Raw genomic sequence first — 113,896 nt, 5'->3', positions numbered from 1 at the left:
ACGCCCATAACGATCGCTGGCCCAAGCCGACAATGGCGTCGCAGCCGCCATGAACAGTACGGCAAAGCACAGCAATCCCAAGAATGTCTCGCGGCTATAACCCAGCGTGGAAACTCCATAGCTGAGGGAAAACACCGTCGAGATATAGAACAGCGCATAGCAGACCACCATCGCCGCCGCGCCCAACAAGGTCGGTGCCCAGTACTGGCTGAACAGTTCAACCAGCGGCACTTTCACTCGTTCCTGACGTGCGATGGCGTTGGCGAAGACCGGGGTTTCGTGGAGTTTCAGGCGCACATACAGGCCCACCATCACCAACACTGCACTGAGCAGGAACGGAATGCGCCAGCCCCAGCTGCGGAATTGCTCGTCATCGAGGGTCATGGCCAGGGTCAAAAACAAACCGTTGGCCGCGAGAAAACCAATCGACGGGCCGAGTTGCGGAAACATACCGAACCACGCGCGTTTACCTTTCGGCGCGTTTTCCGTGGCGAGCAACGCAGCACCGCCCCATTCACCGCCCAATCCCAGGCCCTGACCAAAGCGCAGCACACACAACAGAATCGGCGCCCACGCGCCAATCGTGGCGTAACCCGGCAGCACGCCGATCAGCGTCGTACACACGCCCATCAATAGCAGAGATGCGACCAGCGTCGATTTACGCCCGATACGGTCACCGAAATGGCCGAACAGCGCCGAGCCCAACGGTCGGGCCAGAAAAGCGATGCCAAAAGTAAGAAACGCCGAAAGCATCTGCGCCGTGCCGGACGTCTGCGGAAAGAACACCGGCCCAATCACCAGCGCAGCCGCCGTGGCGTAAACATAGAAGTCGTAGAACTCGATCGCGGTGCCGATAAAACTCGCCGTCGCCACGCGGGTGGCGGAGTTGGTCGGTTGGGCAGGCGCGGTGTCGCTGAAAGCGGTACTGGTCGTCATGCGGTGATCCCTGACAGTCATGAGCTCCGTTGGAGCGAATTATTATGGTCGAACACCCAGGGATGTGGGATGAGGCGCGGTCGCTGTTTCAGGTAGGAACAGTCGCCGGAGTACAGCGGAAATGGCCGAAACCGGTCTGGTGCGGGGTAAGCACGCGGTTTGGCAACGCTTGGGTAAGCGGATTTGATTATAGGAAGGGGGCTAACAATTGAACAAGAGCAAAAGATCGCAGCCTTCGGCAGCTCCTACATTTGGAACATTTGGAACATTTGGAACATTTGGAACATTTGGGGCATTTGGAACATTTGGAACATTTGGAACGCATTCCAATGTAGGAGCTGCCGAAGGCTGCGATCTTTTGATCTTCTGATCTTCTATCGGACAGGCACCAAAGCAGGCACAGACGAGGTATGCCAGATCAACACCTTGCTCACCCGATTCTCCTCAGTCTCAAGAATCTCCAGTCGATAGCGCCCGATCTTCAAGCAAACCGAACTCTCGGGAATCGTCTCCAGCGCCTCAGTCACCAACCCGTTCAGCGTTTTCGGCCCATCACTCGGCAAATGCCAGCCCAGGCACTTGTTCAATTCGCGAATCGAAGCGGTGCCATCAATCACCATCCGCCCGTCAGTCTGCGGATGAATGTGCGGGTTCTCCAGGCTGTGCTCGCTCTCGAACTCGCCGACGATCTCTTCAAGAATATCTTCCAGCGTCACAATGCCGAGCACTTCGCCGTACTCGTCGACGACCATGCCCAGGCGCCGCTGCTGCTTGTGGAAGTTCAGCAGCTGCAGTTGCAGCGGCGTACTTTCCGGGACGAAGTACGGCTCGTAACTCGCCGCCAGCAACGCTTCGAGCGTCAGATCGCCGTTGCTCAGCAGATGCCTGATCTGGCGGGTATTGAGCACCGCTTCAACCTGATTGATGTCGCTGTGGAACATCGGCAGGCGCGTGCGCTTGTTCTGGCGCAGTTGCTCGATGATCGCTTCAATCGAATCGTCGAGGTTGATGCCGTCGACGTCACTGCGCGGCACCAGAATGTCGTTGACGGTGATGTTGTCCAGCGCATGAATTCCCGAAACAGGGTGTGCGTGAACAGGATGCTCGGGGTCATCACGTCGATCGCCGGGCGCGTCGTCGTCGCTCTGCTGCACCACTTGCGGCTTGCGCGTGAACGGGCGGATCAGCAAAACGCTGACACGGCTGAACAGCCACGCCAGTGGGTAAACAATCTTCAGCGGAACCGCCAACAACGAATTGCCGAAGGCCAGCACGGCATCCGGATAACGCTGGGCGAGGGTGCGTGGGAAATAATCAGCGAACACCAGCAACACCGCACCGGCACTCAGGCACGCTGCCCACGGGCCGTTTTCTTCGCAGAGGAAAATCGCCAGCAACGTCGCGATGACCACCGCGAGCGCACGGCACAAGGTGTTGCAGAGGATCAGGCTGTCGAGCGGGAAGCTCAGCTTCGCCAGCGGTTTATCGCTGGCGCGCGAGGCGGTGCGTTGCGCGAGCAGATGCTGCTGCGCGATTTCGACGGCGGTAAACAGCCCTGACCATAAAATCAGCAGGACAAATACCGCGAGCATCGGCCCTATGGGCAAACCGTCCATTTATGCCGCCCGTCAGATGTGCAGGATGTATTCACGAACCAGTTTGCTGCCGAAATACGCCAACATCAGCAGGCAGAAACCGGCGAGAGTCCAGCGAATCGCCTTGTGACCGCGCCAGCCGAGACGGTTGCGGCCCCACAGCAGCACGCTGAACACGATCCAGGCCAGACACGCCAGCAAGGTTTTGTGTACCAGATGCTGGGCAAACAGGTTCTCGACGAACAGCCAGCCGGAGATCAGCGACAGCGACAACAGCGTCCAGCCGGCCCAGAGGAAACCGAACAACAGGCTTTCCATGGTTTGCAGTGGCGGGAAGTTCTTGATCAGTCCGGACGGGTGTTTGTGCTTGAGCTGGTGGTCTTGCACCAGCACCAGCAAGGCCTGGAACACCGCGATGGTGAACATGCCGTAGGCCAGCAGCGACAATAGAATGTGCGCGAGGATGCCCGGCTCTTCGTCGATGATCTGCACGGTGCCGGTCGGTGCGAACTGCGCCAGCAACACCGTGACCGCGCCGAGCGGGAACAGCAGCACCAGCAGGTTCTCCACCGGAATCCGTGAGCAGGCGATCAAGGTCAGGGCGATCACCGCCGCCGAGATCAGGCTGGAGGCGCTGAAAAAGTCCAGGCCCAGGCCAATCGGCGTCAGCAAATGCGTGAACAGGCTGGCGAACTGGGCCACCACGGCGAACACGCCGAGCGTAACCAGCAGGCGCTTGTTCGCCTTGGCACCGGCGGCCAGACGCGTGCCTTGATAGAGAGTCGCAGCGGCGTATAGAAGGGCGGCGGCGAGGGTGGTCAGCAAACTGGGTGACAAGGGGAGCATAAATCCTGTTAGGCAAGCCCGAAAGGGGCTGAGTTTGGCATAGAACCGCCATGGCACGAAAGACTCAGGAAGCTGACGGCGAGGTGTCCGCCAGCCGCAGTCTTCGCTATAATCCGCGACCTGCCCACGCCGCAGGCTCGCCGAGCACATGTTGATTCCGGTCTGGGCCGCCATTATCCCGGTCTACACAGGGCCTGAAAGGATCGCGCAATGTTTGAAAACTTAACCGACCGTCTCTCGCAGACGCTGCGCCATGTCACCGGCAAGGCCAAGCTGACCGAAGACAATATCAAAGACACCCTGCGTGAAGTGCGCATGGCGTTGCTCGAAGCCGACGTCGCCCTGCCGGTGGTCAAGGACTTCGTCAATTCGGTCAAGGAGCGCGCTGTCGGCACCGAGGTGTCGCGTAGCCTGACGCCGGGCCAGGCGTTCGTGAAGATCGTCCAGGCCGAACTCGAAAGCCTGATGGGCGCGGCCAACGAAGACTTGAACCTGAGCGCCGTGCCGCCCGCCGTCATTCTGATGGCCGGTTTGCAGGGTGCCGGTAAAACCACCACCGCCGGCAAACTGGCGCGCTTCCTGAAAGAGCGCAAGAAGAAGTCGGTCATGGTCGTGTCGGCGGACGTTTATCGTCCTGCGGCGATCAAGCAGCTGGAAATGCTCGCCGGTGAAGTGGGCGTGACCTTCTTCCCGTCCGACCTGAGCCAGAAGCCGGTCGACATCGCGCAAGCTGCTATTAAAGAAGCAAAACTGAAATTCATCGACGTGGTGATCGTCGATACCGCCGGTCGTCTGCACATCGACGAAGAGATGATGGGCGAGATCAAGGCGCTGCACGCCGCGATCAACCCGGTCGAAACCCTGTTCGTGGTTGATGCCATGACCGGTCAGGATGCGGCCAACACGGCCAAGGCCTTCGGTGATGCGCTGCCGCTGACCGGTGTGATCCTGACCAAGGTCGACGGCGATGCCCGTGGCGGTGCTGCGCTGTCGGTTCGCGCCATCACCGGCAAGCCGATCAAGTTCATCGGTATGGGCGAGAAGAGCGAAGCGCTCGATCCGTTCCACCCTGAGCGTATCGCCTCGCGCATTCTCGGCATGGGCGACGTGCTCAGCCTGATCGAACAGGCCGAAGCGACCCTCGACAAAGACAAGGCCGACAAACTGGCCAAGAAGCTGAAGAAGGGCAAGGGCTTCGACCTCGAAGACTTCCGCGATCAGCTGCAACAGATGAAAAACATGGGCGGCCTCGGCGGCCTCATGGACAAACTGCCGAGCATCGGCGGCGTCAACCTGTCGCAAATGGGCAATGCCCAGAACGCCGCAGAGAAACAATTCAAACAGATGGAAGCCATCATCAACTCCATGACCCCGGCCGAGCGCCGCGACCCTGAGCTGATCAGCGGTTCGCGCAAACGCCGTATCGCCATGGGATCCGGCACTCAAGTGCAGGACATCGGTCGCTTGATCAAGCAACACAAGCAGATGCAAAAGATGATGAAGAAATTCACCGCGAAAGGCGGAATGGCGAAAATGATGCGCGGCATGGGCGGAATGTTGCCCGGCGGCGGCATGCCCAAAATGTAAAGAATCCGCGCCGGTCGTCGCACCGGCGCAGACCCTGCAAGGACGCAGGATCAACAGCAAACCCGCACACGGCGGGAGCTGACCGGCCGTTTTTATCGACGGCTCTATATGCAGATCTGCACGGCATGCCATAGGCGCCGGAAAAAGTCATTTGCAAAAGTCCGGATATTCCTTAGAATATGCGGCCTTTCGGGCACCCATGCCCGCTGTGCATTTAGATTTGCAGCACCGACTACAGGAACGATGTTCACATGCTAACAATCCGTCTTGCCCTTGGCGGCTCCAAAAAGCGCCCGTTTTACCACCTGACCGTAACCGACTCGCGTAACCCGCGTGACGGCTCCCACAAAGAACAGGTTGGTTTCTTCAACCCTGTTGCCCGTGGTCAGGAAGTTCGTCTGTCCGTGAACCAAGAGCGCGTTGCCTACTGGCTGAGCGTTGGTGCACAGCCTTCTGAGCGTGTTGCTCAGTTGCTGAAGGACTCTGCAAAGGCTGCGGCCTGAGCAATATGAACGCGACGCCAGCTGTTGCTGATGATTTGATCGTTATCGGCAAAATTTATTCTGTTCATGGCGTTCGCGGCGAAGTGAAGGTTTATTCCTTTACTGATCCGACTGAAAACCTGTTGCAGTACAAAACCTGGACGCTCAAGCGCGAAGGCAATGTCAAACAGGTCGAGCTGGTCAGTGGACGCGGGAGCGATAAGTTCCTGGTCGCAAAGCTCAAGGGTCTTGATGATCGTGAAGAAGCTCGTCTTCTGGCCGGTTATGAGATCTGCGTGCCGCGCAACCTGTTCCCTGAATTGACCGACGGCGAGTACTACTGGTACCAGCTGGAAGGTCTGAAGGTCATCGATCAACTGGGGCAAATGCTCGGTAAAGTCGATCATCTTCTGGAAACCGGCGCCAATGATGTAATGGTAGTCAAGCCTTGCGCTGGCAGCCTGGATGATCGTGAACGCTTGCTGCCCTATACGGCGCAGTGTGTGTTGGCAGTTGATCTGGCAGCGGGCGAGATGAAGGTGGATTGGGATGCGGACTTCTAAGCGTGGCTAAATTGCGCGTAGAAGTGATCAGTTTGTTTCCCGAGATGTTTTCCGCCATCGGCGACTACGGCATCACCAGTCGAGCGGTCAAACAGGGGCTCTTGCAGCTGACCTGTTGGAACCCGCGGGATTACACGACGGATCGGCATCACACTGTGGACGATCGCCCGTTTGGCGGTGGTCCGGGCATGGTGATGAAGATCAAGCCCCTGGAAGATGCTCTGGTTCAGGCCAAGGCAGCAGCCGGGGAGGCGGCGAAGGTTATTTACCTGTCCCCCCAAGGCCGTCAACTGACTCAGTCGGCGGTACGCGAGTTGGCACAATCGGATGCATTGATCCTGATTGCCGGCCGCTATGAAGGCATTGACGAGCGTTTTATTGATGCTCATGTCGATGAAGAGTGGTCGATTGGTGACTATGTATTGTCTGGCGGCGAGCTGCCGGCAATGGTCATGATCGATGCGGTTACACGACTGCTGCCTGGAGCTTTAGGGCATGCGGACTCCGCCGAGGAAGATTCCTTTACGGATGGTCTGCTGGATTGCCCGCACTACACCCGACCTGAGGTGTATGCGGATCAGCGTGTTCCCGACGTGTTGCTAAGTGGCAATCACGCGCATATCCGGCGTTGGCGTTTACAGCAGTCCCTTGGTAGGACCTATGAACGACGCGTCGATCTTCTGGAAAGCCGCTCGCTTTCTGGAGAAGAGAAGAAGCTGCTCGAGGAATACATCCGCGAGCGGGACGATAGTTAACAACGTATCGATGGTAGATCGAACGATTTACCTTAGGAGCACAGCATGACCAACAAAATCATCCTTGCACTCGAAGCAGAGCAGATGACCAAAGAAATCCCTACCTTCGCCCCAGGCGACACTATTGTCGTTCAGGTGAAAGTGAAGGAAGGCGATCGTTCCCGTCTGCAAGCGTTCGAAGGCGTTGTAATCGCCAAGCGTAACCGCGGCGTGAACAGTGCGTTCACCGTTCGTAAAATCTCCAACGGTGTTGGCGTAGAACGTACTTTCCAGACCTACTCCCCGCAGATCGACAGCATGGCTGTTAAACGTCGCGGTGACGTACGTAAAGCCAAGCTGTACTACCTGCGCGACCTGTCGGGTAAAGCAGCTCGCATCAAGGAAAAACTGGCTTAAGTCCAGCTTCCGATGCAGAAAAAAGCAGCCTACGGGCTGCTTTTTTGTTGCCCGAATTTCACCGATCCTCTGTAGGAGCTGCCGAAGGCTGCGATCTTTTGATCTTGCTTTCGATCCGCAATCCACTGTTTACGAGCTGCCCGACATGACCACCCGCGACCAGGAAATCGAACGCCGCACCGAACTCTCGGTGACCCGCGTCACCAAAGCCGTCTTCCCGCCGACCACCAATCACCACAACACCCTGTTCGGCGGCACGGCGCTGGCGTGGATGGACGAAGTCTCGTTCATCACCGCCACACGCTTCTGCCGCTTGCCGCTGGTGACCGTGTCCACCGACCGCATCGACTTCAACCACGCGATCCCGGCGGGCTCGATCGTTGAGTTAGTGGGCAAGGTGATCAAGGTCGGCAACACCAGCCTCAAGGTTGAGGTGGAAGTGTTTGTTGAAAGCATGAGCTGTGATGGTCGAGAGAAGGCGATTCATGGGCAGTTCAGCTTTGTCGCGATTGATGACGATAAGCGCCCGGTGCCGGTGCTGCCGGGTTTTGCGGTCTGATCCGGAATCGAGTCGCGCCCTTCGCGAGCAAGCCCGCTCCCACAGGTTCTGTGCCGGACACAATTGTTGTGTTCACTCCGATCACTGTGGGAGCGGGCTTGCTCGCGAAGGCGTCAGATCAGGCGCCGCTGCTCTCAGGCTGAATCAACGCCAACAACGTCCACCCCGACCCCGGCTTCACGACAGTCTCCGGCGTCACCACATGCACCCAGCCGCTGTCATCGCGCATAAACAGCAACGTCGCGCGATTACCATGCAGCGCCCGGTAATCATCCCAACTGAAGCCATCCGTCAACGTCGTGCTGTACAACTCCGCCCCTTGGCCAATCTGACTGGCCAGCTTCGCGTAGGTAAACGCTTCGCTGCCCAACTGATTGCCACGATGCTCAAGACTCGCCCGGTGCTTGTCACTGCGACGGCTTTCCTGACCACTCGCCAAGCCAAACAAGCGCTGATGCCCGAAGTCATGACGGAAACGCATCGCCGCCAAGGTATTCAGCTCACCCGACGGCGACAGCGCCAGCAAATGCCCCAGCCCGACCAGATCCAGATGCGCATCAGCATGCTGCGAGGCCGGATTGCCGAAGTACGTCGGCAAACCTTCCATGCGCGCCGCACGAATGTTTTCCCAGCTTGAATCGGTCAGCAATACCCGGCTGCCCAATTGCTGCAGCGACTTGGCCAGCTCGCGTGCCGGGCCATTGGCACCGACGATCAGGAAGCCGCTCGGCGCCGGTTCGGCCACCTTAAGCAAACGTGCCAACGGGCGCGCCGTCGCGCTTTGCAGCACCACCGTGCCGATGATCACCGCGAACGTCAGCGGCACCAGCAGCAGCGCCCCTTCATGCCCGGCCTCGTGCAGACGAATCGCAAAAATCGCCGACACTGCCGCCGCGACAATCCCGCGCGGCGCGATCCAGCACAGCAGCGCACGCTCGCGCCAGCTCAGGCTCGAACCGGCGGTACTGAGCAGCACGTTCAGCGGTCGGGCGATGAACTGAATCACCACCAACAGAATCAGCACCAACGGCCCGAGGCCCATCAACGCGTACAAATCCAGACGCGCCGCGAGCAAAATGAACAACCCGGAAATCAGCAGCACGCTGAGGTTTTCCTTGAAGTGCAGAATGTGCCGCACATCCACGCCTTTCATGTTCGCCAGCCACATGCCCATCAGCGTCACCGCCAGCAGACCGGACTCGTGCATCACCTCGTTGGAGGCAATGAAAATCCCCAGCACCGCCGCCAGCGACGCAAGGTTATGCAAATACTCCGGCAGCCATTGCCGGCGAATCACTGTACCCAGCAGCCAGCCACCGACAACGCCGAACACCGCGCCACACAGAATTACCCCGCCAAACGTAAACAGACTCTGTTTGAGCCCATGCCCTTCAGCGCTGGCAATAATGAAGCTGTAAACCACAACGGCGAGGAGGGCGCCGATCGGGTCGATGACGATGCCTTCCCAGCGCAGAATGTTGGCGATGGAAGATTTCGGCCGCACCACGCGCAGCATCGGCACAATCACCGTCGGGCCGGTGACCAGCGTCAGGCTGCCGAAGAGGATGGCCAGCATCCAGTCGAAACCAAGCAGATAGTGCGTGGCGACGGCGATGACGACCCAGGTCGACAGCGCACCGATGGTCACCAGACGATGCACGACGCTGCCGATTTCCTTCCATTCCGACAGGTGCAGCGTCAGGCTGCCCTCGAACAGAATCAGCGCCACCGCCAGCGATACCAGCGGCATCAGTAAAGGGCCGAACATTTCCTGTGGATCGAGCAGGCCCAACACCGGCCCGACCAAAATCCCCGTCACCAGCAGAAACAGAATCGCCGGCAGCTTCAGGCGCCATGCCAGCCATTGGCAACCCAATGCGGCGACACCGATGCCACCGAATGCCAATAGGATTTGCTGCTCGTTCATTGAAGCTCCCTGTTCCTTGAAATGGCGCGCTGTGAAAGACTAGCGCGCATTATTACTGTTCATTTTCTATTTGCGTACAGCGCTTTTGCCTGTGCGTGCAGAGTGCCCATGGCTGCCATTGACCACCCGCTGATTGATCAATTCCTCGACGCTTTATGGCTGGAGAAAGGCCTGTCCGACAACACCCGTGACGCCTATCGCAGTGACCTGGCGTTGTTAAACGGCTGGGTGCAGGAGAAAAATCTCGAGCTGATCAATGCCGGGCGCGAATTGATCCTCGATCATCTGGCCTGGCGCCTTGAGCAAAACTACAAACCGCGCTCGACGGCGAGATTTCTCTCCGGGGTGCGTGGCTTTTATCGCTACTTGCTGCGCGAGAAGATGATTTCCGTCGACCCGACGTTACGTGTCGAAATGCCGCAGCTGGGTCGGCCGTTGCCCAAGTCGTTGTCGGAAGCTGACGTGGAAGCGCTGCTGAAGGCGCCGGATCTCAGCGACGCCATCGGTCAGCGTGATCGCGCCATGCTTGAGGTGTTGTATGCCTGCGGCCTGCGGGTGACCGAATTGATCAGCCTCACGCTGGAACAGGTCAATCTGCGTCAGGGCGTGTTGCGGGTGATGGGCAAGGGCAGTAAGGAGCGGCTGGTGCCGATGGGCGAGGAAGCGATTGTCTGGGTCGAGCGCTACATGCGCGATGGGCGCGGTGAACTGCTCGGCGGGCGGCCCAGCGATGTGCTGTTCCCCAGTCAGCGCGGCGAGCAGATGACCCGGCAGACGTTCTGGCACCGCATCAAGCATCAGGCCAAGGTCGCGGGGATTGGCAAGTCGTTGTCGCCGCATACGTTGCGCCATGCGTTCGCCACGCACCTGCTCAACCATGGCGCGGATTTGCGCGTGGTGCAGATGCTGCTCGGCCACAGCGACCTCTCCACCACACAAATCTACACCCACGTCGCCCGCGCCCGTCTGCAAGAGCTGCACGCCAAACACCACCCGCGCGGTTAACTCCATACCTCCCCGTGTAGGAGCTGCCGAAGGCTGCGATCTTTTGATCTTAAAAACAAAATCAAAAGATCGCAGCCTTCGGCAGCTCCTACATAAAGCAGGTGTGAGGAGTGGCGACAGGCGCATTCGGCCACCGTGGCCTTATGTGTTAGGCTTTGCCGGTTTGCACGATGGACGGTTATGACCCGGTGTTCCGGCACGGGCGTTCTGATCGTTCCATTTGTCCGCCTTCAGGAGTTCTCATGCGTCTGACCCAGATTTTCGCCGCCGCAGCCATTGCGTTGGTCAGCACCTTTGCCGTCGCCGATGACGCGGCCGACAAAGCGATTCGTCAAAGCCTGGAAAAACTCGAACTCGAGGTTCCGGTAGAAAGCATCAATGCCAGCCCGTTGCCAGGCATGTACGAAGTCAAACTCAAAGGCAGCCGCGTGCTCTACGCCAGCGCCGATGGCCAGTACATCGTTCAGGGTTACCTGTTCCAGCTCAAGGACGGCAAACCGGTCAACCTGACCGAGAAAACCGAACGCCTGGGCGTCTCCAAACTGGTCAACGCCATTCCGGTTGCCGAAACCGTGGTCTACCCGGCCATCGGCGAAACCAAATCGCATATCACCGTGTTCACCGACACCACCTGCCCGTACTGCCACAAGCTGCACGCCGAAGTGCCTGAGCTGAACAAGCGCGGCATCGAAGTGCGCTATGTTGCGTTCCCGCGTCAGGGCCTCGGTTCGCCGGGTGACGAGCAACTGCAAGCCGTGTGGTGCTCGAAAGACAAGAAAGCCGCCATGGACAAAATGGTCGATGGCAAGGAAATCAAGGCCGCCAAGTGCGAGAACCCGGTTTCCAAACAGTTCGCTCTGGGCCAGTCGATCGGCGTGAACGGTACACCGGCCATCGTTTTGGCCGACGGACAAGTCATTCCGGGCTACCAGCCTGCGCCACAAGTCGCCAAACTGGCGCTGGGCGCGAAGTAATTCGCATCGTCACGGTCAGCCGCTGACGATCATGGTCCGGCAGCAACATTGCCGGGCCATCAATAGAGAGCCGCGAGCACGCGGTTGTTTTCCGGCCGACCCAGCGTCGGCCGTTTTATGGGGAGTTCACAGTGAATCCGGTCAAAGTAGGCATCTGTGGGTTAGGCACCGTCGGTGGCGGTACCTTCAACGTACTTCAGCGCAACGCCGAGGAAATTGCTCGTCGTGCCGGGCGTGGAATCGAAGTGGCACAAATTGCCATGCGCACGCCAAAGCCTCAGTTCCAGACGACCGGTATTGCGATTACCAACGATGTCTTCGAAGTGGCCACAAACCCTGAGATCGACATCGTTATAGAGCTGATGGGCGGCTATACCGTTGCCCGCGAGCTGGTACTCAAGGCCATCGAGAATGGCAAGCATGTGGTCACCGCGAACAAGGCTCTGATTGCCGTTCACGGTAATGAAATTTTCGCCAAGGCTCGCGAGAAAGGCGTGATCGTGGCGTTCGAAGCGGCCGTGGCCGGTGGCATTCCGGTGATCAAGGCGATCCGTGAAGGCCTGTCCGCCAACCGCATCAACTGGGTCGCCGGGATCATCAACGGCACTGGTAACTTCATCCTCACCGAAATGCGCGAGAAGGGTCGTACCTTCGAAGACGTGTTGGCCGAAGCGCAGGCACTGGGTTACGCCGAAGCCGATCCGACCTTCGACGTTGAAGGCATCGACGCCGCGCACAAGCTGACGATTCTGGCTTCCATCGCGTTCGGCATCCCGCTGCAATTCGACAAGGCTTACACCGAAGGCATCACCAAGCTGACCACCGCTGACGTCAACTACGCCGAAGCGCTGGGCTACCGCATCAAGCACCTCGGTGTGGCGCGCAGCACTGCTGCCGGTATCGAGTTGCGCGTACACCCGACGCTGATCCCGGCCGATCGTCTGATCGCCAATGTCAACGGCGTGATGAACGCGGTGATGGTCAACGGTGACGCCGCCGGTTCGACGCTGTTCTACGGCGCCGGCGCGGGCATGGAGCCAACCGCTTCGTCGGTGATCGCCGATCTGGTCGACGTGGTTCGCGCCATGACCTCCGATCCGGAAAACCGTGTGCCGCACCTGGCCTTCCAGCCGGACTCTCTGTCGGCCCACCCGATTCTGCCGATCGAAGCCTGCGAAAGCGCTTACTACCTGCGCATTCAGGCCAAGGATCATCCGGGCGTGTTGGCTCAGGTGGCGAGCATCCTCTCGGAGCGCGGCATCAACATCGAGTCGATCATGCAGAAGGAAGTCGAGGAACACGACGGTCTGGTGCCGATGATCCTGCTGACCCACCGTGTGGTCGAGCAGCGCATCAACGATGCCATCGCCGCCCTCGAAGCGCTGGCCGGCGTAAATGGTCCGGTCGTACGGATCCGCGTCGAGCACTTGAACTAAATAGAAGCAGCTGCAAGCTTCGAGCTGCAAGCGGCAAGAGAAAAGCGGTCTGGCTTTTACTTGCAGCTTGTAGCTCGTAGCTTGAAGCCCAAACCGAAGGTTTGCCCTTATGCGTTACATCAGTACCCGCGGCCAGGCACCGGCCCTGAATTTCGAAGACGTCCTGCTGGCTGGTCTGGCGACCGACGGCGGTCTGTACGTTCCGGAAAACCTGCCACGTTTCACCCAGGAAGAAATCGCTTCCTGGGCCGGCCTGCCGTATCACGAGCTGGCCTTTCGGGTGATGCGCCCGTTCGTCACCGGCAGCATTCCGGATGCCGATTTCAAAAAGATTCTTGAAGAAACCTACGGCGTGTTCGCCCACAGCGCCGTGGCGCCGCTGCGTCAGCTGAACGGCAACGAATGGGTGCTGGAGCTGTTCCACGGCCCGACCCTGGCGTTCAAGGACTTCGCCCTGCAACTGCTCGGTCGTTTGCTCGACTACGTTCTGGAAAAACGCGGCGAGCGCGTAGTGATCGTTGGCGCTACTTCCGGTGACACCGGTTCGGCCGCCATCGAAGGCTGCAAGCACTGCGAAAACGTCGACATCTTCATCCTGCACCCGCACAAGCGCGTGTCGGAAGTGCAGCGTCGCCAGATGACCACGATCTTCGGCGAGAACATCCACAACATCGCCATTGAAGGCAACTTCGATGACTGCCAGGAAATGGTCAAGAACAGCTTCGCTGACCAGAGCTTCCTTAAAGGCACGCGTCTGGTCGCGGTGAACTCGATCAACTGGGCGCGGATCATGGCCCAGATCGTTTACTACTTCCACGCCGCACTGCAGTTGGGCGGCCCGGCGCGTTCGGTGTCGTTCTCGGTGCCAACCGGCAACTTCGGCGACATCTTTGCCGGTTACCTGGCGCGCAACATGGGCCTGCCGATCAACCAGTTGATCGTCGCCACCAACCGCAACGACATCCTGCACCGCTTCATGAGCGGCAATCAGTACGTCAAGGACACCCTGCACGCCACGCTGTCGCCGTCGATGGACATCATGGTCTCGTCGAACTTCGAACGCCTGCTGTTCGACCTGCACGGTCGCAACGGCGCAGCAATCGCCGGTCTGATGGATTCGTTCAAGCAGGGCGGCGGTTTCAGCGTCGAGCAAGAACGCTGGACCGAAGCGCGCAAGCTGTTCGATTCGCTGGCTGTAGATGACGCACAGACTTGCGAAACCATCGCTGAAGTCTACGAGCAGACTGGCGAAGTGCTGGATCCGCACACCGCCATCGGTGTTAAAGCTGCGCGTGAATGCCGTCGCAGCCTGGATATCCCGATGGTCATCCTGGGCACCGCTCACCCGGTGAAATTCCCTGAAGCCGTAGAGAAAGCCGGTGTAGGAAAAGCGCTCGAACTACCTGCACATCTTTCTGATTTGTTTGAGCGAAATGAGCGCTGCACCGTTCTGCCAAACGAGCTGAAAGCCGTGCAAGCCTTTGTCAGCCAGCATGGCAACCGCGGCAAACCGCTGTAAGCCGTAAAAGCTGTCACATTTTGAAGCCCGTCTCCTGACGGGCTTTTTTGTTTCTGCTGCCACACTGCTCGGGTTTTCACCCACGAAGGACGGGTGAGTTGATCACGAAGGAAGTGGCAATGTGGTTTTCCAGAGATTTGAAGCCGGCCCTGTGCTGGCTGTTTTTATTGGCAATGCTGGGGTTTATGCGCTGGAGTGTGGCAGCGCAACTGATGCAGCATGACGCTGGCGTCAGCAAGGTTCAGCCCATCGAGCTCAACGCAGAAGAGCAGCAATGGATCCGCGACAATCCGCGGGTCATCGTCGCGTCCGTGCAGTATCCGCTGTACCTGTTCCAGGATGAACATGCGCACTGGAACGGCCTGAACATTGATGTGCTCAAGCGTATCAGCGCGATGACCGGTTTGCAGTTTGTGCATCAAGAGTCTTTCTCCACCGACCACCTGCTCGAACGGCTGGAGCGCGGTGAAGCGGACATCAGCACCACGCTGGCGATGAGCGATGAGCGCAAGGCGTTCCTCGATTTCAGTCATGCCTTTGGCGGTGCCGGCTGGGTGTTTGTCGGGCGTGTTGGTGAGCCACAGGTGCAATCGCTGGAGCAGTTGGCCAAACGTGTGCTGGTGCTTCCGGCCCGGCACGCGCTGGAAGGCATCATCCGCCGCGACTATCCGGCCATTGAGATCCGCTCGGTGAAAACCTATGCCGAAGCACGCGCGTTGGTCGAAAGCGGTGAGGCTTATGCCACGATTGAAAACGAGATTGGCGCGCAGTTGTTTCCTTCCGGATTGCTCAGGGTCGGCGATTTGCTCGAAGGAAAATGGGAGGCAGATCACTTGGCGGTGCGCAAGGGCCAGCCGCAGTTGTTGAGCATCCTCAACAAGGCGCTTGAGGCTTTTCCGCCGGAGGAGTTGCGCGCGATTCGGCTCAAATGGCTCGACGGTGTTTCCCCGCTGCGGGCGCCCTCGGTGTGGCAGCGCATCGCCAGTTGGGGCTGTTGGGCGATGGCCGTGATTGGCACGTTCGGTTTGTTGTCGCTGGTCTGGAATCGCCGATTACGCGCGGCAATCAGGCAACGCACTGAAGCTGAAAAAGATCTCGGCGACCAGTTGGCGTTTCAGCATGCGTTGATCAATTCAATGCCCGATCCGGTGTTCGTCCGCGACCTGCTGGGCCGCTTGATCATGTGCAATCGCAGTTATGAGGAGGCGCTCGACATTCGTTTCGATCAAGTTCAGGGACGCTCGCTGATGGAGGTTGATGCCCTGCCACAGATCACGTCACGCATGCTTCACGACGAATTCATGGCGCAGTTGCAGACGCGCAAGACGCGATTCTGCCGGCGCCAACTGCAATTCAAGAACGGCTCGCGGGAGATCTACCAATGGACGGTGCCGTTTTACAGCGCCGACGGAAAACTGCGCGGACTGCTCGGTGGCTGGACAGACATGAGCCGACGTCTGCACTGAGTTTGGGAAAAGTCCTATAACCCCTGAGGCCTTTTCCGATGGGAGGCTGAGGACGGCTGCCCTAGAGTGAACGGTGTCTGCGGTGAGAGTCCGCACCCGCCGTTTCAGAGGTCGCCTATGCGCTCGCTCAAAGTCCTGATCCTTGAACACAATCCGTTCCAGTTGATGGCGTTGCACCAGATGCTCAACGCCATCGGCATCTACAACGTACTGACCGCGCCGTCGCTGGGTTCGGCCTTGGGTTCGCTGGAGCAAAGCGGCGTCATCGATATCGCTATTTGCGATCCGCAACTCAAGGGCGGCGATGGCCTGGCGTTGATCCATCATCTGACCCGGCAGGAGCAGTCACGCGCATTGATTCTGCTGGGCAACGTGGCGCCGAGCCTGCTGACCGACCTTGAAACGCTGCTGCACGCGCATGAGCTGCAACTGCTCGGACGCCTGCAAACGCCGGTTTCGGCGGTGTTGATGCGCGGTTTGCTTGATCAATACCTCAGCGCGTTGCATCAGCCTGTCGGGGCTTGAAACGCCGGGTATTTTTACTGTCATCTTCGCCGTGCATGCTCCATAGACCGGTAAGGCTCCAGGGATGGAGCAATCGCAGGCAGAACTTTCTTCTCGGGCCGGTGGTCATTTATTGTGAACACGCCCCAGGCACTGTGTTTTCGGACTATTGAGTGGAGATCGAGATGGAAAGTATCAGTCTATTGCTCGGTGAGGCTCTGAGCCCGTATCAAGTGACGTTGACCCCTCGCGGCAGCCATGGCGAATGCCTGGTGACCCTGAAGAACAGCAACGGCGCCATTGTGGTGGAACGCGAATTCAATCAGGCGCAGTTGAGCGACAAACGCTTGCTGACCGATGTCGTCGACGGCCTGCACCGTGACGTGCTGATTGCCGAAGGTCGGCTGGAACCCTGTGTGATCGCGGCATTGCGCAACGCAGCGCTGGATAAACGTCCGACGCTGTAAAGATGAAATATTTTTTGTGGGAACCTTCCTGCATCCCTGTCAGTCAGACCCAGTAACAGCAGGATCAAGCATTGTGCTCCGGTGCTTGTCGCTTGCTGCTACTGGTCTTTATGTAGGCCACGTTTAACCCCGAGTCGTTTCCCCACTTCTCGGGGTTTCTTTTGTCTGGCGTTTGCCTATTGCGCGGCTTGCTGCTCGAAAAACGTCCGCGCCTGCTGCAGATAATCCGCTTGTCGTTCGGGATCCAGCCACGCCGCGTAGAGTTGATTCAAATGCTCGTGGGGCAGGGTGCGCAGCAGTTGGTTGATTTCGCTGATGGCCTGACGGCCCTGCGTGGTGTCGGAACAAGCGACATAGCCTGAGAGATATTTCTCGGTGCCGCGAATCGAATAGAACTCCAGCTCATCTTCCGGAATTTGTGCCTGTTTCGCCTGATAGCGGATCTCTGGCCAATAGCCGAGCACCACCTGTAATCGGTTCAGCCGCTGCATCGACAGCAAATTGCTCAATGCATCGTTGCCGTAGTGCGGGGTCAATGCGCCGCTGGGGGCGTGGCGCAACAGTCCGTCGATGTATTCGCCGTAACTGCGTTCGGCAACTACGCCGACTTTTCGCTCACCACTGGCCAGCAGCGCAGAAAAATCCACCGCACCGTCCACCAGATACGGTTCGAGTACCGCGCGATCTTTCTGACGCACCACCAGGCCATTGGCTACAGCGCGAATCGCCGGAATCGAATACGCCACCCACTGCGCGCGCTCCTTGTTCCACAGCAGCGCGGGGTCACAGGCGAAAGGGTTTTCGTGAAGCATCTGCAAACCACGCGCACGGTTGACGCGCATGATCTTGTGTTCGTATTGCGGCATGCCGGCAATCAGTTGCGGCATCAAATGATCGATCACGCCCTGACCCTTTTTCGGGCCTTCGAAAATCGTCATCGGTGGCAAGTCGCGCAGCAACCAGATCAACGTTGGCTTGGCCTGCGCCCACGTTGGCGAGGCCAGCAAAAACAACAGGCCGAACAGACGCCACGTCCACCATTGGTGAGTGCGGTTGGCGTCTGAGGGATGCAGGTTTTTCAGCTTAAATGGCTCCGTCTTCGCGCAATCTAGCGATCTGCTGTGCGTCGTAACCGAGGTCGGCGAGCACCTGCGCATTGTGTTCACCCAGCGTCGGCCCGACCCATTCGGAACTGCCTGGCGTCTCGGAAAGTTTCGGCACGATACCCGGCATCTTGAAGTCCTTGCCGTCCGGCAACTTGGCGGACAGGAACATCTCCCGGGCGAGGTATTGCGGGTCGCTGAACATGTCTTCGGCGCTGAAAATGCGGCTGACCGGTACTTCGGCCTGATTGAGCAGATCGAGCACCGTTTGCAGCGGCTGCGAATTGACCCAGCGATCGATCACGCCATACAACTCGTCGCGGCGACTGTCGCGCCCGTCGTTGCTGGCCAGCATCGGGTCATTAGCCAGATCTTCGCGGCCGATAATCAACATGAAACGCTTGAAGATCGCATCGCCATTGGCGCCGATCTGCACGTGCTTGCCGTCGGCGCTGGTGTGGATCGAGGAAGGTGTGATGCCGGGCATGATGTTGCCGGTGCGCTCGCGGATAAAACCGAACACGTCGAACTCCGGCACCATGCTTTCCATCATCGCGAAAATAGCTTCGTACAAGGCCACATCGACCACTTGGCCGAGCCCGCCGTTGACCTCACGATGACGCAGCGCCATCAGTGCGCCGATCACGCCCCACAGCGCGGCAATCGAATCGCCGATGGAAATCCCGGTGCGCACGGGCGGGCGGTCTTCAAAACCGGTGATGTAGCGCAAACCGCCCATGGATTCACCAACCGCGCCGAAACCTGGCTGATCTTTCATCGGCCCGGTCTGGCCGAAACCGGACAGACGCACCATCACCAGTTTCGGGTTCAGAGCGTGCAGGGTTTCCCAACTCAGGCCGAGTTTTTCCAGCACACCGGGGCGAAAGTTCTCGATGAGGATGTCGGCTTCACTGAGCAGTTTTTTCAGAATCGCCAAACCGTCGGGGTGTTTCAGATTCAGCGTCAGCGACTTCTTGTTGCGCGCCTGGACGAACCACCACAGGGACGTGCCTTCATACATTTTTCGCCATTTGCGCAGCGGATCACCGCCGTCCGGCGATTCGATCTTGATCACTTCAGCGCCGAACTCGCCGCAAATACGCGAGGCAAACGGCCCGGCAATCAACGTACCCAATTCAATGACTTTCACACCGCTGAGCGGCTTGTTGGAAAACGGCATGCTGAATCCTGTAGGACAAGGCTGTGCGGATACAGCGTTTTAACATAGCCGGCTGTCAGACGCCGCAGGTTGATCGCCATCAATTCGATGATTGCCTACCGCATCGGTTAGACTTGCCGCCTTTCCTCGTATCAAGAAGCCCGTTCATGGCCCAGCCGTCCACTACCTACAAATTTGAACTGAATCTCACCGACCTCGACCGCAGTGTCTACGAGAGCGTCAAGCAGACCATCGCCCGTCACCCTTCGGAAACCGAAGAGCGCATGACCGTGCGGCTGCTGGCCTACGCCCTCTGGTACAACGAGCAGTTGTCGTTTGGTCGCGGTCTGTCAGACGTGGATGAACCTGCGCTGTGGGAAAAGAGCCTGGACGATCGCGTTCTGCACTGGATCGAAGTCGGCCAGCCAGACGCCGATCGCCTGACCTGGTGCTCGCGTCGCACCGAGCGCACCAGCCTGCTGGCCTACGGCAGCCTGCGCGTTTGGGAAACCAAAGTGATCCCGGCGATCAAGAACCTGAAAAACGTCAATATCGCCGCCGTCCCGCAGGAAGTTCTGGAAACCCTGGCCAAAGATATGCCCCGCGTTATCAAGTGGGACGTGATGATCAGCGAAGGGACGATCTTCGTCACCGACGACCGTGGTCAGCACGAAGTCCAGTTGCAATGGCTGCAAGGTGAGCGCGGCTGATCCCGCGCCTGTAGCTGATTAATCCCACGTATTAAAGAGAAGTCTCCGTCACCCCATGCGTATCGAACCTCGCCAACTGCCTGCCACTCTGCCGTTTCTCGGTGATATTCCGCCGCTGCTGACCCGCCTGTATGCGGCGCGGGGCGTGCAGTCCGAGGCAGAACTGGACAAGAGCCTGGCGCGGTTGATCCCGTTCCAGCAGCTCAAGGGCATTGATGCGGCGGTGGACTTGCTGGTGACGGCGCTGGAGCAACGCCAGCGCATCCTCATCGTCGGCGACTTCGATGCGGACGGCGCGACGGCCAGCACGGTCGGCATGCTTGGCTTGCGTTTGCTCGGTGCGGCGCACGTCGATTATCTGGTGCCGAACCGCTTTGAATATGGCTACGGCCTGACCCCGGAAATCGTCGAAGTCGCTTTGACTCGCGAGCCGCATTTGCTGGTCACTGTCGACAACGGTATTTCCAGCGTCGAAGGTGTTGCGGCGGCGAAAAAGGCTGGCCTCAAGGTCTTGATCACCGATCACCACTTGCCCGGCGAAGAGCTGCCGCAGGCCGATGCGCTGGTCAATCCGAACCAGCCTGGCTGCGAGTTTCCGAGCAAGGCACTGGCCGGCGTCGGCGTAATTTTTTATGTGTTGATGGCGTTGCGTGCGCGTTTGCGCAGCCTCGGCTGGTACGAGAACAAGCCGCAGCCGAACATCGGTGAACTGCTTGATCTGGTGGCACTGGGCAGCGTTGCCGACGTGGTGCCGCTGGACGCCAACAACCGGATTCTGGTGCATCAAGGCCTTGAACGCATTCGCGCCGGTCGCGCACGGCCGGGGATCAAAGCGATCCTTGAAGTGGCCAAGCGTGACGCCACCCGCATCACGTCCACCGATCTCGGTTTTATCGTCGGCCCGCGCCTGAACGCTGCCGGGCGTCTGGATGACATGAGTCTGGGCATCGAATGCCTGCTCACTGCCGACGCCAGCAAGGCCCAGGAAATGGCCGCGCAACTGGACGGCATGAACCAGGATCGCAAATCCATCGAGCAGGGCATGCAGCGTGAAGCGCTGGCGCAGCTCAAGGATTTGCCGGTGGAGTCGATGCCGTTTGGTCTGTGCCTGTTCGATCCGGAGTGGCACCAAGGCGTGATCGGTATCCTCGCATCACGGATGAAAGAACGTTACTTCCGTCCGACCATTGCCTTCGCTGATGCCGGTGATGGCCTGCTCAAAGGCTCGGGGCGTTCGGTGCAGGGCTTCCATATTCGTGATGCGCTGAGCGTTGTTGCAGCGCAGCATCCGACCCTGATCGCCAAGTACGGCGGCCACGCGATGGCCGCCGGTCTGACCTTGCCACAAGAGAATTTTCCGCTGTTCGCCGAGGCCTTTGACGCTGAAGTGCGTAGGCAACTTCGCGAGGAAGACCTGACCGGGCGCATGCTCTCGGACGGCACGCTGGCGGTGGAGGAATTCCACCTCGAACTGGCTCGCGCCCTGCGCCATGCCGGGCCTTGGGGGCAGCATTTTCCTGAGCCGCTGTTTCACGGGGTGTTTCAGTTGGTTGAGCAGCGGGTGGTCGGTGAGCGGCATTTGAAAGTGGTGCTGAAGAGCGAGTGTGGCTCGGTGAAGCTGGATGGCATCGCGTTTGGGATTGACCGGGATATCTGGCCGAATCCGACGATCAAGTGGGTTGAGCTCGCCTATAAGCTCGACGTTAACGAGTTTCGGGGTAATGAGACCGTTCAGTTGATGATTGCCCATATCGAACCGCGCTGACGCCTTCGCGAGCAAGCCCGCTCCCACAGGAGAATGCATTCCAAATGTGGGAGCGGGCTTGCTCGCGAAAGCATCCTTTCACACGCTGAATCACTCTGAACCCTCCTTTCCCTCCCGTTGTCGACTAGGCTCTAAGCACTGCTTGATTGGCCTTGTGACGTCTTGTCGATTTTTTTGCCCGCGGGGGCGGGTGCTGCACCTTTTCCTGTCACTCGTCGACTATTCAAACAGAACCCTGGAGCCTGCCCACTGATTTGAGAGGTGCCCCATGAGTCTGCTGCTTGAACCCTTCACCCTTCGCCAACTGACCCTTCCAAACCGCATCGCCGTCTCGCCGATGTGCCAGTACTCCAGCGTCGACGGCCTGGCCAACGACTGGCACCTGGTACACCTCGGCAGCCGCGCGGTGGGCGGCGCCGGTCTGGTATTTACCGAAGCCACGGCGGTGACCGCCGACGGGCGGATCACCGCCGAAGACCTTGGCCTGTGGAACGACGAACAAATTGAGCCGCTGCAACGCATCACTCGCTTCATTACCTCCCAAGGCGCGGTCGCCGGCATTCAACTGGCCCACGCCGGGCGCAAGGCCAGCACCCATCGGCCGTGGCTCGGCAAGCATGGCAGCGTCAAACCCGATGATGGCGGCTGGACTTCGGTCGGGCCCTCGCCGATTGCCTTTGACCCGCAACACACGCAGCCGAAACAGCTTGATGAAGGGCAGATTGCCGACGTCATTCAGGCGTTTGTCGATGCCGCGAAACGCGCGCTCAAGGCCGGCTTCAGTGTGGTTGAGGTGCATGCGGCGCATGGGTATCTGCTGCATCAGTTTCTCTCGCCGTTGAGCAACCAGCGCCGCGATCAATACGGTGGCTCATTTGAAAATCGTATTCGTCTGGTGCTGCAAGTGACTGAGGCAGTGCGGGCGGTTTGGCCGGAAGAGTTGCCGTTATTTGTTCGCGTATCGGCCACCGACTGGGTGGAGGACGGCTGGAATCCGGATGAAACCGTCGAGCTGGCGCGACGGCTGCACACGCTTGGCGCGGATTTGATCGACGTATCTTCGGGTGGCACCGCAGCGAATGCCGAAATCCCCGTCGGGCCGGGTTATCAGACGCGCTTCGCCGAACGAGTACGCAAAGAGTCAGGCATCGCCACCGGCACCGTGGGAATGATTACCGAGCCGGCGCAGGCCGAGCACATTCTGCGCACCTGTCAGGCCGACATCATCTTCCTCGCCCGCGAGCTGCTGCGTGATCCGTACTGGCCGCTGCATGCCGACGATGATCTGGGTGGACGCAAAGCGGTGTGGCCGGCGCAGTATCAGCGCGCGACGCATCGGGATCAGCCGATTCATGAGTCTGATTTGCGCGATTGAGTCAATAGCGATAAAGCAAAAAGCCCCGGTCAGTGATGGCCGGGGCGTTTTTCTGGTGAGTGGATTTGTGTTGATTGGGCGGACGCTTTCGCGAGCAAGCCCGCTCCCACAGGGAAATGCATTTCAAGTGTGGGAGCGGGCTTGCTCGCGAAGAGGCCCGTGAGGCGCTACATAATTATCAAGGATATTTGCGCTTATCCGGCGCCGGCGGGAAGTACTGGTACAACCACGTCTCGCTCAACGTGCGATCGTTGGTGCGAATAAATAACCGCAGCTCCACCGGCTCAACGCTGTCACTGGTCGGGTACCAGTCAAACAGAATCCGGTAACCCTTGATGTCATCCAGCACCAGCACGCTGAAATCCTGCACCTTGCCGTTCGAGCACGTCACCACCGGCTCAATCCCGGTGCCCTGTGGCAATCGATCCAGGCCGCCACCCGTGAAATCCACAGCAAAACGACGCGCCCAGACCGGCGGATAATGCTCGCCCGGTGCCCAGCCCTCAACGAAACCGCCCATCCCGGAACGAGTTGCCTGCACCCGCGCCAACGGCGTGCTCACCGGCGGCAAAGCGCTCCAGTAGAGTTTGTAGCCGTAGTTCAGCGAATCCCCGGCAGCCACCGGTTTCTTCGGTGTCCAGAACGCGACGATATTATCGAGCGTCTCGCCGGTGGTAGGAATTTCCAGCAGATCGATAGAGCCCTCGCCCCACGCGGTGGTCGGTTCGACCCACAGGCTCGGACGCTTGCTGTACCAGTCGACGGTGTCCTGATAGTTGGCGAACTCATGGTCGGTCTGCACCAGGCCGAAACCTTTCGGATCGGTATCGGCAAACGCGTTGAATTGCAGAGTCGCCGGGTTGTTCAGCGGACGGCAGATCCACTCGCCGTTGCCGCGCCACATGGCCAGGCGATCCGAATCATGGATTTGCGGGTGGATGGTGTCGCACATGCGCCGTTCGTGGTTGCCGCAGCTGAACATGCTGGTCATCGGCGAGATGCCCAGTTGCTCGATGGCGGTGCGCGCGTTGATGTGCGCGTCGATCTCCATCACCACGCGCTCGGCCTGGCAATCGATGTCGAAGCGATACGCGCCGGTCGCACTCGGCGAGTCGAGCAGGGCATAGACCACAAAACGCGTGGCGTTCTGATCCGGGGTCTCGAACCAGAACTTGGTGAAGTCAGGGAATTCTTCGCGCTTCTTGGCGTAAGTGTCGATCGCCAGACCGCGCGCGGAGAGGCCATATTGGCCAGTCGCATCCACCGCACGGAAATAACTGGCGCCGAGGAACGACACCACGTCGTGGCGATCCAGTTCCGGCGCCTTGAACAGCTTGAAGCCGGCAAAACCCAGGTCGCCCTTGAGCTGCTGGGTGTCGACCGAGGTGTTCTCGTAGTTGAACAGCGCCGGGCGGAAATGCACTTCGCGCGCGGTGCGGGTCTTGGGATCGACGCTGTACATGCGCACCGGCTGGCGGAAACCCATGCCGACGTGGAAGAACTGCACGTCGAGCTGGCCCTTGTTTTCCTTCCACAACGAATGATTGCCGTCGTAGCGGATCGCGTTGAAATTCTGCGGCGTCATGGTCGCCAGCGTCGGCGGCAGCACCTGTTTAGTGTCCAGATAGGCACTGCCAGCCAGTTGCTTGGCCTGGCGCTTCAGCGCTTCGAAGTCAAACGCCTGCGCCTCCCCATCAGCGGCGCCGCCATTGGCAGCCCACGCTCGGGTCGCCAGCAGGCCGGTGGCCGAAAGACCGGTGTAAGCCGCAATGGCCATGGACGCTTTGAGCAAATTCCTGCGGTGCATAAATACAACCTGTCGTGTGCAATCCCGCGCCGTTCCTGGCACGTGCTGGATCGAAAATAACGGTTCGGACAAGCCTTCGGCCAAACGCAACGGACTATAAACAGATGCCCGCTAGCTTAAACGGTTCGCTCGCAATGCAAAATTCGTTGATTCACTGCGCCAGTGTGTCAATGAAACAAGACATGTCGGTTAAAAATCTGACAGGACGTTCTGATTTACACGGCATATCTGCTTTTCCTGACTAATTACTCTAAAAACCGCTTTTCAGCGCCGAATTTATTTCTATTCTATGGGCATGGCCGGCGCGATCCATTTGGCCGGCAGGGCACACGGCGCTGCTGTAAGGGGCAGGGCGATGTGGTGTTTAAGCAATTCTTTGCAGTACTAGAGAAGGACATCGTCCATGGCAAAAATACAAGGCATCACCGACATGCTGGGCATCTTCCCCTGCCTGGGCAGCGGACGCAGAAGGCGTCGGTTGAGCTCTGAGGAACTGAAACTGGTGGAGCGCTATCGCGAGCTTTCGGAAAGTGACCGGATTGCGATGCGCTATCTGGTGGATGCGATGCGGAGTGTTTCGCGGTTTTAACGCTGGGGCGGCCAGCGTGAAAGCCATTTGGCTTTTACGGTGGCCAGATCAATCAACCTACGAGTAACCCTGTGGCGAGGGAGCTTGCTCCCGCTGGACCGCGCAGCAGTCCCCTGCTTTTTTACAAGAGGGGCCGTTACGCGCCCAGCGGGAGCAAGCTCCCTCACCACAGGTTTTTTATTTATGAGCTTTAGCTGCAAGTGCCCAGAACCGGATACGGCCGTTGGCCGTGCATCAACTCTGGAACATCCCGCCATTTGACCCACGCCTGCTGTTGCCAGTGCAGCAGCGGCACGGTGACGCCTGCCCAATGCATTGAGCTCAGGCTCGGGTGGTTTTCCACAGGGCTTGATTGGGTTTCGCGCAGCATAGGGATGACTTCATGGCTCAGCCATTGGCGCAGGTGCCGGTTTTCCGGGACGAAGTGATGGACGAGCAGGGCGAACAGGCCCGATTCGCTGACCATCGCGCAATCGATGATTTCGCCGTCCTTGCGCAGGAAGACATTGCGACGCTGGTCGGGATCGAGTTTCAGGGTGAGGCGTTCGTTCAGTGGGTAACCCATCAAGCGACCGAGATCTTGCACGCAGAACCAGGCTTCGTGGTCTTGCATGAAGGCGTGGAGGAAGCGGTTGTGGCGGGTGAAGATGATGGGGGTGAAGAAAGCAGAGCTTTCAGAAGGAATTTGTACGTCGTTAGGCATTTGTCGACTCCAATATCGAGAATAGAGCCGCCACTCAAATGAGCGCGGTTGCGCCATGTTGATTTTGTTCCGGCTTCGACACCGGGCCGCTGATTTCGCCGCCGAGAGAAAGCCTATCGGCTAGCCACCTACGACGCCAAGTCGGCTCTGTCGATACCTTCTGTAGGAAAGAGGATTTATCTCTGAGAGTCGTCTCTGTAGGAAATGCCTGTTTTTGCACTGGCACCAGCGAGACCACCCCTAACCAGTGTTTTTTTCGTTATTTGTTTGAATCTTGCGCATCGCTGCAGATGCTCGGCCCTTGGTTTCAGGGTTCAAAGGATTGTCACGAATAAAGGAGAATTCAATGAAGGTGTCTCTCAAGCAGATCAACGGCCCATGGGATCAGGGCTGGGTGCTGGACAAACACATGGTAAGTAGTACCTTTCTTGGCAACGATGATCGCGGACACCCATGCTTCGATAATCAGCGTACTGAGATTGGTGAGGCGACCTACCAGCTCAAATACCAGAAGGATTGGACTCAGGTCAGTCCACTTGCCCAGGCAGTAGCGACAATTGTGTTCCCAAAACTGAACCAGGTCGGGTTTGTAGTGCCTATGCCCGCTTCAAATATTCGTCAGCGACAACCGGTGACTGAAGTTGCCCTGGCGTTGGGACGAATTATCGGTCGGCCGGTTTTCACGGATTTGCTTCGAAAAGCGACCACGGGAAAGTCGCTCAAGGATTTACATTCCAAAGCCGACAAGGTTGCCGCGATTGGAGACAGTTTCACTGTCAATGATGAAATCACCACCGATGGATGCTGGAATGTTTTGGTTGTAGATGATTTGTTTGATAGCGGAGCGTCGATGGACGCGGCCTGCGCTGTTCTGCGTAAATATCCGAAAGTAGGGAAAATTTACGTCGCAGCGCTAACTTGGAAGTGAATTCAATGACCACTGTATTTATTGCTGGCTCTATCAACATCAAGAACCTTGATCCGAAGGTTAAAGAGCGCATCAATAATATCGTCGCGTCAGATTTTGAGGTGGTGGTTGGGGATGCAGGTGGCGCCGACACCTCCATTCAGGAGTACCTGCTGAGTCTCGAACGATCCAAAACTACAGTGTTCTGCAGCGGTTCTGCTCCGAGGAATAACCTTGGACAGTGGCCCGCCAGAACAGTCGACTCCAAGCATTCCAAGGGGTCGAGAGCCTTCTTCACCGAGAAAGACGTCGTCATGGCCGAAGCAGCTGACTACGGTTTGATGATCTGGGACGCAAAGAGCACCGGTACGCTCAGTAACGTCATTGAACTGTTGTCGAGAAAGAAGAAGTCGCTTGTTTTCGTCAACAAGGAAAAGGAATTCAAAGTGGTCGGAGACGTCAGTCAGCTCGAAGAATTGATTGCATTCATGTCCGATCACGCCAAGCAAAAAGCCAATGAAAAAATCAAATTGTTCGACCGTATTTCCCTGTTGAAGCACGATCAGGCGGAGCTTTCTTTTTGATGACGTTTCATGGCTTGCCTGAACCCCGGCACCCTGTCGGTGCCGGGATCAAACGCTCTTAGCGACTCACTTTCCACGCATCCCCAGCCGGCGCCTTGCCATGGTCATACGGCTTGCCAATCCACATATAAACCAGCCCTAAACCGATCACGATCGCCGTGCTCAACACCATCGCATAGTTCACATACCACGCCGCATCGGGCGTGCGTGGCCAGGCCATGTTGATGATTGCGCCAACGCCGTACACCAGCGCGCCGATGTTCACCGGCCAGCCCCATGCGCCGAGGGTGAATTTGCCGCTCGGTTTCCAGCCTTTGCTGCGGGCATACAGCGCGGCCAGCACGATCATCTGGAACGCGAGGTAGATGCCGATGGCGGCGAAGCTGACGATGGTGGCCACGGCGTCTTGCAGGAAGAAACCGAGGGCGATGATCAGCGCGGGCAGGACGCCGGACACGAACAGTGCGGCAACCGGTACTTGGGTTGTAGGAGAAATCTTTTTCAGCAGTCGGCTGCCGATGACCATTTCGTCGCGAGCGTAGGAGTACAGCAGACGGCTCGCCGCGGCTTGTAGGCTGATGACGCAGGAGATGAAGGAAATCATCACCACGCCCATCACTACTTTCGAACCGACCGGGCCGAAGGCGTTGTTGAGGATGGTAGTGACCGGGTCTTTGTCGGTGCCGTTGATCACGGCTTGCATGTCCGGCACGGCGAGGATCAGCGCCAGGCAGGCGAACATCGCCGCGATGCCGCCGATGTAGATGGTCATGCGCATGGCCACCGGGATTTTCGCGCTCGGGTTCGGGGTTTCTTCGGCGACGTCGCCGCAGGCCTCGAAGCCGTAGTAGAGGAACATCCCCGCCAGCGACGCGGTGAGGAAGGCCGGCAGGTATGAGCCGTCGACGCTGATGTCGAAGGTGTTGAACAGCACGCTGAGCGGTTGATGGCGTTCGAACACCAACAAGTAAACGCCAACGATCACCGCGCCAACCAGTTCGCAGAGGAAGCCGAACATGGCGATGCGCGCCAGCACTTTGGTGCCGCTGAGGTTGACCAGTGTGGCGAACAGGGTCAGCACCAGGGCGATGACGATGTTGGTGTTGTTGCTTGGCTCGAAACCGAGCATGGCGGCCAGGTACGGGCCAGCGCCGACCGCAACGGCAGCGATGGTCACGCATAGGGCGATGGAGTAAATCCAGCCGACCATCCATGCCCATTTTTTACCGACCAATCGGCGTGCCCAAGGGTAAACGCCGCCGGAGATCGGGAACTGCGAAACCACTTCGCCGAAGATCAGGCACACCAGCAATTGGCCGCAACCGACCAGCAAGTAAGCCCAGAACATCGGTGGGCCGCCAGCGGCGAGGCACAGGCCGAAGAGGGTATAAACCCCTACGACCGGTGACAGATAAGTGAAGCCCAAGGCGAAGTTTTCCCACAGGCTCATGCTGCGGTTGAAATTCGAGGTGTAGCCCAGTTTGCGCAGTTGTTCGGCATCGCTGTCGGCAACGGCTGTGGCGAGATCGGGTGAGGAACTCATGTGTGTTTTGCTCCGTGAAATCGGCAGATTTCGGATGGCCGAGGCCGTGGCGGGGCTTTGTGGGCGCCGCCCGGGTCGGTAGTTATTGTTTTGGGATCCTGGTGGTGCGTAATTGCCGGTTTCCTTCCTGAAACCGGGGTGACGCCTTCGCGAGCAAGCCCGCTCCCACATTTGGAATGCATTCCCCTGTGGGAGCGGGCTTGCTCGCGAAGCTTTTGACCTTAGTGCTTGAACATCACATGCCGAACCGTGGTGTAGTCCTCCAGCCCATACATGGACATGTCCTTCCCGTAACCGGACAATTTCTGACCGCCATGGGGCATTTCGCTGACGAGCATGAAGTGCGTGTTCACCCACGTGCAGCCGTACTGCAAACGAGCTGACATGCGGTGCGCGCGTCCTACATCCGCTGTCCACACCGAGGAGGCGAGGCCGTAGTCCGAATCGTTGGCCCATTCCAGCGCCTGCGCTTCATCGGTGAATTTGGTCACGGAAACCACCGGCCCAAACACTTCGCGGCGAACGATTTCGTCGTCCTGCTGCGCATCGGCCAACACGGTCGGCTCGAAGAAGAAACCATTGCCATCAACAGCCTTGCCGCCAGTGATCAAACGAATGTGCGACTGCGCCACAGCACGCTCGACAAACCCGGCAACACGGTCGCGATGCTGCGCAGTGATCAACGGCCCCAGCTCAGTCGACGGATCATCCTGCAAGCCGTACTTGATGCTGCTGACCGCCGCGCCGAGCTTCTCGACGAACTTGTCGTAGATGCCTTGCTGCGCATAAATCCGGCACGCGGCGGTGCAATCCTGCCCGGCGTTGTAGAAACCAAACGTGCGAATACCTTCCACCGCCGCATCGATATCCGCGTCATCGAAAATGATTACGGGCGCCTTGCCGCCCAGTTCCATGTGCATGCGTTTGACGCTGTCGGCAGTGCTGGAAATGATATTGGCGCCCGTGGCGATGGAGCCGGTTAGCGAGACCATGCGCACTTTCGGATGCGTGACCAACGGACTACCAACGGTAGGCCCACGACCAAACACCAGATTGAGTACACCGGCCGGGAAGATTTCCGACGCCAGTTCGGCCAGGCGCAACGCGGTCAGCGGGGTTTGTTCCGACGGCTTGAGCACCACGGTATTACCGGCGGCCAGCGCCGGGGCGATTTTCCAGGCGACCATCATCAGCGGGTAGTTCCATGGCGCGATCGAGGCGATGACGCCAACCGGATCGCGGCGGATCATCGAGGTGTGGCCGGGCAGGTATTCGCCACCGGCCGAACCGCTCATGCAACGGCTGGCACCGGCGAAGAAACGGAACACGTCGGCAATCGCCGGGATCTCGTCGTTGAGCGCGGCGCTGTAGGGTTTGCCGCAGTTGTCGGATTCGAGTTTGGCCAGCTCTTCGCCGTGGGCTTCGATGGCGTCGGCGAGTTTGAGCAGCAGCAGCGAGCGGTCTTTCGGCGCGGTTTGCGACCAGTCGACGAAGGCGTTGTCGGCGGCGCGCACGGCGGCATCGACCTGGGCTTCAGTGGCTTCGTTGATCTCTACCAGGACTTCGCCACGCGAAGGGTTGAGCACCGGTTGCGCCGGGCCTTCGCCGTTGACCAGTTGGCCGTTGATCAAGAGTTTGGTTTGCATGTCTGTTGTCCTCTTTGCAGCAATTGTTATTTTTCTGAAGAAACCGAAACCCTGTGGGAGCGGGCTTGCTCGCGAAGGCGGTGTGTCAGCCGACATCAATGTTGAATGTCATGGCCTCTTCGCGAGCAAGCCCGCTCCCACAGGGGGATTTTTGGTGTCTGTTGGATATTTATTTGCCGCCGCTGCCGGCGACGCTTTCGCCACCACGCGTCAGGTAATACGCGCCAAGGATCGGCAGCATGGTCACCATCATCACCAGCATCGCGACGACGTTGGTCACCGGCACATCCCGAGGGCGACTCAACTGATTGAGCAGCCACAACGGCAACGTGCGCTCATGCCCGGCGGTGAACGTGGTGACGATGATTTCGTCAAACGACAGCGCAAACGCCAACATGCCGCCCGCCAGTAACGCCGAGCCAAGATTCGGCAGGATGATGTAGCGAAAGGTCTGCCAGCCATCGGCGCCGAGGTCGATCGAGGCCTCGATCAAACTGTGCGAAGTGCGGCGCAGGCGGGCGATGACATTGTTGTAGACGATCACCACGCAGAAGGTCGCGTGGCCGACGATGATGGTGAACATCCCCGGCTCGATCCCCAGGGTTTTAAACGTCGCCAGCAGTGCGATCCCGGTGATGATCCCCGGCAGCGCAATCGGCAAAATCAGCATCAGCGAAATACCCTGTTTGCCGAAGAATTCCCGGCGGTACAAAGCGGCCGATGCGAGTGTGCCAAGCACCATCGCAATCAACGTGGCGATCGCTGCGATCTGCAGTGAGAGCTTGATCGACTCCAGAACATCCGGCCGCGAAAAAGCCACGCTGAACCAGTGCAGCGTGAAGCCCTTCGGCGGAAAGCTGAACGCGGCTTCCTCGGTGTTGAAGGCGTACAGGAAGATGATCAGGATCGGGAAGTGCAAAAACACCAACCCGCCCCACGCTGCGATTTTCAGGCCTAGAGAGGCATGCCCTTGTGATGAAGAGTCAGAGCGCATCGAAAGCCCCCAGTCGTTTGACGATGGACAGGTAAACCGCGATCAACACAATCGGCACCAGCGTGAACGCCGCCGCCATTGGCATATTGCCGATCGCACCTTGCTGCGCGTAGACCATGCTGCCGACGAAGTACCCCGGCGGCCCGACCAGTTGCGGCACGATGAAGTCGCCCAGGGTCAGCGAAAACGTGAAAATCGAACCGGCGGCAATCCCCGGAATCGACAGCGGCAAAATCACCTGCATAAAGGTCTGACGCGGCTTCGCACCAAGGTCAGCGGAGGCCTGCAACAGCGACGGCGGCAAACGTTCCAGTGACGCCTGAATCGGCAGAATCATGAACGGCAGCCAGATGTACACAAACACCATGAATCGCCCCAGATGCGAGGTCGACAGAGTGCTGCCGCCCACCCCGGGAATCCCCAGAATGAACTGCAAAACCGGCTCCAATCCCAGGTGCTGCACGAACCACTGCGCCACGCCGCCCTTGGCCAACAGCAACGTCCACGCATACGCCTTGACGATATAACTGGCCCACATCGGCATCATCACCGCGATGTAGAAAAACGCCTTGGTTTTACCCGTGGTGTAGCGCGCCATGTAGTAGGCGATCGGGAAAGCGACGATGGCGCTGGCGATCGACACAACGATGGCCATGCTCAGCGTGCGCAGGATGATGTCGAAGTTCGACGGCTGAAACAGCGCGGCGAAATTCGCCAGGGTCAGGTCAGGGGTGACCGCCATGGTGAAGTCGTCGAAGGTGTAGAAACCCTGCCACAACAGCACCAGCAGTGAGCCAAGATAGATCGCGCCAAACCACAGCAGCGGCGGCACCAGCAGCATCGACAGATACAGGTTCGGCTTGCGGTAGAGCAGGTTGGAAAACCTGCGCAACGGCGGCGATGCAGTCATCGCGAGCGTGCTCATGTCACACCCCGCTCGCCACGGTGTCATGCAGCGGAATCATCGCTTCCCGCGCCCAACGTGCGCTCAGGCGCTGGCCGGTCTGGTGTTGTGCGCTGCTGTCTATCCACTGGTTGTTGGCGTGGCTGATGCTCAGGGTCTGGCCGTTTTCCAGTTTCAATTCATAGCGCGTGGCGCTGCCCTGATACTGGATATCGTGGAGCAGGCCGCTGACTTCGATTTCGTGGCTGGCGAGTGGGCCTTCGGCGAAACGCACGTGCTCGGGGCGAATCGAAAACGGCTGCGGATGACCGCTGATTTCGCGGGCCAGATCGCCACGAATCACGTTCGAGGTGCCGACGAATTCAGCCACGAATGTCGTGGTCGGTTTCATATACAAATTGCGCGGCGTGTCGACCTGTTCGATGCGGCCCTTGTTGAACACAGCGACGCGATCAGACATCGACAGCGCTTCGGTTTGATCGTGAGTGACGAAGATGAAAGTGATGCCGAGCTGGCGTTGCAGCTTCTTCAATTCGCTTTGCATTTGTTCGCGCAGTTTCAAGTCGAGTGCGCCCAAAGGCTCATCCAGCAACAGTACGCGCGGGCGATTGACCAGGGCGCGGGCGAGGGCGACACGCTGGCGCTGACCGCCGGACAACTGCACCGGTTTACGTGCGCCGTAACCGCCGAGGGCGACCATGTCCAAGGCTTCTTCGGCGCGTTTGTGCCGTTCGGTTTTGCCGACGCCTTTGACCTTCAAACCGTAGGCGACGTTGTCGAGCACGTTCATGTGCGGGAACAGCGCGTAATCCTGAAACACCGTGTTGACGTCGCGTTGATACGGCGGCAGACCGGCTGCTTCAGCACCGTGAATGCGGATCGAGCCAGCGCTCGGTTGTTCGAACCCGGCGATCAGGCGCAAGCAGGTGGTTTTGCCCGAGCCGGAAGGGCCGAGCATGGAAAAGAACTCGCCGTCCTCGATATCGATGGAAACCCGGTCAACGGCTTTTACGTCGCCGAACTGCCGGGAAACGTTGGTGAACTGGACTGCAAGCGTCATGGTGCGGTGCTCCGGTAAAACGGGCTTTCAAAAAAAGTCGTGTGTGCGTGCGAAAAGATCGCAGCCTGCGGCAGCTCCTACAGGAGGTGTGCAGGGCGCTGAGATTGCTTTTAGCTCCCTCTCCCTCCGGGAGAGGGCGGGGGGTGAGGGTGGCGGTTTCGGCCATTGCTCAGAGATCAAGAGCAAACTCAAAAGCTACCCCCTCACCCCAGCCCTCTCCCCCAGGGGGGCGAGGGGGAAAGGGAGCAGACCGCGTCGTTGTCGAGAGCTAGCGGCCGCCCATGATCGCGATGTAGTCCTGAGTCCAGCGGCTATACGGCACAAACTTGCCGCCTTCAGCCTGCGGGGTTTTCCAGAAGGCGATCTTGTCGAACTGGTCGAAACCGTTGGTCTTGCAACCTTCAGCGCCAAGCAACTCGCTGTCCTTGCACGCCGCCGGAACCGCCGGCAACGAACCAAACCACGCCGCCACATCACCCTGGACTTTCGGTTTCAGCGACCAGTCCATCCACTTGTACGCGCAGTTCGGGTGCTTGGCCTCAGCGTGCAACATGGTGGTATCAGCCCAACCCGTGGCGCCTTCTTTCGGAATGGTCGACGCGATCGGCTGCTTCTCGTTCATCAAACCGTTGACCTGATACGGCCACGCGCTCGACGCCACCACGCCTTCGTTTTTGAAGTCGCTCATCTGCACCGTGGTGTCGTGCCAGTAGCGGTGGATCAGCGGCTGCTGCGCGCGCAACAGATCGAGCACGGCTTTGTACTGATCTTCGGTGAGTTGATACGGGTCTTTGATACCCAGTTCAGGCTTGGTCGACTTCAGATACAGCGCCGCATCGGCGATGTAGATCGGGCCGTCATAGGCCTGCACGCGGCCCTTGTTCGGCTTGCCGTCGGGCAGATCCTGCGCGGCGAACACCACGTTCCAGCTGGTCGGCGCGGTTTTGAACACGTTGGTGTTGTACATCAGCACGTTCGGGCCCCACTGGTACGGGGTGCCGTAAGTCTGGTTGTTGACCACGTACCACGGCGCGTCTTTGAGGCGTGGGTCGAGGGTATTCCAGTTCGGGATCAACGCGGTGTTGATCGGTTGCACACGCTTGCCGACGATCAATCGCAACGAGGCATCGCCCGACGCGGTGACCAGGTCGTAACCGCCCTTGGCCATCAGGCTGACCATTTCGTCAGAGGTGGCCGCTGTCTTCACGTTGACCTTGCAGCCGGTTTCCTGCTCGAAACCGGTCACCCAGTCGTAGGCTTTATCGCTCTCGCCACGTTCGATGTAACCCGGCCACGCAACGATATCCAGCTGACCTTCGCCGGCGCCGACGGCCTTCAACGGCTCGGCCGCTTGCAGGCTGGCGCTGGCCAGCAGGGCCGTAGTGATTGCACTGAGCAGTGCGGTCTTGTGCACGAACATGGTTGAACCCTCTTCTTTAAATTATGGTCGGGGCAGTTGTGAACGCGGTGAAGCATGCCGTTGGCGGCTTGTTATTAGCGTAGTCAGAGATGCTGGCCGTGGCGGGCCATGATGTGCCGCACCACGCTGTAGTCCTGCAGCGAATCGCTGGATAAGTCTTTGCCGTAACCCGAACGTTTCAGCCCGCCGTGGGGCATCTCACTGACGAGCATGAAATGGCTATTGATCCACGTGCAGCCGTATTGCAGACGCGCGGCAACCTGCATCGCCTTGTCTAGGTTCTGTGTCCACACCGACGAGGCGAGGCCGTATTCGGAGTCGTTGGCCCAATCCACGGCCTGCGAGAGTTCGTCGAAACGGGTCACGGTGACCACCGGGCCGAACACTTCGCGCTGGACGATTTCGTCGCTCTGTTTGCAACCGGCTAGCAGCGTCGGTTGATAGTAGAAACCGGCACCGGAATGCACGGCTGCACCGGTCACGCGTTCGATGTGCGGCTGACCGAGGGCGCGTTCGACGAAACTGGCGACGCGGTCGCGCTGGCGCGTGCTAATCAGCGGGCCAATCTCGTTGTCGGCATCACGTTTGCCGGCGAAGCGCAGGCTGCTTACGGCGGCGCCGAGTTCGGCGACCAATTTGTCGTGAATCCCGGCCTGCGCGTAGATCCGGCAGGCGGCGGTGCAGTCTTGCCCGGCGTTGTAGTAACCGTAAGTGCGCACGCCGTCGACCACGGCTTGAATGTCGGCGTCGTTGCAGACGATCACCGGGGCCTTGCCGCCGAGTTCGAGGTGCGTGCGTTTCAGGGTTTTCGCTGCGGCCTGGAGGATTTTCTGGCCGGTGACGATATCGCCGGTCAGCGAGACCATGCGCACTTTCGCGTGGCCGACCAAATGGCTGCCGACGCCTTCGCCGCCACCGCAGATGATATTGATCACCCCGCGCGGGAGGATTTCGGCCAGCGCTGGCGCCAGTGCGAGGATCGACAGCGGCGTGTGTTCGGAGGGTTTGAACACCAGCGTGTTGCCGGCGGCGAGGGCCGGGGCGATTTTCCACGCGGCCATCATGATCGGGTAGTTCCACGGCGCAATCGAGGCGACCACGCCAATCGGATCGCGGCGCACCATGCTGGTGTAGCCCGGCAGGTATTCGCCGCTGAGCTGGCCGGTCTGGCAACGCACGGCGCCGGCGAAGAACCGGAAGACATCGACGGTCGCTGTCAGATCGTCCTGACGCGCCAGGTGCAATGGCTTGCCGCAGTTCAGCGATTCGAGGCGGGCGAGGTGGTCGGCGTGTTTTTCGACGGCGTTGGCGATGTCGAGCAATAAGTTCGAACGTTGCTGCGGCGTGGTGCGCGACCATTCGGTGAAGGCGCGGTGGGCGGCGAGGATGGCGGCTTCGACTTGCTCGGTGCTGGCCTCGGCGATGTGGGTGAGGATTTCACCGGTGGCCGGGTTGAGAATTGGCTCGACGAAACCTTCCCCGGCGACCAATTCGCCATCGATCAACAACGCGGTACACATCGGGGTCTGCGCGCCAGCCATTTTCCGCGTTCTCTTTTCTTGTGTGGCCATTGTTGCTCCCTGATATCGGGAGCCGACCGTCTTATAGATGCAGCAAGACTAGTGCGCGGCTCCGAGGTCGACAAATTCTAAATACTGAAGGCAGCATTCGATTAAATAGATGGCTTGCGCCCGCCGTGGGGTTGCTCACGGGCCACAGTGAGAAATGGATCGACGAGAGCGGGGCGCGCGGTGCCACGGCGCCAGGCCAGGCCGACGTCGAGGGTCTGGTTGAGGTCGGCGATGGGCCGCGCTTCGATGATGTCGCCCTCGAGTGACCAAGGGCGATAAGTCATGTCTGGCTGGATCGAAACGCCCAAACCGGCGGCGACCAGACTTCGCACAGCCTCCGTCGATGCGGTTCTCAAAGTGATTTTTGGTTGGAGCCCGGCGCCGCGCCAGAGACGTTGGGCGTTGCGATCCATTTCATCGACGTTGAGTTGAATCAACGGCTCGCGGGCGACATCGGCGAGGTTGATGCTGTCGTGCTCCAGCAGTGGATGCTGGGCCGGGAGCCACAAACGGTGCGGCGAGTGGGTCAGCACTTCGGTCTGCAAGGCGTGGCGATCTTCGAGGTTGGAGAGGATCAACACGCCGACATCGATCTCGCCGCTGACCAACAAATGTTCGATATACGGGCGCTCGTCTTCCATCACCCGAATCTCGACATTCGGGTAAGCACGCTGAAAACGCGTGAGTAAATCTGCCAGGTAATAACCGGCAACCAGACTGGTCACGCCGACGATCAACTGCCCGGCAACTTGGTCGGTGCTCTGTTGCAGACTGCGTTTGGCGTTGTCCACAGTCGCCAGAATCAGGTGTGCCTGACGTAGGAATTGATGACCTTGGTGCGTAAGCGTCATGCCTTTGGCGTGACGGCTGAACAGGCTGACGCCGATTTCCTCTTCCAGTTGCTGGATCGCCAACGTCAGGGTCGATTGAGAAATAAACGCGGTTTGCGCGGCGGCGGAGATCGAGCCGGTCTCGGCCACAGCGATGAAGTGACGAATCTGACGCAGGGTCATCATGACGGGAATACCCAGTGGGCGGTTTTTATAGATGGATCTGAGTGTATATCTATTTTCAAGAAGGCCTGCGGGAGGTGAGCAACATCTGGAAGCACACTCGCAGGCCGGTCACGGGCACTTTCGAACTAGGCTGGAGGCCTTATAGATCCGGATAACCCCTGTTTTGGAGGCGGAACATGAACACCCGTGGATTGCTCGATCAACTACTCAAGTCCGGCCAGGATCTGTTGCAGAACAAGGCCGGTGGTTCGCAGAACAAATCGTCCGGTGGAGGCTTGGGCGGCTTGCTCGGTGGCGCATCTGGCTCCGGTGGCCTCGGCGGCCTGTTGTCAGGCGCGGGTGGCGGAGCGCTGGCGGCTGGCGCGATGGGCCTGCTGCTCGGTAACAAGAAAGTGCGCAAGGTCGGCGGCAAAGTCGCGATCTACGGCGGCCTCGCGGCGTTGGGCGTGCTGGCTTACAAGGCTTATGGCAACTACAACGCGCAGAAAGGCATCGCGCCGCAAACTGAACCGCAGACGATCGACCGTCTGCCAGCGGCGCAAGTCGAACAACACAGTCAGGCGATTCTCAAAGCACTGGTCGCCGCCGCCAAGGCTGACGGCCACATCGATGATCGTGAGCGCCAGTTGATCGAAGGTGAATTCACCAAACTCGACAACGATCAGGAACTGCAACACTGGCTGCACGCTGAACTCAACAAACCTCTGGATCCCACCGACGTCGCCCGCGCCGCGAGTACCCCGGAAATGGCCGCAGAGATGTACATCGCCAGCGTGATGCTGGTGGACGAAGAGAACTTCATGGAGAAGTCGTACCTGGATGAACTGGCGCGACAGTTGAAGCTGGAGCCCGGTCTGAAAATCGAACTCGAGAAGCAGGTACGCCAGGCGTTGACTTGAATCTTGTGGCCAGCACAGTCCCAAGCCCGGCCACCGTCCCCTGTGGGAGCGGGCTTGCTCGCGAATGCGGTGTATCAGTTACCCAAAGTGTTGACTGACACGCCGCCTTCGCGAGCAAGCCCGCTCCCACTTTTGGTCGTGGTGGTCATTAGATTTTGGTTAGGCACCTGATGCAGTAGGGCCGTAATGGCCATTGCGTCGCCTCTTTTTGCCGTTTCATCGCTGGCACGCCCACCCCTGATTGTCGGACAGTCCCACCACAGAGCCTCCGGCCAACCCCGTCGGGCAGGCCCGGGGGTTAAAAAGCGTCTTATAAATGAAACACCGCCCTCGGCTATACTCCCCGCATTTCGACCTAGGCACGAGGAATCACTGTGAAGAACTGGACGTTGCGCCAACGCATTTTGGCGAGCTTTGCGGTGATTATCGCCATCATGTTGCTGATGGTCGTCGTCTCGTATTCGCGTTTGTTGAAGATCGAAGCCGGTGAGCAGAGCGTGCGACAGGACGCGGTGCCGGGCGTGTATTACAGCTCGATGATCCGCAGCGCCTGGGTCGACAGTTACCTGCAAACCCAGGAATTGCTGGGTCTGAAGCGGGGCCAGGGCATCAGCGCCGAAGACGCGGCGGACTTCAAGGCCTTCGAAGCGCGCCTCGATGAGCAGATGGCAAACTACCAAACCACCGTCACCACCGACGAGGACAAGGCCGAGTTCTCTGTCTTCAAACAGGACGTGCTCAATTACTTCAAGGTGCAGACGGCGGTGCTCGATCTGCATCAGCGCAACCAGGACGATGAAGCGGCGAAGATGTTCAACGAACAACTGACCCCCGCCTGGACGGCTGGCCGCATGAAGCTCAACGACATCATCCGCGAGAACAAGTCCGTCGCCGATGAAGCCATGAACAACATCGACGATGCCGTGGCCGCTGCGAAAGTCAGCATGGCCGTTTCCCTGCTGGTGGCGGTTTTGGCCGCAGCGGCCTGCGGTCTGCTGTTGATGCGCGCGATCATGGCGCCGATGAACCGCATCGTGAAAATCCTCGAAATCATGCGCACCGGCGACCTCAGCTCGCGCTTGAACCTCGATCGCAAAGACGAATTCGGCGCGGTGGAAACTGGCTTCAACGACATGATGACCGAGCTGACCTCGCTGGTGTCTCAAGCTCAGCGCTCATCGGTGCAGGTGACCACCTCGGTGACTGAAATCGCCGCCACTTCCAAACAGCAGCAAGCCACCGCCACCGAAACCGCCGCGACCACCACCGAAATCGGCGCGACCTCCCGCGAAATCGCCGCCACGTCGCGCGATCTGGTGCGCACCATGACTGAAGTCTCCACCGCTGCCGATCAGGCCTCGGTGGCCGCCGGCTCCGGCCAGCAAGGCCTCGCACGCATGGAAGACACCATGCACTCGGTAATGGGCGCCGCCGATCTGGTCAACGCCAAACTGGCGATCCTCAACGAGAAGGCCGGCAATATTAATCAGGTGGTGGTGACCATCGTCAAAGTGGCCGACCAGACCAACCTGCTCTCGCTCAACGCTGCGATCGAAGCCGAGAAGGCCGGTGAATACGGCCGTGGTTTTGCCGTGGTCGCCACCGAAGTGCGACGTCTGGCGGATCAGACTGCGGTCGCCACGTATGACATCGAACAAATGGTGCGCGAGATTCAGTCGGCGGTGTCGGCGGGTGTGATGGGCATGGACAAGTTCTCCGAAGAAGTGCGTCGCGGCATGTCGGAAGTGCAGCAGGTCGGCGAGCAACTGTCGCAGATCATTCATCAAGTGCAGGCGCTGGCGCCGCGCGTGTTGATGGTCAATGAAGGCATGCAGGCGCAAGCCACCGGCGCCGAGCAGATCAACCACGCGCTGGTGCAGTTGGGCGATGCCAGTAGCCAGACCGTCGAATCGTTGCGTCAGGCCAGTTTCGCCATCGACGAACTGAGCCAGGTGGCCGTCGGGCTGCGCAGCGGCGTCTCGCGATTTAAAGTCTGATGAGCGAAATCATCGCCAAACGCAACGTCGCCCCGGTGGCGAAGCAGGCGTTGTTCCTGCTGTTTCGCATTGGCAGCGAACGTTACGCGTTGCGCGCGACCGAGGTGGCGGAAGTGCTGCCGCGCCTGCCATTGAAACCGATCGCGCGGGCGCCGCAATGGGTCGCCGGGGTCTTCGCTTATCGTGGTGCGGTGGTGCCGGTGATTGACCTCAGCGCGCTGACATTCGGCCAACCGGCCGAGGCGCGCACCAGCACGCGACTGGTGCTGGTGCATTACCGCCCGGACGAGTCGCAGCCGGGGCAATGGCTCGGGCTGATTCTTGAACAGGCCACCGACACGCTGCGCTGCAACCCGCAGGATTTTCAGCCGTACGGCCTCGACAATCGCGAGGCGCCGTACCTCGGCCCGGTGCGCGAAGATGCGCAGGGGCTGGTGCAATGGGTGCGGGTCAACGATTTGCTCGATGACGGCGTGCGCGACTTGCTGTTCCCCGATCCGCCGCTGAGTCCGGCGCAGTTCGAGGGGCAGCCATGAGCAGCGATCAGCGCTTTTTCGACTTCCTCAAGGAGCGCATCGGCCTCGATGTGACCTCGGTGGGCCCGGCGATCATCGAGCGTGCGGTGCGTCAGCGCACCACGCTGTCGCAAGCGGCCAACGCCGAAGAATACTGGCAGTTGCTGCAAGGCTCGCGCGATGAACAGCAAGCGCTGATCGAAGCGGTGATCGTCCCGGAAACGTGGTTTTTCCGTTACCCGGAATCCTTCGCGACGCTGGGCAAACTGGCGCTGAAACGCCTTGGCGAGCTGAACAACATGCGTGCGCTGCGCATCCTCAGCCTGCCGTGTTCGACCGGCGAAGAACCTTATTCGATTGCCATGGCCTTGCTCGATGCCGGGCTCAAACCGCATCAATTCAAAGTCGACGGCATGGACGTCAGCCCGCTGTCGGTGGAAAAAGCCCGGCGCGCGCTGTACGGCAAAAACTCCTTTCGTGGCGATGAACTGACCTATCGCGAGCGCCATTTCAGTGCGCAACAGGACGGTCATTTGCTCAACGAAAATGTCCGCGAGCAGGTGCGTTTGCAGGTCGGCAACGTGCTTGATCCAACGCTGTGGGCCAGCGATCCGCCGTTCGATTTTGTGTTCTGTCGCAACCTGCTGATCTATTTCGACCAAGCGACGCAGAAGCAAGTGTTCGAAGTGCTCAAACGCCTCACCCATGACGACGGCGTGCTGTTTATCGGCCCGGCCGAGGGCAGCCTGCTCGGACGTCTGGGCATGCGTTCGATCGGCATCCCGCAGTCCTTCGCGTTCAGTCGTCACAGCGATCCGCATCCCGAGCCGCTGCCGACGCCGAAACCGGTCACGTTGCCGATCAGCCCACCGCCGCGCAGCACGCCGCCAACGCCGGTACGCAATCGGCCGTTCAGCGCAGTGACGCCAATGCCGACCACTCGTGCCAGCGCCAACCCGGACGCGGCAACGCTGCTGGCGAACATTGCCGCGCTGGCCAACGAAGGCAAAAGCGCCGAGGCCCGTGCCGCGTGCGAACAGTATTTGCGCACCCACGAACCGGTGGCGCAGGTGTTCTATTGGCTCGGTCTGCTCAGCGATGTCGCCGGTCTGACCCTTGAAGCCCAAGGCTTCTACCGCAAAGCTCTGTACCTCGAACCGCAACACCCCGAAGCGCTGATGCACCTGGCCGCATTGCTGCAGGCCCAGGGTGACAGCGCCGGTGCCAGACGATTGCAGGAGCGCGCTGCCCGCAGCGGCCGCACCGCCGACAGTGAGCGTAAACGATGATCGCGTCCGACACCTTGAACGTCACCCACGAAGACGCCCGGGCCATCGACGATTGCTGGAACCGCATCGGCATCCATGGCGACAAGTCCTGTCCGCTGCTGGAAGAACACATTCATTGCCGCAACTGCTCGGTGTATTCCGCCGCCGCCACGCGATTGCTCGACCGTTACTCGTTGCAGCAGGATGAGCGCGATCCGGTCGCCAGCGTGGTTGAAACCGACGTCAAAACCCGTTCGTTGCTGATGTTCCGTCTCGGCGAAGAATGGCTAGGGCTAGCGACGCGCAGTCTGGTCGAAGTGGCGCCGATGCAGGCGATCCACTCGTTGCCGCACCAGCGTTCGCGCGCCTTGCTCGGCGTGGCCAACGTGCGCGGCGCGTTGGTGGCGTGTCTGTCGCTGGTTGAGTTGCTTGATCTGGACGCCAATGCCGTGCCGGTCAGCACCGGGCGGGTGATGCCGCGCATGCTGATCATCGCCGCCCATGGCGGGCCGGTGGTGGTGCCGGTGGATGAAGTCGACGGCATACATGCCATCGACGAGCGCATCCTTGATGCCGCCTCGCAATCCGGGGCGCAGGCCAGTGCCAAATATACCCGTGGCGTCCTGCAGTTTTGCGGTCGCAGCCTGCGTTGGCTGGATGAAGAACAGTTGCTGTCCGCCGTGACCCGGAGCCTCACATGACCCCCGATCAGATGCGCGACGCTTCCTTGCTGGAGCTGTTCAGCCTCGAAGCCGAAGCGCAGACCCAAGTTCTCAGCACCGGGCTGTTGGCGCTGGAACGCAATCCGACCCAGGCCGATCAACTTGAATCGTGCATGCGCGCGGCGCACTCGCTCAAAGGCGCGGCGCGGATTGTCGGCATCGACAGCGGCGTCAGCGTCGCCCATGTGATGGAGGATTGTCTGGTCAGCGCGCAGGAAGGGCGATTGTTGCTGCGTCCGGAACACATCGATGCGTTGTTGCAGGGCACCGATCTGTTGATGCGCATTGCGACGCCGGCGAATGCGCCGCAACCGCGCGATATCGAAGCGTACGTGGCCTTGATGGGGCAGTTGCTCGATCCGTCAGCGCTGCCAAGTGCCGTCGCTGCGCCGGTGATGGCCGAGTTGCAACTCGAAGCGCCGCCTGCGCCTGCTTTCGAACCGCCGGTTGAAACGCCCGAGCCCACGCCACAGAAAAGCCGACGCACCACCGAGGGTGGCGAACGCGTGCTGCGCGTGACCGCCGAACGCCTCAACAGCCTGCTCGATCTGTCGAGTAAATCGCTGGTCGAAACCCAGCGCCTCAAGCCGCATCTGGCGACCATGCAGCGCCTCAAGCGCATGCAGAACAACGGCCTGCGCGCGCTGGAAAATCTCAACGTGCACCTCAAGGAACACGCGCTGAGCCTTGAGGCGCTGGAAGCTCTGGAAGATGCGCGGCGCTTGCTCGCTGAATCGCAGCAACTGCTGAGCGAGAAAAACGCCGAACTCGACGAGTTCGCCTGGCAGGCCAGCCAGCGCGCGCAAGTGCTTTACGACACTGCGTTGGCCTGCCGCATGCGCCCGTTCGCCGACGTGCTCACCGGTCAGGTGCGCATGGTGCGTGATCTGGGCCGCAGTCTCGGCAAACAGGTGCGGCTGGAGATCGAAGGCGAGAAGACCCAGGTCGACCGCGACGTACTGGAAAAACTCGAAGCACCGCTAACGCATTTGCTGCGCAACGCGGTCGATCACGGCATCGAAACCCCGGAGCAGCGCCTGCTCAAGGGCAAATCCGAGGAAGGCCTGATCCGTCTGCGCGCCTCGCATCAGGCCGGTTTGCTGGTGCTGGAGCTGAGCGATGACGGCAACGGCGTCGATCTGGAAAAAGTGCGCCGCAGCATTATTGAACGGCAGTTATCCCCAGCCGAAACCGCCGCGCAGTTGAGCGAAGAAGAACTGCTGACGTTCCTGTTTCTGCCCGGTTTCAGCCTGCGCGACACGGTCACCGAAGTCTCCGGCCGTGGCGTCGGCCTCGACGCGGTGCAGCACATGGTGCGCCAGTTGCGCGGCGCGGTAGAGCTGGAGCAAACGGCGGGCGAGGGCAGTCGCTTCCATCTGGAGGTGCCGCTGACCCTGTCGGTGGTGCGCAGTCTGGTGGTGGAAGTCGGCGAGGAGGCCTACGCCTTTCCGCTCGCGCACATAGAACGCATGTGCGATCTGGAGCCCGAAGACATCGTGCAGGTCGAAGGTCGCCAGCATTTCTGGCACGAAGGCCGGCATGTCGGGCTGGTTGCGGCGAGTCAATTGCTCAATCGCCCGGCCAGCCAGAACAGCGGCGAAACCCTGAAAGTCGTGGTGATCCGCGAGCGCGACGCGATTTATGGCGTGGCCGTGGAGCGCTTCATTGGCGAGCGCACCTTGGTGGTCTTGCCACTCGACGAACGTCTGGGCAAAGTGCAGGACATCTCCGCCGGGGCCTTGCTCGACGACGGTTCGGTGGTGTTGATCGTCGACGTTGAGGACATGCTGCGTTCGGTGGACAAACTGCTCAATACCGGGCGCCTTGAGCGCATCGCCCGCCATGGCAATCAGGCTGTGGAAGCGGCGCGCAAACGCGTGCTGGTGGTCGACGATTCGCTGACCGTACGCGAGTTGCAACGCAAGCTGCTGCTCAATCGCGGCTACGACGTTGCGGTGGCGGTGGACGGTATGGACGGCTGGAACGCCCTGCGCTCCGAGGATTTTGATTTGCTGATTACCGACATCGACATGCCGCGCATGGACGGCATCGAGCTGGTCACCTTGCTGCGCCGCGACAACCGTCTGCAATCGCTGCCGGTGATGGTTGTATCGTACAAGGATCGTGAAGAGGATCGCCGCCGTGGACTGGACGCCGGGGCGGACTATTATTTAGCCAAAGCCAGTTTTCATGACGACGCCCTGCTCGACGCAGTGGTCGAGCTCATCGGGGGAGCGCGGGCATGAAGATCGCAATCGTCAACGACATGCCGATGGCGGTGGAGGTGCTGCGCCGTGCGCTGGCCTTCGAGCCGGCGCATCAGGTGGTCTGGGTCGCCCGCAACGGCGCCGAGGCGGTGCAACTGTGCGCCGAAAACACCCCGGATCTGATCCTCATGGATCTGATCATGCCGGTGATGGACGGCGTCGAAGCCACACGGCGGATCATGGCCGAAACGCCGTGCGCGATCGTGATTGTCACGGTTGATCGCCAGCAGAACGTCCATCGCGTGTTCGAGGCCATGGGCCATGGCGCGTTGGACGTGGTCGACACCCCGGCGCTCGGTGCGGGTGACGCACGGGAAGCGGCGGCGCCGTTGCTGCGCAAGATCCTTAATATTGGCTGGCTGATCGGCGACAAGGCACCGCGCTCGCGCCCGGCACCGACACCTCCGCGCAGCTCGGGCTCGCGCCAGCGACTGGTGGCGATCGGTTCATCGGCGGGTGGCCCGGCAGCGCTGGAAGTCTTGCTCAAAGGCCTGCCGCGGGACTTCTCGGCGGCGATTGTGCTGGTGCAGCACGTCGATCAGGTGTTCGCCGCCGGCATGGCCGAATGGCTGGCCAGCGCCAGCGGCCTCGATGTGCGTCTGGCCCGCGAAGGCGAGCCGCCGCAAGCCGGCACGGTGCTGCTGGCCGGCACCAACCACCATATTCGTTTGCTCAAAAACGGCACGCTGGCCTACACCGCCGAACCGGTCAACGAGATCTACCGACCCTCGATCGACGTGTTTTTCGAGAGTGTCGCCAGCTACTGGAATGGCGATGCGGTCGGGGTTTTATTGACCGGGATGGGACGCGACGGGGCGCAAGGGCTTAAGCTTTTGCGCCAACAGGGTTATCTGACCATCGCGCAGGATCAGCAAAGCAGTGCGGTGTACGGCATGCCCAAGGCCGCCGCCGCGATCGATGCCGCCGTAGAAATCCGCCCCTTGGAAAAGATAGCGCCACGATTGCTGGAGATTTTCCCCAAATGAACCGATTTATCCGCAATCCTGGCCCCCGCAGTACTCAGGTGACCGCCCATGACTGATTTACAGATCGACGACATTAAAACCGACGAAAACGCCGCCATGGTGTTGTTGGTGGACGATCAGGCGATGATCGGCGAAGCCGTGCGCCGTGGGCTGTCGAATGAGGAAAACATCGACTTCCACTTCTGCTCCGACCCGCATCAGGCCATCGCCCAGGCGGTGCGGATCAAGCCGACGGTGATCCTCCAGGATCTGGTGATGCCCGGCCTCGACGGCCTGAGCCTGGTGCGCGAATACCGCAATCACCCGGCGACCAAGGACATCCCGATCATCGTCCTGTCGACCAAGGAAGACCCGCTGATCAAGAGCGCGGCGTTCTCGGCCGGGGCCAACGATTATCTGGTGAAACTGCCGGACACCATCGAACTGGTGGCGCGGATCCGCTATCACTCGCGCTCGTACATGACGTTGCTGCAGCGCGATGCGGCATACCGCGCGCTGCGGGTCAGTCAGCAACAGTTGCTCGACACCAATCTGGTGCTGCAACGCTTGATGAACTCCGATGGCCTGACCGGGCTGTCCAACCGTCGCCATTTCGACGAGTACCTTGAACTGGAATGGCGCCGCTCGTTGCGTGATCAGAGCCAGTTGTCGTTGCTGATGATCGACGTTGACTACTTCAAGTCCTACAACGACAGTTTTGGCCACGTTGAAGGGGATGAAGCGTTGCGCAAAGTGGCAACGGCGATCCGCGACGCCAGTGCGCGACCGTCGGACTTGCCGGCGCGCTATGGCGGCGAAGAGTTTGCGCTGGTGCTGCCGAACACCTCGCCGGGAGGGGCGCGGTTGGTGGCGGAGAAGCTGCGGCAGACCGTGGCGTCGCTGAAAATCCCGCACAACACCCCGACGGAAGGCGTAAGCCTGACCATCAGCATTGGTCTGGCGACCATGGTGCCGCAGTCGGGCACGGATTGCCGGTTGCTGATTTCGGCGGCAGATCGTGGCCTGTACCTGGCCAAAAACAATGGCCGCAACCAGGTCGGGATCGAATAACCACCGCAATCCCCTGTAGGAGCTGCCGAAGGCTGCGATCTTTTGATCTGTTTTTAAAATCAAAGTCAAAAGATCGCAGCCTTCGGCGGCTCCTACAGGTGAAAGGCGTCAAGTGAATCGCCGCCACACCCGCCAGACGGGCTGCCGTCACAGCCTGATTACGTTATACTCGCCGGCTTTCAAAAGTTCGCCAACGAGTGCTGCCCGTCATGGAAATCAACCCGATCCTGAACACCATCAAGGACCTGTCCGAGCGCTCCGAAACTATTCGGGGGTATCTTTGACTACGATCAAAAGCATGAGCGTCTGACTGAAGTCAATCGCGAGCTTGAAGATCCGAGTGTCTGGAACAAACCTGAATACGCCCAGGAGCTGGGCCGCGAGCGTTCGGCGCTGGCGCAGATCGTCGACACCCTCGATGAACTGAACGCCGGCCTGGCCGATTGCCGCGATCTGCTGGACATGGCCGTCGAAGAAAACGACGAAGGCGCAGTGGGCGATGTCGTCGCCGAACTGGCCCGTCTCGAAGAAAATCTGGCCAAGCTGGAATTCCGCCGCATGTTCAGCCATGAAATCGGACCCGAACAACGCCTACCTGGACATCCAGGCCGGTTCCGGCGGCACCGAAGCGCAAGACTGGGCCAACATCCTCCTGCGCATGTACCTGCGCTGGGCGGATAAGCGCGGTTTCGACGCGACTATCATGGAATTGTCGGCCGGTGAAGTCGCCGGTATCAAAGGTGCGACCGTGCACATCAAGGGCGAATACGCCTTTGGCTGGCTGCGCACCGAGATCGGCGTGCACCGTCTGGTGCGCAAGAGCCCGTTCGACTCCGGCAACCGTCGTCACACCTCGTTCTCCGCGGTTTTCGTCTCGCCAGAGATCGATGACAAGGTGGAAATCGAAATCAACCCGGCAGACTTGCGGATCGACACCTATCGTTCCTCGGGTGCCGGTGGTCAGCACGTAAACACCACCGACTCGGCCGTACGTATTACTCACGTACCGACCAACACCGTGGTCAGCTGCCAGAACGAACGTTCCCAGCACGCCAACAAGGACACCGCCATGAAAATGCTGCGGGCCAAGTTGTACGAGCAGGAAATGCAGAAACGCAACGCCGCGTCGCAAGCGCTGGAAGACACCAAGTCCGATATCGGCTGGGGTCACCAGATTCGCTCGTACGTGCTCGATGCGTCGCGGATCAAGGATCTGCGCACCAACATCGAACGCAGCGACTGCGACAAGGTACTCGACGGCGACATCGACGAATACCTGTATGCCAGCCTGAAATCAGGGCTGTAAAAGACGCAATACAGGGCGACTGATTCACCTCGATCCCTGTAGGAGCCAGCCTGCTGGCGATCCCCGGGCCGCAAGGCCCGGAGGCAATGAACCTGATGGAATATCTAAAGACATGAGCGACCAACAACTCGACCCGCAAGCCCTGCAACAGGAAGAAAACTCCCTGATCGCCCTGCGCAAGGAAAAGCTGGCTGCCGAGCGCGCCAAGGGCAACGCCTTCCCGAACGACTTCCGCCGCGAAAACTACTGTGAAGATCTGCAGAAGAAATACGCGGACAAGACCAAGGAAGAGCTGGCAGAGGCTGCAATCCCGGTCAAGGTTGCCGGTCGCATCATGCTCAACCGTGGCTCGTTCATGGTGATTCAGGACATGACCGGTCGCATTCAGGTCTACGTCAACCGTAAAACCCTGTCGGAAGACACCCTGGCCGCGGTGAAAACCTGGGACATGGGCGACATCATTGCCGCCGAAGGCACCCTGGCGCGTTCCGGCAAGGGCGACCTGTACGTTGAAATGACCAATGTGCGTCTGCTGACTAAATCGCTGCGTCCGCTGCCAGACAAACACCACGGCCTGACCGACACCGAACAGCGCTACCGTCAGCGTTACGTTGACCTGATCGTCAACGAAGAAGTGCGCCAGACCTTCCGCGTACGTTCGCAAGTGATCGCGCACATCCGCAGCTTCCTGATGAAGCGCGACTTCCTCGAAGTCGAAACGCCGATGCTGCAGACCATTCCGGGCGGCGCTGCGGCCAAGCCGTTCGAAACCCACCACAACGCGCTGGACATGGAAATGTTCCTGCGTATCGCCCCGGAGCTGTACCTGAAGCGTCTGGTGGTTGGTGGTTTTGAAAAGGTTTTCGAGATCAACCGCAACTTCCGTAACGAAGGCGTTTCGACGCGTCACAACCCTGAATTCACCATGTTGGAGTTCTATCAGGCGTACGCCGATTACGAAGACAACATGGACCTGACCGAAGAACTGTTCCGTGAACTGGCGCAGCTGGTTCTGGGCAGCACCGACGTGCCGTACGGCGACAAGGTGTTCCACTTCGGCGAGCCGTTTGTACGTCTGTCGGTATTCGACTCGATCCTCAAGTACAACCCTGAGCTGACTGCCGATGATCTGAACGACATCGACAAGGCCCGCGCCATCGCCAAGAAGGCCGGCGCCAAGGTGCTGGGCTTCGAAGGTCTGGGCAAGCTGCAGGTGATGATTTTCGAAGAACTGGTCGAGCACAAGCTGGAACAGCCGCACTTCATCACTCAGTACCCGTTCGAAGTGTCGCCGCTGGCTCGCCGTAACGACGACAACCCGAACGTCACCGACCGCTTCGAGCTGTTCATCGGTGGCCGTGAAATCGCCAACGCCTACTCCGAGTTGAACGACGCGGAAGACCAGGCCGAGCGCTTCATGGCGCAGGTGGCCGACAAGGACGCCGGCGACGACGAAGCCATGCACTACGACGCCGACTTCGTTCGCGCGCTGGAGTACGGCATGCCGCCAACGGCGGGTGAAGGCATCGGCATCGACCGACTGGTGATGTTGCTGACCAACTCGCCGTCGATCCGCGATGTGATCCTGTTCCCGCACATGCGACCGCAAGCGTAAACGTTTCAGTTAAAAAGCCGCCTAAAACAGGCGGCTTTTTATTGCCTGTCTGGTACAAATGTATCAATTGGTTACTTTGGAATTAGCAGAGGAAGTCCGGTCGTGATGGGTGCAATAGCTCAAGAAGGTGCAGCGGGTATCGCCACTGCGGTCGCTGAAAGTGTTCAGTACCAGGGTCGCAAGGCCAGCCGACAGGGCAGTGAGCAGCGTCGACAGGACATTCTCGACGCGGCGATGCGCATTGTCGTGCGTGATGGCGTGCGCGCCGTGCGTCATCGTGCGGTGGCGGCCGAGGCCGGTGTGCCGCTGTCGGCGACTACGTATTACTTCAAGGACATCGATGACCTGCTCACCGATACCTTCGCGCAATACGTCGAGCGTAGCGCGGAATACATGGCCAAGTTGTGGAACAACAACGAAGGCCTGTTGCGTGAGATGGTCGTCAGCGGCGATGGCAGCCCGGAGTCGCGTTCGCAACTGGCGGACGACATTGCGCGGTTGATGGCCGACTATGTGCACCGGCAGTTGGTCAACCGTCGCGAGCATTTGATGGCCGAGCAGGCGTTCCGACAGGAAGCGTTGCTTAACCCGGGGCTGGCGATTCTGGTGCGCTCGCATCAGCAGATTCTGTTGCAGGGCACCTGCCAGTTGTTTCAGGTGCTGGGCTCGCGTGAGCCGCAGCAAGATGCCAAGGTGTTGACGGCGATTATCGGACGGATGGAATATCAAGGCCTGCTCAACGACGCCGAGCCTTTGGCCGAAGAAGACATGCTCGGCATTCTGACGCGCTACATGCACCTGGTGCTTGCGTCGGTGTAATCGGCTGTTGCTTCACCCTGTGGGAGCGAGCCTGCTCGCGAATGCGGTCAGACATTCAACATCTTTGTTGCTGACACACCGCTTTCGCGAGCAGGCTCGCTCCCACAGGGGGCAGTGTTCATTTGAAGGCCGTATGTTCATAGGGAGTATCGAATGAAAGCCTGGCGTAGCGTGCTGATCGCCTTGTCGTTCCTGCTGCTCAGTGGCTGTCTGGTGACGTTCAAGGAGCCGCTGACCGCCAGTGACCCGGCGCCCAAAGGTTTGCTCGGCAAATGGTCGAGCACCAACGCCTGGGGTGAACCGATGAACCTCGAGCTGACGCGCCTGGGCAATGATCGCTATCAGGCGGTCGCGTATTTCAAAGCCAAACCCCGCGAACGCGAAGCCTATCCGTTCACCGTCTCGCGCCACGGCAACCGCTGGTACTTGTCGGCAAAAGTCCCGGCGCAGTACGGCGGCCACTTCACCATCGCCGGTTTCGAGCTCACCGACAAACACGAATTGGTGGTCTACAACCTCGATCTCGAACAGATCAATCAAGCGATCAAGCAAAAAGCCCTCGACGGTCAGGCCTTCCAGACCGACGATGGCGACGGCGTGCAGGTCGACAGCAGCCTCGACAAGGTCTTTGCTTACCTCGATGATCCGGCCAATTCCGATGTCTTCGTCGAGGCCGTGCGCTACCAGCGCCAGGCCCGCGCCAAATAAATTCAGTACGTCACGTATCTACAGGAGTTTCGGGTGGACGATTACCAGCAGACGATACGCATGTTGTCCGACCGCATTGTGCTGGCGCAAACGCCGATCCGTGTCCTCGACGCGGTCAAGTGGGACGAGAACATCCGCAAGGGTTTTCTCAAGGCCAAAGGCAAGGAAATGCCGGCGATCGACCGCGACTACTACCTCAATCGCCCACTGAGTTTCGATTCGAGCAAGGTCAAACTGGAATTCCAGAACATCGAGCGCGACATCACCCGCCAACTCGGCCAGTTCAACCCGGTCGGGCAGATCATGCGGCGCATGTGCAAGGAATACCGCATGGTCGTGCGCATGCTCGAAGCGCGCGGCACTGAGGATTTCGGTCTGATCTCGCAAGAGCTGTATGGCGCCGCGTCCGATGCGTTCCATGCCGGTGACCCGACCCTGGCCGACCTTGGCCTGATGATGTCCGACTACCTCAACAACATCGACGGCCGTGGCGACCTGAAGGATGAGCCGAAAACCCTCACCGCCAAAGACGCCGTGCACCTGTTGCAGACGCGTCTGAACAAGGTTTTTGGCGAGGCCGAGGAAACCATTCGCGTGTTCGAGTCCGACGGCATCGTCGCTGACGCGGCGGCGGGCGCGGATTACATCAAGATCCGCACCGACGCGATGTTCAACGATCGCGACGTGCGCGCGCTGGAAGTTCACGAAGGGCTGGTACACGTCGGCACCACGCTCAACGGTTTGAATCAGCCGATTTGCACCTTCCTCTCCAAAGGCCCGCCGTCGTCGACGGTGACCCAGGAAGGTCTGGCGATCCTGATGGAGATCATCACCTTCGCCTCCTACCCGAGCCGCCTGCGCAAACTGACCAACCGCACCCGCGCGATTCACATGGTCGAGGAGGGCGCCGACTTTTTGCAGGTGTTCGAGTTCTTCCGCGAGCAGGGCTTCGAGATGGCGGAAAGCTACGGCAACGCCAGTCGAGTGTTCCGTGGATCGACGCCGACGGGGCTGCCATTCACCAAAGACTTGTCCTATCTCAAGGGCTTTATCATGGTTTACAACTACATTCAGTTGGCCGTGCGTAAGGGCAAGTTAGAGCAGATCCCGCTGTTGTTCTGCGGCAAGACCACGCTGGAAGACATGCGTACCTTGCGTCAGTTGGTGGATGAAGGGCTGGTGGTGGCGCCGAAGTACTTGCCGGATCAGTTCCGTGATTTGAACGCGTTGTCGGCGTGGATGTGCTTCTCCAACTTCCTCAATCACCTGAGCCTGGGCCGGATCGAAGCGGACTACTCCAACATCCTCTGACCCAAACACAAATCCCCCTGTGGGAGCGGGCTTGCTCGCGAAGGCGGCGTGTCAGGCAACTGATATTTTGAATGTTCAACTGCATTCGCGAGCAAGCCCGCTCCCACATTGGATTGATGTTTATTGCACTTTTTTGCGAGGTTTCACCGGATGAGAATCCTCGGCATTTTCTGCCTGCTCCTGACCCTCAGCGGTTGCAGCTCGTTATTGTTCTACCCCGAACCGGGCCAGATCTTCACCCCGGAAAAAGCCAAGCTCGAATACCGCACCGTCACCCTGGTCACCGCCGATGGCTTGAAGCTCAACGCCTGGTGGCTACCGGCCAAGCCCGGCGTCGAGGTCAAAGGCACCGTCCTGCACCTGCACGGCAACGGCGGCAATTTGCCGATGCATCTGGGCGGCAGTTGGTGGTTGCCGAAGAACGGCTATCAAGTGCTGCTGGTCGACTATCGCGGTTATGGCTTGTCCGAGGGCGAGCCGAGTTTGCCGGCGATCTATCAGGACATCGACGCCGCGTTCGCCTGGCTGGACAAGGCACCCGAGGTCAAAGGCAAGCCGCTGGTGCTGCTCGGCCAGAGCCTTGGCGGATCGATGGCCGTGCATTGGCTGGTGCAGCATCCGGAGCGGCAGAAGCAGCTGAAGGCGCTGGTGCTTGATGGCGTGCCTGCCAGTTACCGCAGCGTCGGCCAATACGCGCTGAGCACGTCGTGGCTGACCTGGCCATTTCAGGTACCGCTGTCGTGGCTGGTGCCGGATGGCGACAGTGCGATCAACTCGATGCCGCAGCTGAATGGCGTGCCGAAGCTGATCTTCCACAGCATCGACGATCCGCTGGTACCGCTTTCCAACGGCATCCGTCTGTATCAAGCTGCGCCGCCACCGCGCGTGCTGCAACTGACTCGCGGCGGCCACGTGCAGACCTTCGGCGACCCGGTGTGGCGCCAGGTGATGCTGCGCTATCTGGAAGATCCCGAACATTTCAACGGCCTGCGCCGCCTCGGTGAAATCCCCAATTACCCGACACCCCCGAATTCTGAAGATGAGAGTCCGCAATGACTGAAGAACGCAACGCCATCCCGCTGATCATCACCGGTATCTGCAGCATCCTCGGCACCGTCGGGGCGCTGTGGTACTACGGTTACCTGCACTTCGCCAAACCCGAGGATGCGTTGCTGCTCAACGAATTCACCATGCTCAAGACCGTGCCGGGGGAGGATTACAAAGTTTCGCTGGAGCCGGCAGCGCAAGTGGCGCAGTGCATTGATGGCGTGCTGGTGTTGTTTGATACCGAGCAGAAAGGTTTGACCGGTGTGCTGATCAACGCACAGAAAAAAGCCGTGCGCTGCATGGGTGAAGAGACCCCGCAAAAACTCCAGCCTTAAAAGCAAAAGATCGCAGCCTTCGGCAGCTCCTACATTGGAATGCGTTCCCTGTAGGAGCCGCCGAAGGCTGCGATCTTTTGATCTGAAAAAAAGCCCCGCCTGATCACTCAGGCGGGGCTTTTGCGTTACAGCCTACAGCTTAGTTCGAGCTAACAGCCGAACGTGGCACAACCGGCTGGTTGTCGTTGGAAATGGTCACTTCCACACGACGGTTTTGCGCACGGCCCGAAGCGTTGCTGTTCTCGGCAACCGGGTATTCCTTGCCATAACCCTGAGCGACGATGCGCGCTGGATCAACGCCCATTTTTACCAGTGCGGTACGCACGGAGTTGGCGCGACGCTCAGACAGGGTCTGGTTGTGGCTGGCAGTACCGGTGCTGTCGGTGTAACCCTCGACGATCACTTTGCGATCCGGGTTTTCCTGAAGGAACTGCGCCAGTTTGTTGATGTTGACCAGACCGCTGGATTTCAGGTCAGCACGGTCGGTAGCGAACAGCACGTCACCGAAAGTCACCAGCGTACCGCGATCGGTCTGCTTGGCGTTCAGGCTGTCCTGCAGTTGTTTGATCTGCTGATCACGGGCATCCAGACGCGCTTGAGCACGTTGGGCAGCGGCGTTTTTCAGGTTGTTTTCAGCGGTGCGCAGGGCGATGGTCTGCTTGGCCACTTCTACGCGCTGATTGGTCAGGTAAGCCAGTTGGTCAACCTTGGCCGCGTCTTGCTTGTCCAGATAAGCCTTGTCGGCTTTGTCCAGGTAATCGCTGGCGTCTTTGGTTTCCAGCGCTGCGACTTTGCTCGCCTGCGGGTTGGCTTGCAGGCCGGCGTAGTTGGTGCGCGCGTTTTCCAGATTCGGGTTAGGCGGAGTGGAGCAGGCAGCCAGGGCAACGCTTGCGGCCAGAAGAGCTGGGATCATCAGTTGCTTACGCATAATTTGTCGTCCTTTCTATCGATAAAAGTTTCAGCTTTGCGGTCGGGATGCGCGCTTATTGCACGGTGCGCTGACTTTCCTGACGCAGTTCCTGAACACCTTTCTGGGAATCCTTCACGGCTTGTTCAGCCTTGGCTGCCTGAGCTTTGCGTTCGGCTACGCGAGCGTCCCACTCGGCTTGCTCGGACAGGGTGCGCGCCTCGTCATACTTCTTGTCGTGCATGGCGATTTCGGCTTGTTTCAGTTTGTCCTGCGCTTGCTTCATCTCGACCGCTGCGAACTCGGTACCGCCAGCGCTGACGGCGCTGTTCACGGCCGATTGCGTCACGGCGTATTGCTCGGTCGGTGGATTACCGGCGCAACCGGCCAGAACGAAGCTGGTGCCGATCGCCAGAGCAGCCAGTTTCAGACCGCGCAGGTGGGTAAACGAGGTTTGGTTTTTCATGGTCTTCAACTCCATTAGGCATCTCCTGAAAACATCTAAATCCATCCTGGTCGAGGAGCCGAAAAGCGTCGTGTGAAAGGCGTTTTTGAAACGCTCGTTCCAGGCGTGGTTACAGGTTCCGACCGGAGTGATTTTTCAAAAGTTCAGAAAAGATGGCTAATCGCCAAAATAATTTTTGACTGAATGGACAAGGCTCTAAAGCGGGAACTTTGGCGGGATAGAGCGGTACGCGCGGGGTTCTAAAAGCCAGAAAACACACGATTTTCAAATTGAAATACGATCCCTGTAGGAGTGAGCCTGCTCGCGAAAGCGGTGTGCCAGTCACCATCAATTTTGACTGATACACCGCTATCGCGAGCAGGCTCACTCCTACAGTTTGATGTGTGTTGTGTCAGTGTTTTTGCTTGCCTTCAACAGCCGAGAGGTCATGCAAATGCCGCCGCGACAACGCCAGAAAACGCGGCGTAGGCCCGACGTCCTCGTACAGCGGATCACCTTCCTCATCCGTCGCCACTACCGTCGAACCTTTCACATACGGCAGGCTCGCTTCGAACTCCTCAAGCGCGGCGCCAATCAGTTCGCCGAGCAATTCTTCGGCATGCCGTTTGGGGTACATCTCGGCAATCGCGGCCAGTCGCGCAGCCGCCTCAACGTCCAGATGAATCGTGTAGCCAGTGTCGGTCAGGCGACCTTTGGCGTTTTCTTCCCAATGCTGGGCGAGTTCACGAATTTTCATGATGACCTCATTTCGCACCTGCTCATGGCAGGTCTGGGTGAGTGTCCGCCGGGGCCGGCGGCAAGCCGTTGTACGGCTTACTGTTGAGACTAGCTTTCGGCCACAAGGTTTAAAGTCCCTTGGTCGGATGCTTGTAAGAAGCGGCGCAGAGCGGCACTCTCTAGGTCATGCACTCGTTTCTAAGCCGTCCGGATTACTGCTGGGGAATTGCTGATGACCGATATTGATGCACGCTTGCGCGAAGACGTTCACCTGCTCGGAGAGCTGTTGGGCAATACGATTCGAGACCAGTACGGCGAAGCGTTCCTCGACAAGATCGAGCAGATTCGCAAGGGCGCCAAGGCCGACCGCCGAGGCTCGATGGACGCTGAACTGAGCGCCAGCCTCAATCAATTGAGCGAAGACGAGCTGCTCCCGGTGGCGCGGGCGTTCAACCAGTTTCTCAACCTGGCGAACATCGCCGAGCAGTATCAGTTGATCCATCGGCGCGAAGAGTCGCAGCCGGCGCCGTTCGAATCCCGCGTATTGCCCGAGTTGCTCGCGCGTTTGCGCAACGAGGGCCACAGCGCCGAATCGCTGGCCCGCCAGCTGTCGCGACTGGAAATCGAACTGGTGCTGACCGCGCACCCCACCGAAGTCGCGCGGCGCACGCTGATCCAGAAGTACGACGCGATCGCCGGGCAACTCGCAGCCCAGGATCATCGCGACCTGACCAGCGCCGAACGTGAACAGATTCAAAACACCCTGCAACGGCTGATCGCCGAAGCCTGGCACACCGAAGAAATTCGCCGCACGCGACCGACGCCGGTTGACGAAGCCAAGTGGGGTTTCGCGGTGATCGAGCATTCGCTGTGGCAGGCGATTCCCAACCATATGCGCAAGGCCGACAAGGCTTTGTTTGAAGCGACCGGCCTGCGTTTGCCGCTGGAGGCGGCGCCGATTCGCTTCGCGTCGTGGATGGGCGGCGACCGTGACGGCAACCCCAACGTCACCGCCGCAGTGACCCGCGAAGTGTTGCTGCTGGCGCGCTGGATGGCCGCCGATTTGTACCTGCGCGATGTCGATCATCTCGCGGCCGAACTGTCGATGCAGCAGGCCAGCGATGCGCTCAAAGCCAAGGCTGGCGACAGCGCCGAACCGTATCGCGCAGTCCTTAAGCAACTGCGCGAACGCCTGCGTGCCACGCGCAATTGGGCACACGCCGCACTGACCGCGCCAACGCCTGCGCCGGCCGATGTGCTGAGCAACAATCGCGATCTGCTCGATCCGCTGGAACTGTGTTTCAACTCGCTGCACGAATGCGGCATGGGCGTGATTGCCGACGGGCCGTTACTTGATTGCCTGCGTCGCGCGGTGACGTTTGGCCTGTTCCTCGTGCGCCTCGATGTACGTCAGGATTCGTCGCGGCACAGCTCGGCGATGACCGAAATCACCGATTACCTCGGCCTCGGTCGTTACGAGGATTGGGATGAAGAACAGCGCATCGGCTTCCTCACGCAAGAGCTGACTAATCGCCGGCCACTGCTGCCGGCGCACTTCAAACCGTCAGCCGACACCGCCGAAGTGCTCAACACCTGCAAGGAAATCGCTGCCGCACCGGGCGCTTCGCTGGGTTCCTACGTGATCTCCATGGCTGGCGCCGCTTCCGATGTGCTCGCCGTGCAACTGCTGCTCAAAGAGTCCGGCGTGTTGCGGCCGATGCGTGTGGTGCCGCTGTTCGAAACCCTCGCCGACCTCGACAACGCTGGGCCGGTGATGGAGCGGCTGTTGCTGTTGCCGGGCTACCGCGCACGGCTGCAAGGCCCGCAGGAAGTGATGATCGGTTACTCCGACTCGGCCAAGGACGCCGGCACCACTGCAGCGGCCTGGGCACAATATCGTGCGCAGGAACGCTTGGTGGAAATCTGTCGTGAGCAGCAAGTTGAATTGCTGCTGTTTCACGGTCGCGGCGGCACCGTCGGCCGTGGCGGTGGCCCGGCGCACGCGGCGATTCTGTCGCAGCCACCGGGGTCGGTGGCGGGGCGTTTCCGTACCACTGAGCAGGGGGAAATGATTCGATTCAAATTCGGCCTGCCGGACATCGCCGAGCAAAACCTCAATTTGTATCTGGCAGCGGTGCTTGAAGCGACGTTGCTGCCACCGCCGCCACCGACGCCGGAATGGCGCCATCTGATGGACGAATTGGCGGCCGATGGTGTCAGTGCTTACCGTCAGGTGGTGCGAGAGAATCCGCAGTTCGTTGAGTATTTCCGCCAGTCCACGCCGGAGCAGGAGTTGGGCCGCTTGCCGCTCGGCAGTCGTCCGGCGAAACGCCGTGCGGGCGGCATCGAAAGTTTGCGGGCGATCCCGTGGATCTTCGGCTGGACGCAAACGCGGCTGATGCTGCCGGCGTGGCTCGGCTGGGAATCGGCGTTGAGCAAAGCGCTGGAGCGTGGCGAAGGCGAGTTGCTCGGGCAGATGCGCGAGCAGTGGCCGTTCTTCCGCACGCGCATCGACATGCTGGAAATGGTGCTGGCCAAGGCCGACGCGGACATCGCGTTGTCCTACGACGAGCGTCTGGTCGAGGCGGATTTGCTGCCGTTGGGCGCGCAGTTACGCGACCTATTGTCGCAGGCGTGCGCGGTGGTGCTTGGTCTGACCGGTCAGTCGCAGCTGCTGGCGCATAGCCCGGACACCCTCGAATTCATCCGTCTGCGCAATACCTACCTCGACCCGCTACATCTATTGCAGGCCGAGTTGCTGGCCCGTTCACGGCAGCAGAATGTCGAGCAGGGCAGCCCGGTGGAACAGGCGTTGCTGGTGTCTGTGGCGGGGATCGCCGCCGGTTTGCGCAACACCGGCTAACAGTTTTGGCGTGGCATGCGGCACCGGCCACAGGCGCCGGTTGCCGCTTTGCCTGACGGGTGAAAGTGCCGCCAGGCGACAGTTAATGATGGGGTTGCGACTTGGGTCACCGTGTCGCAGGGTCGCGGCGGGCGAAGGTTTCTCCGACTTTTGGCGTCTTGTGTGGGCGCAGCCTGCTGTGTATCTTGATCAGCCTTTGGCCGTTTCTGCGGCCACGTCCCGTATTTTCAGGATTCGTCCCAAGAGGCGAATCCTTTGTTTTGTAAAAGCTTTTTATAAAAAAATTGAGGAGCACATCTAATGCGCGTCATTCTGCTGGGAGCTCCCGGGGCCGGTAAAGGTACTCAGGCAAAGTTCATCACCGAAAAATTCGGCATTCCGCAAATTTCCACCGGTGACATGCTGCGTGCAGCGGTCAAGGCCGGTACTCCGCTGGGCGTGCAAGCCAAGAGCATTATGGATGCCGGCGGCCTGGTGTCGGATGACCTGATCATCGCACTGGTCAAAGATCGTATCGCTCAGCCTGACTGCGCCAACGGCTTCCTGTTCGACGGCTTCCCGCGCACCATTCCGCAGGCTGAAGCACTGGTTACTGCCGGCGTCGAGCTGGACGCTGTGGTTGAAATCGCTGTTGAAGACGAAGAAATCGTTCAACGCATCGCCGGTCGTCGTGTTCACGAAGCCAGCGGCCGCGTTTACCACATCGTCTACAACCCGCCGAAAATCGCTGGCAAAGACGACATCACCGGCGAAGAGCTGGTACAGCGCAAGGACGACACCGAAGAAACCGTGCGTCATCGCCTGTCGGTTTACCATTCGCAGACCAAGCCGCTGGTGGAGTTCTATCAGAACCTGTCCGCCAAAAATGCTGGCAAGCCGAAGTACAGCCACATTCCAGGCGTAGGTTCGGTTGATGCAATCACCGCCAAGGTGCTGGCAGCGCTGAGCTGAAAAGTCTGAATCGCAGCATCATCCACGGCCCGCTTGCGGGCCGTAGTTGTTTATACTGACGCACTTTTTCCCACCCCTGTTTTGGAAACATCGATGAGCACCTTGCTGGCCCTGGACACCGCGACTGAAGCTTGCTCCGTTGCCTTACTGCATGACGGCAAGGTCACGAGCCATTACGAGGTGATCCCGCGCCTGCACGCGCAGAAGCTGCTGCCGATGATTCAGCAACTGCTGGCCGACGCTGGCACCACGTTGCAAGCGGTCGATGCGATCGCTTTCGGTCGCGGGCCGGGTGCGTTTACCGGTGTGCGGATTGCCATTGGTGTCGTGCAGGGCCTGGCGTTTGCGCTGGATCGCCCGGTGTTGCCGGTGTCCAACCTCGCGGTGCTGGCGCAGCGGGCTTTGCGTGAACATGGCGTGAGCCAGGTCGCGGCGGCCATCGATGCGCGCATGGATGAAGTGTATTGGGGCTGCTACCGCGAGACGGCGGGGGAGATGCGTCTGGTCGGCGCCGAAGCGGTGCTGCCGCCGGAAGTGGTCGCGCTGCCGGCGGATGCCAGTGGCGACTGGTTTGGTGCCGGCACCGGTTGGGGCTATGCCGAGCGCATCGCAGTCAATCTGACGGGTTCCGACGCAGGCATGCTGCCCCACGCCGAAGATCTGCTGACGTTGGCGCGTTTCGCTTGGGAGCGCGGCGAATCAATCCCCGCAGACGATGCACAACCGGTTTACCTGCGCGACAAAGTCGCCACCCCCAAGGCTCGCTGAGCCTTTAAAAGATCGCAGCCTTCGGCAGCTCCTACAGGGATCACATTCCAACTGTAGGAGCTGCCGAAGGCTGCGATCTTTTGATTTTCAAAACACCAATCGTCAGTTTCCAGCCCCTCGCTTTAAACCTTTTGCGCTTTATGTGTTCTAGTTATCACTCGGCAGTTTGCTAAGTCGGCCCGGTGCCGCTAAATTGCCATCATCGATACCGAGCATGAATTTATGCGTATAGACGGCCTCTCCTCTCAGTCTTATCCCATCAAGCGCAAGCCTCGCAAAGGCAATGTGACCGTGGATGAATCCGTCGACGATATCGACGGCGAGCTGGAATTCCCGACTGAAGAGCAACTGGCCGCCCGCGCTGCCAAAGCTTCCGCACAACGCCTGGCCAATCTGCCCGCCCGCCAACAAGACATGATTTACCACCGCGCCATGAGCAAAAGCGTAGCGATGGCCCTCGCCAGCTACCTGAGCACTGCCGGTTTTGTCGATTGGGATGCAGACGTGCTGGGCCTCGATCTGTACATCTGATGGATTTGCCTTACTACCTCGGTTGCCCGTCCTGGAGCGAAAACGCCTGGCGCGAGTATCTCTACCCGGTAGACGCAAAAACCTCTGACTTCCTCGGTCTCTATTCTCAAGTGTTCAACGCCGTCGAAGGCAATACGACCTTCTACGCCAGCCCGTCGCCGGCCACTGTGCAGCGATGGGCCGAAGTCATGCCCGAACACTTTCGCTTCACCGCCAAATTCCCCGGCGACATCAGCCACAGCGGCGACTTGCGCGAGCAACTGACCGCCGCCGAAACCTTCCTGCAATTACTCAAACCCCTCGGTCAGCGTGTTTCGCCGTTGTGGCTGCAATTATCGAAAAGCTTCACGCCACATCGGCTGCCGGAACTGGCGGCGTTCATCGATGCGCTGTATTGCCCGCTGGCGGTGGAAGTGCGCCATGAACAGTTCTTCGCCAAGGGTGAGAGCGAACGTTTGCTCAATCGCTTGCTGCTGGATCGTGGCGTCGAGCGCATCTGCCTCGATCCGCGTGCACTGTTCAGTTGCCTGTCGACCGAATCCTCGGTGATTCATGCGCAATCGAAAAAGCCCCGCGTGCCGACGCGCCCGGCGGCATTCACGCAATTCCCGCAGGTGCGCTTCATCGGCCATCCCGAGCTTGAGGCCAACGACACCTTCCTCGTGCCGTGGGTGGCGAAAATCGCCGAGTGGATCGAAGAGGGCCGCACGCCGTACATCTTCCTGCACACCGCCGACAACCTGTTGGCGGCGAAGCTGGCGCAACGTTTTCACGCACAATTGATGCAACGTTTGCCTGGCCTGCCACCGCTGCCTGAGCTATACAGAGAACCCGCCGCCGAGCAACTTGGCCTGCTCTGAGGCGGATTCGTTTTCCTGCCCGGGAGCCAGCCGATGGACGCCTCAGACCTTCAAGCACAAACCCGTAAAGCCCACGCTTTCAAAGCGCTGCATGAGCGTGCGGAAGTCTTCGTCATTCCCAATCCGTGGGATGCAGGTTCGGCGAAGATGCTCGCCAGCCTCGGCTATCAGGCCTTGGCCACGACCAGTGCCGGTTATGCGTTTTCCCAGGGCAAGGCCGATGGCGCGTTGAGTCTTGATGAGACCTTGGCCAACGTCCGCGCGATTGTCGCTGCGACCGATTTACCGGTGGCGGTGGATCTGGAAAACGGCTTTTCTGATGACCCGACCGAGTCCGCGAAAAGCTTGTTGCGTGCCGCCGAAGCGGGCGCGGTCGGTGGTTCGATCGAAGACGCGACGGGGCGCCCGGATGCACCGATCTATTGTTTCGAACATGCCGTCGCGCGCATCGAAGCCGCCGTCGCTGCCGTGCGCACGCTGCCATTTCCTTTCATTCTCACCGCGCGTGCGGAGAACTATCTGCACGGCAATCCTGACCTCGATGACACCATTCGCCGCTTGAAAGCCTTCGCCGACGCTGGCGCCGACGTGCTGTACGCGCCGGGTTTACGCAACGCCGAGGAAGTGTTGGCGGTGGTACGTGCGGTGGCGCCGAAACCGGTCAACGTGTTGATGTCCGGCGGTTTGAAACTGACCGTGCAGGAATTGCAGGACATGGGCGTGCGCCGCATCAGCACCGGTTCGGCATTGGCGCTGGCGGCGTTCGGCGAGTTCTTCCGCGCTGCCGAAGAGATTCAGCAGTCCGGCACGTTCGGCTTCACCTCGCAATCGATGCCGTATGCCAAAGCCAATCAGCTCTTCAAAGGCTGAACATGGGGCGATGGATATTTTGCCTGGTGCTGTTGATGATCGGTGGTGCCGCGTTCAGTGTCTGGCGCGGCTGGCTGCAGGTGCCGCCGCAGTGGAATCCGTGGGCGCCGCTGGACGTGAAAGCCGCGCCTAATTGGCTCACCGGTTACAAGCTGATGCGCTTGCGCAGTGATCCAGAACTTTGCGCTCAAGCGTTGAGCAGCTCTGATCTGCGCGTCACCCGGCAATCCGACAGCCCCGACGCCAAGTGCCCGCTGATCGGCGCTTTGCGCGTGCAGGGCGGCGAGGTGGCGCTGAGCAGCAGTTTCCTCGCCAGTTGTCCGTTGGCGGTCGCCTACGCCATGTTTGAACACCACACCCTGCAACCCGCCGCGCAAGCGGTATACGGCGAGAAAGTCGTACGCCTCGATCACCTCGGCAGTTTCGCTTGCCGCAATATCTACAACCGCGAGAGCGGCGCACTCAGCCGTCATGCCAGTGCCGATGCGCTGGACATCGCCGGGTTTCGTCTGGCTGACGGGCGCAGCATCAGCGTGCTCAAGGACTGGCCGAAGCAAAATCAGGACGCGCAATTTCTACGGCAGGTGCGCGACGGCGCCTGCGAAGCGTTCAGTGTGGTGTTGAGTCCGGATTACAACGCTGCCCATCGCAATCACTTTCATGTCGATGTCGGACGCTGGAGCGTGTGTCGCTAGAGGTTACGCGGCGAGGCGCAGGTTCTGCAGAACGATCGGGCGTGCCCAGCCGTTGTCGAAGTCCAGCGCCTTCTGTTGCTCGACGATTTCTTCCGGGGGGAATGGCGGATAAGGTTTCTGCATCAGGTCGAGGTCGAACTCGGCAATCGGCAGGTACAGAGGCTTTTTCTGCGGCGCCGGGCCCGGTTCTGGCATTGGCTGGCCGTTGTTGATAACCACAGGGCGAACCCAGCTGCTGTCGAAATCCTGCTGCTCTTGCTGCGCTTTCAGTTTTTCTGCCGGGAACGGTGGGAACGGCTTGTCGAGCAGATCGGTTTCGAATTCGGCAATCGGCAGGAACAGCGGCTCCGGCGGACGCACTTGAGTTTCTACCACATCGCATTCGCGCTGGCTGACGATGTGCGCGTGCAGGTCGCTGCCGACGGTCGGCTCTTCGCTGCTGCTCAGGTCAACCGGTGGAAACGTGCCGCAGGCCGGCACCACATCACTCGTCTGCTCGGCCAGCGCCTGGGCAAAAAAATCCTGCCACAGGTGACTGACGCCGCTCAGTGCTTGAGTGTTTTGACGGCTAAAGTCGCCATGGGGCGAAATGTAGCCAATCGATGTGGGAAGAATGCCTGACATTTTTTTCGGTTGACGCTCAGCTCTGGCAAAATGTGCGTTGAATGAGTTATCGGCGGTTTTTGCCGCTCCTTGAATTTTTGAGCGTGTTTTCCATGATTGAGCAACCCGCGGCCTGCCGCATCCATGTCGAAGCCCTCGGCGCGACGTTTGAAGCGCAAGCTGTGCAGTGGGCCGAGCGTCTCGGTCTGCCGCGCGAGGTGGCTGACGGCGAGTTTGCCTTGCAGGTCGGCGAGCAGGGGTTGCAGCTGCAACAGCTCGGCCCGGACGCACCGGGGCCGGTGCGGGTCGACTTCGTTGAGGGTGGCGCGGCGCATCGGCGTTTATACGGTGGCGGCAGCGGGCAGATGATCGCCAAGGCTGTCGGCGTCGCGCAAGGCGTGCGCCCGCGTGTGCTGGATGCGACGGCGGGGCTGGGCAAGGATGCGTTCGTGCTGGCCAGTCTGGGTTGCGAGATGAGCCTGATCGAGCGCCAGCCGCTGATCGGCGCGCTGTTGGAGGATGGGCTGGCGCGTGGTGCGGAAGATTTCGAAGTAGCGCCGATCGTGGCGCGGATGAAATTGCTCAAGGGCAATTCCATCGAGGTCATGCAGAACTGGGAAGGTGAGGCGCCGCAGGTGATTTATCTCGACCCGATGTTTCCGCACCGCGAGAAGACCGCGTTGGTGAAGAAGGAGATGCGTCTGTTCCGGCCGCTGGTGGGCGATGATCCGGATGCGCCGGCGCTGTTGCAGGCTGCGCTGGCACTGGCGACGCACCGGGTGGTGGTCAAACGACCGCGCAAGGCGCCGTGCATTGAAGGGCCGAAGCCGAGCCATGCGCTGGATGGCAAATCGAGCCGCTACGACATCTACCCGAAGAAAGCGCTCAAGCCTTAAACCGCGTCGCCCTTATCGCGAGCAGGCTCACTCCTACAATTGATCTGTGGTGCACACAAATCCACTGTAGGAGTGAGCCTGCTCGCGATAGGGCCAGCCCAAACAGCGCAAAAGCTAAGGTTTGTAAGCGCGCATAAACAACCCCACCACTTCCTCAATATGGCTTTCCGCAGCCTCTTCGCTCAACGGCTCCCCGCAACCAAACATCAGCCGGAAATTCCCGGCGCCTTTGATCAGGCAAAAGAAATGCTCGGCGGCATTGCGCGGCAGGTCGATGTTCAGCGCGCCCGTCTCATGGATGCGCGTCAGCAAGCGCTCCATCCCTTGCACCATGCGCTGTGGGCCGGCCTCGAAGAAGATCAGTGAAAGCTTCGGATCCTGCACCCCCAACGCCATGATCAAACGGTGCAGATTCACCGATTCATCGCTGTTGATCAGGTGATGAAAGCCTCGGGCAATGTTCAGCAACACATTTTCCACGGCGATGCCTTCCGGCAATTCGAAGATCAGTGTGGGTAATTGCTCCTCGCATTTGGCCATCACGGCGGCGGAGAACAGCGTCTCCTTGTCGTTGAAATGGCTGTAAACCGTCAGCTTCGACACGCCAGCCTCGCTGGCGACCGCGTCCATGCTGGTGTTGGCATAGCCATGACTCAGAAACAGAATTTTCGCCGCGTCGAGGATCGCCTGGCGTTTGGCCAGATCCTTGGGGCGGCCCGGGCCGTTTGGAGCTGAAAGATTGTTCGACATTCTTCGCTTTTAATACTGGACTGGTGAGTTTGCTATTAATAACATACCCGCCAGTATAATTATTCCAAGCACCATTAGCGAAAGGTCCGTCACCATGTTCCGCCATGCGTTGTCCTGTGCGTTGCCAGCGAGTCTGGCGTTCCTTTTGTCAGCGTGCGGTCAGGAAGAAGTGACGCAAGTCACCGTGCGACCGGCCATGGTGGTGCAGCCAGAGCCTTCGGCGCAGGCGATGGAAAGTTATCCGGGCGAGGTGCGCGCCCGCTACGAACCTGATTTGGCGTTCCGCATTGGTGGCAAAATCAGCCGACGACTGGTCGATGAAGGTCAGCGCGTGAAGGCCGATCAACCGCTCGCTGAACTCGATCCGCAAGACGTGCGCCTGCAACTGGAGGCCACACGCGCGCAAGTCGCCGCCGCCGAAGCCAATCTCAATCTGGTGCGCGCCGAGCGCGATCGCTACAAAACCCTGATGGATCGGCAGATGGTCAGCCGCTCGGCTTACGACAACGCCGAAAACCTTTACCGCTCAGGTGAAGCCCGCCTCAAACAAATCAAAGCTGAATTCAACGTCTCGACCAATCAGGCCAGTTACGCGGTGCTGCGTGCGCCGCAGGACGGCGTGGTGGCCAAGCGTTCGGTGGAAGTCGGCCAAGTGGTTGCCGCCGGACAGACCGTGTACACCCTCGCCACCGATGGCGAGCGTGAGGTGTTGATCAGCCTGCCCGAGCAAAGCTTCGGCCGCTTCAAGGTCGGTCAGCCAGTGTCCGTCGAATTGTGGACGCAGCAGAACCAGCGGTTCGCCGGACAAATTCGCGAACTGTCGCCCGCCGCCGATCCACGCTCGCGCACCTTTGCCGCGCGCATTTCGTTCACCGCCGGCAAAGTCCCGGCCGAACTGGGCCAGAGCGCTCGCGTGTTTGTGCAATCGGCCGACGCCGTGTCGCTGTCGGTACCGCTCTCGGCACTCACCGCTGAAAACGGTGCGACCTACGTCTGGGTGGTCAACGGCAACAACACGTTGAAGAAAACCCCGGTGCGCGTTGGCCCGTTCGGCGAAAAAACCGTGCCGGTGCTTGAAGGCTTGAACGCCAGCGACTGGGTGGTGGCGGCCGGCGTGCATGTGCTTTTGGAAGGTCAGCAGGTGCGTCCGGTGGATCGCTCCAACCGTGTGGTCAATCTGGCGGACAAGGAGTAAGTCCCGATGCGCTTCAACCTTTCCGGATGGGCGCTGCGTAATCGCCAGATCGTCCTGTTCCTGATGCTTTTGCTGGCCATCGTCGGCGCGTTGTCCTACACCAAACTCGGCCAGAGTGAAGACCCGCCGTTCACCTTCAAAGCCATGGTCATTCAGACCCGCTGGCCGGGTGCGACCGCGCAGGAGGTCTCGCGCCAGGTCACCGAACGCATTGAAAAGAAACTGATGGAAACCGGTGAGTACGAGCGCATCGTCTCGTTCTCGCGTCCCGGTGAATCGCAGGTCACGTTTATCGCCCGCGACTCGATGCATTCCAAGGAAATCCCCGACCTCTGGTACCAGGTGCGCAAGAAGGTCGCCGATATCCGCCACACGTTGCCGCCGGATATTCAGGGGCCGTTTTTCAACGATGAATTCGGCACCACGTTCGGCAATATCTACGCGCTGACCGGTGATGGTTTCGACTACGCGGTGCTCAAGGATTACGCCGACCGCATCCAGATCCAGCTGCAACGGGTCAAGGATGTCGGCAAGGTTGACTTGCTCGGTTTGCAGGACGAAAAAATCTGGGTCGAGTTATCCAACGTCAAACTGGCGACCCTCGGTTTGCCGTTGGCGGCGGTGCAACAGGCGCTGCAAGAGCAGAATGCGGTTTCGACTGCGGGATTCTTTGAAACTGGCAGTGAGCGATTGCAGCTACGGGTGTCGGGGAATTTTCAGACAGTCGACGAGATAAGAAACTTCCCGATCCGTGTCGGTGATCGCACGTTCCGCATCTCCGATGTCGCCGATGTGCGCCGTGGTTTCAACGATCCACCGGCACCGCGCATGCGCTTTATGGGCGAGGATGCGATCGGTCTGGCCGTGGCGATGAAGGACGGCGGCGACATTCTGGTGCTCGGTAAAGCGCTGGAAGTGGAGTTCTCGCGGATCCAGAAAAACCTTCCGGCCGGCATGCAATTGCGCAAGGTTTCCGACCAGCCAGCGGCAGTGAAAACCGGGGTCGGCGAGTTCGTCCAGGTGTTGGTCGAAGCGCTGGCGATTGTCTTGCTGGTGAGCTTCTTCTCCCTCGGCGTGCGCACCGGCATGGTCGTGGCGCTGACCATTCCGCTGGTGCTGGCGATGACCTTCGCCTGCATGTATTACCTGAACATCGGTCTGCACAAGATTTCCCTCGGCGCGTTGGTATTGGCGCTGGGGCTGTTGGTGGACGACGCGATCATTGCCGTGGAAATGATGGCAATCAAAATGGAGCAGGGTTTCGATCGCATCCGCGCGGCGAGTTATGCCTGGACCAGCACCGCGTTCCCGATGCTCACCGGCACGTTGATCACCGCTGCCGGCTTCCTGCCGATTGCCACTGCGCAGTCGGGCACCGGCGAATACACCCGATCAATCTTTCAGGTGGTGACCATCGCGCTGCTCGCTTCGTGGGTGGCGGCGGTGATGTTCGTGCCGTATCTGGGGGAAAAACTCCTGCCGGATCTGGCGAAAATTCACGCCGCCAAACACGGCACGGGCGATGGTCAGCCGGATCCGTATGGCACGCCGTTTTATCAGCGTGTTCGGCGGCTGGTCGAGTGGTGTGTGGTGCACCGTAAAACCGTGATCGTGCTGACGGTGGGGCTGTTTATCGCTTCGGTAATGTTGTTCCGTTACGTTCCGCAGCAGTTCTTCCCGGCCTCCAATCGACTGGAATTGATGGTCGATCTAAAACTGGCCGAAGGCGCATCGCTGGCCAATACCACCGGTGAGGTCAAACGCCTGGAGGCGATGCTCAAGGATCACGCCGGCATCGATAATTACGTGGCGTATATCGGCACCGGTTCGCCGCGTTTCTATCTGCCGCTGGATCAGCAGTTGCCGGCGGCGAGCTTCGCGCAGTTTGTGGTGTTGGCGAAAACCATCGAGGAGCGTGAAGCGCTGCGCAGCTGGTTGATCAGCACATTGAACGAGCAATTCCCGGCGATGCGTTCGCGGGTCACGCGTCTGGAGAATGGCCCGCCCGTGGGTTACCCGGTGCAGTTCCGCGTCACCGGCGAACACATCGAAGAAGTCCGTGCGTTGGCGCGCAAAGTGGCGACCAAGGTTCGCGAGAATCCGTATGTGGTCAACGTGCATCTGGATTGGGAGGAACCGAGCAAAGTCGTGTACCTGAACATCGATCAGGATCGTGCCCGGGCGCTCGGTGTGAGCACGGCCAATCTGGCGAAGTTTCTGCAGAGTTCGCTGACCGGCGCGAGTGTCAGTCAGTACCGCGAAGACAACGAGTTGATCGAGATTCTGCTGCGCGGCACGGTGCATGAGCGCACCGAGTTGTCGTTGCTGCCGAGTCTGGCGGTGCCGACGGACAACGGCCGCAGTGTGGCGTTGTCGCAGGTCGCAACGCTGGAATATGGTTTTGAGGAAGGGATTATCTGGCACCGCAATCGGTTGCCGACGGTGACGGTGCGCGCGGACATTTATGGCAAGGAGCAGCCGGCGACGTTGATCAAGCAGATCATGCCGACGCTCGATCCGATTCGCGCGGAGTTGCCGGATGGGTATTTGCTGGAGGTCGGCGGCACGGTGGAGGATTCCGAGCGTGGGCAGAAGTCGGTGAATGCCGGGGTGCCGATGTTTATCGTGGTGGTGCTGACGCTGTTGATGGTGCAGTTGCGCAGTTTTTCGCGCACGGCGATGGTGTTTTTGACGGCGCCGTTGGGGTTGATCGGGGTGGTGCTGTTTTTGATGGTGTTCCGTCAGCCGTTCGGGTTTGTGGCGATGTTGGGGACGATTGCGTTGTCGGGGATGATCATGCGCAATTCGGTGATTCTGGTGGATCAGATTGAGCAGGATATCAAGTCGGGGCTTGGGCCTTGGCAGGCGATTATTGAGGCGACTGTGCGGCGGTTTCGGCCGATTGTGTTGACGGCGCTGGCGGCGGTGTTGGCGATGATTCCGTTGTCGCGCAGTGTGTTTTTTGGGCCGATGGCGGTGGCGATCATGGGCGGGTTGATTGTTGCTACGGCTTTGACGCTGTTGTTTTTGCCGGCGTTGTATGCGGCTTGGTTCAGGGTTCGGCGGGAGGCTTGATCTTTTGTGTTACGTGGCGGCCTTCGGGCCGACCATGTTCTGGGTGTTCTTTGTGAATATCCGTTTTTGCGGGGGTTGCGGCTGGCGGTTTCGCCCTTACGGCGAGTCCCTTTGGCAAACGCCCCAAAGGAACCAAAGGTCTGTGCCCTGACGTCCGGCCCTCGCTAAGGCTCGGGTTCCTTCGCTCCGGGTTCATCCGGGGGCATCGCCTACGGTTTGCTTCGCTGCACCTCCTCTCGATGCTTTCCCCGTATGAATCCCTCCACTCAGCCTCCCGACGGGCTCTAAGATCAAAAGCAGGCGAGCTGACACTCGGCCTAGTGGTTGGCGTGGGTGCGCCACGATTCCTTGTAGGAGCTGCCGAAGGCTGCGATCTTTTGATCCTGCTTTTGTAGGAGCAGAGCTTGCTCGCGAAGGCGGCCTGACAGCCGACCTGTTTCTGCCCGGATGTTCACGATCCAATTGTAGGAGTGAGCCTGCTCGCGATAACGGCCTGCCAGCCAACCATGCTCTGTCTGATTCAACACCATCCAATTGTAGGAGTGAGCCTGCTCGCGATAACGGCCTGCCAGCCAACCATGCTCTGTCTGACTCAACACGATCCAATTGTAGGAGTGAGCCTGCTCGCGATAACGGCCTGCCAGCCAACCAGGCTTTATCTGATTCAACACCATCCAATTGTAGGAGTGAGCCTGCTCGCGAAGGCGGCCTGCCAGCCAACCATGCTCTGTCTGATTCAACACCATCCAACTGTGGGAGTGAGCTTGCTCGCGAAGGCGGCCTGCCAGCCAACCATGCTCTGTCTGATTCAACACCATCCAACTGTGGGAGCGGGCTTGCTCGCGAAGGCGGCCTGACAGCCGACCAATTTCTGCCTGAGTTGCCTCCATTTCCTTCCTACATCTTTTTCAGAAACCTCCGATATTGAGCCTGTCCCCCCTCGGGTGTTGTACTCCAGCGTCTGTTTTCAACCGCCTCGAGTCCACCCTTTCATGAAAAACCCACCCGTCTTCAAAGGCCGATCCGATCCCGTGTTCAATCTTCTGCTGCGCTCGCCGCACAAGCAGCGTCTGGAGGATTATCTGGCGTTGCTCAAGCCGCTGGATGATCAGGGCCGTTATCTGCCTTTCGAGGCGTTGCGCTATCGCTGGGCGTCCGGGTTGGATGTGAAGCTGTGTTGGGCGTTGGTCAAGAAGGCGCGGGTGGCGCAGTACGTCAATCTGTTGCCGTTGGGCGAGCCGGTGCAGTGGGGCAAGTATGTGCTGACGCCGTTGGCGCAGATCACGTTGTCGTTGGTGGATCGGCAGACGACTTTTGCCGCTCTGGATTACATGACTCGGCAAATTGGAGAACAGGCGCATTGCAGTTATTTGCTTAATGATTTGATCGAGGATGAGGCCATCGCCAGTAGTCAGTTAGAGGGCGCGGCGACGACTACGCGTGTGGCCAAAGACATGCTCAGGCATCGGCGTCAGCCGCGTACGCCGGATGAGCGGATGGTGATGGGCAACTACAGGATGATGAATTTCGCGTGGGAGAAACGCGATGTGCCCATGAGTGTGGATTTGATCGCTGCGATGCATCGGGTGGGTGTGGAGGGGATTGCTGACGAGGACTATTCTCCGGGCGTTTTCCGGGCGAATGATGAGGTGGTTGTTCAGGACGGCGCGGGCAATACGGTGCATCGTCCTCCGTCTGCTGCCGGATTGATTTCGCGGCTGGGGAGGTTGTCGGACTGGATCAATTTGCCTGAGGGATCACCTCAGGAGAAGGGTTATGTGCATCCACTGATCAAGGCGATCACGCTGCATTTTGCCTTGGGTTACGAGCATCCCTTTCGCGACGGTAACGGGCGGGTCGCGCGGGCGTTGTTTTACTGGTTCATGTTCAAGCATGAGTTTGCGGCGTTTCGTTACATTGCGATCAGTTTGCTGCTGCGCAATTCGCCGGTGAAGTATGGGCGCTCTTATTTGCACAGCGAAGCGGATGAGCTGGATCTGACGTACTTCATCGAGTTTCAGTGTTCGGTGATTCAGCGAGCGGTAAGCCGGTTCACTGACGTGTACCGCAAGAGCGTGGTTCACATGACCCATGCAGCCTGACAGAAAACCCTGTAGGAGCTGCCGAAGGCTGCGATCTTTTGATCTTCAATGCTCGACAGCAAAGACAAGATCAAAAGATCGCAGCCTGCGGCAGCTCCTACACGTGACGTTACAGCGTGCCGAAGACTTTTTTCGCCAGACTCGTCGCCGCAGCGGCCGGGTTCTGGCGGATGGTTTCTTCCTGTTTGCCGATCATTTCGAACAAGCCGTTCAGTGCCTGTTCGGTGACGTAGTTTTCGACATTCGCGCTTTTCGCATCGACCACACCGAACGCTGCAGCCTGGCCGGCGAACGAGTTGTACTTCTGCGCCACGCCGACTTTGTCGGTCGCCTGTTTGACGATCGGCAGGAACTTGGCGCGGATTTGTTCGCGGCTGGATTTGTCGAGGTATTGCGTGGCTGAATCCTGGCCGCCGCTGAGGATGCCTTTGGCGTCAGCGACGCTCATTTTTTTCACGGCGTCGACGAGGATTGGCTGGGCTTGGGTCACGGCACTTTCCGCCGCTTTGTTCATCGCGGTTTCGAGTTCTTCAACCTGGGCGCCCATGCCGAAGGCTTTCATTTTGCTGGCGGCTTTGCCGAGTTTGCCCGGAAGTTCGATTTTCACCTCGGGGTTGTTGCTGAAGCCGCCCGGGGTGCCCAGTTGTTTGACGGCGATTTGCGCGCCTTGGGTCAGGGCATCCTTGAGGCCGCCGGTGGCGTCTTGTTGCGACAGGTCGCTCAGTGACAGGGCCAGAGCGTTGGCGCTGATCATCAGGCCGGCGCACAGGCCGGCGAAGCGAAGGGTAGGGCGGAGCATGGCGGCTTCCTTGTTGCAGAAAGTGGTGGCGGAGAATGAATTAACGAATCGCGTCGACGCGGATTTTCAGCGGCTGCGGGTCGTTGCCGTCAAGTTGCACGGCGTGGTTTTCGGTGGTGATGAACATCAGCTCGCCGTTGACTTCGATACGCGCGCTGACCGAATAACGGTGGCCGGGTTTGACCTGCGCCGGATCGTAGCTCAAGTGGAACGGCAGTGGCACCTGGCCTTTGATCGGGCCTTTCTGCTCGTCGAGCACGACCGCCGGGGCGTCGGCGAGGGTAACGTCTTGCAGGCTCACGCTCAGGGTCGCGCTCGGTGGCAGGGCGATGCGTTGCAGGTAGAACACTTCGCCATCGAGGCTGGCCTTGCCGGCGGGGGTGGTCGATTGGCAGGCGCTCAACAGCGTGGCGGCGGCGAGAAGGGTGAGTTTTTTCATCGGAACCTCTAATACTTTTGCGCCGGAAGAATCCCGGCGCCGAAGAGAAATCTAGCGGATTTTGCCATCAACGTCAGTGAACAAACGTAATGGTTTTTCCAGCCACTGCGAGATGTTCTGCAGCAACCGGGAGCTCAGGTTTTGCGAAACCGGTGCCAGTTCAACTTGCCGGGGCGTCACTTGAATGGATTGGTGGTAGCGGTTTTCAACGCCGCTCAATGTATAGCGTTTACCGGGTATGACGTCATCCGGGTCGTATTGCAGATAGAACGAAGTGGCTGTTTGCTCGTCGTGAGTGACGCGGGCCAGTTCTGTTGCATGGGCAGTATCGTGCAAGCTGATGGTGACCGCTTCATGCGCAGAGATCGGGCGAGCCTCCTGCACTTCGACATACAGAAAACCGATCGGGCTCAGGTGCAGCGTTTGACGGTGCGGAGCCTTGTTGACGATTACGAAGTAGTCCTGTTCAACCAGCAAGGGGCGCTGGTTATGGAACATCTGAATATTGATCTGATACTTGACGCCCACCTCGTTGTAGCGATGCGGGAAAGAAAACTTCCAGTCGACTTCGAAGACTGAAGAGTGTCGCCAGTCTTTGATGGCAATCGGGGAAGTTAAAGTAATGGCTTTGACGCTGACCACCGTTTCATTCTCGCCGCCCTCAGGAGCGCGGAAGTCTGGGGGCAGACGGAAGTCGACGGTGACAATGGGAGTTTGTTCGTGCAACAGGCTCATCTCGATATCCTTATCGCGATTATTAAAGTGAGCCTATTTATTCACGAATCAACTAACGAGAGAACCCGGCGGGCTCTCCGTTAGTTATCAGCAAGTTTCAGCCTTCGGCAATGACCGCTGTTTCAGCCGCATCTTCACTGCGATGCAGCGCAACCTGGCGGATCGACAAACGAATGTCCGCTGGCAGTACGCGCTTGGCCGCACCTTCGGCCAATTCACCGAGCAGTTCGTGGTAGCTGAGCTTGCCGGCCTCGTCGCGACGCAGCACGTCGAGGTCGAGCAGGGTCTGGATGAAGTGACGGAACAAGCTCTTGTCGAAGAACTCCGGCGCATTCAGCCCATGGAGGATCGACAGGCGCTGGGCCATGACGGTGCAGAGGTCTTCCAGTTCTTCGGCGCTGATGCTGTTCTGGCCGCTGTTGAGCAGCAAGGACACGGTCATGTAGAAACGCTGCAAGGTCTGCGCGATGCTTTTCGACAGCAATGTCAGCAACACAAAATGCCGCGAACTTGGCGCCGGACGCAGGTAGACGTCTTTCTCGAAACGCAGCAGACCTTGCTCGACGAATGCTTCCAGCCACTGATCGACCACGGCATCCAGTTCGTCCAGCGACCAGCGGATGAACAGCTCCGATTGCAAGTACGGATACAGCGCGCGGGTGTAGCGCAGGATCTGTTCGCGGCTCATGCGCGACGCACTCTGGAAGAAGCTCGCCAGCAACGCCGGCAGAGCGAAGATGTGCAGCACGTTGTTGCGGTAGTAGGTCATCAGGACGGCGTTCTGCTCGTCGAGATAGAGAATCTTGCCAAGCGCATCGTTCTGCTCGGACAGCAGATCCATGTCCTTCACGTGCTCGATCAAGGCACGACCATCGCCTTCCGGCAGCGTGGTGTGTGGCGAGTACGGGACTTTGCGCAGCAGCGCCAGATACAGATCCAGCACCCGCGCCATGGCGCGATCATCCAGCGCCAGGCGCGTGGTCGACAGCAGCGCCAGTGCCACCAGGTTGACCGGGTTGATCGCCGCCGCTTCGTTCAGATGCTGCGCGACTTTCTCGCCGAGGCGATTAGTGGTCTCGTTGAGCCACGCCGGTTTGAACTGTGGGCCGAGTTCCTGTTGGCGCCAGTCCGGTTGCTCGGCATCGAGGAATTCCGCCAGTTTGATCGGCTCGCCGAAGTTGACGGCGACCTGACCGAAGCGCTGCTTGAGCGCACCGATGACTTTGAAGATGTCGAAGATCGATTCTTTCTTCTTGCTCGCGCCGCGCAATTCGCCGAGGTAGGTACGCCCCTCCAGCACGCGCTCGTAGCCGATGTACACAGGTACAAACACGATCGGCATGCGCGACGAACGCAGGAAGCTGCGCATCGTAATGGCGAGCATGCCGGTTTTCGGTTGCAGCATGCGTCCGGTGCGCGAGCGGCCGCCCTCGACGAAGTACTCGACCGGGAAACCTTTGGTGAACAGCGTGTGCAGGTATTCGTTGAACACCGAGGTGTACAGCGGATTGCCCTTGAACGTGCGGCGCATGAAGAACGCGCCGCCATGCCGCAGCAGGCTGCCGATCACCGGCATGTTGAGGTTGATCCCGGCGGCGATGTGCGGCGGGGTCAGGCCGTTGCGGAACAGTAAGTACGAGAGCAGCAGATAGTCGATGTGGCTGCGATGGCACGGCACGTAGATCACTTCGTGACCCTGGGCGACCTTCTGCACGCCTTCGATGTGGTTGACCTTGATGCCGTCGTAAATCTTGTTCCAGAACCAGCTCAGCACCACTTCGAGGAAACGGATCGCGGTGTAGGTGTAGTCCGAGGCGATCTCGTTGCCGTAGCGCAGGGCCTGGGCCTTGGCTTTTTCCGGGGAGATGTTTTCGCGCTCGGCTTCGTCGAGGATCGCTTGCTTGACCAATGGCTGATTGAGCAGGCCTTTGACCAGATTGCGGCGGTGGGAAATGTCCGGGCCGATCACCGCGGCTTTCAGATTGCGGAAGTGTACGCGCAGGATCCGCTGGGCCATGCGCACGGTGCGCTCGTGACCCTTGTTGTGATCGATCAGCTCGCGCAGGTGAATCGGTGCGGAGAATTGCACGCGGGTTTTACGGCCGAGGACGATGATGCTCAGCAGACGACGCAGGCGTCCGGTAACGGCCCAGCTGTCGGCGAACAACAGTTTCCACGGACTGTTTTCGCTGTCGGGCGATTGGCCCCAGAACACGCTGACCGGAATGATCTGCGCGTCTTCGGCAGCGTTCTGGGTGAGGGCGCTCACGAGGCGAGTCAGTGTCGGCGGCGCGCCGCGTTTGTCCTGACGACCGAGCCAGTCCGGATCCGGCGTCAGGTAGAAAAACGCCGCTGGTTCAATCAGCGAACCCACCGACACCGGCAGTACCGGGCGCGGCAGGCCGGCCTTGGTGCACTCGGTGTCGAGCACGGCCAGATCGGTCAGCGAAGGGTTTTGCAGGACGTAGAACACCGGACGACTGCGGTCGAGGTTGAGGGTAAACGACGACTGGTTGATCGTCTCTGAGCGAACCCAGAGATACAACAGTCGGCGCAGGGTGCCAAACACAAGACGGCGGAACGGGGAACGGGTCATACGGCTTCTGCGTGAGTGAATAAAACCGAGCGTTTGCTCGGGCGGTCGATAGTGTGCCGTATTGGACGAAAATCGGCAAAAAAGCGGCGAAGTAATCTCCTGTTGAGACTTTTCGCACCTGTCATATACTCGGCGGTCTGTCGCCGGGGCCCTTTTATGGACGTCGGATGCAGGCTGACGTTCCTCAAAGGCTTTCCTGCGAAAAGCCTGTTCAATAATAAAAAAGGAGTATGAACAGATGGCAACACGTGAAACCGGCAACGTGAAGTGGTTCAACGACGCCAAAGGCTACGGCTTTATTCAGCGCGAAGACGGGGTGGACGTGTTCGTGCACTACCGCGCGATTCGCGGCGAAGGGCACCGGTCGCTGGCTGAAGGTCAGCAGGTTGAGTACGCGGTGATTACTGGCGAGAAGGGCTTGCAGGCGGAAGACGTTGTAGGCCTGTAACCTTGAAGATCAAAAGATCGCAGCCTTCGGCAGCTCCTACAGGTGTACACATGACCCTGTAGGAGCTGCCGAAGGCTGCGATCTTTTGCTTTTAAGCGGTTTTCCAGGTGATCTCTTCTTCACCGTCTGCGCTGATGCGCATCCAGCGATCAGCCGTCTCTTCACCTTCTTCCTCGACCCACGTGCCCGGCGCGCAACGCACTTCGACGTTCAGCGCAGCAAATGCCGCGCGGGCGCAGGCGATGTCGTCGTCCCACGGCGTCTGGTCGCTTTCCAGGTACAGGCTGTTCCACTTGCCCACGGCTTTCGGCAGCCAGGTCACTGGCACGTTGCCGGCCTTGCACTTCCAGGTCTGGCCTTTCTGAACCCAGTCGCTGCATGGGCCCAATGCGGCGCCCAGCCAGGCGGAAATGGCCTTATGGTCGACGTCGGCGTCTTTCAGGTAAATCTCGATATCCGGTTGGCGCATGGATGTCCTCACTGCGGTCTGAAAAATCCACTCGCGGATTTAGCCGGCCCCGGGCACTCGCCCGAGACCAAAAGTTTATTGAAGAACGAAATAATCGTAGCGCATCGACACGGTGGTCTCGAACGGCTCGGCCTGTTCGATCACCGCCGCGCGACGCTCGGCACTGGCGCGCCAGCCGTGGGGTGTCATCGCCAACAGGTTGGCGCGATCCTCGGGCTTGTCCAGGGTCAGTTTGAATTCCAGGGTTTCACTGTGCGCCAGCGCCATGCCTTGCGGCACCAGGGCCAAGTGCTTGTCGTCGGTGTACTCGCGCACTTCGTCATACAGGCGTTCGCGCAGTTCCATCAGGTGGCCGCTGGTCGGGCCGACTTTCATCAGACCGCCGCCAACACTGAGCAGGCGCTTGGCTTCTTCCCAGTCCAGTGGACTGAAAACGCTGGCGAGAAACTGGCAACTGCCCGACGCCAACGGCACGCGAGCCATGCTGGCGATCAACCAGCTAATCGCCGGGTTGCGTTTGCAAGCGCGTTTGACCGCTTCACGGGAGATGTCCAGCGCGTAGCCATCGGCGTTCGGCAAGGCCTCGGCGATTTGCGCGGTGTAATAACCCTCGCCACAACCAATGTCGACCCAGCGGCCCGGCGCATAACTCGCCGCCAGCTCGGCCAGACGCTTGGCCACCGGCGCGTAATGGCCGGCGTTCAAAAAGTCGCGGCGCGCTTCAACCATGGCCTGATTGTCGCCAGGATCACGGCTGTTTTTGTGCTGCACCGGCAGCAGGTTCAGATAACCCTGGCGCGCACGGTCGAAGCGGTGGCCGGCGGGGCAGACCACGCCGTTATCCACCGCATTCAGCGGCTCACTGCAGATCGGACAAGCAAGCATCAGGCGAGCAACTTGATCATTGTCTGGTAGTAGATCTCGGTCAGTACGTCGAGATCCGCCGCCAGCACGCGTTCGTTGACCTGGTGGATGGTCGCGTTGACCGGGCCCAGTTCAACCACTTGCGTGCCCATGGTCGCGATGAAGCGGCCATCGGACGTACCGCCGCTGGTCGACGCTTTGGTCTCGCGACCGGTGATGTCCTTGATGCTCGCCGACACCGCGTCGAGCAGCGCGCCCGGTTCGGTGAGGAACGGCAGACCGGACAGCGCCCAGTCGATGTGCCAGTCCAGATCGTGTTTGTCGAGAATATCGGCCACACGTTTCTGCAGGCCTTCGACGGTCGATTCGGTGGAGAAACGGAAGTTGAACACCGCCACCAGATCGCCCGGAATCACGTTGGTCGCGCCGGTGCCGGAGTTGACGTTGGAGATCTGGAAACTGGTCGGCGGGAAGAAATCGTTGCCGTGATCCCAATGCTCGGCAGCCAGTTCGGCCAGCGCCGGAGCGGCGAGGTGGATCGGGTTCTTCGCCAGATGCGGGTAAGCGACGTGACCCTGAATGCCTTTGACGGTGAGCTTGGCACCCAGCGAGCCACGACGGCCGTTTTTCACCACGTCGCCCACCAGCGTGGTGCTCGACGGTTCGCCGACGATGCACCAGTCCAGACGTTCGTTACGCGCGGCCAAACGCTCGACCACAGCCTTGGTGCCGTGGTGCGCCGGGCCTTCTTCATCGCTGGTGATCAGAAACGCGACTTTACCCTTGTGATTCGGGTAATCGGCGACGAAGCGCTCGGCGGCGACGGTCATCGACGCCAGGCTGCCTTTCATGTCTGCCGCGCCACGGCCGCAGAGCATGCCGTGTTCATCGATCAGCGCGTTGAACGGGTCGATCTGCCACGCGGTGACCGGGCCGGTCGGCACCACGTCGGTGTGGCCGGCGAAGCACAGCACCGGGCCATCGTTGTTGCCGTGGGTGGCCCAGAAGTTATCCACATCTTCGATGCGCATCGGCTCGAGGCTGAAACCGGCATCGCCCAGGCGCTGCATCATCTGCTTCTGGCAATCGGCGTCGACCGGCGTCACGGATGGACGGCGGATCAGGTCGATGGCGAGTTGGAGGGTCGGCGAAAGGTCGGCGTGGGCCGTCATGGAAAACTCCGGAAATCATGAATGTGGGCACGGACTAAATGTGGGAGCGGGCTTGCTCGCGAAAGCAGTGTGTCAGTCGACATCAATGTTTAATGACACACCGCATTCGCGAGCAAGCCCGCTCCCACACGGCTTAGCGCCAAGCCCCGCAAAATGGCGGTTATCTTAAAGCAAAACGGCGACCATTGGCCGCCGTTTAGTGCATCGATGAGGATTTAGACGACCGGCGCCGGCTCAGCCTTGGCCGCAGGTTTCGGCAGCGACGACAGGAACGCCATGATCAGCGCCGCCAGATACGGCAGCGATTGCACCAGCAGCATCACCACCCAGAAGCGCATGTCGTTGCTCGGCATGCCGTTGACCAGATAGATCCCCAGCGCCGCGCCCCACAACAGCAGCATGATGAACAGCTCTTCCCGCGCTTCGGAAATCGCCACCCAGAAACCATGGTTGTCGGCGTTTTTCGGTGTGCGGAAGAACGGAATGCTGGTGGTGAAGAAGCCGTACAGCACCGCTTTGGCGATGGTGTGCGACAACGCCAGCCCGGCCAGTGCCGCGCAGAATGCATCTTTCAGGTTCACGCCGACGGCGCGACGGTAGAGGAAGATGATCTTGCCGACCTTGAACACGAACAGCGCCAGCGGCGGAATTGCAAAGATCAGCAACGGCGGATCGACCCGCTGCGGCACGATGATCATCGCCGCCGACCACAACAGCGCGCCGACGGTGAAGAAGATGTTCATGCCGTCCGCCACCCACGGCAACCAGCCCGCGAGGAAGTGGTAACGCTGGCCGCGTGTCAGTTCGGTGTCTTTGCCGCGCAGCAGGCTGCGGGTGTGGCGCTTGATGATCTGAATCGCACCGTAAGCCCAACGGAAACGCTGTTTCTTGAAGTCGATAAACGTATCCGGCATCAGACCCTTGCCGTAGCTGTCGTGGTAATACGCCGCCGACAGGCCTTTTTCGAACACGCGCAGACCGAGTTCGGCGTCTTCACAGATGCACCAGTCAGCCCAACCCAATTCTTCCAGCACCGAACGACGGGTCATGGTCATGGTGCCGTGCTGGATGATCGCGTCACGGTCGTTACGAGTGACCATGCCGATGTGGAAGAAGCCTTTGTATTCCGCGTAGCAGAGCTTCTTGAAGGTGCTTTCGTTCTGGTCGCGATAATCCTGCGGCGACTGCACCACGGCGATTTTCGGATCGGCGAAGTGCGGCACCATGTGCTTCAGCCAGTTCGGGTGCACGCAGTAATCGGAGTCGATCACGGCGATGACTTCGGCGTCTTTTGCGGTGTGCGGAATCAGGTAGTTCAGCGCGCCGCCCTTGAAACCGGCCAGGGGCGAGACGTGGAAGAACTTGAAGCGCGGGCCGAGGGTTGCGCAGTAGTCGCGCACCGGCTCCCACACCGCCGGATCCTTGGTGTTGTTGTCGATGATCAGGACTTCATAGTCCGGATAATCCAGCGCGGCGAGGGCGTCGAGGGTCTGTTTGACCATCTCCGGCGGCTCGTTGTAGCAAGGCACATGAATCGAGACTTTCGGGCGGTAGTTGGAGTCGCCCTCGACCGGCAGGAATTCGCGCCGGCGTTTGTGAATCCAAACCGCTTCGGCCAGCTCATGCGCTTCGGTCAGCAACACAATGAACACCCCGAGCGCACCGAGCGCCAACAGGAAGCCGACCGTCAAACTGAACCACGTGCTGTATTGCAGGCTGTAGTCGTAGCCGATCCAGACCAGCACCGAACCGCAAAGGAAGGCGATAAAGGTCAGGAAGATCCGCCCACGCTGACGCAGGGCCGAACCGTCGATCATCAGCAAAGTCAGCGACAACAGCGCCAGCACCACCGAGCCGATCGCCAGCACGCGCCACTGCGGGATCGCGACCACCGGGCCTTCGAAGTTGAATTTCTGCTGACGCGCGGCGTTGAACACGCCCCAGTACGCGCCGACCGAACCTTCGTCGCTGGCCTTCCACGGCTGGTCAAACGCTTCGATCACGAAGTAGTTGAAGCCTTGGCGGTTGAGCTTGTTGACCAAGGTACGCAGGTAAATCGCTTGATCCGCCGGCGACGCATCGGCGCCACCGCGCATGCGACCGTTGCTCGGCCAGCCAACCTCTGAGAGCAGCAGCGGTTTCTTCGGGAACAGTTTTTTCAGGTCGCGGGCACGGTCGAAAACGAACTGCCCAGCCTTGTCGACCGGAATAAATTCCCAGTACGGCAGAACGTGCGCAGCGATCAGATCCACGTGCTTGGCCAGCTCCGGGTGTTCTTCCCAGACGTGCCATTGCTCGGAGGTGGTCACCGGCACTTTCACCGCCGCGCGCACACGATCGAGCAACACGCTCAGCTCTTGCGCAGTGATTTCCTTACGGAAGATCGCTTCGTTCCCGACCACCACGCGAACCACGCTGCGCGAAGTGTTGGCCAGTTCGATGGCGCGGGTGATTTCCCGTTCGTTGCGTTCCTGATCGGGACTGATCCAGATCCCCAGCGTGACGCGCAGACCGAACTCTTCAGCCAGTTTCGGGATGTCTTGCAGCGAACCGTCGACTGAGTAGATGCGGATGTTGTCCGTCAGCTTGCTCATGATCTCCAGGTCGCGGCGCATTTCTTCGTCAGACGGATACTGATCCTTCTGCGGATATTGTCCCTGCTGGAACGGCGAATAGGAGAAACCGGAGATCTGCTCCGGCCAGTTCGGCGCGGAAACCGGGCGATTGATCAGTGCCCAGAAACCGGTGAACAGGGCAGCGATTGCCAGAACCACCACCAGGTTGAGTCCAAATTTACGCGATGACATAGCTATTTCGGGTTCCAAAGGCTGTGGAACGAAGGAGTCGGTTGGCGTTGCGCCTTTCTTATTGCAAAAGGGCGCGCATCCTACACCGGCAGTCTGCCAGTCGTACATCTGACAGGGAAATGCCCGACATTGGGCAGCCGACTTTGACTTAAGTTCTTACACTTGTAGCTCGAAGCTTAAAACTTGTCGCTGTGTAGCCCTATAATGCGCGCCGGTTTTTGGGGTAATGGTCATGAGTACAGAAGATCCGCGGTTTGCAGGCATCGCCCGTTTGTATGGCATCGAAGGTCTGGCGCGTTTGCGCGCGGCCCACGTGGCGATCGTCGGCGTCGGTGGCGTCGGTTCCTGGGCGGCGGAAGCCATGGCCCGTTGTGGCGTCGGCGAGATTTCGCTGTTCGACCTCGATGACGTCTGCGTCAGCAACGCCAACCGCCAGTTGCACGCGCTGGACAGCACCGTCGGCAAGCCCAAGGTCGAGGTGATGGCCGAGCGTCTGCGCGGGATCAACCCGGATTGCACCGTGCACGCGGTGGTTGACTTCGTCACCCGCGAGACCATGGCCGAATACATCACGCCGAACATCGATTGCGTGATCGACTGCATCGACGCGGTCAACGCCAAAGCTGCGCTGATTGCCTGGTGCAAACGCCGCAAGATTCAGATCATCACCACCGGCGGCGCGGGCGGGCAGATTGATCCGACGCTGATTCAGGTGTGTGACCTCAACCGCACGTTCAATGACCCGTTGGCCTCGAAAGTGCGTTCGACGTTGCGTCGTGATTATGGCTTTTCGCGCACCGTGACCCGTCATTACAGCGTGCCGTGTGTATTTTCTACGGAGCAACTGCGTTATCCGAAGCCGGATGGCAGCATTTGTTTGCAGAAGAGTTTTGTCGGTGACGGCGTGAAGCTGGACTGCGCGGGTGGGTTTGGTGCAGTGATGATGGTCACGGCGACGTTCGGGATGGTCGCGGCGACCAAGGCTGTGGACAAGATTGTGGCGGGCGTCCGGCGCCCGGCGGAGCGGGTCAAACCGATTAGCTAGCAAACCTTGTGGCGAGGGGATTTATCCCCGATGGGGTGCGAAGCGCCCCCAAGATCTGCTTCCTCGGAGCGTCAGGCTGTCCGCATGTGTCGGAGTTGGGGCCGCTTCGCAGCCCATCGGGGATAAATCCCCTCGCCACAGGATTAACCGGCCAACTCATTCATTCGCTTGAGCACGGCATTCAGGCCATTGCTGCGCGAGGGCGATAGCTGGCGCGAAAGGCCTAGCTGATTGAACCAGTCCGGCAGATCAATTTGCTGCAACTCCGCCGCTGACAGTCCGTTCACTCGCAACAGCAACAACGCCACCAACCCACGAATCATCCGCGCATCGCTGCTCGCCGCGAACTGCCAGTGACCATCACGCAATTCCCCAATGAGCCACACCTGACTCTCACAGCCATGCACCCGGTTGACTTCGCACTTGTCGGCGTCACTTAGCGGTGGCAACCGATCACCAAACTGCATCAACAACCGCGCGCGCTGTTCCCAACCCGCCGCATTCTGAAAAGTCTGCAACGCCTCGGCAGCCTCGACCGGCAAGCTCATCGCAACAGCTCCAGCGCCTGATCCAGCGCTTCAAAGAACCGTTCCAGATCCTCCGAATCGTTGTACAACGCCAGCGACACGCGAATCGCCCCGGCCAGCTCGAAGCTTTTCAACAGCGGCATCGCGCAATGATGTCCGGCGCGCACGGCAATACCTTGCTCGGTGAGCAAATGCGCCAAATCAGCGTTATGCACGCCTTCCACGATGAAACTGGCCAGCGCCAGTTGCGGCTTGCCGAGCAGGCGAATGCCGTTGCGAGCAGCGAGGCCACGCAGCAGATAGTCATGCAGCGCCGCTTCGTGGGCCGACACTGCGTCCTGATCGAGCCCGGCCAGATAATCCAGCGTCGCACCTAGGCCGATCACACTGGCAATCGGCGGTGTGCCCGCTTCAAAACCCAGCGGAGCAGGGCGGAAGCGCGCGTCGTGGTAGTTGGCTTCCAGCACCATTTCGCCGCCAAACTGCCAAGGCTTCAGTTTTTCAAGCGCAGCATTGCGCCCGAACAGAACGCCCAAACCATCCGGCCCATACAGCTTGTGGCTTGAAAACACGTAGAAGTCGCAACCCAGCGCCTGCACGTCATGCCGGCCATGCACTACGCCTTGCGCGCCATCGACCACGGTCAACGCGTTCTGCGCCTTGGCCATGCCCAGCAGCGCCGGCAATGGCTGCCAGGCACCGAGCACGTTGGACAACTGACTGACCGCCAGCAAGCGTGTACGCGGGCCAATCAAATGCACGGCAGCCGCGAGGTCAATCAAACCGTCAGCATCCAGCGGCAGAATCACCAGTTTCAGATTGCGCCGTTGCGCCAGTTGCTGCCACGGCAGCAGATTGGCGTGATGCTCCAGGGCGCTGATGACTATTTCATCGCCCGGGTGGAAAAGATGTTCCAGGCCATAAGCCAGGAGGTTCAGCGCACTGGTGGCGCCGTGGGTAAAGATGATCTGCCCGCTGTCTCCGGCATTCAGCCACTGCGCAACCTTGCGCCGACTGTCCTCGAACGCCTGCGTCGCATGGGCGCCGGGCAGGTGTTGCGCACGGTGCACATTGGCCGCGCCATTGGCGTAGTAATGCGTCAGCGCGTCGAGCAGGGCTTGGGGTTTTTGCGTGGTGGCGGCGTTGTCCAGATAGGTCTGGTCTTGCCGTTGCAGCGCGGCGATGGCCGGGAAATCGGCACGCCAGGGGGAGGGAATCATCATCTGTTCAGCCCTGTGAACTTGGGCGGGTGTACACCGCCCCCTGTAGGAGCCGAGCTTGCTCGCGAAGCTTTTGGCGGCCTCAAGGACGCCTTCGCGAGCAAGCTTTGCTCCTACAGAAGTCGGATGAGGCTGCTTAGTTGTGAGCGTGCAGCGCTTCGTTCAGTTCGATCGCCGATTTGTGGGTTTTGCATTCCACAGCACCGGTTTCCGAATTGCGACGGAACAGCAGGTCAGCCTGACCGGCCAGCTCACGCGCCTTCACAACCTTAACCAGGTTGTTGTTTTCGTCGAGCAGCGCCACCTTGGTGCCGGCGGTCACGTACAGGCCCGACTCAACAGTGTTGCGGTCGCCCAATGGAATACCGATACCGGCGTTGGCGCCGATCAGGCAGCCTTCGCCAACCTTGATCACGATGTTGCCGCCGCCCGACAGGGTGCCCATGGTCGAGCAGCCGCCGCCCAGATCGGAGCCCTTGCCGACGAATACGCCAGCAGAAACGCGGCCTTCGATCATGCCCGGGCCTTCGGTGCCGGCGTTGAAGTTGATGAAACCTTCGTGCATCACGGTGGTGCCTTCGCCGACGTAAGCGCCCAGACGCAGACGTGCCGCGTCAGCGATACGCACGCCGGCCGGAACCACGTAGTCGGTCATTTTCGGGAACTTGTCCACCGAGAACACTTCCAGCAGCTCGCCACGCAGACGGGCTTCCAGTTGCATTTCGGTCAGTTCGCTCAGGTCGATCGCGCCCTGGCTGGTTCAGGCCACGTTCGGCAGCAGCGGGAAGATGCCGGCCAGGCTCACGCCGTGCGGCTTGACCAGACGGTGCGACAGCAGGTGCAGCTTCAGATAAGCCTCAGGCGTCGAGGTCAGCTGAGCATCTTCGGCCAGCAGAGTGGCGACCAGCGGCTTGTGGCTTTCGGCCAGACGGGTCAGCAGTTTGCCTTGCACGGCGTCGATGCCTTTCACGGCTTCAGCCAGTTGCGCCGCCTGAGCGGTGGTGAAGGTGATGGCCTGGTTGCCTTCGATATAACCGAGGATTGGCGCAACGGCAGCGACCAGTTCGGCCGAAGGATTGAGCAATGGCTGTGCGTAGAACACTTCCAGCCAAGCGCCTTGACGGTTCTGAGTGCCGACACCAAAGGCGATGCTGAACAGGGAATTGGACATGTAAATACACCTCTACAAAGAGTGACGGGCTGCTTACTTCAGAGCGGCCGCGTAGATATCTGGCTTGAAGCCAATCAGGGTTCGGTCACCGAGATCGAGCACCGGGCGCTTGATCATCGAGGGTTGAGCGAGCATCAGTTCGATGGCTTTCGATTGGTCGAGATCGGCTTTGCGTTCGTCGTCGAGTTTGCGAAAGGTCGTGCCTGCGCGGTTCAACACCGTTTGCCAGCCGTGCTCGTCACACCATTGGGTCAGGTGCTCACGGTCGATGCCGGCGCTTTTGTAATCGTGAAAGTCGTAGCTGACAGCGTGCTCATCAAGCCAGGTGCGCGCCTTTTTCATGGTGTCGCAGGCTTTGATGCCGAAAAGGTGCAACGTTTTACTTGAAACGGTCAAGGAATTGCCCCCTTTACAGGTGCTGGAGAAAAATGGTGACGGATTATGCCATGACCCTTCGGCGAATACGCAAAACCCTGTAGGAGCTGTCGAGTGAAACGAGGCTGCGATCTTTTGATTGTGTCTTTAAAGATCAAAAGATCGCAGCGTGCCGCAGCTCCTACACATTGTTGTGCGGACATCATTTGGGGCGTGTGCGACATAGGTGCAAACGCCAGACGCATCCTAAGCGGCTAATATGGCAGTTCAACGCTGTCGATTGTCTGAGATTTCCGCTTTATGCAAACCGCTTACACCGTCCTGATCCTGCTGATGCTGGTCAGCGTCTCGCGTCTGGTCGGACGGGTCATCCCGCTGCCGCTTCCTTTAGTGCAAATCGCCGCCGGTGCCTTGCTGGCCTGGCCGACGCTGGGTTTGCACGTTGCCCTCGACCCCGAACTGTTTCTGTTTCTGTTCCTGCCGCCGCTGCTGTTTTCCGATGGCTGGCGCATGCCCAAACGCGAGTTCTGGCATCTGCGCGGGCCGATTCTGACGCTGGCGGTGGGCCTCGTGCTGTTCACTGTGGTCGGCGCCGGTTACTTCATTCACTGGTTATTGCCGACGATTCCGTTGCCCGTGGCTTTCGCCTTGGCGGCCGTGTTGTCGCCGACCGACGCCGTGGCCGTCTCGGCTATTTCGCAGAACCGCTTGCCGACCCCGCTGATGCACATCCTGCAGGGCGAGGCGCTGATGAACGACGCCTCTGGCCTGGTGACCTTCAAGTTCGCCTTGGCCGCCGCCATCACCGGCGTGTTCTCGCTGACCAACGCCAGCCTGACCTTTGTCGTGGTAGCGCTCGGTGGTCTGGCGGTCGGCGTGGCGCTGAGCTGGCTGGTCGGACGCCTGCGCTCGTGGATGATCGCGCGCGGCTGGGATGATCCAGCGACGCACGTTGTATTTATGTTGCTGCTGCCGTTCGCCGCGTATGTCTTGGCTGAACGCCTCGGCGTGTCGGGCATTCTGTCGGCAGTGGCGGCGGGGATGATGCAGAGCTGGCTCGATTTGCTGCCTCGGCAGACCAGCACCCGTTTGCTCAACCGCAGCGTCTGGTCGCTGCTGGAATTTGCTTTCAACGGCTTGATCTTCCTGCTGCTCGGCCTGCAATTGCCGGACATCATCAAAGCCGTGGTCAGCCATGAACCGACCTTGTGGCCAACCCTTTTGTATCGCGGCCTCGACGTCGTGGCGATTTTCCTCGCGTTGGTGCTGCTGCGATTTATCTGGGTGCAGAGCATCTGGCGTTTGTCGGTGATGCTGCGGCGATTGCGCGGCAAGGGCGAGTTGACGCAAGTACCGACCGCGCGTTCCTGCTGGTTGCTGACCGTTGGCGGTGTGCGCGGTGCGGTGACGCTGGCGGGTGTGATGTCGGTGCCGATGCTGGTGGGCGTGGAGGCATTTCCCGAGCGTGATCTGCTGATCTTCATCGCCGCCGGGGTGATTCTGCTCTCACTGATTTCGGCGTGTATCGCGCTGCCGCTGTTACTGCGCGGCATCGAAAAGAGCCCGGACGACAAGCGTCGCCAAGAAGTACGCGATGCCTGGCGCAAAACCGCCGAAGCAGCGATTCACTCACTGGAAACCGAGGAGCTCCCACCGCAGGATGCCGCTCAAGCGGCGCTGGCGGCAGAGCTCAAGGCGCGGATCATGTCTGAATATCGCCATCAACTCGACGTGTTCAACGACTCCGCCGAAGCGCAGGCGATGGCATTTCAGATGGATCTGCTGGAGCGGCGTTTGCGTTTGAAGGCGCTGCGAGCGCAGCGCCTGGAACTCTATAGTCTTAGCCGTCATCACCAGATTGGTGATGACGTATTACGTGAAGTGTTGGGTGAACTTGATTTGAGTGAAGCAAATCTTGGACAGGTGAAATAACCAGGCTCGGGTTTACACCGGGCAGGGGTAAGCCTTCGCCATGAAGGCTTTGTCTTTTTCGCTGAGCTCCAGATTAAGAAAGTTCTGAAAATCGCCTGTGGTCCAGGATTGGTAAATGACGTAGTGCATGATCGACTTGCGGTCGTAGTCCGAGCAAATGCTGTCTTCGGTGGCTGCCCGATCAAGATACTCACGGTGTAGCCATTGGCGCTTCCTGTTCGCCTCGTAGTTATCCTTATCAGGATTATCGGTAATGCCGTGTCTTTCGTAGATGGCGGGCACATTCCATGGAATTGCGGCTGCCGGGTGGATCTGTTCGTGTTCCGCACCCAGCATATGGCCGAACTCATGCATCACATTCGCGGCGAAATAACGCGCGTGAATGGCCGGGTGAGGCCAGAGCTGCATCGTCGCTGTATGGGTATTGAGTAAGGCGTCAGTGCCAATATTGGACGAGAAAACGCCATCGTTGCTAAGTATGCGGATATCCCCCTCGACACCCTCAACGAAATCAAACTTCAAGTTGATGTGCGGCAACCAATTGCTGGCTGCCGCGATGGTCGCGTCTTTGAACTCTTGCGTGCCATTGAGGAAGGCGATACGAAGAATGCGGCCGGGAGTCCACAGTTTCGATGGGTTTTTTCTAGCCCACATCAGTAATGCACTCCACAAGCATTTGTCTTGAACAGGGCGGGGGCGTGAGTTGAATTGGATAACATGGTTTAACTTCCTTGTTTTTTGCGAGATTGCTTATTGGGGATAGAGCAAGCTCATCATCTTGATGTCTTTCTTGCTGATCTCGCGATTGATCGGGTTCTCCCAGTCGCCCAAAGTCAAATCGTTAGATACCGGATGATGCATGATCGATTTACGGTCGTACTCTGTGTAAATCGCTTCGAGGGTGTTGAATGGCGTGAACAGGTTGAAGTCCACTTGCTCCGGGGTCAGCGGCCCCATCTCGCGGTTCTGGTAATAGTCGTACACTTTCGGTTTGTCCCAAGGGATGTCGGCCTGCGGGTGCTGGTGTTCGTGCATGGCGCCCAGAGCATGGCCAAACTCGTGGGTGACAATGGTTTCAAAGTCTTCATGATCCGGTTTGACGCCCAGGTTCATCGTTGGCCAATCCGGATGAATCAGCAGCGCGTCTGTGCCGAGCATGGAACTGTTGTAATTATTCTTTGTGGCGATGCGAATATCACCTTGCAGGTCATCGACAAACTCGAAACTCAGATTAACGTATGGAATCCAGCGAACAGCTGCCTCCATGATTTTGCGTTTGTGATCAGGGTCGACGTCGTCGATGAAGGCGATGGTCAGCGTTCGACCATTGGCCCACAGTTTTGAATAGTTGATCAGCGAGCGTTTGCGTCGACCGCCGCTGGCGGAAGTTACGTTCGCCGGATTCTCTTTAATGGCCGCCTCATAAGCAGCGAGATCATCCGGCCACTGTAGGAGTTTGCAATCCTGGAGATCATTCATCTTTATTTTCTTCCCTGAAGTTGTACTTGATGTTGAATTTTATGCGATGAAAATCGCGACTCAAGAGTAAGTCGTGAGGGACGAAAGAGGGAGTGATCAGTTGTTTTGAAGTGTAACTTGCATGGGAAAGTTACCGTGCCAGATTGCCTGGCACGGTATTCAGTTGTTTATTTCTGACGGGTAATGAACGCGCGAATACGTTCTGCCGCTTCAACACATTCAGCCAACGGCGCAACCAGCGCCATACGCACACGGCCGGCGCCCGGATTAACGCCATCGACATCACGGGACAGATAAGAACCCGGCACCACAGTGACATGCTCTTGTTCGAACAAATCACGGCAGAACGCCGCGTCATCACCGTTCACATTCGGCCACAGATAGAAGCTGCCATCCGGACGCTGCACGTCCATCACCGGGCTGAGGATTTCCAGTACTGCGTCGAACTTCTCGCGGTACAGCGCACGGTTGGCGCGCACGTGTTCTTCGTCGTTCCATGCGGCAACGCTGGCCAGTTGCGTTTGTACCGGCATCGCGCAGCCGTGGTAGGTGCGATAGAGCAGGAAGCCTTTGAGGATGTCGGCATCGCCAGCAACGAAACCGGAACGCAGGCCCGGCAGGTTGGAACGCTTGGACAGACTGTGGAAGACCACGCAACGTTTGAAATCCTTGCGACCCAGTTCGACGCAAGCGGTGAGCAGGCCCGGCGGCGGGGTTTGCTCGTTGAAGTACAGTTCGCTGTAGCACTCGTCGGCGGCGATCACGAAGTTGTATTCGTCGGCCAGGGCGATGAGTTTTTTCAGCACATCGACCGGGATCAGTGCGCCGGTCGGGTTGCCCGGCGAGCACAGGAACAGGATCTGGCAACGCTTCCAGATGTCCGGCGATACCGCGTCGAAATCCGGGTTGAAGCCGTTTTTGTCGAGGCACGGCAGGTAATGCGGCTTGGCCCCGGCGAGGAACGCGGCGCCTTCGTAGATTTGATAGAACGGGTTCGGGCTGACCACCAGCGCATCGTCGCCGCGATTGACCACGGTCTGGGTGAAGGCGAACAGCGCTTCACGGGTGCCGTTGACCGGCAGCACGTTGCGCGCCGGATCGATCCAGCCGCTCGGCACGCCGAAACGACGCTCGCACCAGCCGGCAATGGCTTCGCGCAGGGCCGGGATGCCCAATGTGGTCGGGTACACCGCCATCTGATCCAGATTGTTCGCCAGCGCTTCGGCGACAAAGCTTGGCGAGCGATGTTTCGGCTCGCCGATCGACAGGGCGATCGGACGTTTGTCCGGGTTCGGCGTGACGGTGCCGAGCAGGGCGCGGAGCTTTTCGAACGGGTAGGACTGGAGCTGGTTCAGAGCGTTGTTCATTGGGGCCTCGTTCAATGTGGGAGTGGCCATGCTCCAACTTTCAGGCTGGATGAGAAATCTGTGGGAGCGAGCCTGCTCGCGATGAGGGCGGCAGATTCAGCATTTATGTGTGCTGAAGCACCGCTATCGCGAGCAGGCTCGCTCCCACATGGGGTCATTGCCAGGCTTGCAGTGGAGCTTGCCGGTTCCAACAGGGGAAATTCATTGATTCAAATACTGATACGCGAAAGCTTGATATCCGGTTCCTGATTGACGCTCAACTGCTCAACAATCGCATCCTGCAAACGGCTGCACAGCAGCGGGTCGGACAGCGGCTGGTTGTGCGCGTCGGTGATAAAGAACACGTCTTCCACCCGCTCGCCCAAGGTCGCAATCTTGGCGTTCTGCAGCGACAGGTCGAACTCCAGGAAAATCCCGCCGATCCGCGCCAGCAGTCCCGGCCGATCCGGTGCGGTCAGTTCCAGCACGGTCACTGGTCGCTGCGCATCGTTATGGATTGTCACTTGCGGGGCGAAGGCAAAATGCTTGAGCTGACGCGGCACCCGACGCTGAATGATCGTCGGGTAGTCGTCCGGGTTGCGCAGCGCTTCGGTCAGGCCTTCGCGGATCTGTTTGACCCGCGTCGGGTTGTCGCCGATGGACTCGCCTTCGTTGTCGAGCACGATGTAGGTGTCGAGGGTGAACTGACTGCTCGAGGTGATAACCCGCGCGTCATGAATGTTCAGGTTGAGCTGATCCATCGCCGCCACGGTCACTGCGAAGAAGTCGTGCTGATCCGGTGCATAAATGAAGATCTGTGTGCCGCCCTCGAACTCGCGCTGGGTGGTTTCCTTGATCAACACCAGCGGCCCGCCATCGACCGGTTGCTGCAGGATCGCATCGCTGTGCCAGGCCACGTCGCCGGCGGTGTGGCGCAGGAAATAGTCATCGCCCAACTGCGCCCACAACTGCTCGACGTCGTCCGGATCGGTGCCGCCGCGCACCAGAATGTCCAGTGCCGCGCTCTGGGTCTGGCGGATCTGCTCTTCGCGATCAACCGGGTTTTCCAGGCCACGACGCAAGGCGCGTTTGGTCTCGGTGTAGAGCTGACGCAACAGGCTCGCTCGCCATGAGTTCCACAGTGTCGGGTTGGTCGCGTTGATGTCGGCCACGGTCAGCACGTACAGGTAGTCGAGGCGGGTTTCGTCGCCGACTGCCTGTGCGAAATCGTGGATCACCTGTGGGTCGGACAAGTCCTTGCGCTGCGCGGTGGTCGACATCACCAGGTGGTTCTGCACCAGCCAGACAATCAGACGGCTGTCCCACACCGGCAACTGATGGCGCTGGCAGAATGCCTCGGCATCGACCGCACCGATCTCCGAGTGATCGCCATGCCGACCCTTGCCAATGTCGTGGTACAGGCCGGCCATGTAGATCAGTTCGGGCTTGGGCAGTTTCGCCATGAGCTTGGCGGCCAGCGGGAATTTTTCCGACACCTGGGTGTACTGCAATTTGCGCAGGTGCTTGATCAGATTGAGCGTGTGCGCGTCGACCGTATAGATGTGGAACAGGTCGTGCTGCATCTGCCCGACGATAAAACCGAACTCCGGCAGATAACGCCCGAGAATGCCGTAGCGGTTCATCCGGCGCAGGTTGCGGTGGATGCCGATCTTGCACTTGAACAGCTCGATGAACAGGCTGGTGTTGCGAATATCGTTACGGAAATTGTCGTCGATCAGGTGACGGTGCTCACGCAGCAGGCGAATGGTGTCTGCACGTACGCCTTTGATTTCTGGCTGCTGGGCCATCAGCACAAAGATTTCCAGCATGGCGAACGGTGTGCGGCGGAACACGTTGTCGTTGCGCGCTTCGATGTAGCCGTCATGCAATTGAAAACGCGCGTTGATCGGCTGCGGAGGCGCTTCGTCTTCCGGCGCGAGGATGACTTCCTCGAAGTGCTGGATGATCAGCTCGCTGAGCTGGGCGATGCTCATCACTACGCGGAAATACTGTTGCATGAAGTTTTCGACCGCCTGTTTGGCGTCGTCACCTTCAAAACCCAGCAGGCCGGCAATGGTGCGCTGGTGATCGAACAGCAAGCGGTCTTCGGAACGGCCAGCGAGCATGTGCAGGGCGTAACGCACTTTCCAGAGGAATTCCTGGGAGGAGGCGAGCAGGGCGTTTTCGCTCTCAACGAGGAAACCTTCGCCAGCGAGGGCGCGCAGGTTCAGCGTGCCGTATTGGCGACGCGCAACCCACAGAATGGTCTGAATATCCCGTAGTCCGCCGGGCGAGCCTTTGACGTTGGGTTCGAGGTTGTATTCGGTGTCGTTGTATTTGTGGTGGCGCGCCTTTTGTTCGGCGCGTTTGGCCAGGAAGAACTCCTTGGCCGGCCACATGTGTGCGGTGCTGGTGACGTCGAGCATGCGCTGACGCAGACGCTCGGGGCCGCAAATGGTGCGGCTTTCCATCAGGTTGGTGACCACGGTCAGGTCGGCGCGCGCCTCTTGGGCACATTCGTCGACCGAGCGAACGCTCTGACCGACTTCCAGGCCGATGTCCCACAGCAAAGTGAGAAAACGCTCGATGGAATCGCGGAAGACTTCGTGATCAGCGCTGTCCAGCAGGATCAGCAAATCAATGTCGGAATACGGGTGCAACTCTCCACGACCGTAGCCGCCGACCGCGACCAGCGCGATGTCGGCGTCTTCGCTCCAGTTGAACTGCTCCCAGGCCTTTTGCAGGATGTTGTCGACGAACCAGGCACGGTCTTCGATCAGGCGGCGGATGTCGCGGCCATTGCGAAAACGCGTGTCGAGTACCTCGCGAGCCTGGCGGATCGCCTTCTTGAACGCCGCGATAGGACTCGCTTTGAGGGCCAGTTCAGCCTGGAACTGGCCGCGGTCGAAGAGTTCGGGATCCACCTGCGGCATTGATTGGCTTTCCTTCTATAAGGCTGGGAGCGTTTGCTGGATCAGGCCGAGATGCGCGGGATGGTGTCGTCGGCGCGCAGGGTGAAGATCTCGTAGCCGGTGTCGGTGACCAGCAGGGTGTGTTCCCACTGTGCCGACAGCTTGCGGTCTTTGGTGATCGCGGTCCAGCCGTCGCCCAATACTTTGGTGTCGGCCTTGCCCTGGTTGATCATCGGTTCGATGGTGAAGGTCATGCCGGCCTTCAGTTCCATACCAGTGCCGGCCCGGCCGTAGTGCAGAATCTGCGGCTCTTCGTGGAAGACCTTGCCGATGCCGTGGCCGCAGAACTCGCGAACGACGGAGAAACCGTTCTTTTCCGCGTGCTTCTGAATCACTTCACCGATGTCGCCGAGGCGGCAACCGGGTTTGACGATTTCGATCGCCTTGTACATGCATTCCTGAGTGATCTGCGACAGACGCTCGGCCCAGACCGGCACTTCGCCGACGTGGAACATGCGGCTGGTGTCGCCGTGGTAGCCGTCTTTGATCACGGTCACGTCGATGTTCAGGGTGTCGCCGTTTTTCAGCGGCTTGTCGTTCGGGATGCCGTGGCACACAACGTGGTTGATCGAGGTGCAGATCGACTTCGGGTAGCCCTTGTAGTTGAGCGGGGCAGGGATGGCTTGCTGCACGTTTACGATGTAATCGTGGCAGATCTGGTTCAGCTCATCGGTGGTGACGCCCGGTTTGACATGTTCGGCAATCATTTCCAGCACATCGGCGGCCAGTTTGCCGGCGACACGCATGCCAGCGATGTCCTCGGGGGTTTTGAGGTTGACGGTCATACAGGCTCTCTCTGCGCTCGGCGGCGCTTGCTGATACGAATAGGGTGGCAGGTGTGCGTTTTGCGACCCTGAAAAACGCGATTCTAACAGACGCACGGCGCAATTCAGTGCCTGCGTGCATCGCTTCTCTCTATACAATGGTGCCCCTGAAGCCGATTCCAAGGGGGCTGCGCCCATGTCCTTGGTGCGAATACAGATTTCGTGTTCCGTTTCTGCGCACCCTGTGGTATAAAATGCGCCGCTTTCCGGGGATACCCCGAAAAGCTTAAATCCACACACGTGTCGACACGATGACCTGGGTGCTTTTGGCTTTATGCCACTGGTTGGTCATTGGGATACGTGGAGGCCAAACCCGACTTATTAAGGAACTATCATGTCCCAAGTCAATATGCGCGATATGCTGAAGGCCGGTGTGCACTTCGGTCACCAAACCCGTTACTGGAATCCGAAAATGGGTAAGTACATTTTCGGCGCGCGTAACAAGATTCACATCATCAACCTTGAAAAAACCCTGCCAATGTTCAACGAAGCTCTGACTTTCGTAGAGCGTCTGGCCCAGGGCAAAAACAAGATTCTGTTCGTCGGCACCAAGCGTTCCGCTGGCAAGATCGTTGCTGAAGAAGCAGCACGTTGCGGTTCGCCGTACGTCGATCACCGCTGGTTGGGCGGCATGCTGACCAACTTCAAAACCATTCGTGCTTCCATCAAGCGTCTGCGTGACCTTGAAGTTCAAGCCGAAGACGGTACTTTCGCCAAGCTGACCAAGAAAGAAGCGCTGATGCGCACTCGTGATCTTGAGAAGCTGGATCGTTCGCTGGGCGGCATCAAGGACATGGGCGGTCTGCCAGACGCACTGTTCGTGATCGACGTTGACCACGAGCGCATCGCGATCACCGAAGCCAACAAGCTGGGCATCCCGGTTATCGGCGTTGTCGATACCAACAGCAGCCCGGAAGGCGTTGACTACATCATCCCAGGCAACGATGACGCAATCCGCGCTATCCAGCTGTACATGGGTTCGATGGCTGACGCAGTTATCCGTGGTCGCAACAATGTTGGCGGCGGCACTGTAGAGTTCGCAGCTGAAGAAGCTCCGGCAGCTGCAGCTGAGTAATTAACGCCCTGGCGTTGACTCAGTAAGCAAAAAGGGGGCTTGGCCCCCTTTTTGCCACCTCGAAAACCATTTGTCGGCAGCGCAGCTACAGCATCTGTAACGTGCAGCGGCTACAAACGGCTTCGGGAAGAATTGAACGCCCGTTCGATCGGGTGGAATGGTTGAAAACCTATCCAAGAGGAATTTGAAAATGGCAGCAATTACTGCAGCGTTGGTTAAAGAACTGCGTGAGCGTACCGGCGAAGGCATGATGGATTGCAAGAAAGCCCTGGAAAAGGCTGACGGCGACATCGAAAAAGCCATTGATGACATGCGTGCTTCGGGCGCAATCAAGGCTGCCAAAAAAGCAGGCAACGTAGCTGCTGAAGGCGCGATCGCTCTGAAAGAAGACGGCAAATCTGCTGTTCTGCTGGAAGTGAACTCGCAGACCGACTTCCTGGCTCTGCAGGACGACTTCAAGGCATTCGTTGCTGAAAGCATTGAAAAAGCCTTCGCTGACAAGCTGACCGATGTTGCTCCGCTGATCGAAGCGCAAGAAGCTGCTCGTCTGGTACTGGTCGGCAAGGTTGGCGAAAACGTCAACATCCGTCGTCTGGTTCGCGTAGAAGGCGACGTTGTTGGTGGCTACCTGCACGGCAACAAGATCGGTGTTGCAGTTGTTCTGAAAGGCGGCAACGTTGAACTGGCCAAAGACATCGCTATGCACGTAGCGGCCAGCAACCCTGAGTTCCTGCTGCCATCGGAAGTTTCGGCTGAAGCGATCGAGCGCGAAAAAGCTGTGTTCCTGCAGCTGAACGAAGAGAAGATCAAAGGCAAGCCAGAAAACATTGTTGAAAATATGGTCAAAGGCCGTATCAGCAAGTTCCTGGCAGAAGCAAGCCTGGTTGAGCAGGCGTTCGTCAAGAACCCTGAAATCAAGGTTGGCGAACTGGCCAAGAAAGCCGGTGCTGAAATCGTTTCCTTCACCTACTTCAAAGTAGGCGAAGGCATCGAGAAGCCGGTCGACAACTTCGCTGAAGAAGTTGCTGCCCAGCTGGCTGCCGCCAAGCAATAAGACAGTTTTCAACTGTCGCCCGAAAGAGGCTGCCCGCTTACGCGCGCAGCCTCTTTTCAGATGGGGTAGCCAATTTTTTATTGGTTTCCACTTGGAACTGACTTACAAAGCCATGTTCCGATGGCGCTGAAGCAGCGCCAAGCTAGAGTGAACGCCAGCTGTAAACAGCTCGCACAGAATTTTTTAATACGCCGCAGGAGAGATTCGCAATGGCTCAGCAGGGCAGTGGTTATCAGGCTCGCTATAAACGCATTCTACTCAAGCTTAGCGGCGAGGCCCTGATGGGCTCGGAAGAGTTCGGGATCGATCCGAAAGTGCTCGATCGCATGGCGCTGGAAGTCGGCCAACTGGTCGGCATCGGTGTTCAGGTCGGTCTGGTGATCGGTGGCGGTAACCTGTTCCGTGGCGAAGCCCTGAGCAAAGCCGGTATGGATCGGGTCACAGGCGACCACATGGGCATGCTGGCCACTGTGATGAACGCCCTGGCCATGCGCGATGCGCTGGAACGTGCCAATATCTCGGCCATCGTGATGTCGGCGATTTCCATGGTTGGCGTAACCGATCACTACGATCGCCGCAAAGCCATGCGTCACCTGAACTCCAAGGACGTCGTGATTTTCGCAGCCGGTACCGGCAACCCGTTCTTCACCACGGATTCGGCAGCCTGCCTGCGTGCCATCGAAATCGATGCCGACGTCGTGCTGAAAGCGACCAAGGTCGATGGTGTTTACACCGCAGACCCGTTCAAAGACCCGCATGCCGAGAAGTTCGATCATCTGACTTATGATGAAGTACTGGATCGCAAGCTGGGTGTAATGGATCTGACCGCTATCTGCCTGTGCCGCGATCACAAGATGCCGCTGCGCGTATTCAACATGAACAAACCTGGTGCCCTGCTGAACATCGTCCATGGCGGCGCTGAAGGCACCCTGATCGAGGAAGGTCAACAATGATCAACGAAATCAAAAAAGACGCTCAAGAGCGCATGCAAAAATCCCTGGACTCTCTGGCTCACGCCTTTGGCCAGATCCGTACCGGTAAGGCTCACCCAAGCATTCTGGGCAGCGTGATGGTGCCGTACTACGGCGCTGACACCTCCATCACCCAGGTTGCCAACATCACTGTTAAAGACTCGCGCACCCTGCAAGTCGTGGCCTTCGAGCGCAACATGCTCGCTGCCGTCGACAAGGCAATCCAGAGCGCTGGCCTGAATCTCAACCCGACCAACCTCGGCGAGTTGTTGCTGATCTCCATGCCTGCCCTGACTGAAGAAACCCGTAAGGGCTTCACCAAGCAGGCGCGCAGCGCTGCTGAAGACGCTCGTGTTGCCGTGCGCAACATCCGTCGTGACGCGTTGGGCGAGCTGAAGAAGCTGGTCAAGGATAAAGAAATCAGCGAAGACGAAGAGCGTCGTGCAATCGCCGATATCGATAAGCTGACCAAGGATTCCGAAGCCATGATCACCAAGGCCACGGAAGAGAAAGAAAAAGACCTGATGGCCGTATAAGGGTCGAGCTTTTAATGGACAAGACCAAGCAGACTGCGCCGTCCGCGGTGCCGCGCCATGTCGCGATCATCATGGATGGTAACAATCGCTGGGCTAAAAAACGCTTTATGCCGGGTGTCGCCGGGCATAAAGCGGGCGTGGATGCTGTGCGAGCCGTCATCGAGGTGTGCGCTGAGGCCAAGGTCGAAGTGTTGACCTTGTTCGCCTTCTCCAGTGAAAACTGGCAGCGCCCGGCCGATGAAGTCAGCGCCTTGATGGATCTGTTCTTCAAGGCATTGCGTCGTGAGGCCAAGCGCCTCAACGACAACAACATCTGCCTGCGCATCATTGGCGATCGCACGCGCTTCCACCCTGAACTTCAGGCAGCGATGCGCGAAGCCGAAGCAATGACTGCCGGTGCCAACCGTTTTGTTCTGCAGATCGCCGCCAACTACGGCGGTCAGTGGGATATCGCGCAGGCTGCACAGCGCCTGGCACGCGAAGTTCAGGCCGGGCATCTGCGTCCGGAAGACATTACTCCGGATCTTTTGCAAACCTGTCTGGTCACCGGCGATCTGCCGTTGCCGGATTTGTGCATCCGCACCGGTGGTGAGCACCGCATCAGCAACTTCCTGCTGTGGCAGCTGGCTTACGCCGAGTTGTACTTCTCCGACCTGTTCTGGCCGGACTTCAAACACGATGCCATGCGTACTGCGCTGGCCGATTTCGCTTCACGTCAACGTCGCTTCGGTAAAACGAGCGAACAGGTCGAAGCTGGAGCCCGGGTTTAATGCTTAAACAACGAATCATCACTGCACTGATCCTGCTGCCGATTGCCTTGTGCGGGTTTTTCCTGCTCGAAGGCTCCGGGTTTGCCTTGTTCATCGGTCTGGTCGTGACTTTGGGCGCCTGGGAATGGGCGCGCCTGGCAGGTTTCACCGGGCAAGCGTTCCGTGTGGGTTTTGCCGCCGTGGTCGCGTTCATGATCTTCATCATGTACATCTTGCCCGGCCTTGCGCCATGGGTGCTCGGTGCTTCGGTGTTGTGGTGGGCAGTGGCGACTTACCTGGTGCTTACTTACCCGGCCTCCAGTGCTCATTGGTCCAGTGCGGCGACCAAACTGGTGATCGGTCTGCTGATTCTGTTGCCGGCCTGGCAAGGTCTGGTGCAGATCAAACAGTACCCGTTGGGTAACTGGCTGATCATGGCGGTGATGGTGTTGGTGTGGGGCGCTGATATCGGCGCCTACTTCTCCGGCCGTGCTTTCGGCAAACGCAAACTGGCCCCGCAGGTCAGCCCGGGCAAAAGCTGGGAAGGCGTTTACGGTGGTCTGGCATTGAGCCTGGTGATTACCGCCATCGTTGGTCTGGTGCGCGACTGGACAGTGGCCGAACTGCTCAAGGGCTTGATCGGCGCTGCGCTGATCGTCTTTATCTCGGTGGTCGGCGACCTCACCGAAAGCATGTTCAAGCGTCAATCCGGCATCAAGGACAGCAGCAATCTGCTGCCCGGGCATGGCGGTGTGCTTGACCGCATCGACAGCCTGACCGCAGCGATTCCGGTGTTTGCCGTGCTGTTGTGGATGGCCGCACCGTGAGCCGAGCCCAACAGATTACCGTTCTGGGGGCGACCGGTTCGATTGGCCTGAGCACCCTGGATGTCATTGCGCGTCACCCTGAGCGTTATCAGGTATTCGCCCTGAGCGGTTTCACTCGTCTGAGCGAGCTGCTGGCCTTGTGCGTGCGCCATGTGCCGCAGTTTGCCGTGGTGCCTGAAGTCGCCGCTGCCCGTGGCCTGCAAGATGATCTGCGTGCCGCGGGTTTGCCAACGCGGGTGCTGGTGGGGGAGGAGGGCTTGTGTCAGGTCGCCTCCGCGCCGGAAGTCGATGCGGTGATGGCGGCGATTGTGGGTGCTGCGGGGCTGCGTCCGACTTTGGCCGCCGTCGAGGCTGGCAAAAAGATTCTGCTGGCTAATAAAGAAGCGCTGGTGATGTCTGGTGCTCTGTTCATGCAGGCCGTGCGCAAAAGCGGTTCGGTGCTGTTGCCGATCGACAGCGAACACAACGCGATTTTCCAGTGCATGCCGCAGGATTTTGCTCGTGGCTTGAGCTCGGTCGGCGTGCGAAGGATTTTACTGACAGCTTCTGGTGGCCCGTTCCGACAGACACCGATGGCTGAACTGGTGCATGTTTCACCTGACCAGGCGTGTGCGCATCCGAACTGGTCCATGGGTCGCAAGATTTCCGTGGATTCGGCCAGCATGATGAACAAAGGCCTTGAGCTGATCGAAGCCTGCTGGTTGTTCGATGCCAAGCCGTCGCAGGTCGAGGTGGTGATCCATCCGCAAAGCGTGATTCACTCGCTGGTCGATTACGTCGACGGCTCGGTGCTGGCGCAGTTGGGTAACCCCGACATGCGCACGCCGATTGCCAATGCGTTGGCTTGGCCGGAGCGTATTGATTCCGGTGTGGCGCCGCTCGATCTGTTTGCCATCGCGCGCCTGGATTTCGAAGCGCCTGATGAAGAACGTTTCCCGTGCCTGCGTCTGGCGCGTCAAGCGGCCGAGGCGGGTGACAGCGCACCGGCGATGCTCAACGCGGCCAATGAAGTGGCTGTGGCAGCGTTTCTCGATGGGCGGGTTCGTTACCTGGAAATCGCGAGTATCATCGAGGAAGTCTTGAATCTCGAATCCGTGGTGGCGCTGGATGATCTCGATGCGGTGTTTACCGCCGACGCCAAGGCGCGAGTTTTGGCCGAACAATGGTTGAAACGTCACGACCGATAAGTTTTGCAACACAATGGCTTTACGCGGCACTGAACAGGATTGCGGAGAAAGTAGATGAGCGCGCTCTATATGATTGCCGGCACCCTGATCGCTTTGGGTGTGCTGGTCACTTTTCATGAATTCGGCCATTTCTGGGTCGCGCGTCGCTGTGGCGTCAAGGTTCTGCGTTTTTCCGTAGGCTTTGGTATGCCGTTGCTGCGCTGGCACGACAAGAAAGGCACCGAGTTCGTGATCGCCGCGATTCCGCTGGGTGGTTACGTCAAGATGCTCGACGAGCGTGAAGGCGAAGTGCCGCTGGATCAGCTCGATCAATCGTTCAATCGCAAATCTGTGCGCCAGCGTATTGCTATCGTGGCTGCCGGCCCGATCGCCAACTTCCTGCTGGCTCTGGTGTTTTTCTGGGTGCTGGCGATGCTTGGCAGTCAGCAGATACGCCCGGTCATCGGTGGTGTGGAGTCCGGCAGTATCGCGGCCAAGGCTGGTTTGACGGCAGGTCAGGAAATTGTCGCGATTGATGGCGAGCCGACTTCCGGTTGGGCAGCGGTCAATTTGCAGTTGGTACGTCGACTGGGTGAGAGCGGTTCGCTGCAGTTGTTGGTGCGTGAGCAGGGCTCTACGGCTGATTCGCCGCGCGAGCTGGCGCTGGATCATTGGCTGAAAGGGGCTGATGAGCCGGATCCGATTCGCTCGTTGGGTATCCGTCCATGGCGTCCGGCATTGCCGCCCGTGCTCGCAGAACTCGATCCAAAAGGCCCGGCGCAAGCTGCTGGCCTGAAAACCGGCGACCGTCTGGTCTCGCTCGACGGTCTGGCGCTAAACGACTGGCAGCAAGTGGTTGATACCGTTCGTACGCGTCCTGATACCAAAATCATGCTGCGTGTCGAGCGTGATGGTGCTCAAATCGACGTCCCGGTGACACTGGCGGCGCGTGGCGAAAGCAAGGCGCCGAGCGGTTATCTGGGCGCTGGCGTCAAAGCGATCGACTGGCCACCGGAAATGATCCGCGAGGTCAGTTACGGGCCTTTGGCCGCGATTGGCGAGGGCGCTCGTCGCACTTGAACCATGAGCGTTCTGACCCTCGATTCGCTAAAGAAAATGCTGTTCGGCGAGCTCTCGGTAAAAAACTTGAGTGAACCGATAACCATTGCTAAAGTGGCGGGCGCTTCTGCCCAGTCGGGCGTCGCTGATTTCCTGAATTTCCTTGCTTATCTGAGTATTAGCCTGGGGGTTCTGAATTTGCTGCCCATTCCTGTACTGGATGGGGGGCATTTGTTGTTTTATCTGATCGAGTGGGCGCGTGGTCGTCCCTTGTCGGATCGGGTGCAAGGTTGGGGGATACAGATCGGTATCAGTTTGGTGGTCGGAGTGATGTTGTTAGCTCTGGTCAACGATCTGGGTCGACTGTAACGCTTCGCTGAATTGCGAATCTGCCGCATTTTGCGGCAGTTTGTTTATTGCCAGTTGGAATAAGAAAGGACTTCATGAAACGTCTGCTGCTAACTGCGGTTCTCACCGTATTGATGATCGCCGAAGTTCACGCCGAGTCCTTCACTATCTCTGATATTCGCGTCAATGGCCTCCAGCGGGTCTCCGCGGGTAGTGTCTTTGGTGCCTTGCCGTTGAACGTCGGCGAGCAGGCGGATGATCGTCGCCTGGTGGAATCCACTCGTGCGTTGTTCAAAACCGGTTTCTTTCAAGATATCCAGCTGGGCCGCGAAGGCAACGTACTGGTAATCACGGTCGTTGAACGTCCGTCGGTCGCCAGTATCGAGATCGAAGGCAACAAGGCGATCTCCACCGAAGACCTGATGAAAGGCCTCAAGCAATCCGGTCTGTCCGAAGGCGAGATCTTCCAGCGTGCCACCCTCGAAGGTGTGCGTAACGAACTGCAACGTCAGTACGTTGCTCAGGGTCGCTACTCGGCCACCGTTGATACCGAAGTGGTTTCGCAGCCACGTAACCGTGTTGGTCTGAAAGTGAAGATCAACGAAGGCACCGTTGCGGCCATTCAGCACATCAACGTCGTTGGCAACACGGTTTTCCCTGAGGATGACCTGACCGACCTGTTCGAGCTGAAAACCACCAACTGGCTGTCGTTCTTCAAGAACGATGACAAGTACGCCCGTGAAAAGCTTTCCGGTGACCTGGAGCGTCTGCGCTCCTACTACCTGGACCGCGGCTATATCAACATGGATATCGCTTCGACCCAGGTGTCCATCACCCCGGACAAGAAACACGTCTACATCACCGTTAACGTCACCGAAGGCGAGAAGTACACCGTTCGTGACGTCAAACTCAGCGGTGACCTGAAAGTCCCTGAAGACCAGGTCAAATCGCTGTTGCTGGTGCAGAAGGGCCAGGTGTTCTCGCGCAAGCTGATGACCACCACCTCCGAACTGATCACCCGTCGTCTGGGTAACGAGGGTTATACCTTCGCCAACGTCAACGGTGTTCCGCAACCACACGATGACGATCACACTGTCGACATCCTGTTTGCTGTCGATCCGGGCAAGCGTGCTTACGTCAACCGTATCAACTTCCGTGGCAACACCAAGTCGGAAGACGAAGTGCTGCGGCGTGAAATGCGTCAGATGGAAGGCGGCTGGGCTTCTACTTACCTGATCGACCAATCCAAGACCCGTCTTGAGCGTCTGGGCTTCTTTAAAGAAGTCAACGTTGAAACCCCGGCTGTGCCAGGTGTCGACGACCAGGTTGACGTGAACTACAGCGTTGAAGAGCAGGCTTCCGGTTCGATCACCGCCAGCGTCGGTTTCGCCCAGAGCGCCGGTCTGATCCTCGGTGGTTCGATCACCCAGAACAACTTCCTCGGTACCGGTAACCGCGTCAGCGTCGGCCTGACCCGAAGCGAATACCAGAGCCGCTACAACTTCGGCTACGTTGACCCGTACTGGACCGCCGATGGCGTGAGCCTGGGTTACAACGCGTTCTATCGCACCACTGACTACGATGACCTCGATGTCGACGTTGCAAGCTATGCGGTAGACAGCCTGGGTGCTGGCGTAAACGTCGGCTACCCGATCAGCGAGACTTCGCGTCTGACCTTCGGTCTGTCCGTTCAACAGGATGAGATCAAAACCGGTACCTACACAGTTGACGAGATTTTTGACTTCGTTAACAAGGAAGGCGACAAGTACCTGAACTTCAAGGCGTCGGCCGGCTGGTCTGAATCGACCCTGAACAAAGGCGTACTGCCGACCCGTGGTCGTTCGCAGAGCCTGACGCTGGAATCGACGATTCCGGGCAGCGACCTGTCGTTCTTCAAGCTTGATTACCGTGGTCAGCTGTTCCAGCCGATTACTGAAAACTACACCCTGCGTCTGCACACCGAATTGGGTTATGGCGACGGTTACGGTTCGACTGACGGCTTGCCGTTCTATGAAAACTACTATGCTGGTGGTTTCAACTCGGTTCGTGGCTTCAAGGACAGCACCCTCGGCTCGCGCAGTACCCCGAGTAAGGGTAACAACCCGGGTACGTTGGCTGACCCGGATCAGGATCCACTGCCGTTCGGTGGTAACGTCCTGATTCAGGGCGGTGTCGAGGTTCTGTTCCCGCTGCCATTCGTCAAGGATCAGCGCTCCCTGCGTACTTCGGTATTCTGGGACGTGGGTAACGTATTTGACTCCAAGTGCTCGGACACTACGAACGCTAACGGTTCGAAGTCGGACACGCAGTGCAACGACATCAGCCTGAGCAATATGGCGAGCTCCGTCGGTGTAGGCGTGACCTGGGTCACCGCACTGGGTCCTCTGAGCTTCGCGTTGGCCATGCCGATCAAGAAACCGGATGACGCTGAAACTCAAGTGTTCCAATTCTCCCTCGGCCAGACGTTCTAAGCGTCTGACCCAAGATAACGACAATGGATTTTGTAGGAGTGCATCGTGCGTAAGTTGACTCAATTGGTTCTCCTGGCCTCCGTACTGGTGGCAGGCCCGGCTTTCGCCGACATGAAAATCGCTGTTCTGAACTATCAGATGGCTTTGCTGGAATCGGACGCGGCCAAGAAGTACGCCGTTGATGCCGAGAAGAAGTTCGGTCCGCAACTGACCAAACTGAAGACTCTGGAAAGCAGCGCCAAAGGCATTCAGGATCGTCTGATGGCCGGTGGCGACAAAATGCAGCAGGGCGAGCGCGAGCGTCTGGAGCTTGAATTCAAGCAAAAGGCCCGTGACTTCCAGTTCCAGTCCAAAGAACTGAACGAAGCCAAAGCTGTTGCTGACCGCGAAATGCTCAAGCAACTGAAGCCGAAGCTGGATGGCGCAGTGGAAGAAGTCATCAAGAAAGGTGGTTTTGATCTGGTGTTCGAGCGTGGCGCAGTGATCGATGTCAAGCCTCAGTACGACATCACGCGCCAGGTTATCGAGCGCATGAATCAGCTGAAGTAACCCATGACCGTGACTATCAAGCTCGGCCAGTTGGCCGAGTTCCTCGGCGCCACCCTGCGTGGCGACCCGGAGAAGCAAATTACTGGGCTAGCCACTTTGCAAGAGGCTGGCCCAGCTCAGTTGAGCTTTCTGGCAAACCCTCAATATCGCAAATTCCTGGCAGGTTCGCAGGCGGCAGCGCTATTGCTCAAAGAAGCTGATGCTGAAGGCTTTGCCGGAAATGCGCTGGTGGTGCCGGATCCTTATCTGGCCTACGCACGTATCTCGCACTTGTTCGATCCCAAACCAAAAGCTGCGGCGGGTATCCACCCGTCGGCAGTGATTGCGGACGACGCGGTGGTTGATCCAACCGCCAGCATCGGCCCGTTTGTAGTGATCGAAGCCGGTGCGCGTATCGCTGCTGAGGTGACCTTGGGCGCCCACTGCTTTATCGGTGCGCGCAGTGAAATTGGTGAAGGCGGCTGGCTCGCGCCCCGCGTGACCCTGTATCACGACGTGCGCATCGGCAAACGTGTGGTGATTCAGTCCGGTGCTGTGCTCGGTGGTGAGGGCTTCGGCTTTGCCAACGAGAAGGGCATCTGGCAGAAAATCGCCCAGATCGGTGGCGTGACCATCGGCGACGACGTAGAGATTGGCGTGAATACCGCTATCGACCGCGGCGCGCTGGCCGATACCGTGATCGGCAATGGCGTGAAACTCGATAACCAGATTCAGATCGCGCACAACGTTCAGGTCGGTGATCACACCGCCATGGCCGCGTGTGTCGGGATCTCCGGCAGCACCAAGATCGGCAAGCATTGCATGCTCGCTGGCGGTGTCGGTCTGGTTGGACACATTGATATTTGCGACAACGTTTTCCTCACCGGGATGACCATGGTGACCCACTCGATTACCGAGCCAGGCGCCTACTCATCCGGTACAGCCATGCAACCGGCGGCCGAATGGCGCAAAAGCGCGGCCCGTATTCGTCAGCTCGATGACATCGCGCGACGTTTGAAACAGCTGGAAAAGCGCGTAGGGGAAGTGACCCCTGACGGCAATGCTTCATCAGATGGCTGATACCATTTCCATATCAAGTGTGCACAGCCTCTAGACTGCCTCCTTGATTTGCTAGAGGAGTGCGCGTCAGTCGCGCTCCCAATCTTTACATAGGCTTCCCCCCGAAATGATGGACATCAACGAGATTCGCGAATACCTGCCTCACCGTTACCCGTTCCTGCTGGTGGATCGGGTGGTGGAATTGGACACTGAAGGCAAGCGCATTCGCGCCTACAAGAATGTCAGCATCAATGAACCGTTCTTCAATGGTCACTTCCCTGCGCATCCAATCATGCCGGGTGTATTGATCATCGAAGCAATGGCTCAGGCTGCCGGGATCCTCGGTTTCAAAATGCTTGATGTGAAGCCTGCCGACGGCACGCTTTACTACTTCGTCGGTTCCGACAAGCTGCGCTTCCGCCAGCCTGTGTTGCCAGGCGACCAGTTGATCCTTGAAGCCAAGTTCCTCAGCTGCAAGCGTCAGATCTGGAAATTCGAATGCCAGGCTTCGGTCGACGGCAAGCCGGTCTGCTCGGCTGAAATCATCTGCGCGGAACGCAAGCTATGAGTTTGATTGACCCTCGCGCAATCATCGATCCGTCGGCCGTTCTGGCTGACGGTGTCGAGGTCGGCCCGTGGTCGATCGTCGGCGCCGGTGTGGAAATCGGCGAGGGTACCGTGATCGGGCCCCATGTAATTCTTAAAGGCCCGACCCGCATCGGTAAGCACAATCGCATCTACCAGTTTTCTTCGGTAGGCGAGGACACGCCCGATCTGAAATACAAAGGTGAAGAAACCCGTCTGGTGATTGGTGACCATAACGTCATCCGCGAAGGCGTGACCATTCACCGTGGCACCGTTCAGGATCGTTCGGAAACGACGCTGGGCGACCACAACCTGATCATGGCCTATGCCCATATCGGTCACGACAGCGTCATCGGCAACAACTGCATTCTGGTCAACAACACCGCGTTGGCTGGCCATGTGCACGTTGATGACTGGGCGATCCTCTCCGGTTTCACCCTCGTACATCAGTATTGCCACATCGGCGCCCACAGCTTTTCCGGCATGGGCACGGCGATCGGCAAGGACGTTCCGGCGTTCGTGACGGTATTCGGCAACCCGGCGGAGGCGCGCAGCATGAACTTCGAAGGCATGCGCCGTCGTGGGTTCAGCGAAGACGCGATCCACACCCTGCGTCGCGCCTACAAAACCGTGTACCGCCAAGGCCTGACGGTCGAGCAGGCACTGGCTGAGCTGGCAGAACCGGCGGCGCAATTCCCGGAAGTCGCGATTTTCCGTGACTCGATCCAGTCGTCGACTCGCGGCATCACTCGCTGATCATGGCTAGTCTGCGTATTGCGCTGGTGGCGGGTGAGGCTTCCGGCGACATTCTTGGCGCCGGTCTGATGCGCGCCCTCAAGGCACAGCATCCGGCGGTCGAGTTCATCGGTGTGGGTGGCCCGTTGATGCAGGCCGAAGGCCTGACTTCCTACTTTCCCATGGAACGCTTGTCGGTCATGGGCCTGGTAGAAGTGCTCGGGCGTCTGCGTGAGTTGCTCAAGCGCCGCAAGGAGCTGATCGCCACGCTGATCGCCGAGAAACCGGACGTGTTCATCGGCATCGATGCCCCCGATTTCAACCTCAATATTGAACTGAAGCTGCGTCAGGCCGGAATCAAAACCGTGCATTACGTCAGCCCGTCGGTGTGGGCATGGCGGCAGAAACGTGTGCTGAAGATTCGCGAAGGCTGCGATCTGATGCTGACGCTGCTGCCATTCGAAGCGAAATTCTACGAAGAGAAGGGCGTGCCGGTGCGGTTCGTCGGCCACACGCTGGCCGATGCCATTCCGCTGGAGGCTGATCGTGCCGCCGCGCGTGCCGAGTTGGGCTTGCCTGACGGCCCGCTGGTGGCCTTGATGCCCGGCAGCCGTGGCGGCGAAGTGTCGCGACTTGGCGCGCTGTTCCTCGATACCGCCGAGCGCCTGCGCAGCATGCGCCCGGGTGTGCGTTTCGTCATTCCTTGCGCCAATGCCGAGCGCCGCGCGCAGCTTGAAGAGCTGCTCGCCGGCCGCGATCTGCCAGTGACCTTGCTCGACGGCAAATCCCATCTGGCTCTGGCCGCGTGCAACGCCGTGTTGATCGCTTCCGGTACCGCGACCCTTGAAGCGCTGCTGTACAAGCGGCCGATGGTGGTCGCCTATCGCTTGGCACCGCTGACGTTCTGGATTCTCAAGCGCATGGTCAAGAGCCCGTACGTGTCCTTGCCGAACTTGCTCGCCCAGCGTCTGCTGGTGCCAGAATTATTGCAGGATGATGCGACGGTCGAAGCGCTGGCCCAGACCTTGTCGCCGCTGATCGAGGGCGGTGAGGAGCAGACGCGCGGTTTCGACGAGATCCACCGCACCCTGCGCCGGGATGCCTCCAATCAGGCGGCGGACGCCGTCCTTAACCTGATCGGTCAAAAACAATGAGCAAGACAAGCATGCAGATGGGCCTGGATTTCACCCTGGTCGCCGAAGTCGAAGAACTGGTGGCCGGTGTCGATGAAGTCGGTCGCGGCCCGTTGTGCGGTGCAGTGGTGACGGCGGCGGTGATCCTCGATCCGAATCGGCCGATTCTCGGTCTCAACGACTCGAAGAAACTCACCGAAGCCAAGCGTGAAAAGCTATACGACGAGATCATCGAGAAGTCGCTGAGCTGGTGTATTGCCCGCGCCGAAGTCGAAGAAATCGACGAACTGAACATCCTTCACGCCACCATGCTCGCCATGCAGCGCGCGGTCGCCGGCCTGCATATTCAGCCGAAACTGGCGATGATCGACGGCAACCGCTGCCCACACTTGCCGATGCGCGCTGAAGCGGTGGTGCAGGGCGACGGTAAGGTGCCGGCCATTGCTGCCGCGTCGATTCTGGCCAAGGTCAGTCGTGACCGTGAAATGGCTGCGTTTGAATTGATCTACCCGGGTTACGGCATCGGCGGCCATAAAGGCTACCCGACGCCCGTTCATCTGGAAGCCTTGGTACGTCTGGGCCCGACACCGATTCATCGGCGCTCGTTTGCCCCGGTGCGTCTGGCTTACGAAGCGCTGGAAGGCCTGACGCAGGTTTAGTCGCAAGGCTGATGTTTTGTTCGAGGCCCGGTACAATCCGGGCCTTGTTGTCTCTATGTAACTGGACAGGATCACTATGCCGGCTTCATTCGTTCATCTACGCCTGCACACTGAATACTCGCTGGTCGACGGGCTGGTGCGGATCAAGCCGCTGGTCAAGGCGCTGACCGCCATGAACATGCCGGCGGTCGCGGTCACCGACCAGAACAACATGTGTTCCCTGGTCAAATTCTATAAAAACACCATGGGCGCCGGCATCAAGCCGATCTGCGGCGCCGACCTGTGGCTGTCGAACAAAGACCCGGACGCGCCGCTGAGCCGGCTCAGCCTGTTGGTGATGAACGCCAAGGGCTATCGCAACCTCACCGAGTTGATCTCGCGCGGCTTCATCGAAGGTCAGCGCAACGGCATGATCATCATCGAGCGTGAGTGGGTCGCTGAAGCCAACGAAGGCCTGATCATGCTGTCCGCCGCCAAAGAAGGTGAGATCGGCTTGGCCCTGATCAGTGGCAACCCGGCTGAAGCCGAGGCCCTGACGCGCGAATGGATGGCGGTGTTCCCGGATCGCTTCTATCTGGAAATCCAGCGCACCAAACGTCCCAACGATGAAGAACAACTGCACGGCGCCGTGGCGCTGGCCGACAAACTCGGCGCGCCGCTGGTGGCGAGCAACGATGTGCGCTTCATCAAGCAGGAAGACTTTGCCGCCCACGAAACCCGCGTCTGCATCGGTGAGGGCCGCGCCCTCGACGATCCGCGCCGTTCGAAGAATTACAGCGATCAGCAATACCTGAAAAGCGCCGAGGAGATGATCGAGCTGTTCAGCGATATTCCCGACGCGATTGAAAACACCGTCGAGATCGCCAAGCGCTGCAACATCGACGTGAAACTGGGCACGCACTTCCTGCCCAACTTCCCGATCCCCGATGGCATGACCATCGACGAATATTTCCGCAAAGTCTCCTTCGACGGTCTCGAAGAGCGCTTGGCGGTGCTGCTGCCCAAAGACACCACCGAAGACTACGAAGCCAAGCGTCAGGTCTATGTAGATCGCTTGAATTTCGAGCTGGATATCATCATCCAGATGGGCTTCCCCGGTTACTTCCTGATCGTTATGGACTTTATCCAGTGGGCCAAGAGCAACGGCGTGCCGGTAGGCCCTGGCCGTGGTTCGGGTGCCGGTTCGCTGGTGGCCTACGTGCAGAAGATCACCGACCTTGATCCGCTGGAATACGACCTGCTGTTCGAACGTTTCCTTAACCCGGAACGGGTATCGATGCCCGACTTCGACGTCGACTTCTGCATGGACGGTCGTGACCGCGTGATCGACTACGTGGCCGAGAAATACGGGCGCAACGCGGTAAGCCAGATCATCACTTTCGGTTCCATGGCCGCCAAGGCTGTGGTGCGCGACGTGGCGCGGGTGCAGGGCAAGTCTTACGGTCTGGCGGATCGTCTGTCGAAGATGATTCCGTTCGAAGTCGGCATGACTCTGGAAAAAGCCTACGAGCAGGAAGAAATCCTCCGTGACTTCATCAAGGTCGATGAAGAGGCCGCCGAAATCTGGGAGATGGCGCGCAAGCTCGAAGGCGTGGTGCGTAACGTCGGTAAACACGCCGGTGGTGTGGTTATCGCGCCGACCAAACTGACCGACTTCTCGCCGATCTATTGCGACGAGGCTGGTGACGGTCTGGTAACCCAGTTCGACAAGGACGACGTTGAAGCCGCCGGTCTGGTGAAGTTCGACTTCCTTGGTCTGCGGACGCTGACGGTCATCGACTGGGCGCTGAAGACCATCAACCGCGACCGCGCCAAGGTCGACGAGCCGCCACTGGACATCGCGTTCATTCCGCTCGACGACAAACCGACTTACACGCTGTTGCAAAAAGCTGAAACCACCGCGGTGTTCCAGCTTGAGTCGCGAGGCATGAAAGAGCTGATCAAAAAGCTCAAGCCCGACTGCCTGGAAGACTTGATCGCACTGGTGGCCCTGTTCCGTCCGGGCCCGCTGCAATCCGGCATGGTTGATGACTTTATCAACCGTAAGCACGGTCGCGCCGAGCTGGCGTATCCGCACTCCGACTATCAATACGAAGGCCTCAAGCCGGTATTGGCACCGACCTACGGCATCATCCTGTATCAGGAACAGGTGATGCAGATTGCCCAGGTCATGGCCGGTTACACCCTCGGCGGTGCGGACATGCTCCGTCGGGCGATGGGTAAGAAAAAGCCCGAAGAAATGGCCAAGCAGCGCGGCGGTTTTATTGAAGGTTGCAAGACCAACAATATCGAAGCCGACCTTGCCGGTAACATTTTCGACCTGGTGGAAAAATTCGCCGGTTACGGCTTCAACAAGTCTCACTCCGCTGCATACGGTCTGGTTTCGTACCAGACGGCATGGCTGAAGACCCACTACCCGGCGCCGTTCATGGCCGCGGTACTGTCGGCGGACATGCACAACACCGACAAGGTCGTGACCTTGATCGAAGAAATTCGCACCATGAAGCTGCGTCTCGACGCGCCGGATGTGAATACCTCGGAATTCAAGTTCACGGTGAACGACGAAGGCCGCATCATTTATGGCCTCGGCGCGATCAAGGGTGTGGGCGAGGGCCCGGTCGAGGCGATCACTGAGGCGCGCGCGAACGGGCCGTTCAAGGATCTGTTCGATTTCTGCGCCCGCGTCGACCTCAAACGCATCAACAAGCGCACCCTCGACGGTTTGATCCGCAGCGGTGCGCTGGATCGTCTCGG

At 59.2% G+C, this 113,896-nt stretch carries 99 protein-coding genes and 4 pseudogenes (2 of these 103 cut by a window edge); 64 read left to right on the top strand and 39 right to left on the bottom strand.

The genetic code is table 11. The features are described 5' to 3' along the window. The 3 genes from ACZZ0D_RS18965 to ACZZ0D_RS18955 all read right to left on the bottom strand — a co-directional run. Nucleotides 1-936, bottom strand: partial view of an MFS transporter gene (locus ACZZ0D_RS18965; protein ID WP_463554004.1) — the 5' portion only. It extends 381 nt beyond the left edge of the window; only the first 936 of its 1,317 coding nucleotides appear in the window; the start codon lies at nt 934-936; its stop codon lies beyond the left edge, outside the window. Between the two features lie 374 nt (nt 937-1,310). Beyond that, nucleotides 1,311-2,552 carry a transporter associated domain-containing protein gene (locus ACZZ0D_RS18960; protein ID WP_463554003.1) on the bottom strand — a complete coding sequence of 414 codons (1,242 nt, stop codon included), beginning with the start codon at nt 2,550-2,552 and terminating at the stop codon, nt 1,311-1,313. A 12-nt stretch (nt 2,553-2,564) separates the two neighbouring features. After that, nucleotides 2,565-3,377 carry a cytochrome C assembly family protein gene (locus tag ACZZ0D_RS18955; protein ID WP_212543992.1) on the bottom strand — a complete coding sequence of 271 codons (813 nt, stop codon included), beginning with the start codon at nt 3,375-3,377 and terminating at the stop codon, nt 2,565-2,567. A gap of 210 nt (nt 3,378-3,587) precedes the next feature. Here ACZZ0D_RS18955 and ffh point away from each other — a divergent pair, with 210 nt between their 5' ends. The 6 genes from ffh to ACZZ0D_RS18925 all read left to right on the top strand — a co-directional run bounded on the left by ffh (nt 3,588) and on the right by ACZZ0D_RS18925 (nt 7,719). Further along, on the top strand, nt 3,588-4,964 hold the full coding sequence (ffh, locus tag ACZZ0D_RS18950) for a signal recognition particle protein (protein ID WP_053117442.1): 1,377 nt from the start codon (nt 3,588-3,590) through the stop codon (nt 4,962-4,964). A gap of 251 nt (nt 4,965-5,215) precedes the next feature. After that, nucleotides 5,216-5,467, top strand: a complete 252-nt coding sequence (rpsP, locus tag ACZZ0D_RS18945; protein ID WP_045059142.1) for a 30S ribosomal protein S16 — start codon at nt 5,216-5,218, stop codon at nt 5,465-5,467. A gap of 5 nt (nt 5,468-5,472) precedes the next feature. Continuing rightward, a complete protein-coding gene (gene rimM / locus ACZZ0D_RS18940) occupies nt 5,473-6,009 on the top strand; it encodes a ribosome maturation factor RimM (RefSeq protein WP_007908985.1) in 537 nt (178 codons plus the stop codon). 2 nt (nt 6,010-6,011) lie between these two features. Next, nucleotides 6,012-6,764 carry a tRNA (guanosine(37)-N1)-methyltransferase TrmD gene (trmD, locus tag ACZZ0D_RS18935; protein WP_159813841.1) on the top strand — a complete coding sequence of 251 codons (753 nt, stop codon included), beginning with the start codon at nt 6,012-6,014 and terminating at the stop codon, nt 6,762-6,764. Nucleotides 6,765-6,809: 45 nt separating this feature from the next. Beyond that, entirely contained in the window at nt 6,810-7,160 is a 351-nt protein-coding gene (gene rplS / locus ACZZ0D_RS18930; RefSeq protein ID WP_003175895.1) for a 50S ribosomal protein L19, read from the top strand. A 145-nt stretch (nt 7,161-7,305) separates the two neighbouring features. Next, nucleotides 7,306-7,719, top strand: a complete 414-nt coding sequence (locus ACZZ0D_RS18925) for an acyl-CoA thioesterase (protein ID WP_212549642.1) — start codon at nt 7,306-7,308, stop codon at nt 7,717-7,719. A gap of 118 nt (nt 7,720-7,837) precedes the next feature. On the opposite strand, the gene ACZZ0D_RS18920 is transcribed toward ACZZ0D_RS18925, so the two are convergent. Next, nucleotides 7,838-9,646: a cation:proton antiporter gene (locus tag ACZZ0D_RS18920; protein ID WP_463554002.1), complete on the bottom strand. Its 1,809-nt coding sequence runs from the start codon at nt 9,644-9,646 to the stop codon at nt 7,838-7,840. Between the two features lie 108 nt (nt 9,647-9,754). Here ACZZ0D_RS18920 and xerD point away from each other — a divergent pair, with 108 nt between their 5' ends. From xerD to ACZZ0D_RS18885, 7 genes are all read left to right on the top strand, one after another. Beyond that, nucleotides 9,755-10,651, top strand: coding sequence for a site-specific tyrosine recombinase XerD (xerD, locus tag ACZZ0D_RS18915; RefSeq protein ID WP_463554001.1), 897 nt, complete (start codon nt 9,755-9,757; stop codon nt 10,649-10,651). A 242-nt stretch (nt 10,652-10,893) separates the two neighbouring features. After that, nucleotides 10,894-11,625 carry a bifunctional protein-disulfide isomerase/oxidoreductase DsbC gene (gene dsbC, locus ACZZ0D_RS18910; protein ID WP_053117452.1) on the top strand — a complete coding sequence of 244 codons (732 nt, stop codon included), beginning with the start codon at nt 10,894-10,896 and terminating at the stop codon, nt 11,623-11,625. Between the two features lie 131 nt (nt 11,626-11,756). After that, on the top strand, nt 11,757-13,061 hold the full coding sequence (locus ACZZ0D_RS18905; RefSeq protein ID WP_007908972.1) for a homoserine dehydrogenase: 1,305 nt from the start codon (nt 11,757-11,759) through the stop codon (nt 13,059-13,061). 109 nt (nt 13,062-13,170) lie between these two features. Next, entirely contained in the window at nt 13,171-14,580 is a 1,410-nt protein-coding gene (gene thrC, locus ACZZ0D_RS18900) for a threonine synthase (protein ID WP_159813836.1), read from the top strand. A gap of 119 nt (nt 14,581-14,699) precedes the next feature. Beyond that, nucleotides 14,700-16,046: a transporter substrate-binding domain-containing protein gene (locus ACZZ0D_RS18895; protein ID WP_463554000.1), complete on the top strand. Its 1,347-nt coding sequence runs from the start codon at nt 14,700-14,702 to the stop codon at nt 16,044-16,046. Between the two features lie 117 nt (nt 16,047-16,163). After that, the gene (locus ACZZ0D_RS18890; protein WP_159813832.1) at nt 16,164-16,571 is read left to right on the top strand and encodes a response regulator; all 408 of its coding nucleotides are present in this window, start codon (nt 16,164-16,166) and stop codon (nt 16,569-16,571) included. Between the two features lie 164 nt (nt 16,572-16,735). Continuing rightward, the gene (locus ACZZ0D_RS18885) at nt 16,736-17,017 is read left to right on the top strand and encodes a DUF3509 domain-containing protein (RefSeq protein WP_053117463.1); all 282 of its coding nucleotides are present in this window, start codon (nt 16,736-16,738) and stop codon (nt 17,015-17,017) included. Nucleotides 17,018-17,193: 176 nt separating this feature from the next. On the opposite strand, the gene ACZZ0D_RS18880 is transcribed toward ACZZ0D_RS18885, so the two are convergent. Both ACZZ0D_RS18880 and ACZZ0D_RS18875 read right to left on the bottom strand, forming a co-directional pair. After that, nucleotides 17,194-18,174, bottom strand: a complete 981-nt coding sequence (locus tag ACZZ0D_RS18880; RefSeq protein ID WP_463553999.1) for a TIGR02285 family protein — start codon at nt 18,172-18,174, stop codon at nt 17,194-17,196. Next, nucleotides 18,101-19,300 carry a CaiB/BaiF CoA transferase family protein gene (locus ACZZ0D_RS18875; RefSeq protein ID WP_212543987.1) on the bottom strand — a complete coding sequence of 400 codons (1,200 nt, stop codon included), beginning with the start codon at nt 19,298-19,300 and terminating at the stop codon, nt 18,101-18,103. Before ACZZ0D_RS18875 ends, ACZZ0D_RS18880 begins: the two co-directional genes overlap by 74 nt. A gap of 146 nt (nt 19,301-19,446) precedes the next feature. Between ACZZ0D_RS18875 and ACZZ0D_RS18870 the strand changes: the two genes are divergently transcribed. The 3 genes from ACZZ0D_RS18870 (at nt 19,447) to ACZZ0D_RS18860 (ending at nt 23,129) form a co-directional block, all read left to right on the top strand. After that, nucleotides 19,447-19,989: a YaeQ family protein gene (locus tag ACZZ0D_RS18870; protein ID WP_007908961.1), complete on the top strand. Its 543-nt coding sequence runs from the start codon at nt 19,447-19,449 to the stop codon at nt 19,987-19,989. A gap of 55 nt (nt 19,990-20,044) precedes the next feature. Continuing rightward, nucleotides 20,045-21,754 carry a single-stranded-DNA-specific exonuclease RecJ gene (gene recJ / locus ACZZ0D_RS18865; RefSeq protein WP_463553998.1) on the top strand — a complete coding sequence of 570 codons (1,710 nt, stop codon included), beginning with the start codon at nt 20,045-20,047 and terminating at the stop codon, nt 21,752-21,754. Between the two features lie 268 nt (nt 21,755-22,022). Further along, complete coding sequence (locus ACZZ0D_RS18860; protein ID WP_463553997.1) at nt 22,023-23,129, top strand: NADH:flavin oxidoreductase/NADH oxidase; 1,107 nt, start codon at nt 22,023-22,025, stop codon at nt 23,127-23,129. A gap of 178 nt (nt 23,130-23,307) precedes the next feature. Here the strand turns inward: ACZZ0D_RS18860 and ACZZ0D_RS18855 are convergent, their stop codons facing one another. Further along, nucleotides 23,308-24,936, bottom strand: coding sequence for a glucan biosynthesis protein D (locus ACZZ0D_RS18855; RefSeq protein WP_463553996.1), 1,629 nt, complete (start codon nt 24,934-24,936; stop codon nt 23,308-23,310). A 403-nt stretch (nt 24,937-25,339) separates the two neighbouring features. Here ACZZ0D_RS18855 and ACZZ0D_RS18850 point away from each other — a divergent pair, with 403 nt between their 5' ends. Then, nucleotides 25,340-25,525, top strand: a complete 186-nt coding sequence (locus tag ACZZ0D_RS18850) for a hypothetical protein (RefSeq protein WP_008081608.1) — start codon at nt 25,340-25,342, stop codon at nt 25,523-25,525. A gap of 190 nt (nt 25,526-25,715) precedes the next feature. Here the strand turns inward: ACZZ0D_RS18850 and ACZZ0D_RS18845 are convergent, their stop codons facing one another. Continuing rightward, complete coding sequence (locus ACZZ0D_RS18845) at nt 25,716-26,228, bottom strand: BRO-N domain-containing protein (RefSeq protein ID WP_463553995.1); 513 nt, start codon at nt 26,226-26,228, stop codon at nt 25,716-25,718. A gap of 346 nt (nt 26,229-26,574) precedes the next feature. On the opposite strand from ACZZ0D_RS18845, the gene ACZZ0D_RS18840 reads away from it, so the two are divergent. Further along, on the top strand, nt 26,575-27,156 hold the full coding sequence (locus tag ACZZ0D_RS18840; protein ID WP_463553994.1) for a ComF family protein: 582 nt from the start codon (nt 26,575-26,577) through the stop codon (nt 27,154-27,156). Nucleotides 27,157-27,161: 5 nt separating this feature from the next. Next, nucleotides 27,162-27,719, top strand: a complete 558-nt coding sequence (locus tag ACZZ0D_RS18835; RefSeq protein ID WP_098967395.1) for a hypothetical protein — start codon at nt 27,162-27,164, stop codon at nt 27,717-27,719. Nucleotides 27,720-27,777: 58 nt separating this feature from the next. On the opposite strand, the gene ACZZ0D_RS18830 is transcribed toward ACZZ0D_RS18835, so the two are convergent. From ACZZ0D_RS18830 to ACZZ0D_RS18795, 8 genes are all read right to left on the bottom strand, one after another. Further along, on the bottom strand, nt 27,778-29,262 hold the full coding sequence (locus tag ACZZ0D_RS18830; protein ID WP_007908950.1) for an APC family permease: 1,485 nt from the start codon (nt 29,260-29,262) through the stop codon (nt 27,778-27,780). Between the two features lie 221 nt (nt 29,263-29,483). Further along, entirely contained in the window at nt 29,484-30,908 is a 1,425-nt protein-coding gene (locus ACZZ0D_RS18825) for a gamma-aminobutyraldehyde dehydrogenase (RefSeq protein ID WP_463553993.1), read from the bottom strand. A gap of 169 nt (nt 30,909-31,077) precedes the next feature. Beyond that, entirely contained in the window at nt 31,078-31,902 is an 825-nt protein-coding gene (locus tag ACZZ0D_RS18820) for an ABC transporter permease (RefSeq protein WP_463553992.1), read from the bottom strand. Next, on the bottom strand, nt 31,892-32,812 hold the full coding sequence (locus ACZZ0D_RS18815; protein ID WP_007908947.1) for an ABC transporter permease: 921 nt from the start codon (nt 32,810-32,812) through the stop codon (nt 31,892-31,894). The genes ACZZ0D_RS18820 and ACZZ0D_RS18815 overlap by 11 nt, the downstream gene beginning before the upstream one ends. A 16-nt stretch (nt 32,813-32,828) precedes the next feature. Beyond that, nucleotides 32,829-33,866 carry an ABC transporter ATP-binding protein gene (locus tag ACZZ0D_RS18810; protein WP_159813813.1) on the bottom strand — a complete coding sequence of 346 codons (1,038 nt, stop codon included), beginning with the start codon at nt 33,864-33,866 and terminating at the stop codon, nt 32,829-32,831. Nucleotides 33,867-34,134: 268 nt separating this feature from the next. Beyond that, nucleotides 34,135-35,286 carry a putative ABC transporter substrate-binding protein YdcS gene (gene ydcS / locus ACZZ0D_RS18805; RefSeq protein WP_426618341.1) on the bottom strand — a complete coding sequence of 384 codons (1,152 nt, stop codon included), beginning with the start codon at nt 35,284-35,286 and terminating at the stop codon, nt 34,135-34,137. A gap of 83 nt (nt 35,287-35,369) precedes the next feature. After that, nucleotides 35,370-36,827, bottom strand: a complete 1,458-nt coding sequence (locus ACZZ0D_RS18800; RefSeq protein ID WP_463554820.1) for a gamma-aminobutyraldehyde dehydrogenase — start codon at nt 36,825-36,827, stop codon at nt 35,370-35,372. Between the two features lie 131 nt (nt 36,828-36,958). Then, a complete protein-coding gene (locus ACZZ0D_RS18795) occupies nt 36,959-37,873 on the bottom strand; it encodes a LysR family transcriptional regulator (RefSeq protein ID WP_007967749.1) in 915 nt (304 codons plus the stop codon). 176 nt (nt 37,874-38,049) lie between these two features. Here ACZZ0D_RS18795 and ACZZ0D_RS18790 point away from each other — a divergent pair, with 176 nt between their 5' ends. From ACZZ0D_RS18790 to ACZZ0D_RS18720, 15 genes and pseudogenes are all read left to right on the top strand, one after another. After that, nucleotides 38,050-38,772 carry a tellurite resistance TerB family protein gene (locus tag ACZZ0D_RS18790; protein WP_212543980.1) on the top strand — a complete coding sequence of 241 codons (723 nt, stop codon included), beginning with the start codon at nt 38,050-38,052 and terminating at the stop codon, nt 38,770-38,772. A gap of 434 nt (nt 38,773-39,206) precedes the next feature. After that, nucleotides 39,207-40,769, top strand: a complete 1,563-nt coding sequence (locus ACZZ0D_RS18785; protein ID WP_249342457.1) for a methyl-accepting chemotaxis protein — start codon at nt 39,207-39,209, stop codon at nt 40,767-40,769. Continuing rightward, nucleotides 40,769-41,305 (top strand): chemotaxis protein CheW, encoded by a 537-nt coding sequence (locus ACZZ0D_RS18780; protein ID WP_463553991.1) that lies wholly within the window; start codon nt 40,769-40,771, stop codon nt 41,303-41,305. Before ACZZ0D_RS18785 ends, ACZZ0D_RS18780 begins: the two co-directional genes overlap by 1 nt. Continuing rightward, entirely contained in the window at nt 41,302-42,573 is a 1,272-nt protein-coding gene (locus tag ACZZ0D_RS18775; RefSeq protein ID WP_463553990.1) for a CheR family methyltransferase, read from the top strand. The genes ACZZ0D_RS18780 and ACZZ0D_RS18775 overlap by 4 nt, the downstream gene beginning before the upstream one ends. After that, on the top strand, nt 42,570-43,253 hold the full coding sequence (locus tag ACZZ0D_RS18770) for a chemotaxis protein CheW (RefSeq protein ID WP_463553989.1): 684 nt from the start codon (nt 42,570-42,572) through the stop codon (nt 43,251-43,253). Before ACZZ0D_RS18775 ends, ACZZ0D_RS18770 begins: the two co-directional genes overlap by 4 nt. Continuing rightward, complete coding sequence (locus ACZZ0D_RS18765; protein WP_463553988.1) at nt 43,250-45,520, top strand: response regulator; 2,271 nt, start codon at nt 43,250-43,252, stop codon at nt 45,518-45,520. Before ACZZ0D_RS18770 ends, ACZZ0D_RS18765 begins: the two co-directional genes overlap by 4 nt. Then, nucleotides 45,517-46,527, top strand: a complete 1,011-nt coding sequence (cheB, locus tag ACZZ0D_RS18760; RefSeq protein ID WP_463553987.1) for a chemotaxis-specific protein-glutamate methyltransferase CheB — start codon at nt 45,517-45,519, stop codon at nt 46,525-46,527. Before ACZZ0D_RS18765 ends, cheB begins: the two co-directional genes overlap by 4 nt. Nucleotides 46,528-46,575: 48 nt before the next feature. Continuing rightward, nucleotides 46,576-47,577: a diguanylate cyclase domain-containing protein gene (locus ACZZ0D_RS18755; protein WP_463553986.1), complete on the top strand. Its 1,002-nt coding sequence runs from the start codon at nt 46,576-46,578 to the stop codon at nt 47,575-47,577. 209 nt (nt 47,578-47,786) lie between these two features. After that, nucleotides 47,787-48,880, top strand: a pseudogene (locus ACZZ0D_RS18750) (PCRF domain-containing protein); the annotation flags it as partial. 115 nt (nt 48,881-48,995) lie between these two features. Then, nucleotides 48,996-50,498 (top strand): lysine--tRNA ligase, encoded by a 1,503-nt coding sequence (lysS, locus tag ACZZ0D_RS18745; RefSeq protein ID WP_053117529.1) that lies wholly within the window; start codon nt 48,996-48,998, stop codon nt 50,496-50,498. Between the two features lie 105 nt (nt 50,499-50,603). Beyond that, complete coding sequence (locus ACZZ0D_RS18740; RefSeq protein WP_053117532.1) at nt 50,604-51,317, top strand: TetR/AcrR family transcriptional regulator; 714 nt, start codon at nt 50,604-50,606, stop codon at nt 51,315-51,317. Nucleotides 51,318-51,470: 153 nt separating this feature from the next. Continuing rightward, entirely contained in the window at nt 51,471-52,025 is a 555-nt protein-coding gene (locus tag ACZZ0D_RS18735; RefSeq protein WP_463553985.1) for a hypothetical protein, read from the top strand. A gap of 60 nt (nt 52,026-52,085) precedes the next feature. Continuing rightward, entirely contained in the window at nt 52,086-53,336 is a 1,251-nt protein-coding gene (locus ACZZ0D_RS18730; protein WP_463554819.1) for a flavohemoglobin expression-modulating QEGLA motif protein, read from the top strand. A gap of 150 nt (nt 53,337-53,486) precedes the next feature. Beyond that, nucleotides 53,487-54,392: an alpha/beta hydrolase gene (locus tag ACZZ0D_RS18725; protein ID WP_053117543.1), complete on the top strand. Its 906-nt coding sequence runs from the start codon at nt 53,487-53,489 to the stop codon at nt 54,390-54,392. Then, entirely contained in the window at nt 54,389-54,718 is a 330-nt protein-coding gene (locus tag ACZZ0D_RS18720; RefSeq protein ID WP_053117545.1) for a hypothetical protein, read from the top strand. Before ACZZ0D_RS18725 ends, ACZZ0D_RS18720 begins: the two co-directional genes overlap by 4 nt. 139 nt (nt 54,719-54,857) lie before the next feature. On the opposite strand, the gene ACZZ0D_RS18715 is transcribed toward ACZZ0D_RS18720, so the two are convergent. The 3 genes from ACZZ0D_RS18715 to ACZZ0D_RS18705 all read right to left on the bottom strand — a co-directional run bounded on the left by ACZZ0D_RS18715 (nt 54,858) and on the right by ACZZ0D_RS18705 (nt 56,827). Next, entirely contained in the window at nt 54,858-55,646 is a 789-nt protein-coding gene (locus ACZZ0D_RS18715) for a lipotoxin F family OmpA-related protein LptF (protein WP_053117547.1), read from the bottom strand. A 55-nt stretch (nt 55,647-55,701) separates the two neighbouring features. Then, the gene (locus ACZZ0D_RS18710; RefSeq protein ID WP_034154861.1) at nt 55,702-56,106 is read right to left on the bottom strand and encodes a DUF4398 domain-containing protein; all 405 of its coding nucleotides are present in this window, start codon (nt 56,104-56,106) and stop codon (nt 55,702-55,704) included. A 376-nt stretch (nt 56,107-56,482) separates the two neighbouring features. Further along, entirely contained in the window at nt 56,483-56,827 is a 345-nt protein-coding gene (locus ACZZ0D_RS18705) for a hypothetical protein (RefSeq protein ID WP_016983304.1), read from the bottom strand. 213 nt (nt 56,828-57,040) lie between these two features. Between ACZZ0D_RS18705 and ppc the strand changes: the two genes are divergently transcribed. The 7 genes from ppc to ACZZ0D_RS18670 all read left to right on the top strand — a co-directional run bounded on the left by ppc (nt 57,041) and on the right by ACZZ0D_RS18670 (nt 64,346). Beyond that, nucleotides 57,041-59,671 (top strand): phosphoenolpyruvate carboxylase, encoded by a 2,631-nt coding sequence (gene ppc / locus ACZZ0D_RS18700; RefSeq protein ID WP_463553984.1) that lies wholly within the window; start codon nt 57,041-57,043, stop codon nt 59,669-59,671. A gap of 300 nt (nt 59,672-59,971) precedes the next feature. Further along, nucleotides 59,972-60,622, top strand: coding sequence for an adenylate kinase (adk, locus tag ACZZ0D_RS18695; protein WP_053117556.1), 651 nt, complete (start codon nt 59,972-59,974; stop codon nt 60,620-60,622). A gap of 93 nt (nt 60,623-60,715) precedes the next feature. Beyond that, complete coding sequence (gene tsaB, locus ACZZ0D_RS18690; RefSeq protein ID WP_212543967.1) at nt 60,716-61,390, top strand: tRNA (adenosine(37)-N6)-threonylcarbamoyltransferase complex dimerization subunit type 1 TsaB; 675 nt, start codon at nt 60,716-60,718, stop codon at nt 61,388-61,390. A gap of 222 nt (nt 61,391-61,612) precedes the next feature. Continuing rightward, a complete protein-coding gene (locus ACZZ0D_RS18685) occupies nt 61,613-61,921 on the top strand; it encodes a hypothetical protein (RefSeq protein ID WP_053117564.1) in 309 nt (102 codons plus the stop codon). After that, nucleotides 61,921-62,781: a DUF72 domain-containing protein gene (locus tag ACZZ0D_RS18680; RefSeq protein ID WP_463553983.1), complete on the top strand. Its 861-nt coding sequence runs from the start codon at nt 61,921-61,923 to the stop codon at nt 62,779-62,781. The genes ACZZ0D_RS18685 and ACZZ0D_RS18680 overlap by 1 nt, the downstream gene beginning before the upstream one ends. A 33-nt stretch (nt 62,782-62,814) precedes the next feature. Continuing rightward, entirely contained in the window at nt 62,815-63,651 is an 837-nt protein-coding gene (locus tag ACZZ0D_RS18675; RefSeq protein ID WP_463553982.1) for an isocitrate lyase/PEP mutase family protein, read from the top strand. Between the two features lie 2 nt (nt 63,652-63,653). Then, nucleotides 63,654-64,346 (top strand): extensin-like domain-containing protein, encoded by a 693-nt coding sequence (locus tag ACZZ0D_RS18670; RefSeq protein WP_463553981.1) that lies wholly within the window; start codon nt 63,654-63,656, stop codon nt 64,344-64,346. A 3-nt stretch (nt 64,347-64,349) separates the two neighbouring features. On the opposite strand, the gene ACZZ0D_RS18665 is transcribed toward ACZZ0D_RS18670, so the two are convergent. After that, complete coding sequence (locus tag ACZZ0D_RS18665; RefSeq protein ID WP_463553980.1) at nt 64,350-64,970, bottom strand: energy transducer TonB; 621 nt, start codon at nt 64,968-64,970, stop codon at nt 64,350-64,352. A 92-nt stretch (nt 64,971-65,062) separates the two neighbouring features. Between ACZZ0D_RS18665 and ACZZ0D_RS18660 the strand changes: the two genes are divergently transcribed. Further along, the gene (locus ACZZ0D_RS18660; RefSeq protein WP_463553979.1) at nt 65,063-65,845 is read left to right on the top strand and encodes a class I SAM-dependent methyltransferase; all 783 of its coding nucleotides are present in this window, start codon (nt 65,063-65,065) and stop codon (nt 65,843-65,845) included. Nucleotides 65,846-65,959: 114 nt separating this feature from the next. Here the strand turns inward: ACZZ0D_RS18660 and ACZZ0D_RS18655 are convergent, their stop codons facing one another. Further along, complete coding sequence (locus ACZZ0D_RS18655; protein WP_159813054.1) at nt 65,960-66,595, bottom strand: TetR/AcrR family transcriptional regulator; 636 nt, start codon at nt 66,593-66,595, stop codon at nt 65,960-65,962. 94 nt (nt 66,596-66,689) lie between these two features. On the opposite strand from ACZZ0D_RS18655, the gene ACZZ0D_RS18650 reads away from it, so the two are divergent. Further along, nucleotides 66,690-67,790 carry an efflux RND transporter periplasmic adaptor subunit gene (locus ACZZ0D_RS18650; protein WP_463553978.1) on the top strand — a complete coding sequence of 367 codons (1,101 nt, stop codon included), beginning with the start codon at nt 66,690-66,692 and terminating at the stop codon, nt 67,788-67,790. A 6-nt stretch (nt 67,791-67,796) separates the two neighbouring features. Beyond that, nucleotides 67,797-70,865 carry an efflux RND transporter permease subunit gene (locus ACZZ0D_RS18645; RefSeq protein WP_463553977.1) on the top strand — a complete coding sequence of 1,023 codons (3,069 nt, stop codon included), beginning with the start codon at nt 67,797-67,799 and terminating at the stop codon, nt 70,863-70,865. Between the two features lie 317 nt (nt 70,866-71,182). Here ACZZ0D_RS18645 and ACZZ0D_RS18640 read toward each other — a convergent pair whose 3' ends face one another. Next, the gene (locus tag ACZZ0D_RS18640; protein WP_463553976.1) at nt 71,183-71,755 is read right to left on the bottom strand and encodes a hypothetical protein; all 573 of its coding nucleotides are present in this window, start codon (nt 71,753-71,755) and stop codon (nt 71,183-71,185) included. 102 nt (nt 71,756-71,857) lie between these two features. On the opposite strand from ACZZ0D_RS18640, the pseudogene ACZZ0D_RS18635 reads away from it, so the two are divergent. Continuing rightward, nucleotides 71,858-72,949 (top strand): annotated as a pseudogene (locus tag ACZZ0D_RS18635) (Fic family protein); the annotation flags it as partial. 127 nt (nt 72,950-73,076) lie between these two features. Here ACZZ0D_RS18635 and ACZZ0D_RS18630 read toward each other — a convergent pair. From ACZZ0D_RS18630 to plsB, 4 genes are all read right to left on the bottom strand, one after another. After that, on the bottom strand, nt 73,077-73,766 hold the full coding sequence (locus tag ACZZ0D_RS18630; protein WP_053117582.1) for a DUF4197 domain-containing protein: 690 nt from the start codon (nt 73,764-73,766) through the stop codon (nt 73,077-73,079). 40 nt (nt 73,767-73,806) lie between these two features. Continuing rightward, the gene (locus ACZZ0D_RS18625; RefSeq protein WP_463553975.1) at nt 73,807-74,205 is read right to left on the bottom strand and encodes a YbaY family lipoprotein; all 399 of its coding nucleotides are present in this window, start codon (nt 74,203-74,205) and stop codon (nt 73,807-73,809) included. Between the two features lie 51 nt (nt 74,206-74,256). Beyond that, nucleotides 74,257-74,940: a hypothetical protein gene (locus ACZZ0D_RS18620; protein WP_463553974.1), complete on the bottom strand. Its 684-nt coding sequence runs from the start codon at nt 74,938-74,940 to the stop codon at nt 74,257-74,259. 97 nt (nt 74,941-75,037) lie between these two features. Beyond that, on the bottom strand, nt 75,038-77,536 hold the full coding sequence (plsB, locus tag ACZZ0D_RS18615) for a glycerol-3-phosphate 1-O-acyltransferase PlsB (RefSeq protein WP_463553973.1): 2,499 nt from the start codon (nt 77,534-77,536) through the stop codon (nt 75,038-75,040). A gap of 238 nt (nt 77,537-77,774) precedes the next feature. On the opposite strand from plsB, the gene ACZZ0D_RS18610 reads away from it, so the two are divergent. Beyond that, nucleotides 77,775-77,984: a cold-shock protein gene (locus tag ACZZ0D_RS18610; protein WP_053117589.1), complete on the top strand. Its 210-nt coding sequence runs from the start codon at nt 77,775-77,777 to the stop codon at nt 77,982-77,984. Between the two features lie 91 nt (nt 77,985-78,075). Here ACZZ0D_RS18610 and ACZZ0D_RS18605 read toward each other — a convergent pair whose 3' ends face one another. From ACZZ0D_RS18605 to ACZZ0D_RS18590, 4 genes are all read right to left on the bottom strand, one after another. Further along, nucleotides 78,076-78,453: a hypothetical protein gene (locus ACZZ0D_RS18605; RefSeq protein ID WP_463553972.1), complete on the bottom strand. Its 378-nt coding sequence runs from the start codon at nt 78,451-78,453 to the stop codon at nt 78,076-78,078. Nucleotides 78,454-78,528: 75 nt separating this feature from the next. Continuing rightward, a complete protein-coding gene (locus ACZZ0D_RS18600) occupies nt 78,529-79,338 on the bottom strand; it encodes a putative RNA methyltransferase (RefSeq protein ID WP_150646954.1) in 810 nt (269 codons plus the stop codon). Further along, the gene (gene dapE, locus ACZZ0D_RS18595) at nt 79,338-80,489 is read right to left on the bottom strand and encodes a succinyl-diaminopimelate desuccinylase (RefSeq protein WP_008078428.1); all 1,152 of its coding nucleotides are present in this window, start codon (nt 80,487-80,489) and stop codon (nt 79,338-79,340) included. The genes ACZZ0D_RS18600 and dapE overlap by 1 nt, the downstream gene beginning before the upstream one ends. Nucleotides 80,490-80,704: 215 nt before the next feature. After that, nucleotides 80,705-83,296 carry a glycosyltransferase gene (locus ACZZ0D_RS18590; protein ID WP_463553971.1) on the bottom strand — a complete coding sequence of 864 codons (2,592 nt, stop codon included), beginning with the start codon at nt 83,294-83,296 and terminating at the stop codon, nt 80,705-80,707. Nucleotides 83,297-83,522: 226 nt separating this feature from the next. On the opposite strand from ACZZ0D_RS18590, the gene tcdA reads away from it, so the two are divergent. After that, complete coding sequence (gene tcdA, locus ACZZ0D_RS18585; RefSeq protein ID WP_463553970.1) at nt 83,523-84,341, top strand: tRNA cyclic N6-threonylcarbamoyladenosine(37) synthase TcdA; 819 nt, start codon at nt 83,523-83,525, stop codon at nt 84,339-84,341. Between the two features lie 143 nt (nt 84,342-84,484). On the opposite strand, the gene ACZZ0D_RS18580 is transcribed toward tcdA, so the two are convergent. From ACZZ0D_RS18580 to ACZZ0D_RS18565, 4 genes and pseudogenes are all read right to left on the bottom strand, one after another. After that, nucleotides 84,485-84,889 (bottom strand): SufE family protein, encoded by a 405-nt coding sequence (locus ACZZ0D_RS18580; protein ID WP_212543955.1) that lies wholly within the window; start codon nt 84,887-84,889, stop codon nt 84,485-84,487. Next, nucleotides 84,886-86,091: an aminotransferase class V-fold PLP-dependent enzyme gene (locus ACZZ0D_RS18575; protein ID WP_463553969.1), complete on the bottom strand. Its 1,206-nt coding sequence runs from the start codon at nt 86,089-86,091 to the stop codon at nt 84,886-84,888. Before ACZZ0D_RS18575 ends, ACZZ0D_RS18580 begins: the two co-directional genes overlap by 4 nt. 133 nt (nt 86,092-86,224) lie before the next feature. Next, nucleotides 86,225-87,259 (bottom strand): annotated as a pseudogene (gene dapD / locus ACZZ0D_RS18570) (2,3,4,5-tetrahydropyridine-2,6-dicarboxylate N-succinyltransferase). A 33-nt stretch (nt 87,260-87,292) separates the two neighbouring features. Next, the gene (locus ACZZ0D_RS18565) at nt 87,293-87,655 is read right to left on the bottom strand and encodes an ArsC family reductase (RefSeq protein WP_016985102.1); all 363 of its coding nucleotides are present in this window, start codon (nt 87,653-87,655) and stop codon (nt 87,293-87,295) included. 279 nt (nt 87,656-87,934) lie between these two features. On the opposite strand from ACZZ0D_RS18565, the gene ACZZ0D_RS18560 reads away from it, so the two are divergent. Then, nucleotides 87,935-89,566, top strand: coding sequence for a Na+/H+ antiporter (locus ACZZ0D_RS18560; RefSeq protein ID WP_463553968.1), 1,632 nt, complete (start codon nt 87,935-87,937; stop codon nt 89,564-89,566). A 12-nt stretch (nt 89,567-89,578) separates the two neighbouring features. Here the strand turns inward: ACZZ0D_RS18560 and ACZZ0D_RS18555 are convergent, their stop codons facing one another. The 5 genes from ACZZ0D_RS18555 to map all read right to left on the bottom strand — a co-directional run bounded on the left by ACZZ0D_RS18555 (nt 89,579) and on the right by map (nt 96,148). Next, complete coding sequence (locus ACZZ0D_RS18555; protein ID WP_463553967.1) at nt 89,579-90,220, bottom strand: zinc metalloprotease; 642 nt, start codon at nt 90,218-90,220, stop codon at nt 89,579-89,581. Nucleotides 90,221-90,316: 96 nt separating this feature from the next. Next, nucleotides 90,317-91,045, bottom strand: coding sequence for a M12 family metallopeptidase (locus ACZZ0D_RS18550; RefSeq protein ID WP_008081689.1), 729 nt, complete (start codon nt 91,043-91,045; stop codon nt 90,317-90,319). A gap of 167 nt (nt 91,046-91,212) precedes the next feature. After that, entirely contained in the window at nt 91,213-92,412 is a 1,200-nt protein-coding gene (gene dapC / locus ACZZ0D_RS18545) for a succinyldiaminopimelate transaminase (protein WP_463553966.1), read from the bottom strand. Nucleotides 92,413-92,621: 209 nt separating this feature from the next. Then, nucleotides 92,622-95,324 (bottom strand): [protein-PII] uridylyltransferase, encoded by a 2,703-nt coding sequence (locus tag ACZZ0D_RS18540; RefSeq protein ID WP_463553965.1) that lies wholly within the window; start codon nt 95,322-95,324, stop codon nt 92,622-92,624. A gap of 41 nt (nt 95,325-95,365) precedes the next feature. Then, nucleotides 95,366-96,148 (bottom strand): type I methionyl aminopeptidase, encoded by a 783-nt coding sequence (gene map / locus ACZZ0D_RS18535; RefSeq protein WP_016985097.1) that lies wholly within the window; start codon nt 96,146-96,148, stop codon nt 95,366-95,368. A 373-nt stretch (nt 96,149-96,521) separates the two neighbouring features. Between map and rpsB the strand changes: the two genes are divergently transcribed. The 16 genes and pseudogenes from rpsB to dnaE all read left to right on the top strand — a co-directional run. Continuing rightward, nucleotides 96,522-97,262 carry a 30S ribosomal protein S2 gene (gene rpsB, locus ACZZ0D_RS18530; RefSeq protein WP_053117619.1) on the top strand — a complete coding sequence of 247 codons (741 nt, stop codon included), beginning with the start codon at nt 96,522-96,524 and terminating at the stop codon, nt 97,260-97,262. Nucleotides 97,263-97,452: 190 nt separating this feature from the next. Further along, on the top strand, nt 97,453-98,316 hold the full coding sequence (tsf, locus tag ACZZ0D_RS18525) for a translation elongation factor Ts (RefSeq protein ID WP_007908856.1): 864 nt from the start codon (nt 97,453-97,455) through the stop codon (nt 98,314-98,316). 209 nt (nt 98,317-98,525) lie between these two features. Beyond that, nucleotides 98,526-99,269 carry a UMP kinase gene (gene pyrH / locus ACZZ0D_RS18520; protein WP_003222124.1) on the top strand — a complete coding sequence of 248 codons (744 nt, stop codon included), beginning with the start codon at nt 98,526-98,528 and terminating at the stop codon, nt 99,267-99,269. Then, entirely contained in the window at nt 99,266-99,823 is a 558-nt protein-coding gene (frr, locus tag ACZZ0D_RS18515; protein WP_053117621.1) for a ribosome recycling factor, read from the top strand. The genes pyrH and frr overlap by 4 nt, the downstream gene beginning before the upstream one ends. A 14-nt stretch (nt 99,824-99,837) precedes the next feature. Then, nucleotides 99,838-100,593: a polyprenyl diphosphate synthase gene (uppS, locus tag ACZZ0D_RS18510; RefSeq protein ID WP_053117623.1), complete on the top strand. Its 756-nt coding sequence runs from the start codon at nt 99,838-99,840 to the stop codon at nt 100,591-100,593. Beyond that, entirely contained in the window at nt 100,593-101,399 is an 807-nt protein-coding gene (locus ACZZ0D_RS18505) for a phosphatidate cytidylyltransferase (RefSeq protein ID WP_463553964.1), read from the top strand. The genes uppS and ACZZ0D_RS18505 overlap by 1 nt, the downstream gene beginning before the upstream one ends. Next, nucleotides 101,396-102,586, top strand: a complete 1,191-nt coding sequence (gene ispC, locus ACZZ0D_RS18500; protein ID WP_159813087.1) for a 1-deoxy-D-xylulose-5-phosphate reductoisomerase — start codon at nt 101,396-101,398, stop codon at nt 102,584-102,586. The genes ACZZ0D_RS18505 and ispC overlap by 4 nt, the downstream gene beginning before the upstream one ends. 54 nt (nt 102,587-102,640) lie before the next feature. Then, nucleotides 102,641-103,993, top strand: a pseudogene (gene rseP / locus ACZZ0D_RS18495) (sigma E protease regulator RseP). Between the two features lie 74 nt (nt 103,994-104,067). Beyond that, nucleotides 104,068-106,443 (top strand): outer membrane protein assembly factor BamA, encoded by a 2,376-nt coding sequence (bamA, locus tag ACZZ0D_RS18490; protein WP_463553963.1) that lies wholly within the window; start codon nt 104,068-104,070, stop codon nt 106,441-106,443. A gap of 45 nt (nt 106,444-106,488) precedes the next feature. Next, entirely contained in the window at nt 106,489-106,992 is a 504-nt protein-coding gene (locus ACZZ0D_RS18485; protein WP_042557882.1) for an OmpH/Skp family outer membrane protein, read from the top strand. A 3-nt stretch (nt 106,993-106,995) separates the two neighbouring features. Then, a complete protein-coding gene (gene lpxD, locus ACZZ0D_RS18480) occupies nt 106,996-108,051 on the top strand; it encodes a UDP-3-O-(3-hydroxymyristoyl)glucosamine N-acyltransferase (RefSeq protein ID WP_053117633.1) in 1,056 nt (351 codons plus the stop codon). A gap of 106 nt (nt 108,052-108,157) precedes the next feature. After that, nucleotides 108,158-108,598, top strand: coding sequence for a 3-hydroxyacyl-ACP dehydratase FabZ (fabZ, locus tag ACZZ0D_RS18475; RefSeq protein WP_053117635.1), 441 nt, complete (start codon nt 108,158-108,160; stop codon nt 108,596-108,598). After that, nucleotides 108,595-109,371, top strand: a complete 777-nt coding sequence (lpxA, locus tag ACZZ0D_RS18470; RefSeq protein WP_159813095.1) for an acyl-ACP--UDP-N-acetylglucosamine O-acyltransferase — start codon at nt 108,595-108,597, stop codon at nt 109,369-109,371. The genes fabZ and lpxA overlap by 4 nt, the downstream gene beginning before the upstream one ends. A 2-nt stretch (nt 109,372-109,373) precedes the next feature. Further along, nucleotides 109,374-110,504, top strand: a complete 1,131-nt coding sequence (lpxB, locus tag ACZZ0D_RS18465) for a lipid-A-disaccharide synthase (protein WP_463553962.1) — start codon at nt 109,374-109,376, stop codon at nt 110,502-110,504. 11 nt (nt 110,505-110,515) lie between these two features. Continuing rightward, nucleotides 110,516-111,142: a ribonuclease HII gene (gene rnhB / locus ACZZ0D_RS18460; RefSeq protein ID WP_159813170.1), complete on the top strand. Its 627-nt coding sequence runs from the start codon at nt 110,516-110,518 to the stop codon at nt 111,140-111,142. A gap of 76 nt (nt 111,143-111,218) precedes the next feature. Beyond that, nucleotides 111,219-113,896 carry the 5' portion of a DNA polymerase III subunit alpha gene (dnaE, locus tag ACZZ0D_RS18455; protein ID WP_463553961.1) on the top strand. The gene runs 844 nt beyond the window's last position, so 2,678 of the gene's 3,522 nt are visible here — the first part of the coding sequence; its start codon is at nt 111,219-111,221; its stop codon lies beyond the right edge, outside the window.

The sequence above is a fragment of the Pseudomonas sp. AC193 genome, assembly GCF_979258075.1.
The sequence above is the reverse complement of the archived record's forward strand: the minus strand, read 5'-3'. Positions and strand labels throughout refer to the sequence as shown.

What these genes read in the sequence shown, in the direction of transcription:
- ppc (WP_463553984.1), top strand. Translation starts at nt 57,041, where the DNA reads ATGACCGATATTGATGCACGCTTGCGCGAAGACGTTCACCTGCTCGGA.
- rimM (WP_007908985.1), top strand. Translation starts at nt 5,473, where the DNA reads ATGAACGCGACGCCAGCTGTTGCTGATGATTTGATCGTTATCGGCAAA.
- ACZZ0D_RS18620 (WP_463553974.1), bottom strand. Translation starts at nt 74,940, where the DNA reads ATGAGCCTGTTGCACGAACAAACTCCCATTGTCACCGTCGACTTCCGT.
- ACZZ0D_RS18680 (WP_463553983.1), top strand. Translation starts at nt 61,921, where the DNA reads ATGGATTTGCCTTACTACCTCGGTTGCCCGTCCTGGAGCGAAAACGCC.
- ACZZ0D_RS18890 (WP_159813832.1), top strand. Translation starts at nt 16,164, where the DNA reads ATGCGCTCGCTCAAAGTCCTGATCCTTGAACACAATCCGTTCCAGTTG.
- ACZZ0D_RS18650 (WP_463553978.1), top strand. Translation starts at nt 66,690, where the DNA reads ATGTTCCGCCATGCGTTGTCCTGTGCGTTGCCAGCGAGTCTGGCGTTC.
- xerD (WP_463554001.1), top strand. Translation starts at nt 9,755, where the DNA reads ATGGCTGCCATTGACCACCCGCTGATTGATCAATTCCTCGACGCTTTA.
- ACZZ0D_RS18630 (WP_053117582.1), bottom strand. Translation starts at nt 73,766, where the DNA reads ATGCTCCGCCCTACCCTTCGCTTCGCCGGCCTGTGCGCCGGCCTGATG.
- ACZZ0D_RS18575 (WP_463553969.1), bottom strand. Translation starts at nt 86,091, where the DNA reads ATGATGATTCCCTCCCCCTGGCGTGCCGATTTCCCGGCCATCGCCGCG.
- ACZZ0D_RS18870 (WP_007908961.1), top strand. Translation starts at nt 19,447, where the DNA reads ATGGCCCAGCCGTCCACTACCTACAAATTTGAACTGAATCTCACCGAC.
- ACZZ0D_RS18790 (WP_212543980.1), top strand. Translation starts at nt 38,050, where the DNA reads ATGAACACCCGTGGATTGCTCGATCAACTACTCAAGTCCGGCCAGGAT.
- ACZZ0D_RS18645 (WP_463553977.1), top strand. Translation starts at nt 67,797, where the DNA reads ATGCGCTTCAACCTTTCCGGATGGGCGCTGCGTAATCGCCAGATCGTC.
- ACZZ0D_RS18830 (WP_007908950.1), bottom strand. Translation starts at nt 29,262, where the DNA reads ATGAGTTCCTCACCCGATCTCGCCACAGCCGTTGCCGACAGCGATGCC.
- ACZZ0D_RS18735 (WP_463553985.1), top strand. Translation starts at nt 51,471, where the DNA reads ATGAAAGCCTGGCGTAGCGTGCTGATCGCCTTGTCGTTCCTGCTGCTC.
- ACZZ0D_RS18605 (WP_463553972.1), bottom strand. Translation starts at nt 78,453, where the DNA reads ATGCGCCAACCGGATATCGAGATTTACCTGAAAGACGCCGACGTCGAC.
- ACZZ0D_RS18685 (WP_053117564.1), top strand. Translation starts at nt 61,613, where the DNA reads ATGCGTATAGACGGCCTCTCCTCTCAGTCTTATCCCATCAAGCGCAAG.
- ACZZ0D_RS18725 (WP_053117543.1), top strand. Translation starts at nt 53,487, where the DNA reads ATGAGAATCCTCGGCATTTTCTGCCTGCTCCTGACCCTCAGCGGTTGC.
- ACZZ0D_RS18885 (WP_053117463.1), top strand. Translation starts at nt 16,736, where the DNA reads ATGGAAAGTATCAGTCTATTGCTCGGTGAGGCTCTGAGCCCGTATCAA.
- ACZZ0D_RS18845 (WP_463553995.1), bottom strand. Translation starts at nt 26,228, where the DNA reads ATGCCTAACGACGTACAAATTCCTTCTGAAAGCTCTGCTTTCTTCACC.
- ACZZ0D_RS18860 (WP_463553997.1), top strand. Translation starts at nt 22,023, where the DNA reads ATGAGTCTGCTGCTTGAACCCTTCACCCTTCGCCAACTGACCCTTCCA.
- ACZZ0D_RS18780 (WP_463553991.1), top strand. Translation starts at nt 40,769, where the DNA reads ATGAGCGAAATCATCGCCAAACGCAACGTCGCCCCGGTGGCGAAGCAG.
- ACZZ0D_RS18625 (WP_463553975.1), bottom strand. Translation starts at nt 74,205, where the DNA reads ATGAAAAAACTCACCCTTCTCGCCGCCGCCACGCTGTTGAGCGCCTGC.
- bamA (WP_463553963.1), top strand. Translation starts at nt 104,068, where the DNA reads ATGAAACGTCTGCTGCTAACTGCGGTTCTCACCGTATTGATGATCGCC.
- ACZZ0D_RS18610 (WP_053117589.1), top strand. Translation starts at nt 77,775, where the DNA reads ATGGCAACACGTGAAACCGGCAACGTGAAGTGGTTCAACGACGCCAAA.
- recJ (WP_463553998.1), top strand. Translation starts at nt 20,045, where the DNA reads ATGCGTATCGAACCTCGCCAACTGCCTGCCACTCTGCCGTTTCTCGGT.
- ydcS (WP_426618341.1), bottom strand. Translation starts at nt 35,286, where the DNA reads ATGTTCGTGCACAAGACCGCACTGCTCAGTGCAATCACTACGGCCCTG.
- ACZZ0D_RS18505 (WP_463553964.1), top strand. Translation starts at nt 100,593, where the DNA reads ATGCTTAAACAACGAATCATCACTGCACTGATCCTGCTGCCGATTGCC.
- dsbC (WP_053117452.1), top strand. Translation starts at nt 10,894, where the DNA reads ATGCGTCTGACCCAGATTTTCGCCGCCGCAGCCATTGCGTTGGTCAGC.
- lpxB (WP_463553962.1), top strand. Translation starts at nt 109,374, where the DNA reads ATGGCTAGTCTGCGTATTGCGCTGGTGGCGGGTGAGGCTTCCGGCGAC.
- ACZZ0D_RS18550 (WP_008081689.1), bottom strand. Translation starts at nt 91,045, where the DNA reads ATGAATGATCTCCAGGATTGCAAACTCCTACAGTGGCCGGATGATCTC.
- ACZZ0D_RS18640 (WP_463553976.1), bottom strand. Translation starts at nt 71,755, where the DNA reads ATGGAGGCAACTCAGGCAGAAATTGGTCGGCTGTCAGGCCGCCTTCGC.
- fabZ (WP_053117635.1), top strand. Translation starts at nt 108,158, where the DNA reads ATGATGGACATCAACGAGATTCGCGAATACCTGCCTCACCGTTACCCG.
- ACZZ0D_RS18850 (WP_008081608.1), top strand. Translation starts at nt 25,340, where the DNA reads ATGGCAAAAATACAAGGCATCACCGACATGCTGGGCATCTTCCCCTGC.
- ACZZ0D_RS18555 (WP_463553967.1), bottom strand. Translation starts at nt 90,220, where the DNA reads ATGTGGGCTAGAAAAAACCCATCGAAACTGTGGACTCCCGGCCGCATT.
- ACZZ0D_RS18540 (WP_463553965.1), bottom strand. Translation starts at nt 95,324, where the DNA reads ATGCCGCAGGTGGATCCCGAACTCTTCGACCGCGGCCAGTTCCAGGCT.
- frr (WP_053117621.1), top strand. Translation starts at nt 99,266, where the DNA reads ATGATCAACGAAATCAAAAAAGACGCTCAAGAGCGCATGCAAAAATCC.
- ACZZ0D_RS18730 (WP_463554819.1), top strand. Translation starts at nt 52,086, where the DNA reads ATGTTGTCCGACCGCATTGTGCTGGCGCAAACGCCGATCCGTGTCCTC.
- ACZZ0D_RS18590 (WP_463553971.1), bottom strand. Translation starts at nt 83,296, where the DNA reads ATGTCATCGCGTAAATTTGGACTCAACCTGGTGGTGGTTCTGGCAATC.
- ACZZ0D_RS18880 (WP_463553999.1), bottom strand. Translation starts at nt 18,174, where the DNA reads ATGCGCAGGTGCTCGCCGACCTCGGTTACGACGCACAGCAGATCGCTA.
- ACZZ0D_RS18580 (WP_212543955.1), bottom strand. Translation starts at nt 84,889, where the DNA reads ATGAGCTTGCCGGTCGAGGCTGCCGAGGCGTTGCAGACTTTTCAGAAT.
- cheB (WP_463553987.1), top strand. Translation starts at nt 45,517, where the DNA reads ATGAAGATCGCAATCGTCAACGACATGCCGATGGCGGTGGAGGTGCTG.
- ACZZ0D_RS18820 (WP_463553992.1), bottom strand. Translation starts at nt 31,902, where the DNA reads ATGCGCTCTGACTCTTCATCACAAGGGCATGCCTCTCTAGGCCTGAAA.
- ACZZ0D_RS18920 (WP_463554002.1), bottom strand. Translation starts at nt 9,646, where the DNA reads ATGAACGAGCAGCAAATCCTATTGGCATTCGGTGGCATCGGTGTCGCC.
- ACZZ0D_RS18795 (WP_007967749.1), bottom strand. Translation starts at nt 37,873, where the DNA reads ATGATGACCCTGCGTCAGATTCGTCACTTCATCGCTGTGGCCGAGACC.
- ACZZ0D_RS18825 (WP_463553993.1), bottom strand. Translation starts at nt 30,908, where the DNA reads ATGCAAACCAAACTCTTGATCAACGGCCAACTGGTCAACGGCGAAGGC.
- ACZZ0D_RS18800 (WP_463554820.1), bottom strand. Translation starts at nt 36,827, where the DNA reads ATGGCTGGCGCGCAGACCCCGATGTGTACCGCGTTGTTGATCGATGGC.
- ACZZ0D_RS18955 (WP_212543992.1), bottom strand. Translation starts at nt 3,377, where the DNA reads ATGCTCCCCTTGTCACCCAGTTTGCTGACCACCCTCGCCGCCGCCCTT.
- dapE (WP_008078428.1), bottom strand. Translation starts at nt 80,489, where the DNA reads ATGACGGCCCACGCCGACCTTTCGCCGACCCTCCAACTCGCCATCGAC.
- ACZZ0D_RS18785 (WP_249342457.1), top strand. Translation starts at nt 39,207, where the DNA reads ATGTTGCTGATGGTCGTCGTCTCGTATTCGCGTTTGTTGAAGATCGAA.
- ACZZ0D_RS18665 (WP_463553980.1), bottom strand. Translation starts at nt 64,970, where the DNA reads ATGTCAGGCATTCTTCCCACATCGATTGGCTACATTTCGCCCCATGGC.
- ACZZ0D_RS18810 (WP_159813813.1), bottom strand. Translation starts at nt 33,866, where the DNA reads ATGACGCTTGCAGTCCAGTTCACCAACGTTTCCCGGCAGTTCGGCGAC.
- lysS (WP_053117529.1), top strand. Translation starts at nt 48,996, where the DNA reads ATGAGCGACCAACAACTCGACCCGCAAGCCCTGCAACAGGAAGAAAAC.
- ACZZ0D_RS18765 (WP_463553988.1), top strand. Translation starts at nt 43,250, where the DNA reads ATGACCCCCGATCAGATGCGCGACGCTTCCTTGCTGGAGCTGTTCAGC.
- ACZZ0D_RS18675 (WP_463553982.1), top strand. Translation starts at nt 62,815, where the DNA reads ATGGACGCCTCAGACCTTCAAGCACAAACCCGTAAAGCCCACGCTTTC.
- tsaB (WP_212543967.1), top strand. Translation starts at nt 60,716, where the DNA reads ATGAGCACCTTGCTGGCCCTGGACACCGCGACTGAAGCTTGCTCCGTT.
- rplS (WP_003175895.1), top strand. Translation starts at nt 6,810, where the DNA reads ATGACCAACAAAATCATCCTTGCACTCGAAGCAGAGCAGATGACCAAA.
- ACZZ0D_RS18855 (WP_463553996.1), bottom strand. Translation starts at nt 24,936, where the DNA reads ATGCACCGCAGGAATTTGCTCAAAGCGTCCATGGCCATTGCGGCTTAC.
- ACZZ0D_RS18600 (WP_150646954.1), bottom strand. Translation starts at nt 79,338, where the DNA reads ATGCTTGCTTGTCCGATCTGCAGTGAGCCGCTGAATGCGGTGGATAAC.
- tcdA (WP_463553970.1), top strand. Translation starts at nt 83,523, where the DNA reads ATGGTCATGAGTACAGAAGATCCGCGGTTTGCAGGCATCGCCCGTTTG.
- ACZZ0D_RS18960 (WP_463554003.1), bottom strand. Translation starts at nt 2,552, where the DNA reads ATGGACGGTTTGCCCATAGGGCCGATGCTCGCGGTATTTGTCCTGCTG.
- ACZZ0D_RS18670 (WP_463553981.1), top strand. Translation starts at nt 63,654, where the DNA reads ATGGGGCGATGGATATTTTGCCTGGTGCTGTTGATGATCGGTGGTGCC.
- lpxA (WP_159813095.1), top strand. Translation starts at nt 108,595, where the DNA reads ATGAGTTTGATTGACCCTCGCGCAATCATCGATCCGTCGGCCGTTCTG.
- ACZZ0D_RS18715 (WP_053117547.1), bottom strand. Translation starts at nt 55,646, where the DNA reads ATGCGTAAGCAACTGATGATCCCAGCTCTTCTGGCCGCAAGCGTTGCC.
- rpsB (WP_053117619.1), top strand. Translation starts at nt 96,522, where the DNA reads ATGTCCCAAGTCAATATGCGCGATATGCTGAAGGCCGGTGTGCACTTC.
- ACZZ0D_RS18815 (WP_007908947.1), bottom strand. Translation starts at nt 32,812, where the DNA reads ATGACTGCATCGCCGCCGTTGCGCAGGTTTTCCAACCTGCTCTACCGC.
- rnhB (WP_159813170.1), top strand. Translation starts at nt 110,516, where the DNA reads ATGCAGATGGGCCTGGATTTCACCCTGGTCGCCGAAGTCGAAGAACTG.
- ACZZ0D_RS18710 (WP_034154861.1), bottom strand. Translation starts at nt 56,106, where the DNA reads ATGGAGTTGAAGACCATGAAAAACCAAACCTCGTTTACCCACCTGCGC.
- ACZZ0D_RS18660 (WP_463553979.1), top strand. Translation starts at nt 65,063, where the DNA reads ATGATTGAGCAACCCGCGGCCTGCCGCATCCATGTCGAAGCCCTCGGC.
- ACZZ0D_RS18775 (WP_463553990.1), top strand. Translation starts at nt 41,302, where the DNA reads ATGAGCAGCGATCAGCGCTTTTTCGACTTCCTCAAGGAGCGCATCGGC.
- ACZZ0D_RS18560 (WP_463553968.1), top strand. Translation starts at nt 87,935, where the DNA reads ATGCAAACCGCTTACACCGTCCTGATCCTGCTGATGCTGGTCAGCGTC.
- pyrH (WP_003222124.1), top strand. Translation starts at nt 98,526, where the DNA reads ATGGCTCAGCAGGGCAGTGGTTATCAGGCTCGCTATAAACGCATTCTA.
- ACZZ0D_RS18705 (WP_016983304.1), bottom strand. Translation starts at nt 56,827, where the DNA reads ATGAAAATTCGTGAACTCGCCCAGCATTGGGAAGAAAACGCCAAAGGT.
- rpsP (WP_045059142.1), top strand. Translation starts at nt 5,216, where the DNA reads ATGCTAACAATCCGTCTTGCCCTTGGCGGCTCCAAAAAGCGCCCGTTT.
- dapC (WP_463553966.1), bottom strand. Translation starts at nt 92,412, where the DNA reads ATGAACAACGCTCTGAACCAGCTCCAGTCCTACCCGTTCGAAAAGCTC.
- ACZZ0D_RS18875 (WP_212543987.1), bottom strand. Translation starts at nt 19,300, where the DNA reads ATGCCGTTTTCCAACAAGCCGCTCAGCGGTGTGAAAGTCATTGAATTG.
- ACZZ0D_RS18770 (WP_463553989.1), top strand. Translation starts at nt 42,570, where the DNA reads ATGATCGCGTCCGACACCTTGAACGTCACCCACGAAGACGCCCGGGCC.
- ACZZ0D_RS18895 (WP_463554000.1), top strand. Translation starts at nt 14,700, where the DNA reads ATGTGGTTTTCCAGAGATTTGAAGCCGGCCCTGTGCTGGCTGTTTTTA.
- ACZZ0D_RS18840 (WP_463553994.1), top strand. Translation starts at nt 26,575, where the DNA reads ATGAAGGTGTCTCTCAAGCAGATCAACGGCCCATGGGATCAGGGCTGG.
- tsf (WP_007908856.1), top strand. Translation starts at nt 97,453, where the DNA reads ATGGCAGCAATTACTGCAGCGTTGGTTAAAGAACTGCGTGAGCGTACC.
- ACZZ0D_RS18755 (WP_463553986.1), top strand. Translation starts at nt 46,576, where the DNA reads ATGACTGATTTACAGATCGACGACATTAAAACCGACGAAAACGCCGCC.
- adk (WP_053117556.1), top strand. Translation starts at nt 59,972, where the DNA reads ATGCGCGTCATTCTGCTGGGAGCTCCCGGGGCCGGTAAAGGTACTCAG.
- lpxD (WP_053117633.1), top strand. Translation starts at nt 106,996, where the DNA reads ATGACCGTGACTATCAAGCTCGGCCAGTTGGCCGAGTTCCTCGGCGCC.
- ACZZ0D_RS18740 (WP_053117532.1), top strand. Translation starts at nt 50,604, where the DNA reads ATGGGTGCAATAGCTCAAGAAGGTGCAGCGGGTATCGCCACTGCGGTC.
- ACZZ0D_RS18925 (WP_212549642.1), top strand. Translation starts at nt 7,306, where the DNA reads ATGACCACCCGCGACCAGGAAATCGAACGCCGCACCGAACTCTCGGTG.
- map (WP_016985097.1), bottom strand. Translation starts at nt 96,148, where the DNA reads ATGACCGTCAACCTCAAAACCCCCGAGGACATCGCTGGCATGCGTGTC.
- plsB (WP_463553973.1), bottom strand. Translation starts at nt 77,536, where the DNA reads ATGACCCGTTCCCCGTTCCGCCGTCTTGTGTTTGGCACCCTGCGCCGA.
- ACZZ0D_RS18835 (WP_098967395.1), top strand. Translation starts at nt 27,162, where the DNA reads ATGACCACTGTATTTATTGCTGGCTCTATCAACATCAAGAACCTTGAT.
- uppS (WP_053117623.1), top strand. Translation starts at nt 99,838, where the DNA reads ATGGACAAGACCAAGCAGACTGCGCCGTCCGCGGTGCCGCGCCATGTC.
- thrC (WP_159813836.1), top strand. Translation starts at nt 13,171, where the DNA reads ATGCGTTACATCAGTACCCGCGGCCAGGCACCGGCCCTGAATTTCGAA.
- ACZZ0D_RS18655 (WP_159813054.1), bottom strand. Translation starts at nt 66,595, where the DNA reads ATGTCGAACAATCTTTCAGCTCCAAACGGCCCGGGCCGCCCCAAGGAT.
- ACZZ0D_RS18720 (WP_053117545.1), top strand. Translation starts at nt 54,389, where the DNA reads ATGACTGAAGAACGCAACGCCATCCCGCTGATCATCACCGGTATCTGC.
- ffh (WP_053117442.1), top strand. Translation starts at nt 3,588, where the DNA reads ATGTTTGAAAACTTAACCGACCGTCTCTCGCAGACGCTGCGCCATGTC.